This window comes from Dyella sp. SG562 (assembly GCF_011759495.1).
Lineage (GTDB): Bacteria > Pseudomonadota > Gammaproteobacteria > Xanthomonadales > Rhodanobacteraceae > Dyella_D > Dyella_D marensis.
The window spans coordinates 113,510-227,595 of sequence record NZ_JAAOYS010000002.1 but is presented as its reverse complement, the minus strand read 5'-3'; the positions used below and the strand labels follow the sequence as shown (position 1 = coordinate 227,595).

At 67.4% G+C, this 114,086-nt stretch carries 97 protein-coding genes (2 of these 97 running past the window's edge); 48 read left to right on the top strand and 49 right to left on the bottom strand.

What is annotated here, in order from left to right; translation table 11 throughout:
* From FHW84_RS04500 to FHW84_RS04485, 4 genes are all read right to left on the bottom strand, one after another.
* A protein-coding gene (locus tag FHW84_RS04500; RefSeq protein ID WP_167252944.1) for an alkaline phosphatase family protein crosses the window boundary here: on the bottom strand, positions 1–1,475 show its 5' portion. The gene continues 574 nt to the left of window position 1, outside the view; 1,475 of the gene's 2,049 nt are visible here — the first part of the coding sequence; the start codon lies at positions 1,473–1,475; its stop codon lies beyond the left edge, outside the window.
* Positions 1,476–1,674: 199 nt separating this feature from the next.
* Complete coding sequence (locus tag FHW84_RS04495) at positions 1,675–3,315, bottom strand: multicopper oxidase domain-containing protein (protein WP_167252943.1); 1,641 nt, start codon at positions 3,313–3,315, stop codon at positions 1,675–1,677.
* 95 nt (positions 3,316–3,410) lie between these two features.
* Positions 3,411–4,847: an MATE family efflux transporter gene (locus FHW84_RS04490; protein WP_167252942.1), complete on the bottom strand. Its 1,437-nt coding sequence runs from the start codon at positions 4,845–4,847 to the stop codon at positions 3,411–3,413.
* A 49-nt stretch (positions 4,848–4,896) separates the two neighbouring features.
* Positions 4,897–5,487, bottom strand: coding sequence for a DUF2239 family protein (locus FHW84_RS04485; protein ID WP_167252941.1), 591 nt, complete (start codon positions 5,485–5,487; stop codon positions 4,897–4,899).
* Positions 5,488–5,690: 203 nt separating this feature from the next.
* Between FHW84_RS04485 and FHW84_RS04480 the strand changes: the two genes are divergently transcribed.
* Complete coding sequence (locus tag FHW84_RS04480; RefSeq protein ID WP_167252940.1) at positions 5,691–6,218, top strand: lipid A 3-O-deacylase; 528 nt, start codon at positions 5,691–5,693, stop codon at positions 6,216–6,218.
* 65 nt (positions 6,219–6,283) lie between these two features.
* Here the strand turns inward: FHW84_RS04480 and FHW84_RS04475 are convergent, their stop codons facing one another.
* The 5 genes from FHW84_RS04475 to FHW84_RS04455 form a co-directional block, all read right to left on the bottom strand.
* The gene (locus FHW84_RS04475; RefSeq protein ID WP_167252939.1) at positions 6,284–7,813 is read right to left on the bottom strand and encodes a DHA2 family efflux MFS transporter permease subunit; all 1,530 of its coding nucleotides are present in this window, start codon (positions 7,811–7,813) and stop codon (positions 6,284–6,286) included.
* A gap of 79 nt (positions 7,814–7,892) precedes the next feature.
* Positions 7,893–9,080: an HlyD family efflux transporter periplasmic adaptor subunit gene (locus FHW84_RS04470; protein ID WP_167252938.1), complete on the bottom strand. Its 1,188-nt coding sequence runs from the start codon at positions 9,078–9,080 to the stop codon at positions 7,893–7,895.
* Between the two features lie 12 nt (positions 9,081–9,092).
* Entirely contained in the window at positions 9,093–10,577 is a 1,485-nt protein-coding gene (locus tag FHW84_RS04465) for an efflux transporter outer membrane subunit (protein WP_167252937.1), read from the bottom strand.
* Positions 10,578–10,606: 29 nt separating this feature from the next.
* Entirely contained in the window at positions 10,607–11,056 is a 450-nt protein-coding gene (locus tag FHW84_RS04460; RefSeq protein ID WP_243867882.1) for a MarR family transcriptional regulator, read from the bottom strand.
* Between the two features lie 75 nt (positions 11,057–11,131).
* Positions 11,132–11,410: a hypothetical protein gene (locus FHW84_RS04455; RefSeq protein WP_167252936.1), complete on the bottom strand. Its 279-nt coding sequence runs from the start codon at positions 11,408–11,410 to the stop codon at positions 11,132–11,134.
* Positions 11,411–11,591: 181 nt separating this feature from the next.
* Between FHW84_RS04455 and FHW84_RS04450 the strand changes: the two genes are divergently transcribed.
* A complete protein-coding gene (locus FHW84_RS04450) occupies positions 11,592–12,413 on the top strand; it encodes a helix-turn-helix transcriptional regulator (protein WP_167252935.1) in 822 nt (273 codons plus the stop codon).
* 7 nt (positions 12,414–12,420) lie between these two features.
* Here the strand turns inward: FHW84_RS04450 and FHW84_RS04445 are convergent, their stop codons facing one another.
* The gene (locus FHW84_RS04445) at positions 12,421–12,693 is read right to left on the bottom strand and encodes a 2-hydroxyacyl-CoA dehydratase (RefSeq protein ID WP_167252934.1); all 273 of its coding nucleotides are present in this window, start codon (positions 12,691–12,693) and stop codon (positions 12,421–12,423) included.
* Between the two features lie 396 nt (positions 12,694–13,089).
* On the opposite strand from FHW84_RS04445, the gene FHW84_RS04440 reads away from it, so the two are divergent.
* Positions 13,090–14,676 carry an MASE1 domain-containing protein gene (locus tag FHW84_RS04440; RefSeq protein WP_167252933.1) on the top strand — a complete coding sequence of 529 codons (1,587 nt, stop codon included), beginning with the start codon at positions 13,090–13,092 and terminating at the stop codon, positions 14,674–14,676.
* Positions 14,677–14,754: 78 nt separating this feature from the next.
* On the opposite strand, the gene FHW84_RS04435 is transcribed toward FHW84_RS04440, so the two are convergent.
* On the bottom strand, positions 14,755–15,213 hold the full coding sequence (locus FHW84_RS04435; protein WP_167252932.1) for a hypothetical protein: 459 nt from the start codon (positions 15,211–15,213) through the stop codon (positions 14,755–14,757).
* Positions 15,214–15,335: 122 nt separating this feature from the next.
* Positions 15,336–17,795, bottom strand: coding sequence for a prolyl oligopeptidase family serine peptidase (locus FHW84_RS04430; protein ID WP_167252931.1), 2,460 nt, complete (start codon positions 17,793–17,795; stop codon positions 15,336–15,338).
* A gap of 299 nt (positions 17,796–18,094) precedes the next feature.
* On the opposite strand from FHW84_RS04430, the gene FHW84_RS04425 reads away from it, so the two are divergent.
* The 4 genes from FHW84_RS04425 (at position 18,095) to hemC (ending at position 21,585) form a co-directional block, all read left to right on the top strand.
* Positions 18,095–18,760, top strand: a complete 666-nt coding sequence (locus FHW84_RS04425) for an alpha/beta fold hydrolase (RefSeq protein ID WP_167252930.1) — start codon at positions 18,095–18,097, stop codon at positions 18,758–18,760.
* Positions 18,761–18,812: 52 nt separating this feature from the next.
* Entirely contained in the window at positions 18,813–19,886 is a 1,074-nt protein-coding gene (locus tag FHW84_RS04420; protein ID WP_167252929.1) for a histidine kinase, read from the top strand.
* Entirely contained in the window at positions 19,864–20,568 is a 705-nt protein-coding gene (locus tag FHW84_RS04415) for a LytTR family DNA-binding domain-containing protein (RefSeq protein WP_167252928.1), read from the top strand. The genes FHW84_RS04420 and FHW84_RS04415 overlap by 23 nt, the downstream gene beginning before the upstream one ends.
* Before the next feature lie 96 nt (positions 20,569–20,664).
* Positions 20,665–21,585: a hydroxymethylbilane synthase gene (gene hemC / locus FHW84_RS04410; RefSeq protein ID WP_167252927.1), complete on the top strand. Its 921-nt coding sequence runs from the start codon at positions 20,665–20,667 to the stop codon at positions 21,583–21,585.
* 64 nt (positions 21,586–21,649) lie between these two features.
* On the opposite strand, the gene FHW84_RS04405 is transcribed toward hemC, so the two are convergent.
* Both FHW84_RS04405 and FHW84_RS04400 read right to left on the bottom strand, forming a co-directional pair.
* On the bottom strand, positions 21,650–22,483 hold the full coding sequence (locus FHW84_RS04405; RefSeq protein WP_167252926.1) for a DUF481 domain-containing protein: 834 nt from the start codon (positions 22,481–22,483) through the stop codon (positions 21,650–21,652).
* A 115-nt stretch (positions 22,484–22,598) separates the two neighbouring features.
* Positions 22,599–23,351 (bottom strand): hypothetical protein, encoded by a 753-nt coding sequence (locus FHW84_RS04400; protein ID WP_167252925.1) that lies wholly within the window; start codon positions 23,349–23,351, stop codon positions 22,599–22,601.
* A gap of 247 nt (positions 23,352–23,598) precedes the next feature.
* On the opposite strand from FHW84_RS04400, the gene FHW84_RS04395 reads away from it, so the two are divergent.
* Together FHW84_RS04395 and FHW84_RS04390 are read left to right on the top strand one after the other, a co-directional pair.
* A complete protein-coding gene (locus FHW84_RS04395) occupies positions 23,599–24,582 on the top strand; it encodes a YafY family protein (RefSeq protein WP_167252924.1) in 984 nt (327 codons plus the stop codon).
* A gap of 34 nt (positions 24,583–24,616) precedes the next feature.
* Positions 24,617–25,603, top strand: coding sequence for a patatin-like phospholipase family protein (locus FHW84_RS04390; protein WP_167252923.1), 987 nt, complete (start codon positions 24,617–24,619; stop codon positions 25,601–25,603).
* Here the strand turns inward: FHW84_RS04390 and FHW84_RS04385 are convergent.
* From FHW84_RS04385 to FHW84_RS04360, 6 genes are all read right to left on the bottom strand, one after another.
* Positions 25,581–25,955, bottom strand: a complete 375-nt coding sequence (locus FHW84_RS04385; RefSeq protein ID WP_167252922.1) for a DUF488 family protein — start codon at positions 25,953–25,955, stop codon at positions 25,581–25,583. The two genes, FHW84_RS04390 and FHW84_RS04385, sit on opposite strands and share 23 nt — an antisense overlap.
* A gap of 90 nt (positions 25,956–26,045) precedes the next feature.
* A complete protein-coding gene (locus tag FHW84_RS04380) occupies positions 26,046–26,762 on the bottom strand; it encodes a glycosyltransferase (RefSeq protein ID WP_167252921.1) in 717 nt (238 codons plus the stop codon).
* 149 nt (positions 26,763–26,911) lie between these two features.
* Positions 26,912–27,778 (bottom strand): ParB/RepB/Spo0J family partition protein, encoded by an 867-nt coding sequence (locus FHW84_RS04375; protein ID WP_167252920.1) that lies wholly within the window; start codon positions 27,776–27,778, stop codon positions 26,912–26,914.
* Between the two features lie 2 nt (positions 27,779–27,780).
* Positions 27,781–28,638: a ParA family protein gene (locus FHW84_RS04370; RefSeq protein WP_167252919.1), complete on the bottom strand. Its 858-nt coding sequence runs from the start codon at positions 28,636–28,638 to the stop codon at positions 27,781–27,783.
* 88 nt (positions 28,639–28,726) lie between these two features.
* Positions 28,727–29,356, bottom strand: a complete 630-nt coding sequence (gene rsmG / locus FHW84_RS04365; protein WP_167252918.1) for a 16S rRNA (guanine(527)-N(7))-methyltransferase RsmG — start codon at positions 29,354–29,356, stop codon at positions 28,727–28,729.
* 155 nt (positions 29,357–29,511) lie between these two features.
* Positions 29,512–29,967 (bottom strand): SPFH domain-containing protein, encoded by a 456-nt coding sequence (locus tag FHW84_RS04360; protein ID WP_167252917.1) that lies wholly within the window; start codon positions 29,965–29,967, stop codon positions 29,512–29,514.
* A 394-nt stretch (positions 29,968–30,361) separates the two neighbouring features.
* Here FHW84_RS04360 and FHW84_RS04355 point away from each other — a divergent pair, with 394 nt between their 5' ends.
* From FHW84_RS04355 to FHW84_RS04325, 7 genes are all read left to right on the top strand, one after another.
* A complete protein-coding gene (locus FHW84_RS04355; RefSeq protein WP_167252916.1) occupies positions 30,362–31,369 on the top strand; it encodes a LacI family DNA-binding transcriptional regulator in 1,008 nt (335 codons plus the stop codon).
* A gap of 151 nt (positions 31,370–31,520) precedes the next feature.
* The gene (locus FHW84_RS04350) at positions 31,521–34,379 is read left to right on the top strand and encodes a TonB-dependent receptor (protein WP_167252915.1); all 2,859 of its coding nucleotides are present in this window, start codon (positions 31,521–31,523) and stop codon (positions 34,377–34,379) included.
* Between the two features lie 173 nt (positions 34,380–34,552).
* Entirely contained in the window at positions 34,553–36,025 is a 1,473-nt protein-coding gene (locus tag FHW84_RS04345) for a glucoamylase family protein (RefSeq protein WP_167252914.1), read from the top strand.
* Positions 36,022–37,332 (top strand): sugar ABC transporter substrate-binding protein, encoded by a 1,311-nt coding sequence (locus FHW84_RS04340; RefSeq protein ID WP_167252913.1) that lies wholly within the window; start codon positions 36,022–36,024, stop codon positions 37,330–37,332. The genes FHW84_RS04345 and FHW84_RS04340 overlap by 4 nt, the downstream gene beginning before the upstream one ends.
* A gap of 16 nt (positions 37,333–37,348) precedes the next feature.
* Positions 37,349–38,227 carry a sugar ABC transporter permease gene (locus tag FHW84_RS04335; protein WP_167252912.1) on the top strand — a complete coding sequence of 293 codons (879 nt, stop codon included), beginning with the start codon at positions 37,349–37,351 and terminating at the stop codon, positions 38,225–38,227.
* Positions 38,224–39,045, top strand: a complete 822-nt coding sequence (locus tag FHW84_RS04330) for a carbohydrate ABC transporter permease (RefSeq protein ID WP_167252911.1) — start codon at positions 38,224–38,226, stop codon at positions 39,043–39,045. The genes FHW84_RS04335 and FHW84_RS04330 overlap by 4 nt, the downstream gene beginning before the upstream one ends.
* Positions 39,046–39,049: 4 nt before the next feature.
* A complete protein-coding gene (locus tag FHW84_RS04325) occupies positions 39,050–42,202 on the top strand; it encodes a discoidin domain-containing protein (RefSeq protein ID WP_167252910.1) in 3,153 nt (1,050 codons plus the stop codon).
* Between the two features lie 117 nt (positions 42,203–42,319).
* Here the strand turns inward: FHW84_RS04325 and FHW84_RS04320 are convergent, their stop codons facing one another.
* The 5 genes from FHW84_RS04320 to FHW84_RS04300 all read right to left on the bottom strand — a co-directional run bounded on the left by FHW84_RS04320 (position 42,320) and on the right by FHW84_RS04300 (position 49,347).
* Positions 42,320–43,153: a pirin family protein gene (locus FHW84_RS04320; protein ID WP_167252909.1), complete on the bottom strand. Its 834-nt coding sequence runs from the start codon at positions 43,151–43,153 to the stop codon at positions 42,320–42,322.
* A gap of 90 nt (positions 43,154–43,243) precedes the next feature.
* On the bottom strand, positions 43,244–43,939 hold the full coding sequence (locus FHW84_RS04315; RefSeq protein WP_167252908.1) for a YecA family protein: 696 nt from the start codon (positions 43,937–43,939) through the stop codon (positions 43,244–43,246).
* A complete protein-coding gene (xth, locus tag FHW84_RS04310) occupies positions 43,939–44,706 on the bottom strand; it encodes an exodeoxyribonuclease III (RefSeq protein WP_167252907.1) in 768 nt (255 codons plus the stop codon). Before xth ends, FHW84_RS04315 begins: the two co-directional genes overlap by 1 nt.
* 90 nt (positions 44,707–44,796) lie before the next feature.
* Positions 44,797–46,881 (bottom strand): hypothetical protein, encoded by a 2,085-nt coding sequence (locus FHW84_RS04305; RefSeq protein ID WP_167252906.1) that lies wholly within the window; start codon positions 46,879–46,881, stop codon positions 44,797–44,799.
* Between the two features lie 363 nt (positions 46,882–47,244).
* Entirely contained in the window at positions 47,245–49,347 is a 2,103-nt protein-coding gene (locus FHW84_RS04300; protein ID WP_167252905.1) for a M3 family metallopeptidase, read from the bottom strand.
* A gap of 108 nt (positions 49,348–49,455) precedes the next feature.
* On the opposite strand from FHW84_RS04300, the gene FHW84_RS04295 reads away from it, so the two are divergent.
* The 3 genes from FHW84_RS04295 to FHW84_RS04285 all read left to right on the top strand — a co-directional run bounded on the left by FHW84_RS04295 (position 49,456) and on the right by FHW84_RS04285 (position 52,504).
* Positions 49,456–51,174, top strand: coding sequence for a patatin-like phospholipase family protein (locus FHW84_RS04295; protein WP_167252904.1), 1,719 nt, complete (start codon positions 49,456–49,458; stop codon positions 51,172–51,174).
* A gap of 467 nt (positions 51,175–51,641) precedes the next feature.
* Positions 51,642–52,178, top strand: coding sequence for a gamma carbonic anhydrase family protein (locus FHW84_RS04290; RefSeq protein WP_167252903.1), 537 nt, complete (start codon positions 51,642–51,644; stop codon positions 52,176–52,178).
* Positions 52,175–52,504, top strand: coding sequence for a low molecular weight protein tyrosine phosphatase family protein (locus FHW84_RS04285; RefSeq protein WP_167252902.1), 330 nt, complete (start codon positions 52,175–52,177; stop codon positions 52,502–52,504). Before FHW84_RS04290 ends, FHW84_RS04285 begins: the two co-directional genes overlap by 4 nt.
* An 88-nt stretch (positions 52,505–52,592) precedes the next feature.
* Here FHW84_RS04285 and FHW84_RS04280 read toward each other — a convergent pair whose 3' ends face one another.
* From FHW84_RS04280 to FHW84_RS04265, 4 genes are all read right to left on the bottom strand, one after another.
* Positions 52,593–53,147 (bottom strand): hypothetical protein, encoded by a 555-nt coding sequence (locus FHW84_RS04280; protein ID WP_167252901.1) that lies wholly within the window; start codon positions 53,145–53,147, stop codon positions 52,593–52,595.
* Between the two features lie 119 nt (positions 53,148–53,266).
* Positions 53,267–53,572, bottom strand: a complete 306-nt coding sequence (locus FHW84_RS04275) for a hypothetical protein (RefSeq protein ID WP_167252900.1) — start codon at positions 53,570–53,572, stop codon at positions 53,267–53,269.
* Positions 53,573–53,632: 60 nt separating this feature from the next.
* On the bottom strand, positions 53,633–54,598 hold the full coding sequence (locus tag FHW84_RS04270; protein ID WP_167252899.1) for an energy transducer TonB: 966 nt from the start codon (positions 54,596–54,598) through the stop codon (positions 53,633–53,635).
* Positions 54,599–54,727: 129 nt separating this feature from the next.
* Positions 54,728–56,449 (bottom strand): peptide-N4-asparagine amidase, encoded by a 1,722-nt coding sequence (locus FHW84_RS04265; RefSeq protein WP_167252898.1) that lies wholly within the window; start codon positions 56,447–56,449, stop codon positions 54,728–54,730.
* Positions 56,450–56,966: 517 nt separating this feature from the next.
* On the opposite strand from FHW84_RS04265, the gene FHW84_RS04260 reads away from it, so the two are divergent.
* Positions 56,967–57,374 (top strand): VOC family protein, encoded by a 408-nt coding sequence (locus FHW84_RS04260; protein WP_208399627.1) that lies wholly within the window; start codon positions 56,967–56,969, stop codon positions 57,372–57,374.
* Between the two features lie 38 nt (positions 57,375–57,412).
* Here the strand turns inward: FHW84_RS04260 and FHW84_RS04255 are convergent, their stop codons facing one another.
* A complete protein-coding gene (locus FHW84_RS04255; protein ID WP_167252897.1) occupies positions 57,413–57,673 on the bottom strand; it encodes a YkgJ family cysteine cluster protein in 261 nt (86 codons plus the stop codon).
* A gap of 3 nt (positions 57,674–57,676) precedes the next feature.
* Entirely contained in the window at positions 57,677–58,507 is an 831-nt protein-coding gene (gene aroE, locus FHW84_RS04250; RefSeq protein ID WP_167252896.1) for a shikimate dehydrogenase, read from the bottom strand.
* Positions 58,508–58,799: 292 nt separating this feature from the next.
* On the opposite strand from aroE, the gene FHW84_RS23035 reads away from it, so the two are divergent.
* The gene (locus FHW84_RS23035) at positions 58,800–59,057 is read left to right on the top strand and encodes a hypothetical protein (protein WP_168648811.1); all 258 of its coding nucleotides are present in this window, start codon (positions 58,800–58,802) and stop codon (positions 59,055–59,057) included.
* Positions 59,058–59,221: 164 nt separating this feature from the next.
* Here the strand turns inward: FHW84_RS23035 and FHW84_RS04240 are convergent, their stop codons facing one another.
* Complete coding sequence (locus tag FHW84_RS04240; RefSeq protein WP_167252895.1) at positions 59,222–60,706, bottom strand: RimK family protein; 1,485 nt, start codon at positions 60,704–60,706, stop codon at positions 59,222–59,224.
* A 245-nt stretch (positions 60,707–60,951) separates the two neighbouring features.
* On the opposite strand from FHW84_RS04240, the gene FHW84_RS04235 reads away from it, so the two are divergent.
* Positions 60,952–61,425, top strand: a complete 474-nt coding sequence (locus FHW84_RS04235) for a GNAT family N-acetyltransferase (protein ID WP_167252894.1) — start codon at positions 60,952–60,954, stop codon at positions 61,423–61,425.
* 15 nt (positions 61,426–61,440) lie between these two features.
* Here FHW84_RS04235 and FHW84_RS04230 read toward each other — a convergent pair whose 3' ends face one another.
* On the bottom strand, positions 61,441–62,124 hold the full coding sequence (locus FHW84_RS04230; RefSeq protein ID WP_167252893.1) for a hypothetical protein: 684 nt from the start codon (positions 62,122–62,124) through the stop codon (positions 61,441–61,443).
* 177 nt (positions 62,125–62,301) lie between these two features.
* Between FHW84_RS04230 and FHW84_RS04225 the strand changes: the two genes are divergently transcribed.
* The 4 genes from FHW84_RS04225 to xerC all read left to right on the top strand — a co-directional run bounded on the left by FHW84_RS04225 (position 62,302) and on the right by xerC (position 65,000).
* A complete protein-coding gene (locus tag FHW84_RS04225; protein ID WP_167252892.1) occupies positions 62,302–62,505 on the top strand; it encodes a lipoprotein in 204 nt (67 codons plus the stop codon).
* Positions 62,506–62,513: 8 nt separating this feature from the next.
* Positions 62,514–63,356 carry a diaminopimelate epimerase gene (dapF, locus tag FHW84_RS04220; RefSeq protein ID WP_167252891.1) on the top strand — a complete coding sequence of 281 codons (843 nt, stop codon included), beginning with the start codon at positions 62,514–62,516 and terminating at the stop codon, positions 63,354–63,356.
* Between the two features lie 73 nt (positions 63,357–63,429).
* Positions 63,430–64,110, top strand: coding sequence for a DUF484 family protein (locus tag FHW84_RS04215; protein WP_167252890.1), 681 nt, complete (start codon positions 63,430–63,432; stop codon positions 64,108–64,110).
* 2 nt (positions 64,111–64,112) lie between these two features.
* Positions 64,113–65,000: a tyrosine recombinase XerC gene (xerC, locus tag FHW84_RS04210; protein WP_167252889.1), complete on the top strand. Its 888-nt coding sequence runs from the start codon at positions 64,113–64,115 to the stop codon at positions 64,998–65,000.
* A gap of 190 nt (positions 65,001–65,190) precedes the next feature.
* Here the strand turns inward: xerC and FHW84_RS04205 are convergent, their stop codons facing one another.
* Positions 65,191–68,169: a TonB-dependent receptor gene (locus tag FHW84_RS04205; protein ID WP_167252888.1), complete on the bottom strand. Its 2,979-nt coding sequence runs from the start codon at positions 68,167–68,169 to the stop codon at positions 65,191–65,193.
* A gap of 533 nt (positions 68,170–68,702) precedes the next feature.
* Between FHW84_RS04205 and hslV the strand changes: the two genes are divergently transcribed.
* The 4 genes from hslV to FHW84_RS04185 all read left to right on the top strand — a co-directional run bounded on the left by hslV (position 68,703) and on the right by FHW84_RS04185 (position 71,764).
* Positions 68,703–69,236: an ATP-dependent protease subunit HslV gene (gene hslV / locus FHW84_RS04200; protein ID WP_167252887.1), complete on the top strand. Its 534-nt coding sequence runs from the start codon at positions 68,703–68,705 to the stop codon at positions 69,234–69,236.
* A gap of 98 nt (positions 69,237–69,334) precedes the next feature.
* The gene (hslU, locus tag FHW84_RS04195; protein ID WP_167252886.1) at positions 69,335–70,675 is read left to right on the top strand and encodes an ATP-dependent protease ATPase subunit HslU; all 1,341 of its coding nucleotides are present in this window, start codon (positions 69,335–69,337) and stop codon (positions 70,673–70,675) included.
* Between the two features lie 38 nt (positions 70,676–70,713).
* Positions 70,714–71,331 carry a hypothetical protein gene (locus FHW84_RS04190; RefSeq protein ID WP_167252885.1) on the top strand — a complete coding sequence of 206 codons (618 nt, stop codon included), beginning with the start codon at positions 70,714–70,716 and terminating at the stop codon, positions 71,329–71,331.
* 28 nt (positions 71,332–71,359) lie between these two features.
* Positions 71,360–71,764 carry a hypothetical protein gene (locus tag FHW84_RS04185; RefSeq protein ID WP_167252884.1) on the top strand — a complete coding sequence of 135 codons (405 nt, stop codon included), beginning with the start codon at positions 71,360–71,362 and terminating at the stop codon, positions 71,762–71,764.
* A gap of 48 nt (positions 71,765–71,812) precedes the next feature.
* Here the strand turns inward: FHW84_RS04185 and FHW84_RS04180 are convergent, their stop codons facing one another.
* Both FHW84_RS04180 and FHW84_RS04175 read right to left on the bottom strand, forming a co-directional pair.
* The gene (locus FHW84_RS04180; RefSeq protein WP_167252883.1) at positions 71,813–74,077 is read right to left on the bottom strand and encodes a S9 family peptidase; all 2,265 of its coding nucleotides are present in this window, start codon (positions 74,075–74,077) and stop codon (positions 71,813–71,815) included.
* Between the two features lie 124 nt (positions 74,078–74,201).
* On the bottom strand, positions 74,202–74,900 hold the full coding sequence (locus FHW84_RS04175; protein ID WP_167252882.1) for a glutathione binding-like protein: 699 nt from the start codon (positions 74,898–74,900) through the stop codon (positions 74,202–74,204).
* Between the two features lie 114 nt (positions 74,901–75,014).
* Between FHW84_RS04175 and FHW84_RS04170 the strand changes: the two genes are divergently transcribed.
* The 4 genes from FHW84_RS04170 to FHW84_RS04155 all read left to right on the top strand — a co-directional run bounded on the left by FHW84_RS04170 (position 75,015) and on the right by FHW84_RS04155 (position 78,278).
* Positions 75,015–75,443, top strand: a complete 429-nt coding sequence (locus FHW84_RS04170; RefSeq protein ID WP_167252881.1) for a hypothetical protein — start codon at positions 75,015–75,017, stop codon at positions 75,441–75,443.
* Between the two features lie 72 nt (positions 75,444–75,515).
* The gene (gene rbsK, locus FHW84_RS04165) at positions 75,516–76,409 is read left to right on the top strand and encodes a ribokinase (protein ID WP_167252880.1); all 894 of its coding nucleotides are present in this window, start codon (positions 75,516–75,518) and stop codon (positions 76,407–76,409) included.
* 10 nt (positions 76,410–76,419) lie between these two features.
* Positions 76,420–77,517 carry a nucleotidyltransferase domain-containing protein gene (locus FHW84_RS04160; RefSeq protein ID WP_167252879.1) on the top strand — a complete coding sequence of 366 codons (1,098 nt, stop codon included), beginning with the start codon at positions 76,420–76,422 and terminating at the stop codon, positions 77,515–77,517.
* Positions 77,517–78,278, top strand: a complete 762-nt coding sequence (locus FHW84_RS04155) for a nucleotidyltransferase domain-containing protein (RefSeq protein ID WP_167252878.1) — start codon at positions 77,517–77,519, stop codon at positions 78,276–78,278. Before FHW84_RS04160 ends, FHW84_RS04155 begins: the two co-directional genes overlap by 1 nt.
* Here FHW84_RS04155 and rtcA read toward each other — a convergent pair.
* The 3 genes from rtcA to FHW84_RS04140 form a co-directional block, all read right to left on the bottom strand.
* The gene (rtcA, locus tag FHW84_RS04150; RefSeq protein ID WP_167252877.1) at positions 78,268–79,281 is read right to left on the bottom strand and encodes an RNA 3'-terminal phosphate cyclase; all 1,014 of its coding nucleotides are present in this window, start codon (positions 79,279–79,281) and stop codon (positions 78,268–78,270) included. The two genes, FHW84_RS04155 and rtcA, sit on opposite strands and share 11 nt — an antisense overlap.
* A gap of 15 nt (positions 79,282–79,296) precedes the next feature.
* The gene (locus FHW84_RS04145) at positions 79,297–80,517 is read right to left on the bottom strand and encodes an RtcB family protein (RefSeq protein ID WP_167252876.1); all 1,221 of its coding nucleotides are present in this window, start codon (positions 80,515–80,517) and stop codon (positions 79,297–79,299) included.
* Between the two features lie 448 nt (positions 80,518–80,965).
* Positions 80,966–82,516: a TROVE domain-containing protein gene (locus tag FHW84_RS04140; RefSeq protein WP_167252875.1), complete on the bottom strand. Its 1,551-nt coding sequence runs from the start codon at positions 82,514–82,516 to the stop codon at positions 80,966–80,968.
* A gap of 166 nt (positions 82,517–82,682) precedes the next feature.
* On the opposite strand from FHW84_RS04140, the gene rtcR reads away from it, so the two are divergent.
* A complete protein-coding gene (gene rtcR / locus FHW84_RS04135; protein WP_167252874.1) occupies positions 82,683–84,278 on the top strand; it encodes an RNA repair transcriptional activator RtcR in 1,596 nt (531 codons plus the stop codon).
* 100 nt (positions 84,279–84,378) lie between these two features.
* Here the strand turns inward: rtcR and FHW84_RS04130 are convergent, their stop codons facing one another.
* From FHW84_RS04130 to rpmH, 5 genes are all read right to left on the bottom strand, one after another.
* Positions 84,379–86,967 (bottom strand): DNA translocase FtsK 4TM domain-containing protein, encoded by a 2,589-nt coding sequence (locus FHW84_RS04130; RefSeq protein WP_167252873.1) that lies wholly within the window; start codon positions 86,965–86,967, stop codon positions 84,379–84,381.
* Positions 86,968–87,216: 249 nt separating this feature from the next.
* The gene (gene mnmE, locus FHW84_RS04125) at positions 87,217–88,560 is read right to left on the bottom strand and encodes a tRNA uridine-5-carboxymethylaminomethyl(34) synthesis GTPase MnmE (protein WP_167252872.1); all 1,344 of its coding nucleotides are present in this window, start codon (positions 88,558–88,560) and stop codon (positions 87,217–87,219) included.
* 58 nt (positions 88,561–88,618) lie between these two features.
* Complete coding sequence (gene yidC / locus FHW84_RS04120; protein ID WP_167252871.1) at positions 88,619–90,349, bottom strand: membrane protein insertase YidC; 1,731 nt, start codon at positions 90,347–90,349, stop codon at positions 88,619–88,621.
* A gap of 96 nt (positions 90,350–90,445) precedes the next feature.
* Entirely contained in the window at positions 90,446–90,823 is a 378-nt protein-coding gene (rnpA, locus tag FHW84_RS04115; protein WP_167252870.1) for a ribonuclease P protein component, read from the bottom strand.
* Positions 90,824–90,849: 26 nt separating this feature from the next.
* A complete protein-coding gene (gene rpmH / locus FHW84_RS04110) occupies positions 90,850–90,987 on the bottom strand; it encodes a 50S ribosomal protein L34 (RefSeq protein ID WP_019464789.1) in 138 nt (45 codons plus the stop codon).
* Between the two features lie 205 nt (positions 90,988–91,192).
* On the opposite strand from rpmH, the gene dnaA reads away from it, so the two are divergent.
* From dnaA to FHW84_RS04065, 9 genes are all read left to right on the top strand, one after another.
* On the top strand, positions 91,193–92,548 hold the full coding sequence (gene dnaA, locus FHW84_RS04105) for a chromosomal replication initiator protein DnaA (protein ID WP_167252869.1): 1,356 nt from the start codon (positions 91,193–91,195) through the stop codon (positions 92,546–92,548).
* 266 nt (positions 92,549–92,814) lie between these two features.
* Positions 92,815–93,915 (top strand): DNA polymerase III subunit beta, encoded by a 1,101-nt coding sequence (gene dnaN, locus FHW84_RS04100; RefSeq protein ID WP_167252868.1) that lies wholly within the window; start codon positions 92,815–92,817, stop codon positions 93,913–93,915.
* Positions 93,916–94,012: 97 nt separating this feature from the next.
* Positions 94,013–95,107: a DNA replication/repair protein RecF gene (recF, locus tag FHW84_RS04095; protein WP_167252867.1), complete on the top strand. Its 1,095-nt coding sequence runs from the start codon at positions 94,013–94,015 to the stop codon at positions 95,105–95,107.
* A gap of 67 nt (positions 95,108–95,174) precedes the next feature.
* Complete coding sequence (gyrB, locus tag FHW84_RS04090; protein ID WP_167252866.1) at positions 95,175–97,589, top strand: DNA topoisomerase (ATP-hydrolyzing) subunit B; 2,415 nt, start codon at positions 95,175–95,177, stop codon at positions 97,587–97,589.
* Positions 97,590–97,966: 377 nt separating this feature from the next.
* Entirely contained in the window at positions 97,967–99,256 is a 1,290-nt protein-coding gene (locus FHW84_RS04085; protein ID WP_208399626.1) for a tetratricopeptide repeat protein, read from the top strand.
* 213 nt (positions 99,257–99,469) lie between these two features.
* Positions 99,470–100,129 carry an energy transducer TonB gene (locus FHW84_RS04080; protein ID WP_167252865.1) on the top strand — a complete coding sequence of 220 codons (660 nt, stop codon included), beginning with the start codon at positions 99,470–99,472 and terminating at the stop codon, positions 100,127–100,129.
* 50 nt (positions 100,130–100,179) lie between these two features.
* Complete coding sequence (locus FHW84_RS04075) at positions 100,180–100,932, top strand: MotA/TolQ/ExbB proton channel family protein (RefSeq protein ID WP_167252864.1); 753 nt, start codon at positions 100,180–100,182, stop codon at positions 100,930–100,932.
* A gap of 11 nt (positions 100,933–100,943) precedes the next feature.
* The gene (locus tag FHW84_RS04070) at positions 100,944–101,357 is read left to right on the top strand and encodes a biopolymer transporter ExbD (RefSeq protein ID WP_167252863.1); all 414 of its coding nucleotides are present in this window, start codon (positions 100,944–100,946) and stop codon (positions 101,355–101,357) included.
* A gap of 5 nt (positions 101,358–101,362) precedes the next feature.
* A complete protein-coding gene (locus FHW84_RS04065; RefSeq protein ID WP_167252862.1) occupies positions 101,363–101,770 on the top strand; it encodes a biopolymer transporter ExbD in 408 nt (135 codons plus the stop codon).
* Positions 101,771–101,927: 157 nt separating this feature from the next.
* Here FHW84_RS04065 and FHW84_RS04060 read toward each other — a convergent pair whose 3' ends face one another.
* Together FHW84_RS04060 and FHW84_RS04055 are read right to left on the bottom strand one after the other, a co-directional pair.
* Positions 101,928–102,677 carry a pyridoxine 5'-phosphate synthase gene (locus FHW84_RS04060; protein ID WP_167252861.1) on the bottom strand — a complete coding sequence of 250 codons (750 nt, stop codon included), beginning with the start codon at positions 102,675–102,677 and terminating at the stop codon, positions 101,928–101,930.
* A gap of 85 nt (positions 102,678–102,762) precedes the next feature.
* The gene (locus FHW84_RS04055; protein ID WP_243867877.1) at positions 102,763–103,404 is read right to left on the bottom strand and encodes a 4'-phosphopantetheinyl transferase superfamily protein; all 642 of its coding nucleotides are present in this window, start codon (positions 103,402–103,404) and stop codon (positions 102,763–102,765) included.
* A 116-nt stretch (positions 103,405–103,520) separates the two neighbouring features.
* On the opposite strand from FHW84_RS04055, the gene FHW84_RS04050 reads away from it, so the two are divergent.
* Positions 103,521–106,976 carry a PAS domain-containing hybrid sensor histidine kinase/response regulator gene (locus FHW84_RS04050; RefSeq protein ID WP_208399625.1) on the top strand — a complete coding sequence of 1,152 codons (3,456 nt, stop codon included), beginning with the start codon at positions 103,521–103,523 and terminating at the stop codon, positions 106,974–106,976.
* A 3-nt stretch (positions 106,977–106,979) separates the two neighbouring features.
* Here the strand turns inward: FHW84_RS04050 and FHW84_RS04045 are convergent, their stop codons facing one another.
* The gene (locus FHW84_RS04045; RefSeq protein WP_167252859.1) at positions 106,980–107,657 is read right to left on the bottom strand and encodes a response regulator transcription factor; all 678 of its coding nucleotides are present in this window, start codon (positions 107,655–107,657) and stop codon (positions 106,980–106,982) included.
* A gap of 88 nt (positions 107,658–107,745) precedes the next feature.
* A complete protein-coding gene (acs, locus tag FHW84_RS04040; protein ID WP_167252858.1) occupies positions 107,746–109,686 on the bottom strand; it encodes an acetate--CoA ligase in 1,941 nt (646 codons plus the stop codon).
* Between the two features lie 218 nt (positions 109,687–109,904).
* Between acs and FHW84_RS04035 the strand changes: the two genes are divergently transcribed.
* Together FHW84_RS04035 and FHW84_RS04030 are read left to right on the top strand one after the other, a co-directional pair.
* Positions 109,905–111,374 carry a porin gene (locus tag FHW84_RS04035; protein ID WP_167252857.1) on the top strand — a complete coding sequence of 490 codons (1,470 nt, stop codon included), beginning with the start codon at positions 109,905–109,907 and terminating at the stop codon, positions 111,372–111,374.
* 64 nt (positions 111,375–111,438) lie between these two features.
* Positions 111,439–113,091 (top strand): MFS transporter, encoded by a 1,653-nt coding sequence (locus FHW84_RS04030; RefSeq protein WP_167252856.1) that lies wholly within the window; start codon positions 111,439–111,441, stop codon positions 113,089–113,091.
* A gap of 67 nt (positions 113,092–113,158) precedes the next feature.
* Here FHW84_RS04030 and FHW84_RS04025 read toward each other — a convergent pair whose 3' ends face one another.
* Entirely contained in the window at positions 113,159–113,383 is a 225-nt protein-coding gene (locus tag FHW84_RS04025; RefSeq protein WP_167252855.1) for a hypothetical protein, read from the bottom strand.
* 190 nt (positions 113,384–113,573) lie between these two features.
* Between FHW84_RS04025 and FHW84_RS04020 the strand changes: the two genes are divergently transcribed.
* A protein-coding gene (locus tag FHW84_RS04020) for a hypothetical protein (protein WP_167252854.1) crosses the window boundary here: on the top strand, positions 113,574–114,086 show its beginning. The gene runs 1,707 nt beyond the window's last position; only the first 513 of its 2,220 coding nucleotides appear in the window; the start codon lies at positions 113,574–113,576; its stop codon lies off the right edge, out of view.

Below are 114,086 nucleotides of genomic sequence, written 5' to 3'. Positions count from 1 at the left end.
GTCATCACCTGCGTGGAGTACAGGAACGGATCGCAGATATTGCAGAAGGTACCGGCCTCGCCGTTCTCCTTGCCGTCGCCCCAGCCTTCGCCGTAGTACTTCCAGCTCACGTGATGGCGGCTGAGCAGCAGGGCCAGGTTCTCCTGCCGCGTCGGCGGGATGGTGAACTGGTCCGCGCCCAGCGGCGCGGGCGTGCCGTCGCCCAGGTAGCCGGGGTTGTAGTTGTTGACCAGGTAATAGGCGTCGCGCTTGCAGTCGCCGCCGCGGAAGCTGCGGTACGGCAGGCTGCGCAGGTAGTCCTTCACCGAGGCCACGCCCGGCTGGCTTTCGTCCGCGCAGTTCACGTAGGAACCGCCGCCGTAGCCGTCCTGCGTGTACCAGTTGTCGGTGCCCGGCATGGGATCGGGGTTCTCGATCTGGTTGACCGGCGGCGTGGCCGGACGGCCCTGTGCGTCGGCGTAATAGATCAGGCTGGCATAGCCGAGCATGATGTGGTTCGCGCCGGTGCCGCCCATCACGGACTGGTGGAAGTTGTCGCTGAGCGCATAGTCGCGCGCCAGCTCGTTGAAGTACGGCGCGTCGCCCTTGGCCATGTTGAGGAACTGCATGGCGGTGGAGCCTTCGCCGGTGGTCTGCTCGTCGAAGTTGGCCGGCCGCGGCGCGCCGTTGCTGCCGGCGCCGAAGCTGGTTTCCACCCACGGGAACAGATCGTTGCGGCAGCCGCTGGGGTTGCTGCGCGTGGCGGCGCCGGCCGAGCAGTCGAGCTGCTGCCACATCTGGAAGAAGCGGTGCACGGGGCTGTTGGCGTAGTCGTCGTAGCTGAGCGATGCGCTCATGTCGACCGGCGCATTCGGCAACTGCGTGGGGAAGCGCGTATCGACCACGTGCCCCGGCAGGCCGGTGCCGCCGCTGGCGAGCTGGCCGTATTCGCCCGCGGGCAGGCCCGGCTCCACCGCTTCGGCCTGCGCGGCGGAAGCGAAGTAGGGCTGGGTCGGCGCGCCGCCGGTGTTCATCGCCGGCAGCATGGCGTAGGGCGCGGTGCGCTTGGGCGCGATGGCGAACTTGCCGGTGTCGGTGGCCTGCCACTGCCTGGCCAGGGCTACGTTCGGGCCCGGCGTGCCGTCGGCGTTGACGATGCCTTCGGACAGCAGGTTGTGCACGCTCTGGCCCTTGGGCGGCGTGTAGGTGGCGTAGACATGGTCGAAGGTGCGGTTTTCGCCGATCAGCAGAATCACGTGCTTGATCGGGGTGCGCGTGCGGTCGCTGCGGTCGCCCGGCTCACCGGGTCGGTGCAGCGTGACGATGCCGCCCGGTATGCCCGGACGCGGACTGGTGCCGGCGCCGGGAATGCCATGGCGGAACGCGGCATCCTGCTCGGCGTTAGTGGTTTGCGCACCCGCCGCGCCGGCCAGGACGGTGGCGAGCGCAGCGGTGAGGAACGGCAGGTAACGCGGACAGCCGTGAAGCTTGGGCATGACTTTGGACTCCTGCAACGCGAAGGCTGCAACGTGGTCCCCCTGATGCGGCCGCATGCCGTGGAATGACGCGGGCCGGCGCGGAGCATGGTCTTCGCCCATGACGTTGCGTTGGCAGCGAAGCGACAGCGATGGCGGCGCAGATGACAGCGCGGCGACAGGCGCAAGGGCTTGCGCAAGCGCAAAAACCAGCGGTTTTTCAGGCTTTCGGCAACAGCTTGAAAGGCCGCATCATTTCGTTGTCTTCATGCTCGAGCAGGTGGCAATGCCACACGTATTTGCCGGGCTCGCCCTCGAATCGCACGATGATGCGGGTGACCATGTCGGCGTCCGCGCGCACCGTGTCCTTCCAGCCGGCCTCATGCGGCGGCGGCGGCTGGCCGGGGCCGGTGTACTTCAGTTCCTTGCGCTCGTTCCAGGCGAACAGGTCGTAGGGGCGGCGCTCGAGAATCTGGAAGCGCACCAGGTGCAGGTGGATCGGATGCGCGTCGCCGGTGAGGTTGACCAGGCTCCAGATCTCCACGCTGTCCTGCACGGGATCTTCGGTGATGGGATCGGACCAGTGATGGCCGCCCAGGGTCATCATCATCGCGTTGCCATTGGCATCGTCCATCTCGCCGACGGTAAGGATGCGTTCGCGCACGGCGGTGGCGGCATCCATGCGCGGCACGGCGCGCAGCGCGGCAGGCACGGCGACCGACGCCGCATGCTTGTTGTCGCGGCTGCGCACGCGGAACTGCAGCAGCGGTTCGGAAGGCTGGCGCAGTTCCACCGTCTTGCCGTCCAGGCCGGAGAAATCGACCACCACGTCGGCGCGCTCGGCCGGATACAGCTCCACGCGCATGCGTTCCAGCGGTGTGCCGAGAAGGCCCTGGTCGCTGCCGATCTGCATGAAGGGACGGCGGCTGGAAAGGCTCAGTTCGTAATGGCGCGCATTCGCCGCATTGATCAGGCGCAGGCGGTAGCGGCGCGGTTCCGCTTCCAGGTACGGATACAGCTTGCCGTTGCACAGCGTGGCATTGCCGTAGGCCTCGGACACCCACGGCGCGGCGGGGTCGTCGGAGACCGGATAGTAGAGCTGGCCGTCGCGCGCGATCAGGCGGTCGCACAGCATCAGCGGCAGCTCGTAGTCGCCCGAAGGCAGGGCCAGCGCCTGTTCTTCCGGATCGCGCAGCAGGTAGGCGCCGTACAGGCCGGCATAGATGTTGAGGCGCGTGATGCCCATCGCGTGGTCGTGGTACCAGAGCGTCGCGGCCTCCTGCGCGTTCGGGTAGCGGTAGAGCAGCGAGTGGCCGGGCGCGAAGGCGTCTTCCGGCCAGCCGTCGTCGTTCGGGCCGACGCGTGCGCCATGCACGTGCGCGACGGTGCGCACGTCGGGGCGGCCTTTTTCGGCGCCGTGGATGCTGTGGTCGATCGGCAGCAGATGATGCGTGGGCAGCGCGTTCGCCCACTCCACCAGAAAAGGCTCATCGCGCCGCGCTTCCAGGGTGGGTCCGGGGCTGCTGCCCTGGTAGCCCCATAGCGTGGTGGGCGGCAGGTCGCGGTGCAGGCGCGCCTGGAACGCACGCATCTCCATGCGATAGAGCGGCAGGCGCCGGCCGGGATGCGCGGGGTGCTCGCGCTGCCCGATGGGGCGCGCCACCGGCGGCAGCGGCAGGGCATCGACGAAGCGCGCCAGCGTGGCGGGATTGACCAGCGGCTGGTTCGGCTGCGCCAGCTGCGGCGCCATGCGCTTGTCCGCCATCGGCATGGCCGGCGCCGCGCGCAGCAAGCCGGGGAACAGCGGCGCGGCGAGCACACCGCCGGCGCCGAGCAGGAAACGGCGGCGCGAGAAGCTCATGCGCACCGCCGGCAGCGAAGGAGGGGACGGGTCATCCGCCCGACCTTAGGCACGCGGCATGACAGTCGCGTGGCAGCGGGCGGGGGCTGTTTAGTTTAGTCGGCGGTTTCGGCGGCCGCGGCTTCGGGCAGGCCTGGCGCCGGCGCGGGAGCCGGCGGCGCCAGCATGTGCGCCTTCTGCCAGCCGCCCCAGCGGTAATACGCCATAGCCATCAGCATCGAGGCCAGCGAGCCGAGCGGGAAGCTCCACCAGATGGCGTCGGCACCGAGCTTGGGCATCAGCGCGAAGGCGAACGGCGGGCGGATCAGCCACATCGAAATGGTGAGCACGATCAGCGGCGGCCACACCGCGCCGGTGGAGCGCACCACGCCGAACAGCACGAAGGTGATGCCGAAGAACAGGAAGGACCACACCGCGATCATGTTCAGGTGCTGGGCCAGCGCGATCGCCTCGCCGTCGCCGGGCAGGAACAGGTGCAGCGCGGCGCGGTTGAAGAGATAGATCAGCGCGATCAGGGTGCCGCCGAACAGAAAGTTGTAGGCCACGCCGGCGCGGGCGATGCGGTGCACGCGGTCCCACAGCCGCGCGCCGATGTTCTGCGCCGCCATCGAGGACACCGCCGCGCCGATCGCCATCGCCGGCATCTGCACGTATGTCCACAGCTGGGTGGCGGCGCCGTAGGCGGCGGTGGTCTGCGAGCCGTAGCCGTTGACCAGGCGCATCATCAGCATGGCCGAGGAGGAGATCACGATCATCTGCAGGCCCATCGGCAGGCCCTTGAAGATGAGTGCGCGCAGGATCGCCGGATCCGGCTTCAGATACGCCAGCTCGTCGCCGGTCAGGCGCAGGAAGTGCTTGCGCCGGTACAGCGTGGCCAGCAGCGCGACCAGGGCCACGCTCTGCGAGATCAGCGTGGCGAAGCCCGAGCCGGCCGTGCCCATCGCCGGCACCGGACCCCAGCCGAACATGAAGAGCGGATTGAGCGCGATGTCCAGCAGCACCGACATGCCCATGAACATGAAGGGCGTGCGCGCGTCGCCGGCGCCGCGCAGGGTCATCATCAGGAAGTTGTAGAAGTACATCGACGGCATGGCCACGAACACCATGCGCAGGTAGGGCACGGCGTACGGCATGGCATCCGGCGGCGTACCCAGCTGGCGGAGCATCCACGCGGTGTTGAAGTAGCCGCACACCGAAACCAGCGTCGACAGCGCCACGAAGAAGGTGACGCCGGTGCCGACCACGCGCTTGGCTTCCACCATGTTGCGCGCGCCCAGGCTCTGGCCGACCAGGATGGTGCTGGCCATGCTCACCCCGAACACGGCGGTGAGCAGCAGGAACACGATCAGGCTGGCATTGCTCACCGCGCTCAGCGCCGACTCGCCCAGGAAGTGGCCGATCCACATCGCATTGACGGAGGCGTTGAGCGACTGCAGCACCGTGCTGCCCATGATGGGCAGCGCGAACAGCAGCAGGGTGCGGGCGATCGGCCCTTCGGTGAGCGAGGGCTGGCGGGTGGCTGGCGAGGACATGGGCTAGCGGGTGGTTCCGGGCTGGAGCGAACGGCGGGACGTCAGGGCTTCAGGCGATGGCGTCCGCGTCGTTCCAGGCAGCCGCCGCCAGGCGACGCGCATGATCGCGCACGTCGGAGGGCCACGTCTCGATCAATTGTCCGAAACGGTCGCGCTCGCCGCGCCAGTAGGCACGCGAGGCTTCCTCGTAGTGCGGCAGGTCGCCGGCCATGGCCTGCATGAAGCGGTCCAGCGCTTCGCCGGCGCGCAGGGCGCGGTCCTGCTCGCCGCGGCGGGCGTCCTCCACCAGCCGGCGCAGGGTGGCGGAGGCGCCGCCGGCCTGCGCGGCCAGCCATTCCCAATGGCGCGGCAGCAAGGTGACCTCGCGCGCCACCACGCCGAGGCGGGGGCGTCCCGGGCCGCGCGGGGCGGCGTCGGCGGCCGCGCTGGCGAGGCCCAGGCGGGACAGCACATCGTCCACGCCGCCGCGGAAATCGATTTCCACGGGCAGGCTGGTCTGGTCGTCGAACACGAGCACCGGTCCCTTGGCGCCGGCGTCGATCGCCTGCTTGGTGGCGGCGGCCACCTCGCGCAGCGGACCCGAGGCGATCAGGCGGTGGCCATCGAAAGCGGTGCAGCTTTGGCTCTGGCTAGGGTGCATGACATTTCATCCGGGGAGAATGTGGGGTAATGCTTTTTATCCGGGTTATTGCAGTTCCGCAATAACCATCCGGGCTAAACCAATTGGTGCGTCTGGGGGAACGCTGCGTCGAACGAAGGTGGGATTTACGAGTTCACCTGTGATCGACGACACTTATTGAACCATATAGTTCATAAAAGAACTGTCCCCCAAAAGGCACCCCCATGCGTTTGAACAAGGTTTTTCTTAGCGCTCTTGCGTTGGCACTGGCCGGCGCTACGTCGGCCGCAGCGGCCGCGACCCACCTGGAGCTCCAGGGCGGCCGCAGCTACATGGATTCCCACGGCACCAATGCGGCGTTCGTGGAAGCTACTTTTGACGCCCACCCGATCGGCAGCAGCCGGTTCACCTGGGCGCCGGACGTCTCGGTGGGCTGGATCGGCGGCCGCAACCTTTCCCGCTACCAGGGCAACCGCTACGAGACCGGCGACGACGTCTGGCTCGTGGCCGGCGGCGCCCGCCTGCGCTACGGCAGCGACAGCGACTGGTACCACGGCTTCTTCTACAGCCTGCAGGGCGCCGTGCAGACGGGCCGCACGATGGCGCTGAGCAGCGTGGGCGAATTCGTCAATACGGTGGGTTGGCAAGGCAAATACCTCAGCTTCCAGATCCGCCACATCTCCAACGGCGGCACGCACGGTCCTAACCGTGGCGAGACCATGGCGCTGGTAGGCGTGGGCTTCGATCTGTAAGACGCTTTCACCCCCGAAAATTGCAACGGCCCCGAACGGGGCCGTTGTTTTTTTCTCCGGAGCGGTCAGTGCCCACCGCCCGCGGCGGGCCCGGCCTTGGCCGTGAATGGCGGCCTGGTCATCCAGACCACGGCGACCAGGCTGACGAAGATCCAGCCCAGCACGTGGAACACCTCGTTGAAGGAGATCTGGTAAGCCTGCTGGGTGATCATCTGGTTGACCACGGCCGCCGCCGTCTGCGGGTCGCCGCCGCCGAGCTGGCCCAGCGCCTGCGTCGCGGTGGGGTCGTACGGCGTGATGTGCTCGCTCAGATGGGCGTGGTGCACCACCGCGCGGCGGTCCCACATGAACGTGGTCAGCGAAGCCGAGAAGCTCGCCCCCAGCGTACGCAGGAAGGTGGCCAAGCCGCCGCCCGCGGCGATCTCGTGCGGCTGCAGGTCGGACAGCAGGATGGTGGTGACCGGCATGAAGAACAGCGCCACGCCCAGGCCCTGCAGCAACTGCACGCCGGCGATGTGCATGAAGTCGATGTCCAGGAAGAAGTCCGAGCGCAGGAAGCTGGTGGTGCCCATCACCAGGAACGAGATCGAGGCCACCAGGCGCAGGTCGAAGCGCGTGGAGTACTTGCCCACCACGAAGGTCAGCAGCACCGGCAGGATGCCCAGCGGCGCGCTGGCGAAGCCCGCCCACGTCGACGTGTAACCCAGGTTGCGCTGCATCCACTGCGGCACCAGCAGGCCGATCGCGAAGAACGCCGCATAGGCCAGCACCAGCGAGAGCGTGCCCATGCGGAAGTTGCGGTGGCGGAACAGGCGCAGGTCGACGATCGGTTCCTTGTCGGTGAGCTCCCAGATCAGGAACACCAGGATGCCCAGCAGCGCGACGATGCTGGTCACCACGATGAAGGTGGAATTGAACCAGTCCTCGTCGTTGCCCTTGTCCAGCACAATCTGCAGCGCGCCCACGCCAATGATCAGGGTGATCAGGCCGACGTAGTCCATCTTCGGCCGCGTGGTCACGTCCTTGCGCTCCTTCATCTGCGCGCCGATGACGAAGCTGGCGAAGATGCCGATCGGCACGTTGATGAAGAAGATCCACGGCCACGAATAGTTGTCGGTGATCCAGCCGCCCAGGATGGGGCCTGCGATCGGCGCCACCACCGTCACCATCGCCAGCAAGGCCAGCGCCATGCCGCGCTTCGCCGGTGGATAGATCGAGATCAGCAGCGCCTGCGTCACCGGATACATCGGCCCGGCCACCGCGCCCTGGATGGCGCGGAACAGGATCAGCATGCCCATGCTCTGCGCGATGCCGCACAGGAACGAGGCCAGCGAGAACAGCAGGGTGGACCAGATGAACATCTTCACCTCGCCGAAGCGGCGGGTGAGGAAGCCGGTGAGCGGCAGCGAGATGGCCATGCTCACCGCGAACGAGGTGATCACCCAGGTGCTCTGGTTCACGCTCACGCCGAGGTTGCCGGCGATGGTCGGCAGCGACACGTTGGCGATGGTGGTGTCCAGCACCTGCATGAAGGTCGCCAACGACAGGCCGACCGTGGTCAGCGCCATGTTGGGGGGACGGAATTGTGTGCTCATGGGATAGGCGTGCCGGAGGGCGTGGGGGAGAGAAGGCCGGCAGCGGCGGGTTCCCGCGGGGAAACCCGCCGCCGGCGGCTTACTTCTGGCCGGCCATGTTGGCGTGGATGATCTGGCCGATCGCGCTGTCGGCTTCGGCCATCTGTTTGGCGTAGACGTCGGTGTTGAAGGCCGGCTGGGTCGGCGCCTGCCTGGCCAGCATTGGGCCGGTCTGGTCGTGCAGGTTCACTTCCACGTCGGTGGACAGGCCGATGCGCAGCGGGTGTTCGTCGAGCTGCTTCGGATCGTCGAAGAACACGCGCACCGGCACGCGCTGCACGATCTTGATCCAGTTGCCGGTGGCGTTCTGCGCCGGCAGCAGCGAGAACGCGCTGCCCGTGCCCACGCCCAGGCTCTGCACATGCGCCTTGTAGGTGACCTTGCCGCCGTACACGTCGGCGCGGATCTCCACCGGCTGGCCGATGCGCATGTGGGTGAGCTGGGTTTCCTTGAAGTTGGCGTCGATCCACACCTGGTGCAGCGGCACCACCGCCATCAGCGGCGCGCCGGTCGCAACGCGCTGGCCCAGCTGCACCGAACGCTTGGCGACGTAGCCGTCGACCGGCGCCACGATGGTGGTGCGCAGGTTGTCCAGGTAAGCCGCGCGCAGCTTGGCGGCGGCGGCCTGCACGTCCGGATGCGAAGCGACCACGGTGTCGTCGACCAGCACCTTGCTGGTTTCCAGCTGCTGCTGCGCGGTGATCAGGCCGCTTTCGGCGGTGGTGAGGGTGTCCTGCGCGTGCGACAGCTCCTCGGCCGAGATGGCGCCGGACTTGGCCAGGTCGCGGCGGCGGTTGAAGTCGGCGCGCGCCTTGTCGACCGCCACCTTGCGCGCGGCGACGTCGGCCTGCGCGCCGGAGACATTGCTGTACAGGCCGCGCACGTGGCGCACGGTGCTGGCCAGGCTGGCCTTGGCTTCGGCCAGGGCGACTTCGGTGTTGCTGGGATCGAGCTTCACCAGCACGTCGCCGGCATGCACCAGGTCGCCGTCGTCGGCGCCGATGGTGACCACGGTGCCGGGCACCTGCGGGGTGATCTGCACCACGTTGCCGTTGACGTAGGCGTCGTCGGTGCCTTCGTACCAGCGGCCGTCGAGGAAGTACCACGCGGTCCAGCCGGCGGCGGCAAGGATCACGGCCACGCCGAGCAGGCGCAGCAGCAGGCCGCGGCGGTTCTTCGGGGGCTGGGGAGCGGCGTTGTCGGCCGCGAGCGGAGTTTGGCTAGACATGGCGAAAAGCCTTCAGAGAGAGCGTGCGGAAACGGAGGAAGAAGACGCGGCGGAAGCCGGCGCGGAGGCGACGTCATGCGCCTCGCCCTGCGGACGGAAGCCGCCGCCGAGCGCCTGGATCAGCTGCACCGAAAGATCGACCTGCTGCGACTGCAGCGCGGCCATGCGCTGCTGCGCCTGCAACAGCTGCTGGCGCACGATCAGTGCCTCCAGGTAGTTGCCGATGCCGGCCTTGTAGCGCTGGTCGGAGAGCTGCCAGGCCTGGGTGGCGGCGTCGAGCGCGCGCTGCTGCGCGTCGATCTGGCGCTGCGCGGACTGCAGCGCGTTGTAGTCGTCCGACACTTCATTGGTGGCGGCGACCAGGGTCTGGTTGTACTGCGCCACCGCCAGGTCGTACTGCGCGTCCTTGCCGGCAAGGTTCGCGCGCAGGCGGCCGCCGTCGAAGATCGGCAGGCTGATCGACGGCGCCAGCTCGTAGAAGCGGTTGCGCAGGCTGAAGAGATTGCCGCCGCCCAGGTTCAGCACGCCGGCCATGGCGCCGATGCTGACGTTGGGCATGAACTCGCTCTTGGCGACCTTGATGTCCTTGCCGGCCGCCTCGACGCGCCAGCGCGCGGCGACCAGGTCGGCGCGGTGGCCGATCAGGTCCACCGGCAGGTTGCCGGGCACCCGCAGGGCGGCGGGCTTCAGGGCTTGCGGGCGCTGGATGTCCAGGCCGCGGTCCGGACCCTTGCCCAGCAGCACCGACAGGGCCGAGCGCGCCGCATCGATGGAGCGGTCGGCCGCGGCCTGCTGCTGTTCGGCGGAAGCAACTTCGGTATCGGCCTGCTTGAGCTGCAGCTGGTTGTCGATGCCGGCGCTGACGCGCTGGCGGGTGAGGTCGCGGGCGCGGTTGGCGCGTTCCAGTTCGGCCTTGGCCACGTCCTGCTGCGCATAGGCGTAGCCGAGCTGGGTGTAGGCGCGGGCCACGTTGGTGGACAGCTGGATGCGCGCGGCCTGGCGGTCGATCTCCGCGGCGCGCGCCTCGCCCAGCGCGGCTTCCCAGGCGGCGCGCTTGCCACCCCACAGGTCCAGGCCCCAGTTGAAGCTGGCATAGCCGTACTTGGCCCAGGCGAAATGGCCTTCCGGCGCGATCAGCCCGTCAGGCAGGCGCGCGCCAGCGATGCTGGCGCCCGCGTTCACGGTGGGGCCGCGCGCGGCATCGGCCGCGCCGACGGTGGCCTGGGCCTGCCGGGCGCGCGCATCGGCGGCGGCCAGGCTGGGGTTGTCGCGCAGCGCTTCGCCGATCAGCGCATCGAGCTGGCTGTCGCCCAGGGCGCTCCACCAGTCCTGCTGCGGCCAGGCCGCCGGCGAGACCTCGATGCCCTGGAGGCTGCGCTCGCTCTTGAGCGCGGAAGCTTCCGCGAGCGTGCCGGACGGATGCAGGCCGCCGCTGCTGACGCAGCCGGCCAAGGCCAGGCTCAGTCCGATCGCCGCCGCCGTGATGTGCAGACGCATGGTCGTAAGTCCAGAAGTGAAGTGGTGGATCAGTGCCTGTCGCGCAGTGCGTGCAGCACGCGCGTGAGGTAGTCGCGCAACTGCTGCCGCTCGGTCTCGTCCAGCGATACCTGGGCGGCTTTCACGACGCGGTCGTTGCAGTTGATGAGTTCCTGCGTCATCGCCTGGCCTTCGTCGGTCAGCTCGATGCGCAGGGCGCGCCGGTCTTGCTCATGCGGGCGCCGGCGCAGGTAGCCCTTGCCTTCGAGCTGGTCGAGCTGGCGGGTCATGGCGCCGCCGTCCAGCTCGATCGAGCGGGCCAGTTCGCCCGCCGTCATCGGCCCCAGCGCGGACAGCCGCTTGAGGATCAGGAACTGGGTGAAGCGCAGCTCGATGCCCCGGGCGGCCAGTTCGGTCTCCATGGCGCGGACGATTTCCGTGCGCACGGCGGCCAGCAGCATGCCGATGCTTTCCTGCATGGGGGGGTTGGCGGGATTCATAGCCGCGCATTCTATTGCCGCTCAAATATTTGTCAAGGCAAATATATGACAAGCATATTCTGCCTTCGCAAATATTCAGGCTGCCGCCAGCGGCCGCGGCCGCGACGGGACCTGCGCACGCCGCGCTGCCAGCTCGTCGGCGACCATGGCGGCCAGGGCCGGGTCGCGGATGGCGAACAGGTCGAACAGGCCCAGCGCCTGCAGGGCCGGCAAGGCGTCCAGCAGTTTCGGTTCCACCTGGCGGCGCAGGCTTTCGGGGGTAAGCGGGTCGAGCATCAATTGGGCGCTGACCACGAAACGGGTCAGAACCTCGGCGGCGTCCATCGGAATGGACGGCGAGTCTTGGGCTGACATGCCAGTCTCCTTCAGGAAGTTTTCCAGTAGGACGTCCGCGGAGGCTTGGGCGTGACCGCGCGTGGCGAGGGGACGTCGCGCCCGGGGTAGGCGCAGTACGTAAGCCTAGGCGGAGGCCTTAATGGCCTGATATCGTCAGAGGGACAATTTGTATCTAGAACCGGTCATTCGATATATCGCCATGTCCGACACCCCGCACGGCTCCATCGAACATTTCCATTGGCTGGAAAGCGCCGAAGGCCCCGACCTGATCGCCTACGTGCTCAACGGCGAGGGCAAGAACAAGGCCTTCCACACCGTGGAATCGGACTGGCACAGCCACGTGCGCGGCCAGTTCTTCTACCTGGAAAGAGGCCTGATCAGCGTACGCACCGCCTACGGCGCCTGGACCCTGCCCCCGCACCGCGTAGGCTGGCTGCCGCCGGGGGAGCTGCACACCGTGCGCGTCGCCGAGGCCACCCAGGGCTGGGGCGTCTACGTCGCGCCCAACGCCTCGGCAGGCTTGCCCGGGCGCACCTGCGTGCTCAACGGCAACGAGCTGATGCGCGCCCTGGTGCTGCGCGCGGCGACCTGGTCGCCGATGCAGCCGCTGGTGGAGGAGCAGGAACGCCTGCTCGCCGTGCTGATGGACGAAATGCGCCGCGCCCCGGAAGAACCGCTGCACCTGGTGCTGCCCAGCGACCGCCGCCTGCTGCGCATCGCCCACGCGGTGCTCGAACACCCGGACGACGTGCGCACGCTGGAGGAATGGGCCGACTGGGCGGGGCTTTCGCCACGCACGGTGACGCGCCTGTTCCGCTACGAAACCGGCAGCAGCTTCGCCCAGTGGCGCCAGCAGGCGCGGCTGGCCCGCGCGCTGGAACGCTTGGCGTCGGGCGAGGCGGTGGCCAGCGTGGCCGACGCGCTGGGCTATGCCAGCGTCAGCGCCTTCGTGGCGATGTTCCGGCGCAGTTTCGGGCTGTCGCCCGGGCGCTATTTCGATACGCAGGCGGTGATCGCCTGAACGGCCTTCAGGAGGCGCTTTTCGGCTTGCGGCCGCGTTTGGGCTTGGCGTCCCTGGCGGCGATCAGCCCCTGGATATAGCCGACGCCGTCCGGTTCGGGAAAGAACGCGACCACGTCGGCCACCGAGAGGTCGTAGCGCTTGCGCAGCTCGAGAAATTCCTCGCGCGCGCGGGCCATGCGCGTAGCGCCGCTAGGCTTGCCTGCATCCGCTTCCTGCTTCTGATCGAGCGCGGCGAGCTCTTCCTGGAAGCGCCGGTATGCGTCTTTGGGGATGGTCATCGAAGGCGGGGAGGTCGACCGGAGCGGACATTGTGGCACGAGGCCCCGGCCCGCCGTAGCGGCATAAAGGCTGAAAGTTTCACGTAAGTGAACGGCAACGTCCTATCCTTGGCGCCGCTTCGACTGTCCATTTGCGACGAGATCGGCGATAAGTCGCGGCCGCCCGCAGTACAAACGGGCGTCGTTCCGGCGGACGGGAGGGTCGCGTCCGGAGCTTTAAGGGAAAGCGGAACTCAAGGCCATCCACGCGGCGTCCGTTAACGTTACCGGCCATGTGGAATCCTTCACTATGGTTTCACGGCTACCGCTGTCCCATTCGATAATTTGCTGTATCCGCAGGCGGCCGCCTTCACATTTGTCGAAGCCGATCGCTCTAACAAGCTCAGGGGAGCCGGGATGCAATCGAGAGCTGTGGAGAATCCTCTGCTACGCCATGGAGCGGCGGCGCTGCTTTACGCCTTGGGTTTCGTATTGCTGCGCCAGGTCTCTTTTTCGTATTGGGTACTGTTCGCCGGTTATCGCCTGACCGTCCTGCTGCTGGTGCCGCGGCGCTACTGGCCCGCGCTCGCCGTGGGCGAACTCGGCCCGCTCGGCTATACCGCGTGGCTGTGCATGGACGATTTCGGCGGTACCTGGTCGGCCATCATGATGGTGCCGCCGATCGCGCTGGCCATGCCGGTGGTGCATCTGTGCCGCGAGCGCTGGCAGCTGTTCCAGGGCCGCCACCACGTGCGCATCAGCATCCTGCTGCTGTGTGCGCTGGCCTGTTCGCTGGTGTGGACTCTGGCCAACCTGGCCGCCGTCTCGGTGTCGATCAAGCCGGCCGGCTATCCGCCCATGGATTACCCGCTGCTGGCCGGCCGCTGGCTGATCGGCAACTACCTCGGCGTGCTGACCGTGGCGCCGCTGGCGCTGATGATCCGCGAGGTATGGCAGCTCACCTCGGCGCATGAGCGCTGGACGCGCCTGATGGACAGCCGCCTGTTCCTGGAAAGCGCGCTCGGCCTGCTGCCGGTGCTGATGCTGCTGGCCTGGATCGGCGGCGGCGGCATGGGCGAGCAGGCGCGCCAGGTGGCGCGCATGAGCATGTTCATCCCGGTGGTGTTCCTGGCCCTGCGCCATGGCTGGTACGGCGTCGCCATCGGCGGAACCATGGCCAGCACGGCAGTGGTGTTCACCATGCCGGCGGCGTTCGATCCCGGCACCATGCAGGCGGAAGTGCTGATCGCCTTCACCATCTCCACCATGATGATGTTCGGCGCGCGCATCTCGGTGCTCAACCGGCGCGACCTGCAGGAGCGCCTCGACGCACGCCAGACCCTGGCCCTCGCGCAGCGCACGCTGTTCCTCGGCGAACTGCGCATGCGCCAGACCGCGATGGCGATCGAGCAGGTGCGCGGCAGCATCCAGCAGACCAGCAACCTGATGCTGGAGCGCCTGCGCTACACCGTGCCCACGTCCGAAGAACGCCAGTACCGCCTGCAGACGGCGTTGAACCAGGACCAGCTGTTCCGCCTGGCCGACAACCTCCATCCGGTGAGCTGGCGCCAGCGCGGGCTGCCGGCCGCGCTGCGCGAAGGCGCCGTGGCCCGCACCCTGGAAGCGGCCGGCGTGCGCTACACCTGCGACATCGAAGGCCGCGGCCTGAGCCAGCTCTCGCCCGGCATCCACCTGGTGCTGTACCGGACCATCGGCGAGATCGCCGGCAGCCTGTGCGGCGACCGCGACATCAGCGGCATCCACGTGCGCCTGCGCGGCGGTGTATTCGACGGCCGCCGCTGGGTGGTGATGCGCATCGACGGCCTGCGCGACGAAGTGGCCGCCCGCGCCGTGCGCTGGGGCGAGCTGATGCAGGGCCTGGCCACCACCAGCACCGGGCTGGAGGCGATCCGCGACCAGGTCGCGCTGTTCGAGGGCCAGGTGCGCGAGCGCCGCGTCGCCCATGGCAACCGCATCAGCCTGATCCTGCACAACCCGGAATAAGCAGCAACGCCGGGCGGCATGAAAAAAAGGGCGCGCCGGAAGGCGCGCCCTTTTTGTTGGTCCGCCGGCCCCCGCCGCTTATTGGACGTGGGTGCTGCACTCCACCGGATCGCTGCAGGTGGTGCTGTCGGCGGCGAAGGCCGAATGGCCGTTGGCGAGCGGCTGCACGGTCACGCGCACGTCGTTGTCGCGGTACACCGTTTCGCCGGTCTGGCCGGTGGCGGCGGTGGTCAGCGCCGAGGCGTTCGGGCCGGCCGAGACGGTTTCGGCATCCGAGCCGATCGGCAGCACCAGGAACTGGCCGTTGGCGGCGGCGAAGGCGCCGCGCACCCTGCCGTTGAGGTCGTTGACCTGGATGTAGCGCACGCCGTCCTTGATGAAGACGTAGACGTGCCAGCGCGGGCTGGAGCTGACGTCGGTGGCGTTGGGCCAGGACTGACCCAGGCCGGTGGCCGGGAACTGGCGGGCCATGGCCGAGGTGGAAACCGCCAGGGCGGCGAACAGGCCTGCCCGAAACAGACTACGTGCACTCAGCATAACGGCCCTTCCTATAGGTCCTTGGCGCGAACCGCGGCACTCTATCAGTGAAATCCGTGATGAATATGTGAGCAGTCAGGCCAAAAACAGGGTCCGGCCCGACTGCCACATGAATGCCCCGATCAGCGCCCCGCCGCAGTTTCCTGCGTTCGCACCGGCTTGACGTAGGCGTCGAAAAGTTCGTCGATCCGGCGGTACTCGTCGTACCAGGAATCCGGCTGCACGAAGCCGTGCCGTTCCATCGGATACAGCGACATCCAGAAGTTGCGCTTGTGCAGCTCGATGAAGCGCTGGTACAGCCGGATCGAATCGCTGGCCAGCACGTTGTCGTCGACCAGGCCGTGCTGGATCAGCAGCGCATCCTGCAGCTTGTCAGCGTATTCGATCGGCGAACTGGCCGTGTAGGCCTCCGGGTCCAGCTGCGGATCGTTGAGGATGTTCGAGGTGTATTCGTGGTTGTAGCTGGACCAGTCGCTCACCGGCCGCAGCGCCGCGCCCGCGGCGAACTCGCCCGGCGCGCGCAGCAGCGCCATCAGGGTCATGAAGCCGCCGTAGCTGCCGCCGTAGATGCCCACGCGGCGCGGATCCACGCCATGTTCCTTGACCAGCCAGGCCTTGCCGTCGAGCAGGTCTTCCAGTTCCGGATGGCCCATCTGGCGGTAGATCGCATCGCGCCAGTCGCGGCCGTAGCCTTCGGACGCGCGGTAATCCATGTCCAGCACCACGTAGCCCTGCTGCACCAGGAGGTTGTGGAACATCTGCTCGCGGAAATAGTTGGACCAGCTCAGCGTGACGTTCTGCAGATAACCCGCACCGTGCACGAAGATCACCGCCGGCTTCGACGCCGCGGCCGCTTCATCGGCCGGCCCGTAATACTTCGCCCAGATGGTGCCGGCGCCGTGCGACGAAGCCACGCCCACGATCTTCGGCGCGATCCACGCGCGCTGCGCGAAGGCCGGCTTCATGGTCTGGGTCAGCTCGCGCGGCGTGCCGCCGGCGCTGTCCTGCACCGCCAGCTGCGGCAGCACGTAAGGCGCCGAATGCAGCACCGCCAGCTGGCGGCCATCGGGCGAGAGCACGAAGTCGTCCGTGCCCTGGTGCTGGGTGAGCCGCGCCAGCGTGCCGCCTTGTGCCGGCACGCGGTACACGTCATAGCTGTACGGCGCGACCTGATTGCTGCGCAGATAGAACCACTGGCCGTCCTCGCTCAGCACCGGGTGGCTCAGTTCGAACTTGCCACTGGTAAGCGCATGCGCCTTGCCGCCGAGGCTCTTGGCGTACAACTGCGAATAGCCGGTTTCCTCGCTCAGATACCACAGCGTGCGGCCGTCCTTGAGCCAGCCGAAATCGTTGAAGTTCCAGTTGATCCAGGCGCGGTCGGTGAGGCGGTGCTGATTCACCAGCGCGTGCTTGTCGAAATCGACGCTGGCGATCCAGCGGTCCTTGTTGTCGATCGCGCGCAGCTGGATGGCGAGGTTGCCGCCGTCGTCGCTCCACGCGATGCCGCCGCCACCGCCGTCGTCCGCATCGGAAATGATGCGCACGGCGCGCTGCTCCGGCGCCTTCAGCGCCTTGGCCTCGTCGCTGCGGCCGGCCTTGTTCAAGTCGGCGATCGCCCTGGCGCGCAGCTCCTTCAGCGGATCGTCCTTGATGCCCGGCAGCACGCCGGCATCCAGCGGATAGCTCTTGCGCGCGCGCAGGTCGACCAGCAGCAGCGACTGCGGGACCGGATCGCGGCGGCCTACATAAGTGCGCGTGGACTGCTGTTCGGCGTAGCCGGATTCGGTCACGTAATGCGTCAGTTCCGGCGTCTTGCCGCCGGCATCCTTGGGCTGGGTGACCACCAGCATCCAGCGTCCGTCCGGCGACAGCTCGGCATCGACCAGTTCGCCCACGTCGCCCAGCCAGATCGGGCGCGGCGCGCGGCCGGGATCGGCGGCGGCGAGCGTTTCCTCGTTTGCGCGCGCCGCATCCTTGTCGGCCTTGGCCGCGCGCAGCGCCTTGAACAGGCGCAGCTGGTCGCGGCCCAGCGCATCGGGCTGCTTGCCGCGCGGATCCTCGCCCACGTTGAGCACGGCCGCGGGCGACGCGACACCCGCGGCGATGTCATAGACGAACCACTGCTTGCCCTGGCGGTACTGCAGGCTGCGGCCGTCGCTGGAGAAACGCGGCGAGGTTTCGGTCTCCGGCGTGCGGGTGACCTGCACGCGCTTGCCGGTGCCCGCTTCCACCAGGAACACGTCGCCGTGCAATACGAATGCGGCCTGCTTGTGCTGGCGATCGAACACCGCCGGGCCATCGGCCTGCGCCAGCGCTTCCGGGCCCAGCTTTTCGCTGCGGCCGCTGGCCACGTCGATGCGGTAGCGGTCGCGCAGCTTGCTGCCGTCGCGCTTGAGCGAGTAGTACAGGCTGCGTCCGTCGACGCTCCAGTACGGCGCTTCCACCGCGGCGCCGATCCAGTCCGGGCTGGCCATGATGGTTTCGAGGTCGAGCGTGCCCGCTGGGCTGGCGGCCGGCGTGTCGGCGAACAGGGCGGGGCTGGCCGCCAGGGCGGCGAGGGCCGCGAGAAGCATCCGGCGCATGGGCGCGCTCCACTGCAAAAACGCCGGAGCATAACCAAGACGGCTCCGCCCGCAAGCGCCATGGGTCCTGTATCCGGCAGGTGAAGGCGCAACGTAGTCTGCTGCAGCCGAGCCCCACACGCGCCGCCAGGAGGCACCATGCGTCAGCCGCACCGCCCGCATCCCCGACCGCGGCGGGCGGTTTTGCATGCACGGGCCATCGCGTCCGCTTCGCGTAAGCGATTGCGTGCATCGTGCGTTTGATGGCTCCCCGGCCACCCGGACCGCTCCGCCCCCTCCCCCTTGCGTAAGCCTCCTGCATGTCCCTGCCTACCGTCGAGCACGAAACCGCCACCCGGCTGACCCATAGCGTGATCTGGCTGCACGGCCTGGGCGCGGACGGCCATGACTTCGAACCGATCGTGCCGGAGCTGGTGGCGCAGGAATGGCCCGGGCTGCGCTTCGTGTTTCCGCATGCGCCGGTACGCCCGGTCACCTTGAACGGCGGCATGCCGATGCGCGCCTGGTACGACATCGCCGGGGTCGACCTCACCTCGCGCCAGGACGAAACCGGCATGCGCGCCTCGATCGAAGCCGTGCAGAAGCTGATCGCGCGCGAGAACGAACGCGGCGTGCCGGACGAGCGCATCGTGCTGGCCGGCTTCTCGCAGGGCGGCGCCATCGCGCTGGCCGGCGGCCTGCGCCATCCGCGCCGGCTGGCCGGCATCGTGGCGCTGTCCACGTATCTGCCGATGCAGTCCTCGTTCGAGGCCGAGCGCAGCGCGGCCAATGCCGCCACGCCGGTCTTCTGGGGCCACGGCACCGCCGACCCGATCGTGCCGCTGACCCGCGGCGTGCATTCGCGCGACGTGCTGCAAGGCCTGGGCTATCCGGTGGAATGGCATACCTATGCGATGCCGCATTCGGTCTGCGCCGAGGAGATCGCCCACCTGCGTGCCTGGATGACCCAGCGCCTCACCGGCTGAGCGCGCGCCAGGACACGGCTGCGGCCGATGCGCTTGGGCATACTGTGCGTCCATGCGCCAACCCGCCGCCAAACGCCTCGCCCAGGCCGGTCTCGAACCGAGCCCGCTGCCGGATTTCTGCAGCGCGCCGGCGCTGTTCGCACTGCTGGTGGTGGCCGCGCTCACCGTCACCGTGATGCTGCTGGCGCCGGAAAGCAGCCGCGGCTGGCGCGGCTACAGCGTGGGCATGCTGTTCGCCGAGTGGATCGCCATGCTCACCGGCGTGGCGCTGTGCAAGCTGCGCCCCGCACTGGAAAAACTGCACGGCCTGCTGCCGTATGCGGCGGTGTGGCTGATCATGCTGCTGATCGTGGCGCTGACCAGCGTGCTGGCCGCATGGATGGACGGCGCGCTGCACATGGGCCTGATCCGCGGCGACGACGCGTTCGAATTCGTGCGCGACAACAGCGCCATCGCCGCCCTGCTCGGTGCCGCGATGCTGCGCTACTTCTACGTGCTGGCGCAGTGGCAGGCGCGCCTGGCCGCGGTGGCGCGGGCCCAGGTGGAAGCGCTGCAGGCGCGCATCCGGCCGCACTTTCTTTTCAACAGCATGAATACGGTGGCCGCGCTGATCCGCGTCGATCCGCGCGCGGCCGAACGCACGGTGGAAGATCTCTCCGAACTGTTCCGCGCCGCGCTGGGCCGCCACGACACGCGCGACGGCACGCTGGACGAGGAACTGGCCCTGATCGAACGCTACCTCGCCATCGAGCAGCTGCGGCTGGGGCCGCGCCTGCGCATCCGGCGCGAACTGGACGGCCTGCCCGGCGCGTTTCCGCTGCCGCATCTGCTGCTGCAGCCGCTGGTGGAGAACGCCGTGCGCCACGGCATCCAGCCGCTGCGCGAAGGCGGCGAGGTGATCCTGCGCGGGCGGCGGCTGCAGCGCGCGATCGAGATCGAAATCGACAACCCCTTGCCCGACACGCCCGCCCGCGGCGGCAACGGCCACGGCCTGGCGAATGTGCGCCAGCGCGTGGCCTACCGCTACGGCCCGCGTGCGGAAGTGAGCGCCGGCCCGCTGGGCGGACGCTTCGTGGTGCGCCTGCTGCTACCGGAAGACAACGATGCGCGTACTGATCGCCGATGACGAACCGCTGGCGCGGGCCCGCCTCGCCGCGCTGCTGGACGAATGCGGCGAGGCGGTGGAAATCGCCGGCAGCGTCGGCGACGGCGACGCCGCGCTGGCCGCCATCGCCGAGACCCAGCCGGACCTGCTGCTGCTGGACATCAACATGCCCGGCCTCGACGGCGTCACCCTGGCCAGCCGCCTGGCCGGCAAGGAGCGTCCGCAGGTGGTGTTCTGCACGGCGTACGAGAACCACGCGCTGCAGGCCTTCGAACTGGGCGCGGTGGACTACCTGCTCAAGCCCGTCAGGCTGGAACGCCTGCGCGAGGCGCTGCAGCGCGCGCGCCAGCGGCTGGCCGCGCTGCCGCGCGAGACCAGCTACCTGTTCGGCCGCCTGCGCGGCGAACAGGTGCGCATCGCGCTGGACGAAGTGGTGTGCCTGCTGGCCGAGGAGAAATACGTGGTGGTGCAGCACCGCGGCGGCCAGCTGCTGCTGGAAGAGTCGCTGCGCCAGCTGGAAGAGGCCTATCCGGACCAGCTGATCCGCCTGCATCGCAACTGCCTGGTGCCGCCGCAGCGCCTGCTCGGCTTGAAGACCCTGGCCGACGGCCGTGTGCTGGCGCGGCTGGGCGGTACCGAACTCACGCCCGAGGTGAGCCGGCGCAACCTGCCGGCGGTGCGCAAGCTGCTGCGCATGGGCTGAGGCCGGGTGCGGCGGCGCGGCGCGCATGGCGGACTGCGGGACGAGCGCGGTTTACGCGACAATGGCGCCCCTTCCGCCCGGAATGAAGAAACTCCCATGACGCCATCGATCCTGCGCATCGCCACCCGCAAGAGCGCGCTCGCGCTATGGCAGGCCGAGCATGTGGCGGCGGAACTGCGCAACGCGCATCCGGGCCTGATGGTGGAACTGGTGCCGATGACCACGCGCGGCGACGAGATCCAGGACCGCTCGCTCGCCACCATCGGCGGCAAGGGCCTGTTCCTCAAGGAACTCGAAGTGGCCATGCAGGAAGGGCGCGCGGACCTGGCGGTACATTCGCTGAAAGATGTGCCGTCCGAGCTGGAACCGGGCTTCACCCTGCCGGCCGTGCTGCCGCGCGCGGACGCCGCCGACGCCTTCATCAGCAACGACTACGCCGACCTCGCCGCGCTGCCGCTGGGCGCGCGCGTGGGCACCTCCTCGCTGCGGCGCCAGGCGCTGCTGCGCTCGCTGCGCCCGGACCTCACCCTGCTGGACCTGCGCGGCAACGTGGGCACGCGCCTGGGCAAGCTCGATGCCGGCCATTACGACGCGATCCTGCTGGCCTGCGCCGGCCTGGAACGCCTAGGTCTCGCCGAGCGCATCCGCGGCCGCCTCGCCGCGCCCGACTGGCTGCCCGCGCCGGGCCAGGCCGCCATCGCCATCGAAGCGCGCAGCGACCAGCCCGCCACCTTGGCCCTGCTGGCCGCGCTGGACGACGAGCACACGCGCATCGCGGTGGACGCCGAGCGGGCCATGAACCAGGCCCTGGGCGGCAGCTGCACGGTGCCGGTCGGCGCCTGGTGCGTGGTCACCGAGCGCGGCCTGCACCTGAGCGGCCTGGTCGGCGACGTGGCCAGCGGCCGCCTGCTGCGTGCGGAAGCCGAAGGCGGCAGCGACGAAGCGCAGGCGCTGGGCCGGCGCGTGGCCGGCGCCTTGTTCGCGCAAGGCGCCTCGGCCTTTCTCGGCGAACACTGAGAGAACCCCGAAATAAAAACGGCCCCGCCAGGCGGGGCCGCCGAAAGCGCGTGCGGGTGACGGCTCAGAAGTTGTAGACCAGGTTGGTCGTCATCAGCGTGTCGGTGTTCTTGGTGCCCGGCTGCACGTCGCTGTTGTAGCGCACCTGGTAGCCCACCTTCAGCGCCATCTTCTTGGTCATGCTGACCGAGAGGCCGATGTCGTTCTGGTAGTACTGGTTCTTGGAACCCGCTTCCAGCAGCAGCGTGTCTTCCACCGCGGTGTTGGCGGTGAGGCGGTACTTGTAGTTGACCAGGCCGCGGCCGACCGCTTCGCTCTGCGTGTCCTGGCGCTGCTTCACGTCCACGCCGTCGACCTGCACGGTGCGGTCGGCCGGGCGGTAGCGCTTGTAACCGGGGCCGGCTTCGAAGGAGAGCTCGGTGCGGTCGGTCTTCAGCGCGATGTAGCCATAGCCGATCGACACGATGCCCTGCCAGATGTTGGCGCCGAAGTCGTCATGCTCGTAGCGCAGCGCGCCCACGATGTAGCTGCGCGGGTCCAGCTTGTAGCCGACCGAGGCGCCGGTGTCGTAGCGGTTGGCGGTGGTGCTGAAGCGGTCGATGGTGTTGCCGGCCGAGTCCTGCACCTGGACTTCGCCCTTGGAGCGCATGCCGTTGAGGAAGAAGTTGTTCTTCCACAGCTCGTTTTCCTGGTTCAGGCCGAGCTTGGCGTTGACGTTTTCGGTGCGCGAGTTGCCGTGCGCGGAAGCGAAGCCGAATTCGCCGGAACCGCTCCAGCCGCCGTTGGCGCCCGGATTGCTGTTGCTGGCCGGGTCGGCCGGAGGCGCCGCATCCTGGGCGTGGGCGGTGAGGCTGACCAGGCTGGCCAGCAGGGCGCTGGTGATTAGGGCTTTTCTCATCGGGGCGAGATCCGTCTTGTTTGTTAAACGATTGTAATCGGGTGAAACCTTAGCGGAATGGCTTGAACTTGCTGTGAATACGCTGGCATTGGTTGCGAATAGCGCCGAAAGTCCATCATGTGGAATGGAAAACGCCACCATCATGACTGGACAGCCTGCCGCATAAACGAGGTTCAACGCTTTTGCCGACCAGGCAGCTGACCGCCGCCAGCAGGAGCAGCAGCCCGCTGGACTCCGGCCGCTGGGCCAGCACGATCAGGCAGGGAATCAGGTAGACCAGGGCCAGGAACAGCAGCCGGCCGGGCCAGCCGCGCGAGCGCACCGCGCCGTCGCGCCACCAGAACATTCCGCCGACCAGCAGCGCCAGCAGCTGCAGCGCGAAGATCCATGGCACCGAATGGATCGGCTGGTCGCCGTCCTGCGCGGCCAGGCACAGCCACAGCCACAAACCGCCGGCATAGCTGGCCGAGACCAGGCGGGCGAAGATCCGCGCGCGGCCTTCCTGCGCATCCTCGGACAAGGCGTCGATCAGGCAGGCCAGGGCGCCCAGCGCCAGCGCCGCCGCGGCCAGGCGGGTGGCCCAGAAGAGGTTGTCCCCGCGTACCAGCCCCGCCACGCCCAGCATCGGCAGGTAAGCCGCCAGGGCCAGCATGGCCTTGGCGGTGGGCCGGCTGCCGCGCCCGAAGCGCCAGCCGAGCCAGCCCGGTACCCGCGGCAGGCGCAGTAAGGCGGCCAGCGGCGCGAAGCTCACCAGGATGCCGCCCAGGGCCAGCGGCACCAGCGCGTCGCCGCGCCCGGCCGGATATACGCCCAGCGCCAGCGCCGCGCCCAGCAACAGCCACAGGCCGTAGCCGCTGCTCGCCAGCACCCGCAAAGCCCTGCTCGGCAGGCTCGGGGACGGCGCAGCAACGGTGGCGGGTGCGGATGTGCGGTGGGGGAACGTGGGGTCGCCGGGCATCTCGGCTCGCTCTGCATCCTCGGATGGGCCAGGGAGCCTCCGGAGTCTAGGCGATTTTCACGCCGCGATGGGCGCCGCGCATGTCAGACTCTGCGTACTTGCGACCGCCATGGGCGATGCGCATGCTAGGCGAATCTACGCGTCACCTTCCTGGGCCATGGACCGCTACGAGCGCATTCTCACCCTGCACCGGCTGCTGAAGTCGGCGCACTATCCGGTACCGCTCCCCCGCCTGATGGACGAGCTGGAGTGCTCGCGCGCGACGCTTTACCGCGACGTGGCCTTCCTGCGCGACGCCCTGGGCGCCCCGATCGAAAGCGCTGGCGGCGAGCACGCCGCGTTCCGCTATGCGGCCGGCGAAGGCCAACGCTTCGAACTGCCGGGCCTGTGGCTCACCTCGGACGAACTGGCCGCGCTGCTGGCGCTGAACGAGCTGATCGGCCGCAGCGGGCCGGGCGTGCTGGCCGGCGCGCTGGCGCCGTTCAAGGCACGCATCGAACACCTGCTGTCCGACCAGGGCAGCGGCAAGGCGCTGCCAATCGAGCGCATCCGCGTGATCGCCTGGGGCGAGCGCAAGCTCGACCAGCAGGTGTTCCGCATCGTGGCCGGCGCGGTGCTGGAGCGGAAGCAGCTGCGCTTCCGCTACCGCGCGCGCACCACCAATGCCGACAGCAAGCGCACCGTCTCGCCGCAGCGCCTGACCCACTACCGCGACAACTGGTACCTGGACGTGTGGGACCACGACCGCGAGGCGCTGCGCAGCTTCGCCGTGGACCGCATCGCCGAGCCGCTGGCGCTGGACATGCCGGCGCGCGACGTGGCCGAGGCCGAACTCAACGACATGCTCGCCTCCAGCTACGGCATCTTCGCCGGCAAGCCCAAGGCCTGGGCCACCATCCGCTTCTCGCAGCATGCGGCGCGCTGGGTGGCGGACGAGCACTGGCATTCGCAGCAGAAGGGCATGTGGCTGCCCGACGGCCGCTACGAACTGCAGGTGCCGTATTCCAACTCCAAGGAGTTGCTGATGGACGTGCTCAAGTACGGCCCGGATGCCGAAGTGGTCGCGCCGCTGTCGCTGCGCGAAGAGCTGAAGATCCAGCTGCAGCTGGCCTTGACCGGCTACCAGCAGGCGCCGCGTTGAGCGCCGTCCGGCCGGGCGCTTCCGCCGCATCCGCATGAGCAGTCCGCTCCCCGTCGACGCCGCAACCGCCGCGGCCGCGCGCAAGCCCACCGTGGCGCTGGCGCTGGGCGCGGGCGGCGCGAAAGGGCTGGCGCATATCGGCGCGATCGAGGAGATCGAGCGCCACGGCTACCAGATCGTCGCCATCGCCGGCACCTCGATGGGCGCGCTGATCGGCGGCATCTATGCGATGGGCAAGCTGGAGGCCTACCGCGACTGGGTGTCGGCGCTGGCCAGGATGGACGTGCTCAAGCTGGTCGACTGGACCTTCTCCGGCGGCGGCCTGATCAAGGGCGAGCGCATCATCGGCACCTTGCGCGAGCTGATCGGCGATGCGCGGATCGAGGATCTGCCGCTGGCCTATACCGCCGTCGCCACCGACCTGGACCGCGAGCGCGAGATCTGGCTCACCCGCGGCTCGCTGTTCGACGCCATCCGCGCCTCCATCGCGATTCCCACCATCTTCCGCCCGCAGCTGCTGGACGGCCGGCGGCTGGTCGACGGCGGCCTGCTCAATCCAGTGCCGGTGACGCCGCTGATCCGCGAACCGGCCGATTACATGTTCGCGGTGAGCGTGGACGGCGCGATCGAAGCGGCCAAGCCCGAAGTGGCGCACGAACACCCGGTGGAAGCGCAGAACGGCTACCGCCACCGCATCGGCGAATTCATCGGCCGGCTGATGCCGCACGGCGAAGCGAAGGACGCCGAGGCAGCGCGTCCGCGCGATCCCGGCATGCTCGACCTGCTGGCGCAGTCGATGGACCTGATGCAGGCCAACCTGGCGCGGCTGCGCCTGGCGGCGTATGCGCCGGACCTGCTGATCCAGCTGCCGCGCAATATCTCCATGGCCTACGAGTTCTACCGGGCGCGCGAACTGATCGAGCTGGGCCGCGAGCGCGCCAACACCGTGCTGAGCGAATGGAAGCCGCCGCACCACCGCTTCGTCGGCGACGCCGGCCTCAATGCGGACCGTGGCCCTTGAGCCAGGCTTCGAGATACGCCTTCAGCGCCACCGCATTGTTGTGTTCCTCGTCCTTGGCGCCGTAGACCAGGGTGACGCGGCGATGCGCCGCTTCGCGCACCAGTTCGCGCCAGTGCTCGGTGCGGGTCTTGCCGTCCAGCTCGGTGGCGTAGCGGTGGCGGAAGGTGTCCCAGCGCGAAGGGTCGTGGCCGAACCAGCGGCGCAGCGACACCGAGGGCGCCAGTTCCTTGGCCCACATGTCCAGGGCGGCCTCGTCCTTGTTCAGGCCGCGCGGCCACAGGCGATCGACCAGCACGCGCTTGCCGTCGCTCTTGGCGGTGGGCTCGTAGACGCGCTTGATCGCAATGCTCATGGCAGTGGCCCGGGCGGAGGGAACCGGTCCACGAGCATACGCCGACCGTGCGCGCGGAACACGTCCGGGCGCACGTAAGGAACGTAAGGCTTACAGCTCTTCGACGCGGGTGACCTTGCCCCGGCGCATCAGCCAGGCCACGCCGCGCAGATCCGCGATGCCCACCCACAGGCGGTCGAGCATGCCGTACTTGGACGTGCCCGCGGTGCGCGGACGATGGCCGACCGGCACGCTCTGGCTCTGGAAGCCGGCACGCTTGACCAGGGCCGGCAGGTAGCGGTGCATGTGGTCGAAGTAGGGCAGGCGCAGGAACACTTCGCGTTCGAACAGCTTCAGGCCGCAGCCGGTGTCCGGCGTGGCGTCGCGCAGCATGCGCGAGCGCACCGCGTTGGCGATCTTCGAGGAGATGCGCTTGTTAAAGCTGTCGCGGCGCGTGGTGCGCCAGCCGGCGAGCAGGCGCACGTCCTGCGGAGCCTGGTCGCGCGCGGCGAGCAGCTTGGGGATGTCGGCCGGATCGTTCTGGCCGTCGCCGTCCAGCGTGGCGATCCACGGCGAACGGGCTGCGCGCACGCCGTTCCACACCGCGGTGCTCTGCCCGCTGCGGGTGAGGTGGCGCACGATGCGCAGTTCGGGGTACTTGGCCTTCTCCGCCGCCAGCACCGCCACGCTGTCGTCGCTGGAATCGTCATCCACGTAGACGACTTCGAACTCGACCTTGCCGCGCAGGGCGGCGGCGATTTCGGCGAGCAGCGGCGGGATGTTGTCGCGCTCGTTGAACACCGGCACGACCACGGACAGTTGCGGCATGAGAGGCAGCCTTTAGCTCTTGCGGAAAGGAGGGCGCGCGGCGCCCGGGGCGCATTCTAGTGCGTAGGGGAGTTGGCGGCGAGCCGAGGCGCCGCGCCAGGACGTGCAGGGCCGCTGAGCGAGGCCACGGTGGGCCTCGCCGCCGGGTTTCAGCGGATCTTGCCGAGGATCCCTTCCAGCTCGTCGTTGCTGTGGTAGTGGATCACCAGCTTGCCGCGGCCGCCGCGGCCGTGGGCCACTTCCACGCGGGTGGCGAAGCGCTCGGCCAGCTCGCGCTCCAGGGCGTCGACGTTGGGGTCGCGCGCGGCGGCGCTCTTGGCCTTGCCCTTGGGCGCGGTCTGCGCGCGGCGCGCGGCTTCTTCCAGCTCGCGCACGCTCCAGCCGTGGCGCGCCGCTTCCAGCGCCAGGCCCTCGGCGTCATGCTGGGGCAGGGTGAGCAGGCAGCGGGCGTGGCCCATCTCCAGCTTGCCTTCATCGAGCAGGCGCTTGATGGAGTTGGGCAGCTCGGTGAGGCGCAGCAGGTTCGATACCGCGGCGCGCGAGCGGCCGACGGCTTCGGCGGCCTGCTGGTGGGTAAGGTCGAAGTCGTCGATCAGGCGCTTGAGCGCGTCCGCTTCTTCCAGCGGGGTGAGGTCCTGGCGCTGGATGTTCTCGATCAGCGCCATCGCCGGCACGGCCACTTCGGGCACGTCCTTCACCAGCGCGGGCAGCTCGCTCAGCTGCGCGCGCTGCGCCGCGCGCCAGCGGCGCTCGCCGGCGATCAGCTCGTAGCTGTTCTTGCCGATCTCGCGCACCACCACCGGCTGGATCAGGCCCTGCGCCTTGATCGAGGCGGCCAGCTCGTCCAGCGCCTCGTCGTTCCAGTGCCGGCGCGGCTGGTATTTGCCGGGCTGGATGTACTGGATGGGCAGGGTGCGCAGCTCGCCTTCCTGCTCGATCACCGAAGGGGTGTCGTCACCGCCGCCCAGCAGGGCGTCAAGCCCGCGTCCGAGGCCTCGTTTCTTCGCTGCGGCCATGCTTACTCCTGGTGAATGCCGGCGGCGGCGTCGAACGCCGTTTCGCTGCTGTCGTCGTGCGGCACGGGGGCCGCTTCGGCGGCGGCGCCGGCGGCCAGGCCGCGTTCGCGCCGGATGATCTCGCCGGCCAGGCCGATATAGGCGATGGCGCCGCGCGAGCTGCGGTCGTAGAGATGGATCGGCTGGCCGTGGCTGGGCGCCTCGGCCAGGCGCACGTTGCGCGGGATGATCGAGCGCAGCACCTTGTCGCCGAAATGCGTGGTGAGCTGCGCGGAGACTTCGTTGCCCAGGTTGTTGCGCACGTCGTACATGGTGCGCAGCAGGCCTTCGATCTCCAGCTGCGGATTCAGTCGCTGGCGCACCGCTTTCACGGTATCGAGCAGGCTGGACAGGCCTTCCAGCGCGAAGTATTCGCACTGCACCGGAATCAGCAGCCCGTCCGCCGCGGCCAGCGCGTTGAGCGTGAGCAGGTGCAGGGTGGGCGGGCAGTCGACCAGGATGGTGTGGTACTTGTCGCCGATCTTGGCCAGCTGCTCCTTCAGGCGCATCTCGCGGGCGATCGCGTCCATCAGCTTCAATTCGGCGGCCGTGAGGTCGCCGTTGCCGGGCAGCAGGTCGTAATGCGCTTCGGTGGTGACGATGGCGCGTTCGATCGGCGCTTCGTCCAGCAGCACCTCGCAGCCGTTGGGCTTGGCCACGCGCTTGTCCACGCCGGACGCCATGGTGGCGTTGCCCTGCGGATCGAGGTCGACCAGCAGCACCTTGCGCTTGGCGGCGGCGAGCGCCGCGGCAAGGTTGACGGCGGTGGTGGTCTTGCCGACGCCGCCCTTCTGGTTGGCGACAGCGATGATGCGAGCCATGGTGTCGTCGATGCCGTGAACGTGGGAAAAGAGGGCTAGGTTACCATCGGAACCCCGGCCCGGCAGGGCTTCGCGGCTGCCGGCACGCTCAGGTCCGGCCAAGCACCACGAGGTGACGCTCCGCGTCCAAACCGGGCACGTTGAGCCCATGCGTGCCGCGCAGCGCGAAGCCGGCGGGAATGCCTGGGAATTCCTCGTCCGGCCGCTTGCCCTTCATGGCCAGCCAGATTCCTTCCGGCCCCAGCAAGTGGCCGCCCCAGCCCAGCATGTCGGCCAGGGTGGCGAAGGCGCGGGCGGTGACGCAGTCGAACTGGCCTTGCACGTCTTCCACCCGCGACTGCTCGGCGCGCACGCCTTCCAGCTTCAGCGCGCGGATCGCCTCGCGCAGGAAGCGGACCTTCTTGCCGTTGGAATCCACCAGCAGGATCTCCCGCCCCGGCGCGGCGATCGCCAGCACGATGCCGGGCAGGCCGGGGCCGGTGCCGAGGTCCGCCAGGGTCCGGCCCTGCACGTAGGGCAGGATCGCCAGCGAATCGAGCAGGTGGCGGGTGACCATCTCGGCCGGATCGCGGATGGCGGTGAGGTTGTAGGTGCCGTTCCAGCGTTCGAGCAGGGCCTGGTAATCCAGCAGGCGCTGCACCGCGCCCTCCGGCAGGCTCAGGCCGAGCGCGGCGATGCCTCGTTCCAGCTGGGTCTGCAAGGCGGCGCGGTCGGCCATGGACGGGATCCTGCGTGGCGAAAAGGGCGGCAGTATCCGGGCGCGCGGCCCGCGGCGCCAGCGAAGGCGCAAAGAAAAACCCGCCGAAGCGGGTTTCAAAGGCTCTCAAGTTCCCCTTTTTTCGCGGGCGCTCTAAGGCAGCCTCGCGTATGGCTTCAAGCGAAATCCAGGTCGACCCGGGTCACCATCACGCCGCGCTCGCGCAGCGCCTTGTTCATGGCCAGCTTCAGCCGGGCGCCGAGGTCGCGGCGGTCGGCTTCGATCGCGGCCGGCTCCTCGCGCAGCGCGGCCAGGGCGCCGCCGCGGATCAGCTGGTCGGCCTGGTCGATCACCGCGTCGGCGCGCTCCGGCTCCAGCACCTGCCAGTACACCGTGCCGCGCACGTCATGCGCATTGGCCAGCGGCTCGCGGAATTCCAGCACCTGCCCGCCCAGGCTGATCCGATGCCCCATCCGGTCCAGCCCCGGCACCACCATGTGGGTGCCTTCCTGCAGCAGGCGGCGCGGCTTGCCGTGGCGGTAGACGCTGACCACCTGGCCAGCGGGGACGCGCCGGATGGCGGCGGCGGAAAGTGCCAGGAGGGCGGCGAGGACGGTCAGTAGAGCGATCATGATCTTTTTAATTCAATGATTTACACGTTGTTTCTCAAGTACGCAGCAGATACATGATACATCCGCACGATGACACTGGGATTAACCGTGATTTAACCGCGGCCTTATGGATTTTTACAATCCCCCAAAGGGGCTAAGTGCGTGAAATGCAAAGCAAGCCTCGTTCCGCCGGGGTGCTTCCGCCCGCCTCTGTTGCGTTGCCACAGTTCACACCGTTTTGACGGATAACGGTTTTTTACGGCGTTTCCTTAGGGCAACCGCGCGCTTCGCTAGAACTTCTGGCCGATCAAATTATTGCGATGCAGCAAAGTCTTTGATTTGCAAAAGCTTTACAAGCATCGATGAAAACGTTTACGTTGCCCACCCGGCGAATCCGGACCTCCTGGGAGCGGCAATGGGTGTGACCATCAAAGACGTGGCACGCGAGGCCAAGGTGTCCGTGGCTTCCGTCTCCCGCGCCCTCAACGGCCACGGCGGAGTCACCGCCGAGACGCTGGAGCGCATCCGCGAAGTCGCGGCCCGCCTGCGCTACATCCCCCATGGCGCCGCTCGCAGCCTGATCACCCGCCGTACCCACACTATCGGCGCGCTGCTGCCGGACCTTTATGGCGAATTCTTCTCGGAGCTGATCCGCGGCATCGACCTGGCGGCGCGCGTGCACGGCCTGCAGCTGCTGGTCTCCAGCTCGCACGACGGCGCCGCCGAGGCAGCCTCCGCCCTGCGCGCGATGCAGGGCCGCGTCGACGGCCTGCTGGTGATGTCGCCCCACGCCGACGCCGCCTTCCTGCGCCAGAACCTGCCGGTGGGCCTGCCCACCGTGCTGATGAACACGGTGCTGGAACGCGACGACTACGCGGCGCTGTCGGTGGACAACGCAGGCGGCGCGCGATTGGTGGTCGAACACCTGCTCGGCGAAGGCTATCGCCGCATCGCTTTCATCCAGGGCCCCGTCGGCAACCACGACGTGGCCGAGCGCGAACAGGCCTACCGCGAAGCGCTCGCCGCGCGCGTGCCGGGCGTACCGCCGATCGTGCTGCCCGGCGAATTCGACGAAGCCTCCGGCTACCGCGCCGGCCAGCGCCTGATCGCGATGAGCCCGCGTCCCGATGCCGTGTTCGCCGCCAACGACATGATGGCGATCGGCTGCATGGCGGCGATCCGCGAAGCGGGCCTGCGCATTCCCGAAGACATCGCCGTGGCCGGCTTCGACGACGTGCCGATGGCGCGCTACGTAAGCCCCGCGCTGACCACCGCCGGCGTGCGCATCGCGGAGCTGGGCAAGGCCGCGCTGGAACAGCTGGCCGGACAGATCGAAGGCGATGAAGCGCCCGCGGTGCATATGCGCATAGCGGCGGAATTGATGGTGCGGGCGTCGACGACACGTTCCGCGCGCAACGTTTGAACGAAACATGCGGCCTCGGACCACAGGCCGCGAGGTAGACCAGGGGCCGGCCCACGAGGACCGGTTCACCGCCGACGGCGCAGGGGTGCGCAGCGGCGCCCGGACAATCACAACAAGCCGTATCGAACCCTTGAGGGAGGGTGTCCAAGCCATGGCACGCAAACACGCATTGACCCGACAGATCTCGCTGGCCCTGGCGGGCCTGCTCACTACGGCCGCGCTGCTGCCGGCCATCGGCTTCGCGCAGAACAGCACGGCAACGGTGCGCGGCCATGTAAACGCGCCGCAGGGACAGTCGCCCACCGAGGTGGTCGCCACCAACCTGGGTAATGGCTTCACCGTACGCGCACCGGTGAACGCAGTTGGCAACTACACCCTGCCCAGCCTGGCGCCCGGCAGCTATCGCATCGAAGCGAAGGGCAACGGCGCCAGCGCCAGCCAGGAGGTCAAGGTGCAGGTCGGCCAGGCGCTGACCTTGAACCTCGACGCCGCCGCGGCCGCAAGCGCGGTGAACGCGCAGAACCTGCAAGGTGTAACCGTCACCGCCGCTTCGCTGATCGAAACGCGCACGTCGGAGGTGGGCACCAACATCACCCAGGCGCAGATCAACACGCTGCCGCAGAACGAACGCAACTTCCTGGACTTCGCCAAGCTGGTGCCGGGCGTGACGGTGTCGCGCGACCCCAACGCCAAGACCTTCTCGGCGGGCGGTCAATCAGCCGAGAATGTAAACGTTTTCATCGATGGTGCCAGCCTCAAGAACAACGTGCTCAAGGGTGGCATCGCGGGCCAGGATTCCACACGCGGCAACCCCTTCTCGCAGGAAGCCGTGCAGGAATTCCGCGTGCTGACGCAGAACTACAAGGCGGAGTACGAGCAGGCGGGCACGGCGATCATCACCGCCGTCACCAAGTCGGGCACCAATGAGTTCCACGGCTCGGTGTACGACTACTTCCAGAACAAGTCGATGATTTCGCAGAATTCGTTCGACAAGAAGAATGACATCGAAAAACCGGACTATCGGCGACAGCAGCGTGGCTTCTCGTTGGGCGGACCCATACTCAAGGACACGCTGACCTTCTTCGTCAATTACGACGAGCGCAAAGACGTCGGCAACGACACCGTGCAGATCAATGATCCGCGGTTTTCTCAGTACAACGGCACCTTCGCCGCACCGTTCAACGAGAAAACCTTCTTCGGCAAGTTGAGCTGGCAGGTCAATCAGGACAACAACGTTGATCTCAGCCTGACTACCCGTCGCGATAACGAAGTCATTGGCTTCGGTCAGACCACGGCTTACAGCAGCCGCAGCAATCGCAAGAACAACGTCAACGACCTGTTGCTGAAGTGGCAATCACGAGGCGACAACTGGACCAACGATCTGCTGTTGGATGCCGGACACGCCAAGTGGAATCCAAGCGCGGCTGAGCCCGATATCATCCAGCAGACCTACAACCCGAACATCGCAGTCATTGGCGGCGCAAGCAATCTGCAGAATAAGGGCCAGGACCAGGCGACGCTGCGCGACGATCTCACCTTCACCGGCCTTAGCTGGCATGGCGACCATACGGTGAAAATGGGCATCAAGTACGCGTCCTATGGCATCACGCTGGAGCAGAACAACAATGCGGTGCCTTCTTTCTTCTATCAGGAAGGGCCGAACTACCCCGGCGGCTTCAATATCCCATACCAGGCGGTCTATTCGCCGATCGCCGCCAGCGCCAACCTCCATACCAACCAGTTCGGGGCTTATGTCCAGGATGACTGGGATGTCACTGATCGGCTGCAGTTGAATCTTGGTTTGCGTTGGGACTATGAGACCAATGCACTCAACAATGACTATGTGACGCCTCTAGCTCAGTACTCGACGCTGCAGTACTTCGGCCTGCAGAACAACATCAGTACCGGCAAGGAGCGCGACGGCTACAAAGGCGCGATCCAGCCGCGCGTCGGCTTTTCGCTCGATGTAAGCAAAAGCGGCGATCAGAGCACCACTATCTTTGGTGGTGCGGGACGCTATTACGATCGCACGCCGTTTGACTGGATCGGTCAGGAGGCCATCCATTCCGCCGTGCCGAACTACACCTTCATGTTCAGCCCCGCCAATCCGGACGGCACGCCAAGCAAACCCGGAACGATCGCTTGGAATCCGGCCTACCTCTCGAAGGCCGGCCTCGATTCGCTGCTCGCAGCAGGCACTCCAGGATTCAGCTCGGAAATCGACACCATCAATAACAAAACCAAGCCGCCTTATACGGACCAGTTCAGCCTGGGCGTCAGGCAGGTATTCGGCGATTGGACAGGCTCGCTCACCTTGAGTCGAGTGCTTGGCTACCGGCAGTTCACTTGGGTATTCGCCAATCGCGCGGTCATACCTAATGGTTTTCAGCTGATAACGGCGCCGGATAGTCCCTATGGCGCCGTACTGACCAATGTCTACAAGAAGACTCAATCGAGCAGCGTGCTGATCAGCTTGGACAAACCCTATACCGCAGCTTCGGGCTGGGGACTTGGCGTGGCTTACACCTATCAGAACGCGCGTCAGCAGGGTAACGACAATTACTCGCTCGACTACGTCAGTCCGGCCGGTTACCCCGGCGGTCACGTTGGCGAAAAACACCATCTGGTCGTCAACGGCATCGTGCGTGGTCCTTGGGATACCCGTTTGAGCGGGATCTTCACGTATGGCTCCGGGCAGCCATATGACGTCAGCTACACGTCCGCCACTTGCGATTACAACTGTGCGTTCCAGCATTGGGGCAAGTACGGGCGCCAGTACGTGAATCTCGATCTGTCCATTGCCAAAGAATTCCACTGGGGCGAACACCAGGCACTCGAGCTTCGCTTTGACGTAATGAACGTGTTTAACCGCGACGTCTACAACGCGTATGACGGCAACTACTATCTCGGTAACGACGCGAGTACACCGAATCCGAATTTCGGCAAGGCCACCGGTGCCGACCCCAACCTCACGCGCCGCTTCCAGATCGGCGCCCGCTACAGTTTCTGATCGCGTAGCATCAAGGCGCTCCTTTCGAGGAGCGCCGTTTCACCGGAAAGCCCGCTGCGCGCGGGCTTTTCAAAAGCTCAAGATGTAAACGTTTACGCGCTTGCTTCCCGGCTCGACTTGTTCTCAAAAGACATCGCGTACCGCACAACCCCATCGACGCAAGGCTGCTCCCCATGCCCGTGAAGATACGTACCGCACTCTCCCTCGCGCTCGCCGCCCTGCTGATTTGCGCCGCACCTCACGAGGTCCAGGCGAAAGACAGCGCGAAGCAGAGCAAGCCGACGGCCACCGCGGCGACGCAGCAGAAAGTGCCGCCCCTGATCGACGACCTCGAACACCGCACCTTCAACTGGTTCTGGGACAGCGCCACCCCCCAAAACGGCCTCGTCCCCGATCACTACCCCACCAAGTCCTTCGCCAGCATCGCCGCGGTCGGCTTCGGACTCACCGCCTATGGCGTGGGCGCCGAACGCGGCTACATCACGCGCGACCAGGCGGTGGAACGCACGCTCGCCACGCTGCGCTTCTTCCACGACGCCCCGCAGAACGACAGCGAAGACGATGCCGCCGGCTACCGCGGCTTCTTCTATCACTTCCTCGACATGGACTCGGGCAAGCGCTTCGATCGCAACGTGGAGCTGTCCACGGTGGATACCTCGCTGCTGCTCGGCGGCGTGCTGTTCGCGCAGTCGTACTACGACCGCGACACGCCGCGGGAAAAGCAGATCCGCCAGCTCGCCGACGAGATCTACCGCCGCGTCGACTGGACCTGGGTGCAGGCGCGCAAGCCGCTGATCACCATGGGCTGGACGCCGGGCGGCAAGTTCATCCCGCACGACTGGCAGGGCTATAACGAAGGCATGCTGGTCTACATCCTCGCGCTGGGCTCGCCGACGCATGCGGTGGGCGATGACGCGTGGAAAGCCTGGACATCGACCTACAACCGCACCTGGGGCGAATTCCATGGCCAGACCTTCCTCAACTTCGCGCCGCTGTTCGGCCATCAGTTCAGCCACGTATGGGTGGACTTCCGCGGCATCCGCGACGCATGGAATCGCGAGAAGGGCCTGGACTATTTCGAGAACAGCCGCCGCGCCACGTACTCGCAGCGCGCCTATGCCATCGCCAACCCCGGCGGCTGGACCGGCTACGGCGCCAATATGTGGGGCATCAGCGCAAGCAATGGCCCCGGCGGGCTGGTAGTGAAGAGCGGCGACAAGGAACGCACCTTCCACGGCTACACCGCGCGCGGCGCGGGCCTGGACTACATCAGCGACGACGGCACCCTGGTGCCCATGGCCGCGGGTGGCTCGATCCCCTTCGCACCGGAGATCGTGGTGCCTGCGCTGGAAGAAATGAAGCAGCGCTACGGCAAGGACATCTACACCAAATACGGCTTCGTCGATGCCTTCAATCCCAGCTTCCACAGCAAGACCGACCTGCGCACCGGCAAGCTCGTACCCGAGCTGGGCTGGGTCGACACGGTGCACCTGGGCATCGACCAGGGCCCGATCGTGCTGATGGTGGAGAACTGGCGCAGCGGTTTTGTATGGAACGTGATGAAGAAGAACCCGTACGTGCGCAAGGGCCTGGAACGCGCCGGCTTTACCGGCGGCTGGCTGGATGAGGCCCCGCCCAAGCCATGAGCACGCGTTCGCGCCAGCGCCGGCCATGGCGCGTGCTGCTGCACGCGCTGGCGTGGACCTGCGCAGGTGTCGCCGCTGCGCTGTCGGCCGGTTGCCAACCTGCGGATGACGCGCGCACGCTGACGTTCTGGACGGTCGGCCGCGAAGGCGAAGCGGTGGCCAAGCTGCTGCCGGATTTCGAACGCGAACATCCCGGCCTGCATGTGAAAGTGCAGCAGCTGCCGCTCACCGCCGCGCACCAGAAACTGCTTACCGCCATCGCCGGTGGCTCCACGCCAGATCTCACCCAGCTCGGCAACACCTGGATTCCCGAACTCGCCGCGCTGGATGCGCTCGAACCGCTCGATGCCCGCGTGGCGTCTTCGCAGGTCGTTCGCCCGGACGACTACTTCGCCAATATCTGGACCACCAACCGCATCGGCAACACGCTGTACGGCGTGCCCTGGTACGTGGACACGCGCCTGCTGTTCTACCGCAGCGATCTATTGAAGCAAGCCGGCTTCGACGCACCGCCGCGCGACTGGGCGCAATGGCGCCGCGCCTTGGCCGCGCTCAGCCATCCGGACCGCGGCAGCTACGGCATCCTGCTGCCCACCAACGAGTTCGAACAATTGCTGGTGCTGGCGCTGCAGCAGGACGAGCCGCTGCTGCGCGACGGCAACCGCTACGGCAACTTCCGCAGCGCGGGCTTCAAGCGCGCGCTGGCGTTCTACGTGGACACCTTCCGCGAACGGCAGGCGCCGGCCATCACCAATGTGGAAGCCGGCAACCCGTGGACGGAGTTCGGCCGCGGCGTCTATGCCTTCTATCTGTCCGGTCCGTGGAATATCGGCGAGTTCCGCAAGCGCCTGCCGGCTTCGCAGCAGGACGACTGGAACACCGCGCCGCTCCCCGGCGAACACGGCCCCGGCGCCTCCAACGCGGGCGGCTCCAGCCTGGTGATCTTCCGCCGCTCGGCGCACAAGGACGAAGCCTGGCAGCTGATCGAATTCCTGTCCCGCCCCGCCGTCCAGCAGCGCTTCTACGACCTGCTCGGCGACATGCCGCCGCGCCGCTCCTCCTGGGAGGGCGATGCGCTGCGCGGCGATCCCAAGGCACGCGGCTTCCGCGAACAGCTGGAGCGGGTGAAGCCCACGCCGCCGATCCCCGAATGGGAGCGTATCGTGACCGAGATGCAGCTGGTCGCCGCGCAGGCAGTGCACGGCGACCTGAGCATCGATCAGGCCGCGGCGGAGATCGACCGGCGCGCCGACCTGATCCTGGAAAAGCGGCGCTGGATCCTCGACCACGCGAAACCCGCGCCATGACCGCCGGAGGCCACGCATGAATCCACCACGCGCCGCCTGGTTGTTCCTTGCGCCCGCCCTGCTGGTGCTGGGCCTGTTCTTCCTGCTGCCGGTGATCGCCGCGCTGGTGCTCAGCCTCACCGACTACGACCTGTATGCGCTGGCCGACATCCGCAACCTGCGTTTCGTCGCGCTGGGCAATTACTGGGAGCTGCTGCACCGGCCGCTGTTCTGGTCCGCACTGGGGCACACGCTGTATTTCGTGGTGGTGGGCGTGCCGCTGTCGATCGCCGTTTCGCTCGGCGCCGCGCTGCTGCTCAACTCGCCGCTGGCGCGCTGCAAGCCGTTCTTCCGCACCGCGCTGTTCGCACCGGTGGTGACCACGGTGGTGGCGGTGGCGGTGATCTGGCGCTACCTGTTCAACACCAAGTATGGCCTGGCCAACTACGCGCTGGACGGGCTGGGCATCCATCCGGTGGACTGGCTGGGCGATCCGCGCTGGGCGATGCCCACCATCATCCTGTTCGCGGTGTGGAAGAACTTCGGCTACAACATGATCATCTTCCTCGCCGCGCTGCAGGCGATCCCCGCCGACCTGTACGAAGCCGCGCGCATCGACGGCGCCTCGCCCGTGCGCCAGTTCCGCCATATCACGCTGCCGATGCTGGGGCCGACCCTGCTGATGGTGAGCATCCTGACCGTTTCCGGCTACTTCCAGCTGTTCGCCGAACCGTTCGTGATGACCGAAGGCGGCCCGCTGCAGAGCACCACCAGCGTGCTGTACCTGATGTACGAGGAAGGCTTCAAATGGTGGAACCTCGGTTCTGCGTCGGCGGTGGCCTTCCTGCTGTTCCTGATCATGTTCGCGGTGACCGCGCTGATGCTGCGCGTGGCGCGCCGGGGAGGCGAGGCATGAATCCGCGGCTGGCCAAGGCGCTAATCAACGGGCTGCTGATCGGCGGCACCCTGGTGGCGGTGTTCCCGCTGCTGTGGATGCTGTCGGTGTCGTTCATGCGGCCCGGCGAGGCGAGTGCGTTGCCGCCGCCGCTGTGGCCGGCCCACGCCACGCTGGCCAATTATCACGAGCTGTTCGAGCGCGCCGGCATGGGGCGCTACCTGCTCAACAGCCTGGCCATTTCCAGCGCGATCACGCTGCTGTCGCTGGCGTTCAACCTGATGGCCGGCTACGCCTTCGCCAAGCTGCGCTTCGCCGGGCGCGAGCGGCTGTTCCAGATGCTGCTCGGCGGGCTGGTGATTCCGGCGCAGGTGGCGATGCTGCCGCTGTTCCTGCTGCTGAAATACCTGGGCCTGGTGAACAGCTACGCCGCGGTGGTGATGCCGGCGATGGCGACCATCTTCGGCATCTTCCTGGTCCGGCAGTATGCGCGCGGCATTCCGGACGACCTGCTGGAAGCGGCGCGCATCGATGGCGCGGGCGAGCTGCGCATCTTCGCGCAGATCGTGCTGCCGCTGCTCAAGCCCATCATGGTGACCTTGGCGATCTTCACCTTCCTCACCGCGTGGAACGATTTCATGTGGCCGCTGATCGCACTGACCGGCCAGGAGCACTACACCTTGCCCATCGCACTGGCTTCGCTGTCGCGCGAGCACGTGCAGGATTCGGAGCTGATGATGGCCGGCTCGGTGGTGACGGTGCTGCCGGTGCTGGTGCTGTTCCTGGCCTTGCAGCGGTATTACCTGCAGGGGCTGCTGCTCGGCAGCGTGAAAGGGTGATGCGATGAAGTGGCGCGCCTTGCTGCTGTCGTGGGCCTTGCTGGTGCCTGTCGTGCACGCCGCCGAACAGGCACGCGTCATCGACGACTTCAGCCGGCCGGCCGCCTGGACAGCTGAAGGCACCGACGATATCGGCACGCAATTGCGCGTAGCCGACGGACAGAGCGGCAAGGCCGTCTGCCTCGACTTCGATTTTCACGGCGTCTCCGGCGGAGCCGCGCTCAAGCGCGCGCTGCCGATGGACTGGCCGGACAACTTCGCGCTCTCCTTCGACGTGCGCGGCAGCATGCCGCCCAACGACCTGCAGCTGAAGCTGGCCGATGCCAGCGGCGACAACGTCTGGTGGTATCGCCGCGAAGCCTTTCAGCCCGGCGCCGACTGGCAGACCGTGGAAGTGCGCCGCAACCAGGTGGAGTTCGCCTGGGGGCCGACCAAGAACCGCACGCTGCATCGCACCGCCGCGCTCGAATTCACCATCTACGCCGGACATGGCGGGCGCGGCGAGCTGTGCCTCAGCAACCTGCGCCTGCGCCCGCTGCCGGTGGAACCCGCCGAAACGCCGGCGCCGCGTGCGCAGGCTTCGTCCACGCTCACCGGCTACGGCGTGCAGCGCATGCTGGAAGGCAAGGGCGAGTGGCGCAGCGATCCGTCCGCGGCGGGCGAGCAGAGCATTGCGCTGGACCTTGGCCTTTCGCGTGAATTCGGCGGCCTGCTGCTGCACTGGCTGCCGGGCGCGCAGGCCTCGCGCTACGAGGTGGAACTCTCGGACGACAACACGCACTGGCGCACGGCCACGCAGGTCACGGGCGGCAATGGCGGCGACGATGCGCTGTTCCTGCCGCAAGCACAGGCCCGCTATGTGCGCCTGCGCCTGCTCGAAGGCCCCGGCAAGGCGTATGGGCTGACGCAGCTGGAAGTGAAGGACCGCGCCTGGGGCGCTTCGCCGAACGTGTTCTTCCAGGAAGAAGCCAGGCGCGCGCCGCGCGGCATGTATCCGCGCGGCTTCTCCGGCGAGCAGAGCTACTGGACCCTGTTCGGCACGGATGGCGGCGCGCGCGATTCCGCGCTGATCTCCGAGGATGGCGCGGTGGAAGTGGGCAAGGGCGGCTGGTCGCTGGAGCCGATGCTGTTCGCTGGCCGCAACGTGATCGACTGGGCCACCGTGCGCAGCTCGCAGAGCCTGCTCGATGGCTACCTGCCGATTCCCTCGGTACGCTGGACCGCCGACAGCCTCACCCTCGATACCACCGCCTTCGCCACCGGCGATGCCACGCACACGCAACTGGTGCTGCGCTACACCCTCACCAACCGCACCGCGCAGCCGCAGCGCGTGACCCTGGCGCTGCTGGCGCGGCCGTTCCAGGTGAATCCGCCGACGCAGTTCCTCAATACGCCCGGCGGCATCCATCGCATCCACGACCTGGCCTGGAACGGCAAGGCGCTCACCGTCAACGACGAGACTCGCGTGGTGCCGCTGCAGGCCGTAGATGGCTTCGTGGCGAGCAGCCATGAAGCCGGACCGTTGCCGGAACGGCTCGCGCAGGGCGAGCGCCCCGAAGTCACCTCGTTGCACGACGGCGCGGGCTTCCTGCAAGGCGCGCTGCTGTATGCCATCGACCTGCCCGCCCACGGCAGCCGCACGCTCGGTCTGGTGGTGCCACCGCACGGCGCCGACTTCGCGGCGCCGCGCGCGCCGGAAACCTGGCTGCGCGAACAGCTGCAACACACGGCGTCCGCATGGCGGGAGAAGCTCAACCGAGTGGCGCTGCTGCTGCCGTCGTCGCAGCACGCCATCGCCGACACGGCGCGCAGCGCCCTGGCGCAGATCCTGATGTCGCGCGACGGCCCCGCCCTGCAGCCCGGCACGCGCTCCTACGCGCGCAGCTGGGTGCGCGACGGCGCCATGATGACCGAGGGGCTGGTGCGCAGCGGCCATGCCGAGGCCGCCGCCGACTTCGTGCGCTGGTATGCGCCGCATCAGTTCAGCAGCGGCAAGGTGCCGTGCTGCGTGGATGCGCGCGGTGCCGACCCGGTGCCGGAGAACGACAGCCACGGCGAACTGATCTTCGCCATCGCGCAGCTGTGGCGCTATACGCACGACCGCGCCGCGCTGGAACGGCAATGGCCGGCCGTGCAGCGCGCCATCGCCTATATGGACCGCTTGCGCGAGAGCGAACGCAGCCCCGCCAACCAGACCGAAGAGCGGCGCGCGCTGTATGGCTTGATGCCCGCATCGATCAGCCACGAAGGCTATTCGGCCAAGCCGATGCATTCCTACTGGGACGACTTCTGGGCGCTGCAGGGCTACGACGACGCGGTGCTGCTGGCCAAGGCGCGCGGCGATGAGGCGGCGGCGGCACGGATCGCGCAGTCGCGCGACGTATTCCGCGGCGACCTGAAAGCCTCCATCGACCTGTCCGTGCGCCAGCACCGTATCGACTACCTGCCCGGCGCGGCGGAACTCGGCGACTTCGACGCGACCTCCACCACCATCGCGCTGTCGCCCGGCGACGGCCAGACCTGGCTGCCGCCCGCGCTGCTGGAGCGCACCTTCGAACGCTACTGGCAAGGCTTCGTGGAACGCCGCGACGGCACGCGCGAATGGGAGGACTACACACCGTACGAACTGCGCACCATCGCCAGCTTCGTGCGGCTGGGCTGGCGCGGCCGCATCGGCGAGCTGCTGGCGTTCTTCTTCGCCGACCGGCGTCCGGCCGCGTGGAACCAGTGGGCCGAAGTGGTGGGGCGCGATGCGCGCAAGCCGCGCTTCGTGGGCGATATGCCGCATGCGTGGATTGCTTCGGATTATCTGCGCTCGGCATACGACTTGTTCGCGTACGAACGACCGCGCGATCAGGCGCTGGTGTTGGCAGCCGGGATTCCGGCCGAATGGCTGAAGGGCGAGGGCATCGGGATCCGGCGTCTGCGCACGCCGTATGGGCAGCTGAGTTACCGCTTGTATGAGCGCGATGGCACGCTTGAGTTGCGCGTGGAGCAAGGACTCGATGTGCCGCCGGGTGGCTTGGTGTTGCCGTGGCCTTATGCGGGCAAGCCGGCCGGCAAGGTCGTAGTCAATGGCACGTCCACGGTGTGGCGGGATGGAGAGCTGGTGATCCGCGCATTGCCTGTCACTGCCGTGATGGCGACGCCCCGGTAAATCGCGTCACTTCGTAGGCTGGGGTGAGCGGCAGCGAACCCCAGCATCAGCATTAGCGCCTGGTCATGTTGGGGTTCGCCTTCGGCTCACCCCAACCTACGCGAAGGGTTCCGGGGCTTAGAACTTGCCGTCGCGGAAATCCGCGATCGCCTGATGAATCTCCGCAGGCGTGTTCATCACGAACGGTCCATACCGCGCGACGCTTTCGCCCAGCGGCTTGCCCGCCACCAGCAGCACGCGCGACGGCGCTTCGCGGCCGCCGATGCGCACCGAGCCGCCCTTGGAAAGCACGGCCAGTTCGCTGCGGCTGAGCACGTCGCCGGCCACCTGGGCATCCGCGCCATCGAACACGTAGGCGAAGGCGCTATGGCCTTCCGGCAGCGGCACTTCCAGCTGCGCGCCGGGCTGCAGGGCGATATCGAGATACACCGGCTGCGTGGCGATGCCGGCCACGGGGCCGGCCGCACCGAACACTTCGCCGGCGATGATCTTCACTTCCACACCGTCCTGCGGACGCACGGTGGGAATGCGGGCGGGGTCGATGTCCTGGTAGCGCGGCTCGGTCAGCTTGTCCTTCGCGGGCAGGTTCACCCACAGCTGGAAGCCCCACATCAGGCCGTTTTCCTGCTGCGGCATTTCCGAATGCAGGATGCCGCGGCCGGCGGTCATCCACTGCACGCTGCCGGGGCCGAGGTCACCCTGGTTGCCGTGGTTGTCGCCGTGGCGCATATGGCCGGCGAGCATGTAGGTCACCGTTTCGAAGCCGCGGTGCGGATGCTCGGGGAAGCCGGCGAGGTAGTCGTCCGCGCTGTCGGAACGGAATTCGTCCAGCAGCAGGAACGGATCGAGCATGTCCAGGCCGGGCTGGCCGATGATGCGCTTAAGGCGTACGCCCGCGCCATCGGAAGTGTCGGTGCCGCGGATGCGGCGGATGATGCTGCGCTCGCTCATGATGGGACTCCGTAAGGAATGCGCCACATGATGGTTGCGCGGCCGGCCCGGTCCAAGCCGCGCCGCGCGAACGGATTGTTTCCTAGGGCGTCAATGCAGCCAGTGGCCGCTGCGGTGCCGCGGCGGCGCCTGGCCGCTGTCCTCGCCGCCGCCACCGGCGTTGGCGGGGGCGGCCTGGGCCATGGCTTCCATGTCGGCCTCGGTCACCGGGTGCTGCTGCCAGTAATGCTCCACCGCGGACAGCACGGCCGGCAGCTGGGCCAGGCACTCGTCGTATTCGTCGTCGCTGAGCTTTTCGAAATCGGTCTCGGCGCTGAGGATGCCTTCGTCGACCGCCAGCGCCATCACCGGCCCGAGCAGTTCCATCAGCGAAGGGTCGTCGGCCAGGCGCTTTTCCCACAGGCCGGCGCGCAGGTCGATGGCGCGGCTGAAGCCTTCGCACCAGCCCGCGGCGGACAGGGTGGGACCGGTTTCGGTGTCGACTTCGCCCAGGATCGGCTCGTAGGCGTCGACGTCGAGTTCGGCGGCGATGGAGTCGTTGAGCTTGGCCAGCAGCGCCAGCACGCGATTGCCTTCTTCTTCGTCGGCGAAGGGCTCGTGCAGCACTTCCGGCAGCCATTCTTCCGGCAGTACCTGCAGCGGGCCGACCGCCAGCGCGGAGAGCATGCCGTGCACGCCGTCGAGCAGCAGGTCGCCGTCGCCGGAATGGGCGCGGAGATAGCGGTCCAGTTCGTCGAGCTCGTCGTCCGTGAGCGAACTGGGCCAGTCGGTCTTGTTCGTATTCATCAGATATCCAGATCCAGCGTCACCGGCGTGTGGTCCGAAGGCCTTTCCCAGCGGCGCGGCGTGCGGTCGATGGCTGCCGCCTTCGCCGCTTGCTTCAGTGCGTCGCCGACCAGGATCAGATCGATGCGCAAACCCATGTTGCGCCGGAACGCTGCCTGGCGGTAGTCCCACCAGCTGAAGTGCCCGGCCTCTTGTTCGAACAGGCGGAAGCTGTCGTGCAGCCCAAGTTCGGTGATCGCCTTGAGCGCGGCGCGCTCCGGCGGCGAGCACAGCACGTCCTCGCCCCAGGCCACCGGGTCGTAGACGTCGCGGTCGTCCGGCGCGATGTTGAAATCGCCCAGCACCACCAGGTGCGGGTGGCGCTGGTGTTCCGCTTCCAGGAAATCGCGCACCTTGGCCAGCCAGTCGAGCTTGTAGGCGTATTTCTCGTCGCCCACCGCCTTGCCGTTGACCACGTACAGATCCACCACGCGCACGCCGCCGACGGTGGCGGCGAGGATGCGCCGCTGCGGGTCGTCCAGGCCGGGGATGTCGGTGACGACGTCGGTGGGTTCCTCGCGGGCCAGGATGGCCACGCCGTTATAGGTCTTCTGCCCGGAGTACACGGCGCGGTAGCCGGCGGCGGCCAGCTCGTCGACCGGGAACCTGGCGTCCTCCAGCTTGGTTTCCTGCAGCGCGATGACGTCGGGCTTGGCCTCGGCCGCCCACTCGGTGAGCTGCGGCAGGCGGACCTTGAGCGAGTTGACGTTCCAGGAGGCGATTTTCATGCCCGGCATTGTAGGGGGATGCCGCCGCTTCGGCACTCCGCCGGACGCAGGGGAGGCCGGTCCGTGACCGGCCTCCCGCTGTGCTCCTGCTTACAGGTGGCTGAGCACGAAGGCCCGCGCATCCCAGCCGTCGTAGTTGGACAGGCGGCCCCACCCGTTGGTCGCCATCGCATAGACCGACAGGTTCTCGGTGAATCCCGCCACCGTGCAGCCGCCCGTGCAGCCCGGCGCGGGATTGGTCGTCATCAGGTAGCCGACCGAGCGCGTCTCGCTGAAGCTGCCGCCGCCCACCGCACCGCTGTCGGACAGCACGTCGCGCGCGCCGCGCCGGACCAGGAAGCCGTAGGTGGCGAAGCCGTGCGGATGGCTGGCCTGCCACGGCATCGTCACGTTGTCGCCGTCGCTGTGGTAGCCCAGCACGCCGCAGCAATCGTCCGCGCCGGTGCCGCCGACCATCGGCGCGCCGATATGCGCCGAGCAGGGCTCATTGTTCACGTGCAGGGTGAGCACCATCGCACTGCCTTGCACCAGGCCGGCGCCCAGGCCCAGCTGCGGGTCGCTGGCCTTGATGGTGTGGATGTTGCCGCTGCCATCGACATAGGTGGGCACGTAGTAATCGATGCCCAGCGCGCCGATGTTCACCGGCAGGCCGGCCGCATCGAACAGTTCCAGCCGCAGCTGCACCAGGCCGTCCAGGATCGGCGCACCGCCGAGCGCGGTGGTGGTGTCGAACTTGCCGTTGGCGGTGTCTTCCACCGCGTCGGCCACGCTCCATTGGCCGGCCGGCGGCACCGCGGGCGGGATCTCGAACAGATTGCCTTCGCTGCCGGCCACCTGCGGACCGAGCGGGTACGCCGTCAGCACCAGATCGGTGCCGATCATCTGCGCATAGTGGCGGCTGATCGCGGCATTGAGCGGCTTGTACTGGCTGTCCGGCTCGCCGTCGCGCTTCCACGACAGGCGGTAGAACTTCACGCCCAGGCTGTCGCGCAGCGCGTTGTCGAAATCCAGCCGCGGCATCAGCACGCCGCCCCACGGCGCACCGCCGCCGGTGAGGCCGAGGTTGCCGGCATTGCTGCTGCCGGCCAGGGTCTGCGCACTGCCGCGGATATCGTCCAGCGAGTGATTGCCGATGGCGGTGAACAGCACCCAATTGTTGCCGGCGATCACCGGCGCGCACGGGCGGCAGGTCATGGCCAGCGGGTTGGTCACGTGCAAGGTGACTTCGGTGCCGCACTGGTAGTCCCACCAGGTATGGCAGGCGACCGGCGTCGGCGCGTACAGCGTCACCTCGAAGAAGCCGAACAGCCGCTGCTTCACCTTGAAGTACAGGTCCGGCTGGTCCGGATTGCGGAAACCCTTGAAGATAAAGCGCGCGAAATGCCCGCACTCGTCGGTGGCGGCGGTGCCGACCAGCTGCATGGTGACGAAGCGCGGATACAGCCAGCACAGGATCGGCCGGATCAGCTGCGCATGCTCCACCAGCGATTGCTGGAACATCTGCGCGCTGCCGCTCATCGCGGCGAAGCGCAGCTTCTGGTTGCCGGCGGCGGCGTGCAGCGCCTGCAGCGAGGCTTCGTCCACCTGGTGCGCGTTGATCTCCTCCACCGGGCCGGGCCCCGGCAGCGGACGCGGCGGCTGCCGGCCGGCGAGGATCTCGCGCAGATGATCGATCACATACGGCGGCAGCTTCGGCAGCACGATCCACAGCGGATCGACCTCGTAGATCTCCACCGTGGCGTGGCATACCGGGAAATCCACCGACACGCCGTCGCGCACCACGCGCTTGAGCACCGTGCCCTTGACCAGGCACAGCCCCAGCAGCCAGTAGCGCCAGACATCCGGGAACACCGGAATGCGCAGATCCGGCGCGGTGTCGCCGGGGCGCAGCGTGATGTGGCGCTCGATCGCGCCGCGGCGCAGCAGCTCTTCGAGCGCGGGCGGCTGTTTCTCCTCGGGCGCGGGTCCCAGCACCACGCGCACGGCGGAGGCCTCGCGCGCTACGGGCAGTTCAAGCTTGGTCTCGCCCTTCTCACCCAAGGCCGCGTAGGAGAGCAGGCGGCCGCCATCGCTATAGGCGTAGGCGGCGACGGCGGGACGCTGGTCGGTGCTTTCCGCCTTGAGGAACTCGGCGGCGACGCGAAGCGTGATGAATGCATTGTCTGATTTGGCCATGACAGTAAGGCTCCGAATGGGCGGTAACAGGCGCACGCAGGCGCCGATGGCTGATCGCAGGACGATTCGTAGGACGATCAGGGCCGCTATTCGTAGCCGCGCGCAGCGCGCGGAACCATTCGGCAAAGAGAGCTAAATCCAAGCGCTTAGCAGGCTTAGCGCCAAGGCCGTAGGGGAAGGCCCACACATTGCATGCAGGCGCGACCGCGAGGATGAATGCGCCGCGATGAAAAAACATCGACTGGCGCACACGCACACCGCCGTCCCGTGGCGGTGCGCCGCCAGACCCATGCCATTCGATGTAAGGGATCGCTGATGCCGCGCCGAACGTCCCGCGGCGAACCGCGGGACGTTCACATGCGCTCAGCTCAGCCCGTGGCTGCGCAGCAGCGCATCGGGTTCGGGCTTGCGGCCGCGGAAGGCGACGAAACTGTCCAGCGCCGGGCGGCTGGCGCCCACGGCCAGCACCTCGCGGCGGAAGCGCTCGCCGGTGTCGCGGTCGATCACGCTGCCGCCTGCCTGCGCGGCATCCTCGAACGCGCCGAACGCATCGGCGCTGAGCAGCTCCGCCCACAGATAGCTGTAGTAACCGGCGGCATAACCGCCGGCGAAGATATGCGTGAAGCTGTTGGGGAAGCGCTGCCAGATCGGCGGGTGCAGCACCGCCACCTCGCGCCGCACTTCCTCCAGCACGGCAAGCGGACGCGCACCCTGCGCCGGTTCGTATTCCAGGTGCAGGCGGAAATCGAACATGGCGAATTCCAGCTGGCGCACCAGGAACAGGCCGGCATGGAAATGCCGCGCGGCCAGCATGCGCTGGAACAGTTCTTCCGGCAGCGGCTCGCCGGTCTGCCAGTGGCGCGCGAACAGGTCCAGCGCCTGGCGGTTCCAGCCGAAGTTCTCCATGAACTGGCTGGGCAGTTCCACCGCATCCCATTCCACGCCGTCGATGCCGCCGATCGAAGGCAGCGCGATCTCGGTCAGCAGGTGATGCAGGCCATGGCCGAATTCGTGGAACAGGGTGAGCACGTCGTCGTGGGTGAGCAGGGCCGGGCGGCCCTCGGTCGGCGGCGCGAAGTTGCAGGTGAGGAAGGCCACCGGCAGCTGCTCCTGTGCGCCGTCGCTGAAGCGCGAGCGGCACACGTCCATCCAGGCGCCGCCGCGCTTGCCGGAACGCGCGTAGAGGTCGACATACGCACCGGCGAACACGCGGCCGCCGGCATCGCGCACGTCGTAATAGCGCACGTCCGGATGCCACACGTCGATGCCGTCGCGCGGCGCCAGCGTCACGCCGTACAGGCGCTGCACCAGGCCGAACAGCCCGTCGATCACCGCCGGCAGCGGGAAGTAGGGCTTGAGCTGCTCTTCGTCGAGGTCGTAGCTGCGCTGGCGCAGCTTCTCCGATGCGTAGGCGACGTCCCAGGATTCGAGGTTGTCCAGCTTCAGTTCCTTCGCGGCGAACTCGCGCAGTTCCGCCAGCTCCTGGCGCGCCACCGGACGGGCGCGCTGGGCCAGGTCGTGCAGGAACTCCATCACCTCGGTGGGCGAGGCCGCCATCTTCGTGGCCAGCGATTCCTCCGCCGCATTGGCGAAGCCCAGCAGCTGCGCCGCCTCATGGCGCAGCGCCACGATGCGCTCGATCCGCGGGCCGTTGTCGAACTTGCCGGCGTGCGGACCCTGGTCCGAAGCGCGCGTCTGGTACGCCCAGTACACGCGCTCGCGCAGGCCGCGGTTGTCGGCGTAGGTCAGCACCGCCTGCACGCTGGGCTGCTTGAGCGTCACCAGATAACCGTCCAGGTTCTGCTCGCGCGCGTACTGGCGCAGCACGGCGCGGCCGGATTCGGGAATGCCGGCGAGATCGCGCTCGTCGGTGATGTGCTGGTGCCAGGCGTCGGTGGCGTCGAGCACCGCGTTGGAGAACTCGGTGGACAGCTTGCTCAGCTCCACGCCGATCTCGCGGTAGCGCGTGCGCTCCGGTTCTTCCAGCGCCACGCCGGAGAGGCGGAAATCGCGCAACGCATGCTCGACCAGGGTGCGCTCCGGCTGTGCCAGCGCGGCGAACTCCGGCGCGTCGGCCAGCGCCTGCACGGCCTGGTACAGCGCGCGGTTCTGGCCCAGCTCGATGCCGTGCTCGGTGAGTTTTTCCTCGGCCGGACCATAGGCCTCGCGCAGCGCTTCGCTGTCGGCCACCGAATGCAGATGCCCCACCGGCGCCCAGGCGCGCGACACGCGCTGCTCCAGGCGTTCCTGCGCCAGCATCAGGCCGGCGAAATCGCGCGGGCCGCCGGCGGCGGTGAGCTGGTCGATGGCGTCGCGGTAGTCGGCCAGCAGTGCATCGATGGCGGGGCCGACGTGCTGCGGCCTGATGCGCGAGAAGGCCGGCAGTTCGCCGCCGTCCAGCAGCGGGTTGTCATGCGCCGGAGCGGCGTGCGCCTGGGTGTCCCGGGCGGTGTTTTCGTGAGCCATGCGTCTCTCCTTGGGAGCGCCAGCGTGGCGACGGGCCTGGGCGAAATCAAGGCCGGACGGGGCGCGCTTACGCCGGGGTGTCATATAGCGCGCCCTACCATGGCCTTTATGCGTCAAACGGATTTCAGCGACCTGTTGCGTCAAAGCGACGTGTTCGGCCACCTCGGCGACGAGGCCCTGGCCGACCTCGCCGACGGCCTGGTCTGGTTCAGCCTTCCCGGCGGGCGGCCGCTGTTCAAGGCGGGCGAGGCGGCCGACGCCATGTATCTGCTGGTCAGCGGCAGCCTGGGCCTGTTCGACGAGGACGAGCCGGCACGCCTGGTGCATCTGGTCTCGGCCGGCGACAGCGTGGGCGAGATCGGCCTGGTCAGCGGCGACGCCCGCCAGCTCACCGTGCGCGCCCTGCGCGACTGCGAACTGCTGCGGCTGGACCGCACGGCTTTCGAAGCACTGGCCGGACGCCATCCGCAAGCCATGCTCGGCATCGCCCGCGTGGCGGTGGCGCGCCTGCAGCGGCGCCTGCGCAAAGAGGAAAGCCCCGGCGTGGCGCGCACCTTCGCCCTGCTGCCGCCGGATGCCGAGGTGCCGGCGCGCACCCTGGCCATGCAGCTGGCGATGGCCCTGGAGGCGTATGGCAGCTGCATCGTGATCGACGGCGAGCAGGGCGCCGGCCGCGGCAGCGACTGGTTCGCCGCGCGCGAGGCGCAGGCCCGCTTCGTCATTTACCTGGACACCCAGGGCGATCCGCTGTGGCGCCAGCGCTGCCTGCGCCAGGCCGACGTGCTGCTGCTGCCGGCTCAGGCCGCGCGGCCGGCGCGGCCGTGGCCGGAAGCGGCGATCCTCGATCCCTCGCGCCTCGGACATCGCCCGCGCCATCTGATTCTGCTGCAGGCCGGCCGCCAGCCCAGCCTGGGCGCGGCGCAGCGCTGGCGCGCACCGTTCGGCGGCGAACTGCAGCACCACCACGTCGGCGGCCAGGTGGATATCGCACGGCTGGCGCGCCTGGTCAGCGGCAATGCGCGCGGCCTGGTGCTGGCCGGCGGAGGCGCGCGCGGCCTCGCGCATCTGGGCGCGCTGCGCGCGCTGAAGGAAGCCGGCCAGGAATTCGACTGCGTCGGCGGCACCAGCATCGGCGCCATCATCGGCGCCGGCGTCGCCGCCGGCTGGGGCCTGGAGGAAATGACCGAGGTCTACCGCCGCGCCTTCGTCCAAGGCCGCCCGCTCTCGGACTGGACCCTGCCCGTCGTCGCCCTGACCCGCGGCCGCCGCGCCGCCAGCATGCTGCGCCGCGCCTTCGGCGCCCTGGACATCGAAGACCTCAAGCTCCCGTTCTTCTGCATAGCCACCTGCCTGTCCGGCGACGGCATGGTGGTGCAGCGAGCCGGCCCGCTATGGATGTGGCTACGCGCCTCCAGCGCCATCCCCGGCGTCCTCCCACCCGTACTGCACCGCGGCCGCGTCTACGTCGACGGCGCCCTGGTCGACAACCTCCCCACCGACGTCATGTCCACCGACGGCATCGCCCACATCACCGCCATCGACATCCGCGCCGACATCTCCCTCCTCACCACCGCCGAGGAATACAGCACCCCACCGTGGTGGCGCTTGATGCTGCAGCGCCAAGCGATCCAGCGCCCAGGCCTGGTCTCCACACTGGTGCGCGCAGCGATGGTCAACAGCGAAGGCGCCAGCGAACACCGCCGCGGGTTGGCCGATGTATTGGTGACACCGCCACTGGAGCATGTGAGCGTGCTCGATTGGGGCGATTGGGAGAGGGCGGTCGACGCGGGTTATCGCGAGACGATGCGGGTGCTGGAAAATCCATAAGCTCACGCGCGGCCTTCGGTTAGTGATGCCGTGGCAAGCCCCCGTCCCTCACCCCGCCCTCTCCCCGGAGGGGAGAGGGAGAAGTGGGGTGGTGTCGCATACAGGAACGAAGAGCAGAAACTGGCCTCGATTCTTGAACATCCTCTCGGCAACGGCACGTTGAAGCAGCCGCTACGTAAACGCACTGATGTTTCGTGTAGACCCAGGTTAATCAAGTTACCGCAGCCGCCCACCGCTCCTTCTAGTCGCGTCGCGAGCAGTGGCTCTTAGGCCATTCTCTCTTTGGTTACTTTCTCTTTGGGCCAGCAAAGAGAAAGTGACTCGGGCGCCGGCAGGCGTCCGAAATGCCCGCTGCATAAGCGGCCAGTCCGCGGCACCGCAAAAACCAGGCGTGGTCGTTACTGGATCCCGGCCTACGCCGGGATGACAAGCTAGCGCTCAGTCCAACGCGCAAGGACAATGCGCAAATGAGCAACCTCCGTACCTACCGGGGCATAGCCCCCACCCTCGGCGCCCGCGTCTACGTCGACCCCGCCGCCACCATCATCGGCGCAGTCGAACTGGCAGACGACACCTCCATCTGGCCCGGCGCCATCCTCCGCGGCGACGTCCACCACATCCGCATCGGCCCCCGCAGCAACATCCAGGACGGCAGCATCATCCACGTCACCCACGACGGCCCCTACTCCCCCGGCGGCTTCCCCACCCTGGTCGGCGAAGGCGTCACCATCGGCCACGCCGCCGTCATCCACGCCTGCACCATCGAGGACTACTGCCTCATCGGCATGCACGCCACCGTGCTCGACGGCGCCACCGTGAAGAAGTACGGCTTCGTCGCCGCCGGCGCCGTCATCCCGCCCGGCAAGGTGGTGGGCGAACGCGAACTGTGGGTCGGCAACCCCGCCAGGTGCGTGCGCCAGCTGAGCGACAAGCAGGTCGAGCAGCTGCATTACTCCGCCGACCACTACGTGCGCCTGAAAGACGAGTACCTCGCCGCGGGATGAGCACGCTGCGCGTCCTGTTCCTGTGCAGCCGCAACCGGCTGCGCAGCCCCACCGCGGAACAGGTGTTCCGCGGCTGGCCCGGTATCGAAGTCGACTCCGCGGGGCTGGCCGCCGACGCCGAAACACCGGTATCGGCCGAACAGATCGACTGGGCCGAACTCATCGTGGTGATGGAGAACGCGCACCGGCGCCGGCTGCAGTCGCGCCATGCGCGGCAGCTCAAGGACAAGCGCGTGGTGGTGCTGGGCATTCCCGACGACTACGCCTTCATGCAGCCCGAACTGGTCGAGCTGCTGCTGCGCAAGGCCGGTCCGCTGCTCAAGTAGGTTGGGGTGAGCCGAAGGCGAACCCCAACGTGGCGATGCGCTTGAAGCTGGCGGGTTCGCCTCTGGCTTACCCCAAGCTACGGCATGGCTACTGCGCCGGCGCGGAAGACGACGACGTCGCCTGCGACTGGATCACCGCCGCGCGCGCTTCGTCCTCGCGCACCTGGATCTGCCGCTGCGCATCGAGCTTGCCGCCGAGCAGCGCCAGTTTGTAGTTGGTGCCGTCGAATTCGCGCAGCAGGCTCAGCTCGCGCTGCGCCTCGTCGAGATGGTTGTCGTTGATGGCGCGCTCGACGTCGTCCGCGGCCGGCTCGAACAGCTCGTGCAGGCCCGCGGTTGCGGTGGCGTTGTCCGGCTCAAGCTGCAGCGCGCTGAGATAGAACTCGAACGCATTGGCGCCGGCCGGCGCGATCAGCCGCTTCTCGTCCACTGCGCTCCTGGCCAGGCCGAGCATGATGCCTACACCGCTGTCCTGGCCGCCGCTGCTGGCCGCTTCGGCCGGTCCCTTGGCTTGAACGCCCGCACCATCCATGGCGGGCGGGCGCAGGAACGCATACGCGGCGATCGCCGCGGCCGCGAGCAGCGCGATGGAAACCACAAGCAGGCCGCGTCGGGGAAACGCGGCAGGGAACGCACGGGACATGACAGCTGGCCGATGGGATGGAGCGCCCTACACGTGCATTTCACACGGCAGGACGGCGCGCCACGGTAGTCCCGGCAGATGTCAGCGATGTGACGTGCTTGGCAATCGCTTTGTGACGATCAGCGGAAGCCGCCGCCGGTGATGCGGCCGTCCTTGTCCAGCTCGGGAAAGTAGCGGCTGTTGTTGCTGCGCATTTCCATGGTGGTGACCATGTCCGGCGTGACCAGCTGCACGTCGGGGTAGCGCGCATGGAACTGCGCGGGCGTGGGATGCGTGGCGATGAAGGCGTCGAACGCCGCCGTGTCGGTGACGAAGCCGGCGACGGGTTTCACCTCCGTCTTCGCGCCGTCATGCGTCGTGTCATGGCAGGCGCCGGTGGCGATCGCGGCGGCGAGCAGGAACAGGGCGGGCATGGCCTTGCGCATGGCGTGGTTCTCCTGGAAGCAGGCAGCGATTATGCGCCGCGTAGCGCTCTCCGATGGAGTTCACAAATGGAAATCGATGCGCTGGCGCACTTCCATCGGCACCGCGTTGCCGTCGCGCGTACCCGGGGTGAATTGCCAGCGTTCCACCGCGGTAAGCGCGGAACGGTCGAACACGTTGCGCGGCTCGGCGCCGATCACGCCGGCATGGCTGACCGAGCCGTCGGCTTCCACTGTGAAGCGCACGTCGACCCAGCCTTGCCGGCGCGTGCGGCGCGCGTCGTCCGGGTAATACGGTTCGACGCGGCGCTTGAGCACCGGCGAGGTGCTGGCGGCAACAGCAGCCGGCGCGGGTGCGGCCGGATACGGTGCCGGGTTTTCAGCCGGCGCGGCAGGTGTGGGATGCGCCACCGGCGGCGGTGCATTGTTCGCCACTACCGGCGCCGGCGCGGTGGTTACCGGCGCGGCGGCGGAACGCGCCTGCGCCTTCTGCGCCGCGGCCTGCGCCAGCTGTTCCTCCTTGCGCCGGTGGTCTTCCGCCACCTGCGCCTGGGCCTGCAGCTTGGCGCGCAGGATGGTGAGCGTGTAGTTGGCCGGGTCCGCGCGGGTCAGCAGGTCGATCTCGCGCTGCGCTTCGGCCGCATTGCCTTCGCCGATGGTCTGCTCGGCCGCATTCGCGGCGAACGGGAACAGCTCGCGCAGCGCATCCTGCGCCACCGGATTGGCCGGCTCCTGCTTCAACACGCGCAGATACCACTCCACCGCGTTGTCGCCGGCCGGCGCCAGCAGGCGTTGCTGCGCCACCGAGGCGCGGGCGCGCTTGAGCAGGTCGGCGACGCCGCCGGGCGCGCCTTCGCGATGGATCTCGCCGGTGTCGGCGGCGGCGGTATCGGCCACGGTCGGCACGTCGCGGTTGGCGTGCAGCACCCAGGCGATCACGCCACCGGCGCCGGCCAGCAGCACGACGAGAATCAGCAGGGCATAGCGGGTCGCACCCGCGGTGCGGCGGGAAGAGTCGAGCTTTGACATGGCGGCTTCGGCGTGGGGAGACGCGGGGCGCGCCAGCTTAGGGAGGCGATATTGCGGAGATGTTGCCCGCAAAAAGCAAGCTGCAGATCAGGAGGCGCGCGCCGCCGGAGAGCGGCGCGCGCCGGTTCCTTACCAGAGCACCTGCAGGTTGCGGCTGTCGGGCGAGCCGTCCGGATGGGCGATCCACCACACCCGGTTCTGGCCGCCGGGGCAGCCGGTGCCGGAGGCATAGCTGGCGAGCGCGCCGGTGTCGGTGGCGAGGTCCACGCGATAGCAGCTGCCGTAGCTGTCGCGGAAGCTGTAGCCCTGCGTGCTGTGCTGGCCGGTATGGCTGGTGAGCGCACCGCTGGCGTCGAAGTTGAGCGTGTCGCCGGTATCGATGGTGTTGCTCAAGTCAGCCGCATAGGTGGGGAAGCCCAGCCAGCGGCGTTCGGCGTGGCTGGTCAGGCCCTGGTGCACGGTGCTGGCCGCGCTGAGGCTGCCGTCCGCGGCCAGCACCTGGTTGTAGTCCACGCGCAGCGGATACGAAGCCTGCTGGCGCGACTCCACCGTGAGCAGCGGCCCGATCCGGCTGCGGCTGACGCTGTCCACGCTGGTCACCTGCGCCGAGATCTGGTGGAAGGTCGATGCGTTGATGACGAAGCTCTGCGTGTCGTCGAAGCCCACCGTCTGCGCCACCGTGCTCACCACGCGGCCGCTGGAGGTGGTGGTGTAGCCCTCGATCACGAACTGGCGCGAGAGCTTGGTGGTGATGTCGCCTGTCAGGTTGCCGCTGGCGTCGGTGACCAGGGTGTCGCCTATGGCTGGTGTCGGCGCCTGGCCCACCAGCGTGTTGCGCGTGACATGGCCGGTCACTTGCCTGGCATGCGGATCGCGATACACCAGCAGCGCCGCGGTGGCGGAGAAGTAACCGTGCGCACCGGCCACGTTGACCGCCACTTCGTGCGGCGTGCCGTCGCTGAGCTGGCCGGCGAACGGCGTGAGGTCCACGCGGTAGGGCATGAAGTTCAGCGTCTGCACGCCGGGCGTCGGGCGCCACATGTAAGGATCGATGCCACCGGTGTAGATCCACGGATAGATCGGGGCCACGCCGGCCGGCTGGCCGTCGATGCTGACTTCGGCTTCGCGGAAATTGCCGCCGCCGCATTCCTGCGTCTGCGCGGCGTACTGGTCCGGCACGCAGGTGTACCAGAACTCATCGCCGCTCTGGCTTTGCGCGAACACGTCCAGGTAGGCGCGCACCACGTTGCGCGGCAGCGTGAGCGTCTTGGCCAGCTTGTCGGTCGGCGTATTGAGCGTGGTGGTGTTGCCGATCGGGTCGGCGCCAAGCGGATACACCGCATCCGGCACCGGCGCGGCCGGCGCGATCAGCGAGGCGGGATAGAACAGGAGGCGCGCGCTGCCGTGGATCACGCCGGTGTAAGTGTCGTTGACGACGTTGCCGATCACCGCCTGGCCCTTGCCGGGGCTGCGCAGCAGGGCGTCGTAGTCGGTGAGGTCGCGCTCCACGTGCCAGCTCGGCGACACCGTGGCCGAGGGTTCCTGGGTGGTGCCGAAGTAGATGTTCACGCCGCCCAGCCACAGGTTGGCGGTGCGGTCGAACTGGCGTCCGGCGGTGACCGAGAAATCCGCTTCCAGCACCACCTTCGACCACTTGCCCGCGCAGCCGGCCGGCGGCGCGTAGTCGTAGGGGCGCGCATTGAAATCGTTGAAGACGTCATCGTTGAACAACTGCACCACGCACGGCGTGCCCGGCGGACGCGGCACGGCCGGATCGGCCACCACCACGCCCTTCGCACCGATCGGCGGGTCTCCCGCCGCCGCGTGCGCCGCGGCCATGCTCCCGAACATGGCAAACAGTCCGACGGCGATCGCCGGACCGAGACGTACGGAACCCTTCGACGACATGATGCTCTCTCCCCGCATGATGTGGATCCCCCTGGTCGGCGAACGCTAGCACGCGAAGCTTCGCAGGAGCTTGCGGGAGTCGGTATTTGGACGTCTAAATGATTTTTTGAACGTCTAAGTGGCGCGCTTCCATCGAAGCTGTTCCATCGGCGTTACGCCGTGGCCGCTTCCGTCGCCGCCAGATAGCGCAAGGCATGCGCGCTGCCGTCGCCGCACATCGCCGCTTCTGGCCGCTGCGCCATCTCCCGCCGGCTTGCCCATGGGTACGATTAAACCCCCAGACCGATATACAATCCGGACCGCTGCCGTCCGGTAGCCGTAAGCGTTCACGTCAACCAACGCCCAATCCAGCCGCTGCTCCTTCGAGCCGTGGTTGCCGGGTGTTGTATGGCGTCTGCAATGCGATGCGTCCCGCGACCGTGCTCCGAAATCGAAGCGGCTCTACTCTGTGGAGTCTGCAATGCTTACTGTTTCCAGCACCATGAAGTTCAATCACATCAGCTTTCCTTCGCACGATGTGGATGCGACGGCAGCTTTTTTTGTCCGCCATCTCGGTTGTTCCGTTTCGGACTTCGGCAGCAGCAAGATCCTGAAGCGGCACGATTTCGATATCGTCGTGGAGGACGCTGCCGGTCGCGCCGTGCAATGGCCCGACAATTTTCATATCGGGTTCGAATTGCCGAGTGCGGCCGATGTCGTCGCGATGTATGAAGACTTCAAGTTAGCCAGCGTCGTGTTCGAAACGGAGGTGATCCGACACGTGCGGGGGTCGCGCTTCTTCTGCCAGATTCCTGGCGGCGTCCTGGTCGAGATCAATACGCGGGAGGATGCGGCCGAAGCCTACCGGGCCGGTTTTGGCCGGGCATAAGCGCCGAAGAACAGCGGGTGGCGTTTGCCACCCGCTTTTTATGGCGCAGTGAGCTTTTCCAGCTTATCCAGCCAAACTATGGCCTGTCCGCGGTCATGGCCGCACATCTCCGCCGACGGTTGCAGGCGGCCGCAGAAGCCCGGTCGCTCAGGTTTGCCGAAGATCCGGCAGCGGTTGTCGTCGGTCAGTTGCACGCAGCGCACCCCGGCCGGCTTGCCCTGGGGCATGCCGGGGATCGGCGAGCTGATCGACGGCGCGATGCAGCAGGCGCCGCAGCCGGGGCGGCAGGCCAGGCTCATGGCTCAGCCGTATTGGCGGCGCAGTTCGTCGTGCACCGGGTCGGTGTCGGGGCGCTTGCCGTGCCACAACTCGAACGCATCGGCGGCGGTTTCCACCAGCATCCCCAGGCCGTCGAAGGCATGCAGCGCGTTGGCCGCGCGGGCCCAGGCGACGAAGTTGGCGGCGGCCTTGCCGTAGGAGAGGTCGTAGCAGGTGGCGCGGTTGCCGACGAAGCCGAACGGCAGGTCCAGCGGCTTGCCCAGCACGCCGGCCGAGGTGGCGTTGATGATCAGGTCGAAGCTGCCGATGTCGTCCAGGTCTTCCCAGTAGCGGGTATGCGCGCGCACCGGCTCGCCGATGGCGTCGGCCAATGCGTCGGCGGTTTCCGGCGTGCGGTTGACGATGGTCAGCGTGCGCACGCCGGCATCCAGCAGCGACCAGGCCACGCCGCGCGCGGCGCCGCCAGCGCCCAGCAGCAGGGCGTCGTGGCCGCGCAGGTCCATGCGGTGGCGCTCGGTGAGGTCGCGCACCAGGCCGGCGCCGTCGGTGTTGTGCGCGGCGATGCGGCCGTCCGGCAGCGGGGTGAGCACGTTGGCGGTGCCGGCGCGCATGGCCGCTTCGCTGCGCTCGTCGGCCAGCGCGAACGCGGCGGCCTTGTGCGGCAGGGTGACGTTGGCGCCGCGGCCGCCCTCGGCGAAGAAGCGCCGCGCGGCGGCGGCGAATTCGGCCGGCGCGGCATCGATGGTGCGGTACTCCAGCGCGATGCCGAACTGCCGCGCGAAGGCCTGGTGGATCTGCGGCGACAGGGAGTGGGCGATCGGGTGGCCGAAGACGGCGAACTGCGCTGCGCTCATCGAATGCTCCTTGGAAGGGATGGCAGCCTGACATTGTAAGCCCCTCTCCCACCGGGAGAGGGGTTGGGGTGAGGGTACGGGCGGAGCGCAAGAGTGATGTGCTTCGCTCCGGCCGGACCCTCATCCGGCTGCCGCCACCTTCCTCGCTCCTCACAGCCGGGCACATCCCTGTGCCCTCCCCGCGTGCTCCCGGGGGGAGAAGGATTCGTCCTTGGGAGGTAATTGCAACGGTCGCAGGCTATGAGATGGGCCACGCGCAAACTCACTCCATCGACCACGACGGACCGCCGACATGCGCACGCAGACCTCCGATGCCGCCCGCCACCACCGCCTCGCCGCCGGCGCCCTGCTGTGGCTGCTGGCCGGCGCCGTGCTGCTGCTGACCACCCTGGTGCCGGCGCGCACCGATCTGCTCGGCTGGACGCCGGCGTTCTGGCTGCTGGGTGCGCCGCTGGCCCTGCTGCTGGTGCTGGAACCGCGCCTGCCGCGCGACCTGCTCGCGCTGGCGCTGCGCCGCCGGCCGCGGGCACGCCAGGCCGTGTGGCACTGATATCGAAACGACTTCCGCTTGGCAGTGGAGCTTTGGCGCACGGGATGTGCGCCTGAAGGGACGCGATGGCAGTCGCCAGGGTTGGCGGTGCACCTGTCGTCGCGGCGCAGGGAATGGCGCCTCGAGCCCCGGTGATCCAGGAAGGACACCGGGGCGGCCCGACCTCAGTCGGCGATGCCTAAGCGCTTGCGCTCCATGCGCCGCAGGAACTCCTGCATGATGCGCAGGTACAGGTCCTCGCCCAGGTATGCGTCTTCGACACCCGCATCGATCGACGGGTTGTCGTTCACCTCGATCACCACCGGCTTGCCGTCGACCTGCTTGAGGTCCACGCCGTAGAGGCCGTCGCCGATGCCCTGGGTGGCCTTCAGCGCGAGCTTGACCACGTCGCTGGGCGCGTCGCGCACGGGGATGGTCTCGAAGCCGCCGGACTTGTCCGTGCCCTTGGCGCCGTGGTTGTAGATCTGCCAGTGGCCGCGCGACATGTAGTACTTGCAGGCGTACAGCGCCTCGCGGTTGAGCACGCCGATACGCCAGTCGAATTCGGTGTAGAGGAATTCCTGCGCCAGCAGCAGCGAGCTGTGCTGGAACAGTTCGCCGGCGGCCTTCTCCAGCGCCCGCTCGTCCTCCACCTTCATCACGCCGCGCGAGAAGGAACCGTCCGGGATCTTCAGCACCAGCGGATAGCCCAGGCGCGCGGCGATCTCCTTCATGCCCTTGGCGTCTTCGCGGTACAGGATCTCGGTCTTGGGCACCGCCAGCTTGCGCGACACCATCAGGTCGTTGAGGTAGATCTTGTTGGTGCAGCGAAGAATGGAGCTGGGATCGTCCATCACCACCATGCCCTCGCGCTCGGCGCGGTGGGCGAAGCGGTAGGTGTGGTTGTCGCTGGCGGTGGTCTCGCGGATGAACAGGCCGTCGTACTCGGCCAGGCGCTGGTAGTCGTCCTTGCCGATCGGGTCGACCTCGATGCCCAGTTCCTTGCCGGCCTGGATGAAGGACTTCAGCGCCTTCTTGTTCGAAGGCGGCATCGACTCGTTCGGGTCCACCAGCATGGCGATGTCGTAGCGGTAGCGCTTGCGCGCGCGCGGCTTGCGCCACAGCTTCTTGGAGAAGCGGTCCAGCGCCTCGGCGAAGGCGTCTTCCTGGGCATCGTCCAGGCTGTGCAGGCCCACCGGCTTGATCGAGCTCACCTGCCACACGCGGTCGCGCTCGAACTCGATGCGCAGCAGCGGGCAGGGGAACAGTTCGAACACCTGGCGCGCCAGGTCCTGCAGCGCGGTGTAGGCGGTCTCGCCGAAGTACACCAGGATACCGAAGTCGGTGGTGTCGCGCCCGCCGGCGGGCAGGAAGTGGGTGAGCTTCTGGTTGAGGTCTTCGATGTCCAGGCCGTACAGCGAGCGGCGGCGCAGGTCGTTCACCGTGCGCACCGAGGGCATCACCTTGTGGCCGCGCGCCTCGCCCAGCAGCGACACGTAGTAGCCGGTGCCCAGGTACTTGTAGCTGCGGCAGAGGTTGATCACCTGCGTGCGTTCGTCGTCGGTGGAGACCGGCTCGCGCAGGTAGTCCATCGCCGTGACCACGTCGACGGACGGATAGTAGGAACTCCAGTCGGAGGCTTTCTCGACGACGATGACGAGCCGGGCCATGGCACCTTGGGCTTGGGCAGACGAGGGTGTCGTCTCGTCGATGGAACGGGGCGGCACGGAGCGCGCAGTTTCGCACAGGCCGGAGCGTGCACAAGGGAGCGGGATGACTCTCGTCTAAACGCCGCCGCGCCGGCCATGACGCACGGGCGATTGCGAGGCGACCGCCACGGGACTAGAGTGCCGCGCTTCGTTTCGTCCCTCCGCCCCTCGCCGCCGCGTTACCGCCGCACCGGAATCCACCGCCGATGACCCCCATGCCCGCGACCGCCGCCGTGCGTGTGCGACGTGCCGAGCTTTCCGACCTGGACGACCTGGTCGCGCTGGAGGAGCAGAGCTTCGCCGGCGACCGCCTCAGCCGCGCCCAGTACCGCCGCCACCTGGACAGCGAAAGCGCGCAGGTGCTGGTGGCCAGCGCCAATCACCGGCGCTTCCTCGGCACCGCGGTGGTGTTCTTCCGCAAGGGCAGCAAGGTGGCGCGGCTGTATTCCATCGCTACCCGGGCCGAGGCGCGCGGCAAGGGCGTGGGCTCTGCGCTGATCGAGGCGGCCGAGCTGGCGGCCCGGCGCAAGCGCCGGCATGCGCTGCGGCTGGAAGTGCGCACGGACAACCACGCGGCGATCCGCCTGTACGAGCGGCTGGGCTACGCACGCATCGGCCATTACGCGAGTTATTACGAAGACGGCGCCGATGCGTGGCGCTACGAGAAAGCGCTCGGCTGAAGCCGCGGCGGCGGCTCAGCCGCCGAACGGCTGGCCGAGCCGGCGCTCCGTCGCCTCGTCCGGCCGCGCCACCAGCGCGCCGGTGCGCATCAGGCTCACGCTGTAATGCCCTTCGTCGACCAGCGGCAGGAAGGCGCCGCTGCCGAACACGGTGTCCACGCCCGGCAGCCAGTGCGGCAGGTCGAAGGCGCCGGCCTGGTCGAAGCCGATCACCGTGCGCGGCGCCTGCGCTTCCTGCTGCGCGTCGTCGTAGCGGCCGCTGAGGCGGTCCAGCCGGTACAGCGGCGGCAGGCCGGCCAGCAGGGCCGGCGTCTTCCACTTCAGCACCACCGCTTCCACGCGCCACGCATCGCCGGCCAGCTGCACCTGGCGCGTGCTGCCGTCGGGCCAGCGCAGGGTGAGCGCCCAGCGCTGCGGCGACAGGATGCGCGCGTCGATATCCACCACCGGCGCTTCCTCGGACAGCAGGCGATAGCCGCGCAGGCTCCAGCCCATGCCGGCCAGCAGCAGCGTGAGCGCGAAACCCGCCAGCAGCAGCAGGCTGCGCAGCGCGGCGGCGGCGCGCTGGCGCGCCTGCAGGCGTGCGCGCAAGGCGATCAGCTGGGCCAGGGCGAACAGCAGGGCGATCGCGGCAAGCGCCAGCAGGATCGTGCTGGGCAGGCGCAGCAGCGTGGTCCAGTCCTGCGTGTTCCAGTCCATCGTCGTTCGGATCTCTCGGTGCCGCGGTGCGGCCGGTGCGCGCATGATAGCGAGTCGCGCCGGCCGCTCCGTGCGGCGGCGTGCGCGGTGCGTCATGGAATGCGGACGCGGACGGTTCATGCAGCCCGGCGGCTGCGCCTCGCTATACTGCCGCGGACTCCGTAGGAACCCACCCCCATGCGCCGATCCATCCTGCTGCTTCCGCTGCTCTGCGTCGCCGCCGCCGCGCTTTCGGGCTGCGGCAACAAGGGCCCGCTGTACATGCCGCCGCCGAAGCCGGCGCCCGCACCGGCCAACACCGTGCCGCCGCAGCCCACGCAGACGCCCACCACCATGCCGCCGGCTCCGGCCGCCAGCGCGGCGCAGCCGGCTTCGCACTGAGGCAAGCGATGACGCTGCGCTTTTCCAAGATGCACGGCATCGGCAACGACTTCGCCATGGTCGATGCCCGCGCGGCCGGCTTTGCGCTGGACGCCGAAGAAATCCGCGCCATGGCCGACCGCCACGGCGGCGTGGGCTTCGACCAGCTGATCAGCATCGAGGCGCCGCGCGATCCGTCCTGCCGCTTCTATTACGGCATCTGGAACGCCGACGGCACGCCCTCGGGCCAGTGCGGCAACGGCGTGCGCTGCGTGGCCGCCTGGCTGCACCGCGCGGGCGAGTTGCCGCTGGGCGAGACGGTGCGGCTGGAAAGCCCGTCCGGTTCGGTCGCGGTGCGCCTGCTGGCGGCGGATCGCGTCACGGTGGACATGGGCGAGCCGGCCTTCGCACCGGCGCAGATTCCCTTCGATGCCGCCGCACCGTCCGAACGCTACACGCTGGACACCGACGGCCACACGCTGGAGATCGGCGCCGTGTCGATGGGCAATCCGCACGCGGTGGTGGCGGTGGACGACCTGGGCGCGCCCGAGCTGTACCGCCTGGGTCCCGCGCTCACCGCGCATCCGCGTTTCAGGCAGGGCGTCAACGCCGGCTTCGTGCGCATCGTGGACCGCGCCCATCTGCGCCTGCGCGTGCACGAGCGCGGCAGCGGCTGGACGCGCGCCTGCGGCACCGGCGCCTGCGCCGCGATGGCGGTGCTGCGCCAGCGCGGCGAGGTGGACGACAGCGTGCAGGTGGACCTGCCCGGCGGCCGCCTGCAGATCGATTGGCAAGGGCCCGGCCACACCTTGTGGATGACCGGGCCGGCCGCCTTCGCGTTCGAAGGCGAATGGCTGGGCGGGGCGCATTGAAGCGCCGCCCGGGCCAGCACACACTCCGGACCGGGCAGCGAACCGGCCGCACCGGTTGACGAGGTACCCGCGCATGACCGACACCGCTCTGGACGACACCCTCACGGCCAACGAGGTGGCGGCCTATCTGCGCCGCCATCCGGGCTTCCTCAATGAATTCCCCGAACTGGCCGGGCAGCTGGAACTGCCGCGCGAGCAGGGCCAGGTCGCCTCGCTGGCGGCCTACCAGACGCAGAACCTGCGCGAGAAGAATGCCGAGCTGGAACGCCGGCTGGCGGAGCTGACCCGCATCGCGGCCGAGAACGAGCGGCTGATGCAGCGCATCCACGAGCTCAACGTCGCCGTGCTGCGCGCCGGCACGCCGGCGGTGGCCGCGCGCAGCGTGATCGCGCGGCTGGCCGAGGATTTCCAGACCGACCAGGTGCGCCTGCTGGTGTACGACCTGGAGCTGCCGCCGGCGGACTGGCTGGTGCGCGCGCCCGGCGGCCCGAAGGCGCTGCCGGAATTCGCCGAGTTCTTCGCCCATCACGAACCGGTCGCCGGCCGCCTTTCCGCCGAACGCCTGTACCGCCTGTTCGGCGACGAAGCGCCGCAGATCCATTCTTCCGCGCTGATGCCGCTGGACGGCCTGGGCATGCTGGCGATCGGCAGCCGCGATCAGGACCGCTTCCAGCCCGGCATGGGCACGGTGTTCCTGAAGATGATCGCCGCCACCGTGACCGCCGCCCTGCAACGTTCGCGGGACGGCGCCTGAGCATGAACCCGCGCGGCCAGGTCGAGGTCTGGCTCGCCCGCCTCGCCGGCGAGCGCAAGGCCTCGCCGCATACGGTGGATGGCTACCGGCGGGATCTCGACAAGCTGCTGCGCTGGATGGAAGCCCAGCAGATCGATGCGTTCTCGCGCCTGGATGCGCACCGCATGCGCGGCTTCGTCGCCGCCGAGCATCGCGCCGGCCTTGCGCCGAAGAGCCTGCAGCGCCTGTTGTCGTCCTGCCGCAGCCTGTTCCGCCAGCTGCGGCGCGAGGGCCTGCTCGACAACGATCCGGTGGCCGGCGTGCGCGGCCCGAAGGTGCACCGCAAGCTGCCGCAGGTGCTGGACGTGGACGAAGCCACCACGCTGGTGGAATCGGGCGGCGACGGCGCGCTGGGCGTGCGCGATCGCGCGATGCTGGAACTGTTCTATTCCTCGGGCCTGCGCCTTTCCGAACTGGTCGGGCTGCGCTGGCTGGACCTGGACCTGGAAGCCGGCGAGGTGCGCGTGCTCGGCAAGGGCAGCAAGACGCGCATCGTGCCGGTGGGTCGGCATGCGGTGACGGCCTTGCGTGCATTGGGCGAGACCGGGCAGAAGACGCCGGAATCCCCGGTGTTCCGCGGCCGCGGCGGTGCGCCGATCAGTCCGCGCACGGTGCAGGCGCGCCTGAAGCAGCTGGCGCTTGCGCAAGGTTTCGCCAAGCGCGTGCACCCGCATCTGCTGCGCCATACCTTCGCCAGCCACATGCTGGAATCCTCCGGCGACCTGCGCGCCGTGCAGGAACTGCTCGGCCACGCCGACATCGCCACCACGCAGATCTACACCCACCTGGATTTCCAGCACCTGGCCAAGGTGTACGACGCGGCGCATCCACGGGCGAAGCGCAAAGGGTAGGTTGGGGTGAGCCGCGGGCGAACCCCGACGTCGCGGCCTTCAGCCATTCCGCATTGTTGGGGTTCGCCTGTGGCTCACCCCAACCTACGACGCGGCGCTGGAGCCAAAAAAAAGACCACCGGCCAGCGGTGGTCAAAGGGGAGAGCCGCCACGGCGATCTTCCGCCGCCGTGGCGCTCGCGGTTGCGCGTTTACAGGCTGAAGTCGTAGCGGGCGCCGAACTGGATGTAGCGCGGCGTCTGGTACGACAGGGGCTGGGTGTAGCTGAGGTTGGGCGCGCCGCTGCCGGTTTCGCCCGACTCGTTGATGCTCTGCACCGTCTGCTTGTCGAACACGTTGACCACGGTGGCGCTGAAGGTCAGGTTGTTCCTGGCGAACGACGGCGCGTACTGCACGCCCAGATCCAGGCGGTACGTCCACGGCAGGCGGCCCTGGCTGCCGCGCGGCGTCGGCTGGCCCTTGCAGTAGAAGTACGAGGCGCCGTAGTTCATGTCGGCCGGGATGTCGCCCGGGTACACGCCGATGCAGTTCTTCGGACGGCCCGACTGGATCAGCACGTTGGCGCTGACCAGCCACTCGGGGTTGATCTGGTAGTAGCCGTAGGCACGGACCTGGTGCGTGCGGTCGTTGGCCTCGGGGCCGTTCGAGCCGATCATCAGCTCCTTGTGGTCCCAGTCCTGCGTCACGGACGGATCGAGCTGGCCGATGTCGGACTTGAGCAGGCCTTCGGAGTTGCCGTAGCTGCGCGAGAAGGTGTAGTCGAGGCGGCCGTACCACTTGCCGTCGAAGCGATGCTCCAGGTAGGCGTCGAGCGCGTAGTACTTGCGCTTGGCTTCCGGCAGGCCGATGTCGTTCTTGCTGAGCTTGATGTCTTCCAGCTTGCCGTCGCCGTCGAGGTCGATCAGGAAGCGGTTGGACGCGCCCGGGTTGATGATGTAGCAGGCCGGCGACGGATCGGCGTAGTTCACGCCGTGGTCGGCGGCCCACTTGATGAACGGGCGGTCGTCGCACCAGTCGTCGATGATGCTGCGCAGCTTGCGGTAGCGCACCTTGGCGCCGAAGGTCCAATGGTCGGCGAACTGCTGGTCGAAGCCCAGGATGTACTCGTCCTGGTAGTAGGCCTTGAGGTTCTGCGCCGAGATCGAGCGCGGGTCGGGCGGGGTACCGTCGGCACCGTTGGCGTAGACCACGTTTTCGATCGGATGCCAGTTCGGCGGCGTGCCGTTGGTGTTGACCGCGCCGTCGTAGGTGCCCCACTGGGTTTCGTACAGCGAGCCGGACGCGCCGCGCACAGCGACGTTGTTCGGGATCGCCAGGTGGTAGCGGCCGGCGTTGGCGTAGATCTTCAGGCTGGAATCGCCCATCACGTCCCACGACAGGCCCAGGCGCGGCGCCAGCTGGTGGCGCTGCTTGGCGAACACGTCGTTGTCGGCGTTGAGGTTCTCGAACTGCTCGTTGCGCAGGCCCACATAGGCCAGCCAACGGTCGGTCACCTGCCAGTGGTCTTCGAGGTACTGCGCCTGCTGGCGCACCTTGGCCTGGCCGATGGCGCGGAACACATAGCGCTCGACGATGCCGGTGTGGCCCGGCGGCACCGCCAGGTTGCCGCGCGATTCGATCACGCCGCTGGCCGGGTTGTCGTAATAGAACCAGCCCACGCCGCCGGAGGTGTCCGAACCGTTGAGCGAGGTGACGTTGTAGTGGTCGACACCGGCGCGCAGGTCGTGGCTGCCCAGGCGGTATTCCAGGTTCAGATGCCAGCCGTTGGTTTCGTCGTACGCGCCCGGCGCGGCGATGCCGCTGGAGATGTTGCAGCCCTGCAGGCGCTGCGACGGCGGCACGCTGTCGCGGTTGTCCTGGAAGTACGTGCAGCTGGAACCGGAGGTGAGGTCGACGTGGTCGGTGCGCTCCTTGCCGTACAGCGCATCCACCGTGAGGTTGTCGGTGATGTAGCCGGTGTAGCGGCCCACGTAGACCTGGCCGCCCGGCGAGGAGCCGGCCGTGCCCTGGTTCTTCTGGCTGCGCCAGCCCTTGTGGTTGTACTGGATGTCGTTGACGCCGTCGTACACGAACTGGTCGGCGTAGGTGGACGCGGTGTCGCTCAGGCCGGTCAACTCGATGATGTGGTTGTCGGTGATGTTCCAGTCGACCTTGGCCAGCCAGCGGTTGGTCTTGTTGGTGTTGTACGAGCGGGTGGTGTTCTTGCTGAGCGAGTAGGTGTCGTTCTCCGACTTGATGCGCTCGGCGGCGCCGAAGAAGAACAGCTTGTCCTGGATCAGCGCACCGCCCAGGTAGGCGGCATAGGTGGTTTCCCACAGCTTGGCCGAGTGCTTGTCGCGGCCGGTGATCTGCGCGCCGTCGCCGGGGCGGTAGGTGGGCTGCTCGGTCTCGCGCAGGCCGGCGGGCGTGTACAGCACCTGCATGCCGCCCTTCCATTCGTTGGTGCCGCGCTTGGTCACGATGTTGACCACGCCGCCGGTCGAGCGGCCGTACTCGGCGCCGTAGCCGCCGGTGAACACCTGTTCCTGTTCGATCGAGTTGAACGGCAGGCTGGTGGCGCCCAGGCCGGTGAGCGGATTGGTCACCGGGAAGCCGTTGACGTAGTACTGGTTCTCCGCCGCGGACGAGCCGCCCAGCGAAACGGCATTGCCGTAGCGCGAGTCGGCATTCACCGCACCCGGCGCCAGCAGTACCGCGGCGTTCACCGTCTGCGGCATCGGCAGGCGGCGCAGCTGTTCGGCATTGAGCACGGTGCGCGTGTCCACCGAGGACACGTCGATGGCCGGGACGGCGCTGGCCACCACGCTCACGCCTTCAAGATTCCTGGCGCCGCTGGCGGCGGTGGCGGCCGCGCCGAAGGTCACTTCGGTACTGGTGCCGACGTTGACCTGGACGGCGTCGCGGCTGTCCACGGTCTGGCCGTTGCGCTGCACGGTCACTTTGTACACGCCCACCGGCAGCGAACCGGCGCGATAGCGGCCGTCCGCATCCACCGCGACGTCGCGGCTGATGCCGGTGGAAGGATTCTCGACATGCACCGTGGTACCCGGTGCGGCTTCGGTGCGGCCGAAGATGGCACCGGAGGCATTGGACTGCGCCAAGGCGACGGTACCGACGAAACAGCTGCCCAGAGCCAGGGCCAGCACGCTCAGACGCAGCGGACCGCCCAACGATCTCCTGCTCGAATTGCTACTGCTCGACATTGGTTGTGATCTCCCCATGACACCCCTTGCGGGGCGGACCCGGCCCACCCACGCGGGCGGAAAAACCGGACTTCGAGGGGTCGCTCCCATGCAGCCGGACGCGAGCGGACGATCACTGCCTTTTGAAATCAGCCTCTTATGGATTTGAATCGATCTAAATTCCGAACTACAGAATATGGATCGATCCAAATTCCAAGCCAGATCTTTTCGGCATGACTGCCCGGTTCGCTGCGGCGATGTGAGGCTTCTCGCACGGCCCTGCTGGGCCGTTTCCCCGTGAGACGCCTTCCTCCCTCTCGCCCGCCACAAGTTCATGCGGCGGAACCCCTCTTCCCGCAGTAAAAAGCGTGTGAAGGCTGCTGTCAATCGCAAAAAGTCCGAATTCCCATGCTGCGTGGCAGCAATCTCTTGCGCCGCGGCCGCCGGTGGCGGACGTCATGGACTTGGGTTTGGGCCGCGCTCTCCCCACATCCTGTGCTCCGCATCCGAGGCAGCTCCCCATGGAATCGTTCCACGCCACCACCATCGTTTCGGTCCGCCGCAATGGCCGCGTCGTGATCGGCGGCGACGGCCAGGTCACCCTGGGCAATACGGTGATGAAGGCCAATGCGCGCAAGATCCGCCGCCTCGGCAAGGGCGACGTGCTGGCCGGTTTCGCCGGCGCCACCGCCGACGCCTTCACCCTGTTCGAGCTGTTCGAGGAAAAGCTGGCCAAGCACAGCGGCAACCTCACCCGCGCCGCGGTGGAAATGGCCAAGGAATGGCGCACCGACCGCCGCCTGGGCCGCCTGGAAGCCATGCTTTCGGTGGCCGACCGCGACGCCTCGCTGCTGATCTCCGGCAACGGCGACGTGCTCGAACCCGAGCACGGCCTGATCGCGATCGGTTCCGGCGGCCCCTATGCGCAGTCCGCGGCGCTGGCGCTGCTGGAGAACACCGAGCTGGACGCGCGGCAGATCGTCGAGCGCGCGCTGAAGATCGCCGGCGACATCTGCATCTATACCAACCACAACACGACGATCGAAGAGCTGTGACGTCTGCGGGGAACGGGGAACAGGGAACGGGAGCCCGTTCGCTGTTGCTTCGCTACCCGTTTCCCTGATCCCCGGTCCCCGTTCCCCGAGCAAAAGCCATGTCCGAACTCACTCCCCGCGAAATCGTCAACGAACTCGACCGCTACATCATCGGCCAGCACGACGCCAAGCGCGCCGTGGCGATCGCGCTGCGCAACCGCTGGCGCCGCATGCAGCTGGAGCCGAACCTGCGCGACGAAGTGACGCCGAAGAACATCCTGATGATCGGCCCCACCGGCGTGGGCAAGACCGAGATCGCGCGCCGCCTGGCCAGCCTGGCCAATGCGCCGTTCGTGAAGGTGGAAGCGACCAAGTTCACCGAGGTCGGCTATGTCGGCAAAGATGTGGAATCGATCGTCCGCGACCTGGCCGACGTGTCCTACAAGCTCACCCGCGAGCAGGCGGTCAAGCGCGTGCGTTCGCAGGCGGAAGACCGCGCCGAGGACCGCATCCTCGACGCCCTGCTGCCGCGCCGCCAGTCGCCCACCGACTGGTCGCAGGACCACGAGCAGGCGCCGGCGATCGAGAACGATACTCGCCAGAAGCTGCGCAAGCAGCTGCGCGAAGGCGCGCTGGACGAGCGCGAGATCGAGCTGGATTTCGCCATGAACGTGGGCGTGGAGATCATGTCGCCGCCCGGCATGGAGGAAATGGGCCAGCAGCTGCGCCAGATGTTCCAGAACATCGGCGGCGCCAAGTCGCAGAAGCGCAAGCTGGCGATCAAGGTCGCGCGCCCGCTGCTGATCGACGAGGAAGCCGGCAAGCTGCTCAACGACGACGAGATCCGCGCGCAGGCGGTCTACGTCGCCGAGCAGAACGGCATCGTCTTCATCGACGAGATCGACAAGATCGCCCAGCGCTCCGAATGGGGCGGCGCCGGCGTCAGCCGTGAAGGCGTGCAGCGCGACCTGCTGCCGCTGGTGGAAGGTTCCACCGTGTCGACCAAGTACGGCCCGATCAAGACCGACCACATGCTGTTCATCGCCTCGGGCGCGTTCTCGCTGGCCAAGCCCTCCGACCTGATTCCGGAGCTGCAGGGCCGCCTGCCGATCCGCGTGGAACTGTCCGCGCTGTCGGTGGACGACTTCCAGCGCATCCTGAGCGAGCCGCACAACGCGCTGACCAAGCAGTACGTGGCCCTGCTCGGCACCGAGAGCGTGACGATCGAATTCACGGAGTCGGGGGTGAACCGGCTGGCCGAGGTCGCCTTCCAGGTGAACGAACGCACCGAGAACATCGGCGCCCGCCGCCTGCATACCGTGATGGAGCGGCTGCTGGAGAAAATCTCCTTCGAAGCTGCCGACAAATCCGGCGAAAAATACCTGATCGACGCCGAATATGTCGATAAGAACCTGGCGAGCCTGGTCAAGGACGAGGACCTGAGCCGCTACATCCTGTAAACATGGGGAAAGACCCCCGCTGATAGAATTCGTGGTGTATGGGAAAGGTGATCGAACTTAAGACGACGGGCCAGCGCGCTCAGCTGCGCGAGGCGCAGCAGCAGCAACAGCTGGTCCGTCTATGGCGCGGTGAACTCGAACACGGCAGCTTCTGCGGCTATGTGGGCGGGGTCGGCCGCGAATTCTTCCTGCTGTGGGTGGTCGGCGACGCCATCACGTACGACGGCATGTACGTGATGCGGCACCGCGACATCACCGAGCTGGAAGCGCCCGACAAGCACGCCCCCTTCATGGAGAAAGCCCTGGCCATGAAGCAGCTGCTGCCGCGGCCGCCGCGCGGTTTCCCGCTGGACGATATCCGCGAGGTGGTGCAGGCCGCCGCCAAGCAGGCGCCGGTGATCGGCGTGCACGTGGACAGCGAGGACGAGGCCGAGGTCTGCTACATCGGCAAGCTGATTTCCTTCGAGGACGACGGTTTCTACATGCAGGAGATCAGCCCCGACGCCGAATGGCTGCGCGAGGCTTCGTTCTTCTCCTGGGACGAGGTGTCCACCGTCAGCATCGAGGACGGCTACGCGCTGGCCCTGCTGGCCGTGGCCGGCACGGCGCCGCCGCTGGAACAGGGCGATTCGGGCGTCGGTGGCCACGCCCAGTGAGCGCGCCGCGCCAGGTCCGCATTGCGTGATGGATGACGCCTTGCCGGGCCGCCGCAAGCTGTACCTTCTGTTCTTTCTGATCGGCGCGGGCAGCACGGCCTGCGCCTCCGACACGCCAGGGAGCTCCATCGTCATGGCCGACACCGACAGCACCGCCACGTCCACGCCGTCCCAGCCCGCCACGCGGGTGCAGCTGATCGTCAGCTTCCGCGACGGCACCCCGCTCGAAACCATGCGCACCGCCTGCGATGCCGCCGGCGCCACTTATGTGCGCGACATCGGCTGGGCGCCGGCCATCGTGGTGCTGCTGCCGGAAGGCATGTCGGCGGAAGAGGGCATGGTGCGCTTCCGCGCGCAGCCCGGGGTCATCAACGTGGAAGTGGACGGCAAGGTCCGCGCCGATCCGATCCGCGGTCCCAGCATCAACAAGTAATCCGCCGCACCGCGCAAAAAAAGCCCGCCGACCGGCGGGCTTTTCTGCTTAAGGCGCGACCGAAGCCGCGGCCGCCGGCTTCGGCGCCGCCGGCAAGGCAGCACCCTTGATCTCGCGATCGAAGAAGTTCGCGATCAGGTGGTACACATGGCTGCGCTGCCCCGGCAGGTTCAAGCCGTGCTTGGCACCGGGGTAGGCCATGAACTGGAATTGCGTGCCGCGCTTCTGCAGCTCGGCCATCAGCTTGGTCGAGTTGACGAACAGTACGTTGTCGTCGGCCATGCCGTGCACCAGGTACAGCTTGCTGGTCAGGCCGTCGAGCCAGGCGAACGGGCTGCTGCGCGTGTAGCCGGCTTCGTTGTCCTGCGGGCGGCCGAGGTAGCGCTCGGTATAGAAGGTGTCGTACAGGCGCCAGTCGGTGACGGGCGCCACCGCCACGCCGCCGGCGATCTCCTTCGAAGCCTTGGCCAGCAGCATGGTGGTCATGTAGCCGCCGTAGCTCCAGCCGAACACGCCGATGCGGCGTCCATCGACCCAGGGCTGCGCCTTCAGCCAGTCGATGCCGGCGAGCTGGTCGTCCACCTCGGCGGCGCCGAGCTGTTCGTAGATCGGATCCTCGAACTTGCGGCCGCGCCGCGCCATGCCGCGGTTGTCCAGGGTGAACACCACATAGCCCTGGTTGGCCATGTACTGGTTGAAGTAGTCGCCCCAGCCATTGGCCACCAGCTGCGCGTGCGGGCCGCCGTAGTAGGTGTCGAACACCGGGTACTTCTTGGTCGGATCGAAACCCGCCGGCTTGTACAGGCGGTAGTACAGCGTCTGCCCGTCCGCGCTCTTCAGCGTGCCGAACTCCGGCTTGATCAGGCTGGCGCGGTAAGGCCAGAACGGATGCTTCTCGTCGAGCTTGTTCTGTTCGATCCAGCTGAGGAAGGCGCCGTCCGGCTTGTGCACGCTGACCTGCGGCGGCGTGTCGGCGCTGGAATAGGTGTCCAGGTAGAACGCGGCATTCGGCGCGAACTCGGCGATATGGCTGCCGTCGCCCTTGCTGATGCGCACCGGCGCATTGGCCGTGCTGCCGTCCAGCTTCAGCGCGTAGACCTGGTGATCCGGCACGAAGTCGCGGTTCGAGCCGACGTAGACCGTGCCCGCATGCTCGTCCACCGCCAGCACGCCGTCGATCTGCCAGTCGCCCTGGCTCACCGGATGCCTGAGCTTGCCGTCGATGCCGTACAGGTACAGATGATGGAAGCCGCTGCGCTCGCTGCCCCACAGGAAGCTCTTGCCGTCCTTGAGAAAGCGCAGGTCGTCGTTGAGGTTGATCCAGGTGTTGCTGGTGTCGGTGAGCAGGCTGCGCTGCGCCAGCGTCTTCGCATCCACCAGGCGCAGCTCCAGCTTCTGCTGGCTGCGCGGCATGCGCTGGTAGCTCAGGTGCTTGCCGTCCGGCAGCCAGTTCACGCGCACCAGGTAGATGTCGCCGTCCTTGCCCAGATCCACCCAGCGCGGCGCGCCGCCGGTGGGCGCGACCAGGCCCAGCTTCACCGCCACGTTGGGATCGCCCGCGGCCGGATAGCGCTGCTCGATCACGTCGGTGCGGTCGGCATACACCTCGGTGCGCTTGACCACCGGCACCTTGGCCTCGTCATAGCGCTCGAAGGCGATGGCGCTGTCGTCCGGCGCCCACCAGTAGCCGCTGCTGCGGCCCATTTCCTCCTGCGCCACGAACTCGGCCTCGCCGTTGTGCACGGTGCCGCCGCCGTCGCGGGTGAGCTGGCGCGCGTCGCCGCTTTCCAGGTCGATCACCCACAGGTTCTGGTCGCGCACGTAGGAGACGTAGCGGCCCTTGGGCGAGATCTTCGGATCGATCGCGTCGCCGCCGGTCTCCAGCGCGCGCGGCGCCGGCCTGGCCGCGGCCAGGTCGTACAGGTACAGCTTGCCGCCGATGGGAAACAGCAGCTGCCTGCCGTCCGGCGACCACTGGTAGCTGAGGATGCCGTGCAGCCCCGCGGTGCGGGCGCGCTCGCGGCGTGCCTTTTCCGCATCCGACAGCTGCTCGCCCTGCGGCTCCAGCTTGCGCGAATCGACCAGCATGCGCGTGCTGTTGTCCTTGGGCCGGTATTCCCACAGGTCCAGCTGGAACTGGTCGTCCGGCCGCGCGCGCAGGAAGGTGATGCGGCTGCCGTCCGGCGAGATCTGCAGGCCGCGCGGCGCGGGGCCGGCGAGGCTGCCGCCGTCGAAGATGCGTTCGATGGTGAGTTTTTCGGCCATGGTCGGCAGGGTCACCATCGTGAGGGCGGCGAACAGAAGGGCGCGCATGGATACTTCCTTGGACTGCTGGCGGGGCGCAAGAACAAGCGCGGATTAAAACCCGTCATGCTGCGCGAAGCCAGCCTTTTCCCGGGAAAAAGCGCCGCATCGGGTTCGATGCGGCACCACGGCCTCAGCGTTTCGCACCCTGGCCGAACAGCACCTTGCGCGCTTCCTCGTCCTGGCTCAGGTCGAAGCGGTCCTTGATCGATTCGCCGATTTCATAGGCTTTTTTCGTGGCCGGCCGCTCGGCGATGGCCTGGAACCACAGCTTCAGATGCGGGAAATCGTCCAGCGACATGCCCTGCGCCTCGTGCGAAACGATCCACGGATAGCAGGCCATGTCCGCAATGCTGTAGTCCTTGCCGCCGATGAACGCGCGGCCGTCGAGCTGCTTGTCGAGCACGCCGTACAGGCGGCGCGTTTCGTTGACGTAGCGGTCGATCGCGTAGGGGATCTTCTCCGGCGCATAGCGGTTGAAGTGATGGTTCTGCCCCAGCATCGGGCCCAGCCCGCCCACCTGCCAGAACAGCCACTGCAGCACCTTGTAGCGCTCGCGCGTGTCCTTCGGCAGGAAACGGCCGGTCTTCTCCGCCAGGTATTCCAGGATGGCGCCGGACTCGAAGATGCTCAGCGGCCCGCCGCCATCGGCAGGCGCGGTGTCGACGATGGCCGGCATGCGGTTGTTCGGCGCGATGGCCAGGAAATCCGGCTTGAACTGCTCGCCCTTGCCGATGTTCACCGGCTTGATCTCGTAGGGCAGGCCGGCCTCTTCCAGGAAGAGCGTGATCTTGTGGCCGTTCGGCGTGGGCCAGTAGTGCAGTTCGATCATGAGGTGATCCTCGGGCGGCAATGCACAGCGATGTTCGGGTCCGGCGCGTGCCTTTCAAGTCAACGCCCGGGCCCCGGGGGCCGTTCCCGGGCGCACCTCTCAAGGAGCCGCGCCATGAAGACCCGCCTGTGCCTGATCGCTCTCGCCCTCGCCGCCGCCTTCGGCGCCCACGCCCAGGACAACGGCGCACCGCCGCCGGACGGCCAGGCCATGCACGGCCAGCGCCGTCCGCCGGATCCGCAGGAACGCGCCCAGAAGCTGGCCAGGCACCTCGACCTCAACGCGCAGCAGCAGGCCCAGGTCGCCGGCATCCTGCAGGCCCAGCAGCAGAAGATGCAGAGCTTGCGCGGCAGCGCCAGGGGCCAGGACCGCCGCGACCAGGCGCGCGCCATCATGGAGGACGGCGACCGCCAGATTCAGTCCGTGCTGAGCGACAGCCAGCGCCAGCGCTACCTGGCCATGAAGGAACGCATGATCGAGAAGCGCCAGGAAAAGCAGGGCACGGCCGAACCCTCCAAGCCGATGCCCGATACCGGGCACTGAGCGCACTCCACCGGCACGCGCGCCATCCCGTATGCTCGGCGGCGATTTTCCCCACCGAGTTCCGGAGCAGGTATGGCGCGCGTCGTCGTGGTCGGCAGCATCAACATGGATCTGGTCACGCTGGCTGAGCGCTTTGCCGGGCCGGGCGAGACCGTGCTGGGCGAGCGCTTCCTCACCATCCCCGGCGGCAAGGGCGCGAACCAGGCCGTGGCCGCCGCGCGGCTCGGCGCCGAGGTGGCCCTGGTCGGCGCGCTCGGCGACGACGCCTTCGGCCAGCAGCTCTACGACGGCCTGGCGCGCGAAGGCATCGCGCTCGACCACGTGCGACGCATCGCCGACTGCGGCAGCGGCACCGCTTCGATTACCGTGGCCGGCGGCGAGAACGAAATCATCGTGGTGCCCGCCGCCAACGCACGCGTGACACCCGCGCAGGTCGAAGCGGCCAGCGACGCGATCGCCCGCGCCGACGCCGTGCTGGTGCAGATGGAAATCCCGCTGGAAAGCGTCGAAGCCACCTTGCGCCTGGGCCAGCGCCTGGGCGTGCCGGTCATCCTCAACCCCGCACCGGCGCAGCGGCTGCCGGTGGAGTGGCTGCGGCTCGCCCGCTATGTCACGCCCAACCAGCACGAACTGGCCATCCTGCTCGGCGCCGATGCCGAACAGGATTTCCGCGCCCTGATGCGCCAGGCCCCCAGCCCCGTGGTGCTCACCCGCGGCAACGAAGGCGCCTGGTACCGCGAAGACGGCGACCCCGCACACCAGCCCGGTTTCAAGGTAGACGCGGTCGACACCACCGGCGCCGGCGACACCTTCAACGGCGCCCTCGCCGTATTCCTGCACGAAGGCTTGCCGCAGGCGGTGCGCAAGGCCTGCGCGGCCGCGGCGCTGTCCGTCACGCGCCTGGGCGCGCAGGGCGGCATGCCGACGCTGGCGGAGCTCGATGCGTGGCTTGCGCAGCAGCCCTGAGCGCGTTGCCATGATCACCCTGGAAGCACTGCGCGCCCATGCCACGCCTGCCCTGTTGTTCGAATGCATCGCGGGCAGCCACGCCTACGGCACGGCCACGGCGGAAAGCGACCAGGACCTGCGCGGCATCTATGCGATGCCGGCCGCGGCGTATCTGGGCCTGGAAGCACCCGCCGCGCAGATCGCCGATGCGCGCAACGACATCGTCTACTACGGCCTGCGGCGTGTGATCGAGCTGCTCTCGGCCGCCAACCCCAATGTGCTGGAACTGCTGTTCATGCCGCGGGACACCGTGCGCTCGAGCAGCCCGGAAATGGACCAGCTGGCGGCACGGCGCTCGCTGTTCCTCGCTAAACCCTGCGTGCAAAGCCATATCGGCTATGCGCTCACGCAGATCCGCAAGGCGCGCGGCCAAAACAAATGGATCAACCAGCCGCGGCCGGAAGCGCCGCCGGTGAAAGAAGACTATTGCCATGTCATCCCGCGCGAGCAGCTGATCCCCGGCAACGCGGCACCATGCCGTCCGCTGCCGTTGAAAACGCTGGGCTGGAACCTGGACGAGTTCCACGCGGCCAGCCTCGAACATGCGCGCGACGGCTACCGGCTCTACCGCTACGGCCGCGGCGCGCGCGGCGTGTTCCGCGACGGCATGCTGGTATGCGAATCCATCCCGTTGGATGAAGAAGCCGAGCGCTTCGCCGGACTGCTGTTCTACAACGAGCAGGCCTGGAAGCAGGCTATGGCCGACCACCAGAACTACTGGACCTGGCGCCGCGAACGCAACGAGGCGCGCTGGCGGCAGCAGGAAAGCGGCGAACTGGACTACGACGCCAAGAACATGATGCACACCGTGCGCCTGCTGCTTTCCGGCGAATCCATCGTGCGCCACGGGCGGCCGATCGTGCGCTTCGAAGGCGAGCAGCGTTCGCTGCTGCTGGACATCCGTGCCGGGCGTTTCAGCTACGACGAACTGATCGACATGGCCCAGGACATCGCGGCCCGCTGCGAGCGCGAGACCGCGGCCAGCAGCCTGCCCGACACCATCGATACCGACGCGGCCAATGTTCTGCTGCGCGAACTCACCGCCCATTGGGAGCAACGCCAGTGATGGATGCAGCGATCCAGTCCGCCATCGACGCGATCGAGCGCGATCACGGCGTGCGCGTGCTCTATGCCGCCGAGTCCGGCAGCCGCGCCTGGGGCTTCGCCTCGCCGGACAGCGACTACGACGTGCGCTTCGTTTACGTGCATGCACCCGACTGGTACCTGAGGGTGTTCGAACAGCGCGACGTGATCGAACGCATGCTGCCCGGCGATCTCGACGTCAGCGGCTGGGAGTTGCGCAAGGCGCTGCGCCTGATGGCCAAGTGCAACCTCGCCCTGAACGAATGGTTCGATTCGCCCATCGTGTACCGCGCCGACGAAGCCTTCGCGATGCAGGTGCGCCAGCTCATCGGACGCCACTTCCAGCCGGCGCGCGCACTGTTCCATTACCTGAGCATGGCGACGACCACGCACGACGAGCATTTGTCCGGCGACACGGTGCGCCTGAAGAAGCTGTTCTATTTCCTGCGCCCGATCCTGGCCTGCCGCTGGATCGAGCACGCGCGCACGCAGCCGCCGACCCGCTTCGCGCAGCTGCTGGCGGCGCCGTGGGTCAGCGATGAGGAGCGTGGCTGGATCGCCGAACTCGAAGCACGCAAGGCGCTGGCCAGCGAAGGCGACCGCGAACCGCTTCCCGTCGCGCTGCGGCCATGGATGCGCCAGCAGCTCGAGCGCTTCGCGGCGATCGGTCCAAGACTCGCCAGCAAGACTGATATCGACGAAACCATGCTGGACGCCGCCCTCCAGCGCTGGGTCAGCGGCTGACGGCAGCCCGCCAGCGGTCCTTGCCCAGTTCCTCGAAATCGATCTGCACCGGCAGGAATTTTTCGATCAGCGCGGCGTTGCTGCGCGCGTGGTCGGTGGGTTGCTGCGTGGTGAAGCTGCCTTTGCCGGCGAGCGCCAGCGGGAGCAGCAGCTGGTCGGCGAGGTAGGGGCCGACCGCCGCGCCACTGTCCAGATACGCGCGGGCTTCGGCGCAGGCCAATTCGGCTACGCGCTCGGACGACACGCCGCGCTCGCCGAAGGCGGTGAACAGCTCGCACACGTGCTCGCTTTCGACGCGCACCATCAAGGCATTGCCGGGGCCAGGCGAGTGAATCGCCTGGCGGATATGGCGATGCTCGTCCGCCACGCCGAGCAGGCGGCGCACCGCATCGAGCTCGCGCTCGCCGACACGGCCGGGGATGGAGGACATCAGCGCTGTCGCGGACAGCTCCTGTTGCGCGCCGCGCTCCGGCAGGTGCAGCGGCCCGGGCGCCTCGCTCGCGTCGATATCGATCTTCAACGCGCCACCGCCGGCCGGAAAGAAGCCATGGCGTTGCAGCGCGAACGAAGCACGCAAGCCCATGCGCTGCATCAGCGGCAGAAAACCGTGCTCCAGAAAATCCGCACTCGGCGCGAGCGGGTTATGCGTGCCGCCTTCGAGACGCAGGCTCGCCGTCACACCGGCCAGCCATAGCGCGGGCAGCACCGTCTGCAGCACCAGCGTGGTGGAACCTGCCGTGCCGATCGGCCAGTGATAATCGCCCCCGCGTACCGGGCCCGGCACGAATTCCAGCGTGGCCGATCCCGGCGCATCGCCGGTCACCTGCGCGCCACCGATCTCCCGCGCCGCCTGCACGGCGGTCAGATGCTGGCGCATCAGCCCCGGGCGCGAGCGTTTCGCACGGATGCGCTCCATGCGAAACGGCTCGCCGGTGCAGAGGCTGAGCGCCAGGGCGGTGCGCAGGAGCTGCCCACCGCCGGCCTGTCCATCGATTTCCAACATCGCGTTTCCTTTCTCTCAACCCTTGACGCAAACCACCTGGCGCAGCGTATGCACGATCTCGACCAGGTCGCGCTGCGCTTCCATCACCGCATCGATCGACTTGTACGCCGCCGGCGACTCGTCGATCACCTCCGCATCCTTGCGGCATTCCACATGCGCGGTCGCCTCGCGATGCTGCTCCAGCGTGATCAGCTTGCGCGCGGCGGTACGGCTCATCACGCGGCCGGCGCCGTGGCTGCAGCTGTGGAAGCTCTGCTCGTTACCCAGGCCACGCACGATAAAGCTCTTCGCGCCCATGCTGCCGGGAATGATGCCGAGCTCGCCGCGCTTCGCGCTAACCGCGCCCTTGCGGGTCACCAGCACGTCCTTGCCGAGATGATGTTCACGGCTTACGTAGTTATGGTGGCAGTTCACCGCCTCGGCCTGCGCCTCGAACGGCTTGGGGATCACCTTGCGCACCGCTTCCACCACGTGGCGCATCATGATCGCGCGGTTGGCACGGGCGAAACGCTGCGCCCAGTCCACCGCGAACACGTAGTCGGCGAAGTGCTCGCTGCCTTCCGGCAGGTACGCCAGATCCTGGTCCGGCAGGTTGATCATCCAGCGGCGCATGTCCTGCTTGGCCAGCTCGATAAAGTACGAGCCGATCGCATTACCCACGCCGCGCGAGCCGGAGTGCAGCATGAACCACACGCGCTGCTCTTCGTCCAGGCACACCTCGACGAAGTGATTACCCGTGCCGAGCGTACCCAGGTGGCTGAGGTGATTCACGCGCTCCAGCTTCGGATGCTTCTCCACGATGCGCTTGAAGTCCTCGTGCAGCGTGCTCCAGCCCTCCAGCGCGGCCTGCGGCGGGTTTTCCCACGCGCCCTTGTCGCGGCGGCCCGGCGTACGGCCATGCGGCACGGCGGTTTCGATCGCCGTACGCACGCCCTGGAGATTTTCCGGCAGGTCGCTCGCGGTCAGCGTGGTGCGCGCGGCGATCATGCCGCAGCCGATATCCACGCCCACCGCGGCCGGCACGATCGCGCCGACGGTCGGCACCACCGAGCCGACGGTCGCACCCTTGCCCAGGTGCACGTCCGGCATCACGGCCACCCAGCCGTGGATAAAGGGCAGGCGGGCGATATTGATCAGCTGCTCGCGCGCCTCGTCTTCCAGCGGCACGCCGCGCGTCCACAGCTTGATCGGCGCCGCGCCCGGAAGATGGATCACATCGTAGTTGCGGTTTTCCATGGCCTCGTTTCCTTTGCCCGGGCTGTTGCGCCGCCGGGCCGGCGTGTCTCGAAAAGGTGCGGCGACAAAGTAGGTGAACCGTCCTGCTCTACCGCTGAGCTACACCACCATAGATGCGGTGGCGGCGGGACTCGAACCCGCGACCCGGAGCTTATGAAGCTAGTAGGTCCACCGGCATTCGCCGCGGTGAAAAAGTGCGCATGGGGCAGCGACAAACAGATGACGAACCGGCTTGGGATAGTAGGTCCGCCGGCATTCGCTGCGCCGTGCGCTTGCGGCGACGAAGGTGATGAAAGCATCCCGCTTGCGCGGGCCGGGATTTGAACCCGTCGCCCGAAGGCTTCTCCAAGTAGCTTTCATCGGCATTCGCCGCAAACTCAAAAGTATGTCCTTCCCTGGCCCCGGCAGGCCCATTCCTGCCGGGGTACTACGCTGCCATCCGTGGCGATCACAATTCCATGGCCTGGATGCGTTCCTCCCAATGGCCCGCATGCTTGCCCTGCGCGATGCCCGCTACCAGCTCGAACACCGCATCGCTGAAGCCGCCGATATGGAACACGTCCGGCGCTTCCTTCGCCTGGCTGGTGCCGTACGGCTGCAGGTCGATGCAGACCAGCCGCGCCCTCGGGTTGCGCGCCTTCAGCGCCGCCCACTGGCGCATCGTTTCGGTACCGCCGCCCTGGCGCGTATCCAGCCAGCTCTGGTTGTCCGACACGATCACCACCAGGTCCGGCGCCGTGCGCTCATGGTTGAGCAGCGCCAGCGGCGCACTTACGCAGGTACCGCCGCCGACCATCCGGGCGATGTCGCGTGCCTGGCTCATCACGCTGTCGCGCGGATTGAGCTTGATCGCGCGCACCGCCTCGGCGAACGGCACGATCCGCGTCTTGCCATGCCGGCGGCGGAAGCAGGCCGCGATCAACGCCGCCACTTCCACGCAGGTCGCTACGCTGGTGGCGCCGCGGCGGTAGCCGGTAACCGGCGACTGCATCGAACCGGATACGTCGATCGCCAGCACCACCTCGCCGGACAGGCGCGGCACCGCTTCGGTGGCCACCTCCATGGCGTCCTGCAATGCTTCGCTGATCGCCTCCGGCATGTTTCCCGCCGCCGCGCGGTAGGCCACCATCAGCTGGTACGGGAACACCCGCGCACGCTTGATCGCCTCGCGCTGGCGCAGACGCGCCGCCACCTGCTTGACCATCGCCGCGTCCTCGAACACGCCCTTGCGCAGGAAAGTGTTGAGGTTCATGCGCGTGGCCTGCCACGAGCTGCGCGCCGCGATCTGCTTCCAATGGCGCGCTTCCAGCGGCAGCGCCGTGAGGTACGGGAACGGCAGGTCGGGCGCCGCGCCGCGCGGATCGGCCTTGAAGGCTTCGTACGCCTGCACCATCGCGGGCAGCGCTTCGGCCTTGTACGGCTTGTCCAGCAGCCACGCATACAGCGCTTCGCGGGACGCATCGAGCGGACGCGGATGCATCATCCGCACGATGTCCGCCAGCGAAGGACGCTCGCCGATCGCCGCCGACATCAGCTGCCCGGTGGTGGCGCGGTCCAGCCATTCGCGCACCAGGCGCTTGGGGCGGGTACCGAGCGACTTGCGGCCAAGCTCGCCGCTGCGAAGCATCTGCACGAAGTTGCGCAGCATGCGGCCATTGTCGATCACGCGGTGGAAGATCTTCTCCGCCAGCGCGCCGTCGCGGCTGGCCAGGTAAGCCACCAGCAGGGCCGGCATGTCCTTCATATGCGCATGGCGGCGGGCGTACAGGGCGGTGCGGGCCACGAACTCCGGCTCCACCGCCGCGCACAGCGCCAGCACCCGGTCCAGCTGCTGCTGGGCATCCGCATGGAAGGTGCTGCTGAGGCAGCCGGTCGCGGCGTACAGCGCGAGGGCGGCTTCGGGCGAGCGCCGGTAGGCGGCGCCGCCGGCCTCGTTGGCCGTATCGGACTTGGGCACCCGGCGACCGCGATAGCTTTGGAAGAGATGAAGGTTCGGCATGGCTGTTTCTCCGTTTGCCTGGGGAGAGCAGCAAGCGTGCCAAGTCGCTTTTGAATTCGTATCTACATGTTTTTGATGGAAAACATTGTCGGCGCACTACGGTTGATGACGCCGGACTTGCTCATTTCATATATTTGGATATCTGCATTTATATTTGGCTATAGGTATGAAGCCCCAGGTCGTGATCGGATTCCTCGGCACCCAGCTCGATGCCGGCCAGGGCGCCGGCCGCTGGGAGAAATGGCGACCCACCGTGGCGCTGGGCATGCACGAGGATTTCCTGGTGCACCGCCTGGAACTGCTGGTGGATCTGCGCCGCTACGGCGACGTGGCGCGGCAGGTGCAGCAGGACCTGGCCCAGGTCTCGCCGGAGACCGAGGTGCGCCTGCACGACACCTACCTGGCCGACCCCTGGGATTTCGAGTCGATGTACGGCGTGCTGCACGACTTCGCCAAGGGCTACGCCTTCGACACCGAGCGCGAGGACTATCTCGTGCACATCACCACCGGCACCCACGTCGCGCAGATCTGCCTGTTCCTGCTGACCGAGAGCCGCCGCCTGCCCGCGCGCCTGCTGCAGCTGTCGCCGCCACGCAAGCAGCACGTGGGCGCGAACGGCGGTTCGATCAGCCTGATCGACCTGGACCTGTCGCGCTACGACCGCCTGGCCCGGCGCTTCGAGCGCGAACAGGAAGACGACCGCACGCATTTGAAAAGCGGCATCGCCACGCGCAACGCCGCGTTCAACCGCATGATCGAGCAGATCGAGATCGTGGGCAGCCGCTCCACCGCGCCGATCCTGCTGATGGGTCCGACCGGCGCGGGCAAGAGCCAGCTGGCGCGGCGCCTGTTCGAGCTGAAGAAGGCGCGGCATGAATTGAGCGGGCGCTTCGTCGAGGTCAATTGCGCCACCTTGCGCGGCGATGGCGCGATGAGTGCGTTGTTCGGTCACGTCAAAGGCGCTTACACCGGCGCGGTGGGCGAACGAGCAGGCCTGCTGCGCAGCGCGCATCAAGGCCTGCTGTTTCTCGACGAAATCGGCGAGCTGGGCGCGGACGAGCAGGCCATGCTGCTGCGCGCGCTGGAAGATCGGCGCTTTCTGCCGGTGGGCGGCGACAAGGAAGTGGAGAGCGATTTCCAGCTGATTGCCGGCACCAACCGCGACCTGGGCCGCCGCGTCGCGGAAGGACGGTTTCGCGACGACCTTTATGCGCGGCTCAATATCTGGAGCTTCCATCTGCCAGGCCTGGCGGAACGGCTGGAAGACATCGAGCCGAATCTCGACTACGAGCTGGATCGCCACGCGCAGCATGGCCATCGCGTGACCTTCAACCGTGAGGCGCGCGAGCGCTATCTGCGTTTCGCGCAATCCGCCGAAGCCACCTGGCATGGCAACTTCCGCGACCTCGGCGCATCGCTGACGCGCATGGCGACGCTGGCACCGGCGGGGCGCATCACGGTCGACGTGGTGGACGAAGAACTGCAACGCCTGCGCCGGCTGTGGCGCCGCGACGAACAGACGGACGTGCTGCGCGAATGGCTTGGCGCCGAACTCGATGCGCTGGACCTGTTCGACCAGCTGCAGCTGCGCGAAGTGGTCCGCCTGTGCCGCCGCTGCCGCAGTCTTTCGGAAGCGGGACGCCAGCTGTTCGCCGCTTCGCGCAGCAAGCGCACCAGCACAAACGATGCGGACCGGCTGCGCAAATACCTCGGGCGTTTTGGCTTGAGCTGGGAAACCGTGTCGGGCCGCAACGACGCCTGACGCGTAGGTTGGGGTGAGCCAGAGGCGAACCCCAACAATGCGCGACGCTCGGGCGTTACCGCGTTGGGGTTCGCCCACGGCTCACCCCAACCTACGCTTGCTATTCGGACGGAGCAGGCGCGAGTACGTCGCGCTGCCCGTTGATCCCCATCGGCGACACCAAGCCTGCCGCCTCCATCGCTTCGACTAGCCGCGCCGCACGGTTGTAGCCGATGCGGAACTGCCGCTGCACGAACGAGATCGACGCGCGGCGCGTGCGCAGCACGAAGGCCGCGGCTTCGTCGTAGAGCGGATCGAGTTCGGCATCCGCGCCTTCCTCGGGAAACAGCTCGCCGTTGCCGCCTTCGCCGGGCGGGCCGGCGAGGATCTCGTCCTTGTAGTCCGGCTCGCCGTATTGCTTGAGGTGCGCCACGACGCGGTGCACTTCCTCGTCGGCGACGAACGCGCCGTGGATGCGCTGCGGGTAACCGGTGCCCGGCGGCAGGAACAGCATGTCGCCCTGGCCGAGCAGGCTTTCGGCGCCCATCTGATCGAGGATCGTGCGCGAGTCGATCTTCGAGGACACCTGGAAGGCCACGCGGGTGGGGATGTTCGCCTTGATCAGGCCGGTGATCACATCCACCGACGGACGCTGCGTGGCCAGGATCAGATGGATGCCGGCGGCGCGCGCCTTCTGCGCCAGGCGCGCGATCAGTTCCTCGATCTTCTTGCCGGCCACCATCATCAGGTCGGCCAGCTCGTCGATCACCACCACGATCATCGGCAGCGTATCCAGCGTCTCGGGAATTTCCGGATGCGCGGGGAAGGGGTTGAGCAGCGGCCGGCCGGCGGCGCGCGCTTCGCGCACCTTGTGGTTGTAGCCGGCGAGGTTGCGCACGCGCAGGTCGGACATCACGCGGTAGCGGTTTTCCATCTCGGCCACGCACCAGGCCAGCGCATTGGCGGCGAGCTTCATGTCGGTGACCACCGGCGCGAGCAGATGCGGGATGCCTTCGTAGACCGACAGCTCCAGCATCTTCGGGTCGATCATGATCAGGCGCACCTCGTCCGGCGTGGCCTTGTACAGCATCGACAGGATCATGGCGTTGACCGCCACCGACTTGCCGGAACCGGTGGTGCCGGCCACCAGCATGTGCGGCGCGCGCGCCAGGTCCGCCACCACCGGCTCGCCGGTGATGCCCTTGCCCATGGCCAGGGTGAGCAGCGAATCGGAGCCGCGGTATTCGCGCGAATCGAGGATCTCCGACAGCGCGATCATCTGGCGCTGCTCGTTCGGCAGCTCCAGGCCCATGCAGGTTTTTCCGGGGATCGTCTCGACCACGCGGATCGAGGTACGCCCCAGGCCGCGCGCCAAGTCCTTCATCAGCGCGACGATCTGGTTGCCGCGCACGCCGACGGCGGGTTCGACTTCGAAGCGCGTGATGACGGGGCCGGCGGAGGCGCCGACCACGCTGACCGGCACCTTGAACTCGCGCAGGCGCTGTTCGATCAGTTCGCCGGTTTCGGCGAGCTGGGTTTCGCTGACAGAAGCGGAACCCGGCGGCGGCGGGGCGAGCAGGGACAGCGGCGGAACCAGCACGTTCGTGCGCGGCCGCGACGGGGTCGGCGCCGGCACAGGAGCCGCGGGGGCCGGCTCGTCGTCGTTGGCGGCGAGGCGGCGGGATGATGCCGGAGCGGTGCGAGACACCTGCGGCGCCGGGATGAAGTCGGGCGCGTCTTCCGCGTTGTCCGTCGCTGTGGATTCGATCGGCGCGAATTCGACTGGCGCGGATTCGATCGGCGTGAATTCGACTGGCACGGATTCGATCGGCGCGGATTCGACGATGGCGCGTTGCGCGATCGCGGGCTCAATCGTCCGCATCGCCGCGACGGCCGGGCTTTCGATTCCGAGGGGAGGGTGCGTGCGCACGCGAGCATCGATGTCCGTCCTCGCGGCTTGAACCTGCGCACGCGCAGGCGGCTCGTCCGCCGAAGCACGTTCGGCCGCGGCCGCCATCGCCGCGGCGATACGTCCGGTCGATACCCGCGGCGCCGAAACCGGCGCGACGCGAGGCTGCTTCCAGGGCTCGCGGATCACCGCTTCGGGCGTGGGCGTTTTCGTGCGCTGCGTATCCGCGCCGGAGAAAGGTGCTGCGCGCTCCATGACCGGCGAGGGTGGGCTGGCCGGCGCAACAGGCGGACGCCGCGCCGCATGCTGCGCCTGCCGGCGCGCCGCCGTTGCCGCACCGGCGCGGCGTACGGCGCCGCGCTGTCGACGCGCAGGAAAGCGGACGCCGCGCGCTGTGAGCAGCCGCTCGATCGCGCCAGCGAAGCCATCGACCTTCGAGGAAGTCCCCGCGAACAGCGCGCGCCACGACAGCCCGGGATACCAGCGCAGAGCGACTGCCAGGATCGCCAGCATCAGCAGCGAGGTGACCGTCGCGCCGAAAACAGAGGCGAGGCCGCCGGCCAAGGCACGGCATACCACGCCACCAGCCGCCGGATCGTCCGTGTAATGCGCGACGACCAGGCCTTCGAGCGTGGCGCTCGACAGCAAGACCAGCAGCCCGCCCAACGCATAGCGGATCGTGCCCTCACCACCCACCGGCCGCTTGCGGCCTTTGGCAACGAGGGCGCGCAATCCGCGCCAGAGCAGTGGAATCAACCAGAGAGTGGACAGCCCGAAGGCGCCGAACAAGAAAGTGAGCATGCCTGCGTTTCGACCGGAACAGCGCCCCGCAAACTCGGCATGTTAGCGCCAAGGCGTCATCCGCTGTACTAGAAGATGCGATAAGCGTTTGTTGTGTCGAGCGCCACGCCACAGGGAGAGGTCCTACTGTGGTGCCTTCCGCGGGTTGCTGGCGCGGGTCATTGATGACTGTCCGGCCAGACGGGCGCAACGGGAGCTGGCCAAGCGTCTAAAGAAGAAGGGCGACCAGCGTTCGCCCACCGTTCGTTTTCACTTGCCGATGCAGAACGAACTGAAGATCGCCCCCAGCAGGTCGTCGCTGCTGTAGGTGCCGGTGATTTCGCCCAGTGCGTGCTGCGCGTGGCGCAGTTCTTCCGCGGCCAGCTCGCCCGCATGCACGTCGAGCAGCACGGATGCGGTGCGGTCGAGATGTTCGGCGACCCGTTCCAGCGCGAGCACATGGCGGCGGCGGGCGCTGAAGGCGCCTTCGCCGCTGCCGGCGCCGGCGAGGCGCTTGAGGTGGTCGCGCAGCACGTCGAGGCCTTCGCCGGATCTGGCTGAGGTCCATAGCCACCAGACGCCGGCGCGCGTTTCGCTGTGCGAGGGACGGCGGTCCAGGTCGATCTTGTTCACCAGCACGATGCGTTCGACGTCGGCCTGCACGTCGGCGAACAGCTGCTGGTCCGCGTCGGCGCCGGCGGCGTCGGTGACGAGCAGGGCGACGTCGGCGCGGGTGAGCTCGTGGCGCGCGCGGCGGACGCCTTCGCGTTCCACCGGATCGTCCGTTTCGCGCAGGCCGGCGGTGTCGGCCAGTTCCAGCGCGACGCCGTCGAGATCGAGATTTTCGCGCAGCACGTCGCGCGTGGTGCCGGCGATGTCGGTGACGATGGCGCGGTCGCTGCCCGCCAGTGCGTTGAGCAGGCTGGATTTGCCGGCGTTGGGGCGGCCGATGATGGCCACGCGCAAGCCATCGGTGAGGCGCACGCCGCGCTGGGTTTCGCGTAGCAGCCCGGCCAGTTGTTCGCGCAGGGCCTGCAGTTGCCGCGCAATAGCGGGGTCGGCGAGGAAGTCGATTTCCTCTTCCGGGAAATCGATCGCGGCTTCGATATGCACGCGCAGCAGGATCAGCGCCTGCAGCAGCTCGTCGACGCGGCGCGAGAACACGCCTTCCATCGAACGCAGCGCCGCGCGCGCGCCGGCCTGTGAACCGGCGGCGATCAGGTCCGCGACGGCCTCGGCCTGCGCGAGATCGAGCTTGCCGTTGAGGAAAGCGCGCTCGGTGAACTCGCCGGGACGCGCCAGGCGTGCGCCGAGTTCGCAGACGCGGCGCAGCAGCGCGTCGAGCAGTACCGCGTTGCCGTGGCCCTGCAGCTCCAGCACGTGTTCGCCGGTGTAGGAGGCGGGGGCGGGGAAGTACAGCAGCAGGCCGCGGTCGATCAGCTCACCGTTCGCATCGCGGAAGGCGGCAAAGTGCGCGTGGCGCGGTGCGGCGGCGCGACCCAGCAGCGTCTGTGCGATCGCCGGCACCGCCGGACCCGATATGCGCAACACACCGACGCCTGCGGCTCCGGGTGCGCTGGCGACGGCAGCGATGGTGTCGGCGGTGTGGCTCATACCCGGGAGATTATCGCCGCCGCCTAAGAAAAAGGCCGCTTGCGCGGCCTTTTCTTCATCAGGCGGTCTTGGCCTTGTGATCGGCCCGGTCCACCTGGCGGGTGATGAACCACTGCTGGGCGAGGCTGGTCGCGCCGTTGATCACCCAGTACAGCACCAAGCCGGACGGGAAGAAGGCGAACAGCACCGCGAACAGGATCGGCATCACCTTCATCATCTTGGCCTGGGCCGGATCCATGCCGGTGGTGGGCGTGAGCCACTGCGTGGCCAGCATCACCAGCACGTAGATCGCCGGCAGCACGAACAGCGGGTCGGGCGCGGACAGGTCGTGGATCCAGCCGAAGAACGGCGCCTGGCGCAGCTCCACGCTTTCCATCAGCACGCGGTACAGGCCCAGGAACACCGGGAAGGTGACCAGGATCGGCAGGCAGCCGGCCATGGGGTTCACCTTCTCCTTCTTGTACAGCTCCATCATGGCCTGCTGCATCTTCATCTTGTCGTCGCCATAGCGCTCCTTGAGCGCGGTGACGCGAGGCTGCAGCTTGCGCATGCGCGCACCGGAGCGGAACTGCGCGGCGGTGAGCTTCCACAGCGCGGCCTTCAGCAGCAGCACCAGCAGGATGATCGCCACGCCCCAGTTGCCGCTGATCGCGTGCAGCTGCGACAGCAGCCAGTGCAGCGGCTGCGAGATGACGGTGAGCCAGCCGTAGTTGGTGGACAGCTCCAGGCCCGGCGCGATCGCGTCGAGCGTGCCCTGCAGCTTCGGACCCAGGTACAGGCGCGAAACGGCGGTGGCGCTCTGGCCCGGCGCCACGTTGAGCGACGGGCCGACGGTGCGGATCAGGTAGTACGGCTGCGCCGTATCCGGATTGACGACGCTGGTGGAGTAACCGTTCGCTTCCTGCGCCGGCGGAATCCACGCGACCACGAAGTAGTGCTGCAGCATCGCGGCCCAGCCGCCGGTGATGGAGCGCGCGAGCGGCTTCTTCTGGAAGTCGGTGAAGGGCAGTGTTTCGAACTTGTCCTGCGGGCTGTACCAGCCGGCGCCGAAGAAGCTGTGCGCGGCAGGGTCGGTGTAGTTCTGCAGCCAGGTGCGGTTGTTGACCTGGCCCGCGCGCTGCAGCTGCTCGTAGGCGTTGCCCTGCCAGGCCACCGACGCGCCGTTGTCGATCTTCTGCTGCATCGAGACGTCGTAGCTGCCGCGCTTGAGCGTATAGCTCTTGGTGACCTTGAGGCCGGCGGCGTCCTGCCAGGTAAGGTCCACCTTCAGTTCGTTCTGGCCTTCGGCGAGCTGGTAGGCGGTCTGCGCGCTGTCGAACACCGACAGATGCGTCGGCGCGACCGGCGCGCCATTGCCCTGCGCGCTGGCCAGGCCGCTCTGCGCCACGAAGAAATGCTCGGGCTGCTCGTCGAGCAGGCGCACCGGCGCGGGGCTCGGGTCTTTCTTGGTGACCGGCACCGACGGGTAGTGCAGCAGTTCGGATCGCACCACGCTGCCGCCGCGGGTGTCGACCGTCAGGCGCAGCACGTCGGTGGTGATGGTGATCAGCTGGGCCTTGGCTTCGGTCGCGCTGCCGCCGTTGGCGGGTACTGCAGCGGCGCCGGTGCTGGAGCTGGAGCTGGCGGCGGGCACGTTGCCGCCGTTGTCGGCGGAAGGCACCGCGGCGCTGCTGGCGCTCGCCACCGGCGCGGGGACCGGCTTGGGGCTGTAGTCCTTGTCCCAGGCCATCCACAGCAGGTACGCCACGGCGAGCAGGGCAAAGGTGAGGAACGTGCGCGTTTGATTCATCGCGTGACAGATCCGGTGAGCGCCGCGGCTCCGAGCCGCGGAGAGGAAGGCGGGAAAAGGGTCAACGCGCGATTGTGCCGGCCGCGTGGCCCGGCATCAATGCGAGCCGGCCTTGGATATGGGCACGGATCGCTGCGACACCAGCTTCTTCCACAGCTGGTCGATCTCGGCCAGCAGTTCGGGGCCGGGCAGGCCGCTGGCCTGGTCGCGCGCCATCACCAGCAGGTCGACGGCCGGAAGCTGGGTGCGGATGCGCCGGAAGGATTCGCGCACCAGGCGCTTGATGCGATTGCGCTCGACGGCGCGCTTGGATACGCGCTTGGAGATGGCCAGCCCGAGGCGGGGCTCGCCGAGTCCGTTGTCCCTGTAGCGCACAGAAAAACAGCGGCCGCCGAGGCGGCCGCTGGCATGGCGCATCGCTGCAAAGTCACCGGCGCGACGGATCCGCGACTCGCGCGGCAGTCCGGCACGCATCGGTGCTGTGCCTGTGACCGCGGCGCTTACGGGATCAGGCGCTTGCGGCCCTTGGCGCGACGGGCGTTCAGGATCTTGCGACCGTCGGCCGTGGCCATGCGGGCACGAAAGCCGTGCGTGCGGGCGCGCTTGAGCTTGCTGGGCTGGAAGGTCCGCTTCGACATGGCTTCCTCCTCGTTGGTATGTGGATAAAAAGGTTGGAAATTATGCCGCGCGCTTGCGGGCTCTGTCAAACCCCCGCTGCAACGGGGGTTTGCGTATCCTGTGGATAATTGTGTGGATAGGCCCTGGCCGAGAACCGGCAAGCTGCTGTTAGACTTTCCGGTCCACCCCGCGCGCAAGCGCCCCTGCTGTGGTTGAAGAATACCCATGAGTGATCTGTGGCGGCGCTGTCTCGAGCGTCTCGAAGGCGAATTGAGCGCCGAGGACGTGCACACCTGGCTGATGCCGCTGCAGGCTCGCGACGACACCATGGGTCTGCAGCTGTTCGCGCCCAATCCCTACACCCTGGACACCGTGCGCGAGCGCTATCTGCCGCGCATCGAAGCCATGCTCGCCCAGCTGACCGGGCACGAACTTTCCGTGCGCCTGGAAGTGGGTTCGAGCGCCGCGCGCGTGCCGCAGCGCCCGGCTTCGTCCATGGCGCGCCCCGCGCCGGCGCCGGCCGTGGCCGAACCCGCGCCGACGCAGCCACCCGCGCCCTTCAGCCATAACCTGGACCCGCACTACACCTTCGAAACCTTCGTCGAAGGCAAATCCAACCAGCTGGGCAAGGCCGCCGCGATGCAGGTGGCGATGAATCCGGGCCGCGCCTACAACCCGCTGCTGCTGTACGGCGGCACCGGCCTGGGTAAGACCCACTTGATGCATGCCGCCGGCAACCTGATGCGCGAGCGCAATCCGGACTTCAAGGTGCTGTACCTGCGTTCGGAGCAGTTCGTGGGCGCCATGATCGAAGCGCTGCGCACCAAGAGCATGGACGAGTTCAAGCGCCGCTTCCGCTCGGTCGACGCGCTGCTGATCGACGACATCCAGTTCTTCGCCGGCAAGGACACCACGCAGGAAGAGTTCTTCCATACCTTCAACGCGCTGTTCGAATCCAAGCAGCAGATCATCCTGACCTGCGACCGGTACCCGAAAGAAGTGGACAAGCTGGAGCCGCGCCTGAAGTCGCGCCTGGGCTGGGGCCTGTCGGTGGCGATCGAGCCGCCGGATTTCGAGACGCGCGCAGCGATTCTGCTGGCCAAGGCGCACGAGAAGGGCGTGGCGGTGACGGAGAACGTGGCGATGCTGCTGGCCAAGCGCATCCGCTCCAACGTGCGCGACCTGGAAGGCGCGCTCAACACGCTGGCCGCGCGCGCCAATTTCTACGGCAAGCCGATCACCACCGAATTCGCCGAGGAAACGCTGCGCGACCTGCTGGCCACGCACGCCCAGGCGGTGACGGTGCCCAACATCCAGAAGCAGGTGGCCGACTACTACCAGGTGCGCCTGCAGGATCTGCTGTCCAAGCGCCGCGTGCGTTCGCTGGCCAGGCCGCGGCAGTTCGCGATGGCGCTGTCCAAGGAACTGACCGAGCACAGCCTGCCGGAGATCGGCGAGGCGTTCGGCGGGCGCGATCACACCACCGTGCTGCACGCCTGCCGCACCATCAAGAAGCTGTGCGAGACCGATACGCGCATGCGCCAGGACTGGGAACAGCTGATCCGCATCCTTACCGGTTGAGGTGATGAAGCGGAGAAATCGGCACCGGTGGGGATAAGCGCTTGAAAAGGGATGGTAGAAGCTGTGGATAATAGGTGGACGTTCGAGGGCTCCCCAGTTATCCACAAGCGACCCACACGCTGCGGGCCTGTTCAAGCACACCGTATTTTTGTTTCAAGTTTTTGATTCTTAAGTGGAAAACGCGGTTTTCAAGTTATCCACGGCACCTACAACCACCACAGAACTTCTTTTAAAAACAGAACAGCAGGTTTAGGGGAAGCGCCTACATGCAATTCAGCATCCAACGAGAAGCTCTGCTCAAGCCGCTGCAACAGGTGGTGGGCGTCGTCGAACGTCGCCAGACCCTGCCCGTGCTCGCGAACCTGCTGGTCAAGGTCGGCGACGGCAAGCTTTCGCTGACCGGCACCGATCTCGAAGTCGAGATGGTCGCCACCACGCCGGCCGACAAGCTGGTCGACGGCGAGATCACCATCCCGGCGCGCAAGCTGTTCGATATCGTGCGTGCACTGCCCGATGGCGCGCAGATCGAGTTGAAGCTCAACGGCGATCGCATCGCGCTCAACGCCGGACGCAGCCGCTTTACGCTGGCCACGCTGCCTGCCACGGAATTTCCCACCATCGACGAGATCGAGCTGGTGGAGCGGGTGAGCTTGCCGGAAGAAGTACTGCGGGATCTGATGGAGCGCACCGCGTTCGCCATGGCGAACCAGGACGTGCGCTATTACTTGAACGGCATGCTGCTGGATCTGCAGGAACACACCCTGCGCTGCGTAGCCACCGACGGCCACCGTCTGGCATTGAAGGAAACCAAGCTGGACAGCAAGGTTTCCACCCGCCGCCAGATCATCATTCCGCGCAAGGGCGTGAACGAGCTGATCGGCTTGTTCGAAACCGGCGACGGCCAGGTGGAACTGGAGTTCGGCCGCAATCATCTGCGCGTGCGCCGCGGCGACGTGGTGTTTACCTCGAAGCTGATCGACGGCCGTTTCCCGGACTACGAGGCGGTGATCCCGCTCGGTGCGGACAAGTCGGCTACGCTCGATCGCGAAGTGCTGCGCAGCGCGCTGCAGCGTGCGGCGATTCTGTCGAACGAGAAGTACCGCGGCGTAAAGCTGGAGCTTTCGTCCGGGAAGCTGCGCATCGTGGCGCACAACCCGGAGCAGGAAGAGGCTGTGGAAGAGCTGGAAGCCGAAACCGTGGTTTCGGATCTGGCCGTGGGCTTCAACGTCGGGTATCTGCTGGATGCGCTGTCGGCACTGCGCGGCGAGCGGGCACGCCTGAATCTGCGCGATGCGCAGTCCAGCTGCCTGGTGCAGGAAGACGACAGCGAAGAGGCACGGCACGTGATCATGCCGTTGCGCCTCTGATGGCAGCAGGGATGCGGGCCGGATCGGTCAGCATGCCAGCCAACAACGCCGGAGCCGTCGAAAGACGCTCCGGCGTTCTTGCTTCTGGGCTTGCGTCATGAGGTTGGAGCGTCTGCGGATTCGCGGGCTGCGTTGCCTTGCCGAAGCGGATATTGAGCTGGGCGAGGGGATTCATGTCTTTGTCGGGGCGAACGGGGCAGGCAAGACCAGCGTGCTGGAGGCGGCGTTTCTGCTTTCCCATGGCCGTTCGTTCCGCAGTGGCGGGGCAAAGGAGGTCTTGTTGCAGCGGGGCGCGTCATCGCTTTCCGTGTTTGGTGAAATTCGCCATCAGGATGGTCGGATCGGACGGGTTGGCCTTGGGCGTGAGGGCGCGCGCTGGGATGCGCGCCTGGATGGGCGGAGCGCGAGCCTCGGCGAGGTCGTCAGCGAATGCGCCGTGGTGTGCTTTGAGCCTGGCTCTCATGCACTGATCGCCGGCGGTGCCGAAGAGCGTCGTCGTTATCTGGATTGGGGCGTGTTCCACGTGGAACATGAGTTCCTGTTGGCTTGGCGGCGCTATCAGCGCGCGCTGAAGCAGCGAAACAGCTTGCTGAGATCGAACAGCCCGGTCGCGCCAGAACTCTTCCTTTCCTGGGAGGCGGAGCTTTCCCAAACCGGCGAGCGAATCCACCTTATGCGGGTTCGTTATCTGGATCAGCTACTGCCGCACCTGGAACAGACCATCGGCGGCCTGCTTCCCGAATTGGGAGCGATCGAGCTCCGCTATCGCCGTGGCTGGCCTGAAGAGCGGGACCTGGCCGAGGTCTTGGCGGATCAGCGCGATAGGGACCTCTCCCGCGGCCACACCACGCAGGGCGTACACCGCGCCGACTGGTCTATCAGCTTTCAGCATGCCCCTATGCGGGAGCATCTCTCGCGCGGACAGGAGAAGTTGACCGCCCTTGGGTGCCTGCTTGCTCAGGCCGCCTTGTTTGCCAGCCAGAAGGACGAGTGGCCGGTCGTTTGCCTGGATGATCTTGCTTCCGAACTCGATCTCGCGCACCAGACGGCCGTGGTGGGGCAGTTGGCCGGGGTCGGTGCCCAGGTGCTGGTCACGGGAACTGAGCTTCCTGCGCCCTTACAGAGCCTCTCAGCGCATGTGTTCCACGTGGAACAAGGGAAAGTCGCCGCGCCTGCTATAATTACTTCTTAGTGTCCCTGTTCCGGTTTCCATGGCGCCGTACCGGGCAGGGCAGATGGCGCCAGGAAACGATCAAGGCATGAACTCATCCTACGATTCGAGCAACATCAAGGTACTCAAAGGTCTTGAAGCGGTGCGCAAGCGCCCCGGCATGTACATCGGCGACACCGATGACGGCACGGGCCTGCACCACATGGTGTTCGAAGTCGTCGACAACTCCATCGACGAAGCCCTGGCCGGCTACTGCGACCACGTCATCGTGACCATCCATGAGGATGGCTCGGTCAGCGTCAGCGACAACGGCCGCGGCATCCCGGTCGGCATCCATCCGGAAGAAGGGCGTTCCACCGCGGAAGTGGTGATGACCGTGCTGCACGCCGGCGGCAAGTTCGACGACAACTCGTACAAGGTGTCGGGCGGCCTGCATGGCGTGGGCGTGTCGGTGGTGAACGCGCTGAGCTCACACCTGTGGCTGACCATCTACCGCGAAGGCCAGGAGCATCAGCAGGAATACGCCATGGGCGAGCCGCTGTATCCGGTCAAGGTAGTGGCGCCCTCGGCCAAGCACGGCACCACGGTGCGCTTCCTGCCCAGCAGGGAAACCTTCTCCGACGTCGAGTTCCATTACGAGATCCTGGCCAAGCGCCTGCGCGAACTGGCCTTCCTCAACTCCGGCGTCACCATCGACCTGAAGGACGAGCGCGGCGAAGGCCGCCACGACACCTTCGCCTACGAGGGCGGCATCCGCTCCTTCGTGCAGCATCTGTCCCAGCTGAAGACCGCGCTGCATCCCAACGTGATCAGCCTGAATGCCCAGCAGGACGGCATCTCGGTGGATCTGGCGATGCAGTGGACCGACTCCTACCAGGAGACGATGTTCTGCTTCACCAATAACATTCCGCAGCGTGACGGCGGCACCCATCTCACCGGCTTCCGCGCGGCGCTGACCCGTTCGCTGCAGGGCTATATCGAGAAGGAAGGCCTGGCCAAGAACGCCAAGGTCGCGCTCTCCGGCGACGATATGCGCGAAGGCCTGATCGCCGTGCTGTCGGTGAAGGTGCCGGACCCGAAGTTCTCCTCGCAGACCAAGGACAAGCTGGTTTCCTCCGAGGTGAAGACCGCGGTGGAGCAGGCCGTCAACGAGAAGCTCGGCGAGTTCCTGCTGGAGCATCCGAACGAAGCCAAGGCCATCGCCTCCAAGGTGGTCGACGCCGCCCGTGCCCGTGAGGCCGCGCGCAAGGCTCGCGAGATGACCCGCCGCAAGGGTGCGCTGGATATCGCCGGCCTGCCGGGCAAGCTGGCCGACTGCCAGGAGAAGGATCCGGCGCTGTGCGAACTGTTCCTGGTCGAGGGTGACTCCGCAGGCGGTTCGGCCAAGCAGGGCCGCAACCGCAAGACCCAGGCCGTGCTGCCACTGAAGGGCAAGATCCTCAACGTCGAGAAGGCGCGCTTCGACAAGATGCTGTCCTCGGCCGAGGTCGGCACCCTGATCACCGCGCTGGGCACCGGCATCGGCAAGGAGGAGTACAACCCGGACAAGCTGCGCTACCACCGCATCGTCATCATGACCGACGCGGACGTGGACGGCTCGCACATCCGCACCCTGCTGCTGACCTTCTTCTACCGCCAGATGCCCGAGCTGATCGAGCGCGGCCATGTCTATATCGGCCTGCCACCGCTGTACAAGGTGAAGCAGGGCAAGCAGGAGCAGTACCTGAAGGACGACGCGGCCCTCAACACGTACCTGATCGCCAGCGCCGTCGACAACGCCGAGCTGACCTACAGCCCGGATGCGCCCCCCGTCACCGGCGAAGCGCTGGAAAAGCTGCTGCGCGACTATCAGGCGGCGCTGGATCAGATCGAACGCCTGGGCCATCGCTTCGACGCGAATGTGCTGACCGCCTTCCTCGAGCATGCGCCGGTGGAACCGTCGTTGTGGACGGACCCGGCGGCGATGCAGACCTGGCTCGACGGCGTGGCCAAGCGCCTGGCCTCCAGCGGCCTGGGCAAGCCGCGCTACCGCCTGGCGCTGCGTCCGGCAGTGGACGAGCAGCCGGCGGCGGTCGAGGTGGTGCGCGACCAGCACGGCCTGAGCCACACCTGGCTGCTGCCGCAGCCGTTCTTCGCCGGCTCCGAGTTCCGCCCGATCCTGCACGCCAGCCAGCAGGTCGCCGGCCTGGTGCAGCAGGACGCCGTGGTCCGCCGCGGCAATGCTTCGCGCGGCGTGCTCAGCTTTGCCGACGTGCGCAGCTGGCTGCTGGACGAGGCGAAGAAGGGCCGTACCATCCAGCGCTTCAAGGGCCTGGGCGAAATGAATCCGGAGCAGCTGTGGGAAACCACGGTGAACCCGGAGACGCGCCGCATGCTGCAGGTCGGCATCGAGGACGCCTTCGTCGCCGACCAGATGTTCTCGATGCTGATGGGCGAGGCGGTGGAGCCGCGCCGTGAATTCATCGAAGCGAACGCGCTGAAGGTGGCGAACCTCGATATCTAAATTCGAGCGCTCGCCAGAGGGCCTGCCTTGCCCGTCTCCGGACGATGCATGCAGGCCCTTTTCTTTGCCCGCGTGCACTAATGCATTAGCACGCGATTACGAGCTGCGAGGCCGGATTCAAGCTCTATCGACTTTGGTCGATAACGACATGATTTGCCGCGCACGAGACAATCGGACGATTCTCTAGGGTTTGTACGCGAACGCCTACGTGACCTCTGTCGGGGTCATCTCGAACAGATTCGCGAGGGAATGTTGCAACTTATTGATTTTTAACAAACTTTGTTGCGGCGCTGCGACTTGTTTCCTAGCGCCTGCTCGGGTTACGCTCAACGATCCCCCGCGCACTCTTGTGCGTGAAACCTTACACGAGGACTGCCATGAAGCACGTTCCCCTGATCAAGATGCTCGCCGGAGCGGCGCTTGCGCTGACCCTGGCCAGCAGCCCGGTGATCGCGAAAGACAGCAATTCCAAGGACAAGAAGGAAGCGCTGTATCCGAACGCGACCCGTGCCGAGCCGAAGCTGGACCTCACCAGCGAGAAAGATCAGAAGGCACTGAACGACGGCCTCGACGCAGTCAATTCGCAGGACAAGGCGAAGGCGGAGCAGATCCTCCAGCCGATCATCGACAGCAGCAAGAGCAAGTACGCCCAGGCGCTGGCCCTGCAGGGCCTGGCCAACCTGCACTACAACGAGCAGGACGTGAAGGGTGCGATCGACCTGCTGAAGCGCGCGCTCGACATCGGCGTCATGCCGAACGACACCTACTTCCAGCTGCAGTACATGCTCGCCCAGTTCTACCTGGCCGACGAGCAGTATCAGCCGGCCATCGACACCATCGAGAAGTGGCGCGCCGACGGCAAGAAGGAAACCGCCGAGTCGTACGCGCTCGAAGGCAATGCCTACTACCGTCTTGAGAAGTACCCGCAGGCGATCGCCGCGGTGAAGAAGGCGCAGTCGCTCACCGACAAGCCGAACGACAGCTGGAACCAGATCCTGATGGCCAGCTACGCCGAGTCCGGCCAGGGCGACCAGGCCGCGCAGCTCGCGCAGCAGCAGCTCGCCGCCAACCCGAACGATTCGGCCGCGCTCAACAACGCCGTCGCCGTGCTTATGCAGTCGCAGAAGTATCCGGAAGCAATCCAGCTGATGGAGAAATCGAAGGCCGCCGGCGCGTTCAAGAGCGAGAAGGACTACGTCAATCTCGCCAAGCTCTACCTGGTCACCGGCCAGGACAGCTCCGATCCCAAGCCGAACGCCGCCAAGGCCGTTGCCGCCCTCAACGAGGGTATGAGCAAGGGCGTGGTGACGGACAGCTACGACAACCTCAAGCTGCTCGGCGATGCCTCGTATGTCGCCGACAAGCCGGCCGATGCCATCAGCGCCTACAAGAAGGCGATGGGCAAGGCGAGCGACGGCGAAGCGGCGGTCCGCGCGGGCCAGCTGCTGATCAGCGAAGGCAAGAATGCCGAAGCGAAGACGCTGATCCAGCAGGGCATCGACAAGGGCGTGCAGCACAAGGGCACGGCCTACATGCTGCTGGCGGAAGCCTGCCGTGGACTGAAGGACAAGCAGGGAGCGATCGCAGCCATGCAGAAGGCTGCACAGGACCCCGCCACGGCCGACAAAGCGAAGGCCTGGTTGAAGACGGCAGGAGCCGGCAAGTAAGGCCAGCCACGGCGTTTTCAAGTGCAATCTGAAGGGGCGGATGGACGTCCATTTATCTGCCCCTCAGATGCTATACAAACGCCATGTGCTGGTGTACCGTTGAAACCTTCCCGTGTTCGTGTCCAGTGGCAAATGTCATCCTTCGTGGAGGCAATTTGCCGCCAAGTGTCGTGACCACGTCTCACCGATTATCCAGCTTCAGATTAGTGACAGATGGCCTCAAGTAACGAAGCAACCGGCCAAGGGCCGTTCAATTGGAGGCGTACCTGGGCGCTGGCTGTTGCCATCGCGCTGCACGCGTTCGCGTTCCTCTTGCTGGTGGCGCCGATGGCTCCGCCGAAGACGGATCAGGCGAAGAAGGAACGCATCGTCCAGGTGAACTTCATCGAGCCGCCGCCGCCGCCGCCCCCTCCGCCGCCGCCGCCGCCGGAACCGCCGAAGCAGCCGCCGCCGAAGATCATCCAGCAGGTGCAGCCGCCGCCGACCCCGCCGCCGCCGGCTCCGCCGCCGGCCGTCGAGGAAGCGTCGTCGAATCCGATCCCGGCTCCGCCGCCGGCTCCGCCTGCTCCCCCGGCTCCGCCTGCGGACATCACCGCCAGCCAGGACATCAGCTACAACAGCCGCATTCAGCCCAAGTATCCGCCGCAGGCCATTCGCCAGCGTCACGAGGGCACGGTTACCCTGATGATCCTTGTCGGTGTTGATGGTTCGCCCAAGGACATCAAGGTGGAAACGTCCAGCGGTTACCGTGAGCTGGATCAGGCTGCGATTGAAACGGCGCGCAAGTGGCGCTTCAATCCGAATATCAGGAACGGACAGAAGACCGAGGGTTACGTCCGCGTTCCGGTCAATTTCAACCTCAATCAGCTGTAACCAAAAGTTACGGTCAACCAGTTCACGCTTGACTTTCCAAGGGTAGCGTTATGTTCCAACAGACTCCTTCTCCGAACCCGGCCGCGGGCGGTACCTCCAACGCCGAAGCCATGAAGTCGATGGGCTTCGACCACCTGATCCACAACTTCGATCCGCTTGGCTGGATCGTGTTCGTGGTGCTGGTGGTGATGTCCTTCTCCTCCTGGTACTTCATCATCGCCAACGCCATCCGCAACGCCATGGTCCGTGGCCGCGCTGACAAGGTGATCAACGGTTTCTGGACCAACGGCTCGACGCAGGACGCCATCCGCGAGCTGGAAGCCCAGCCCAAGGGCGAACCCTTCTCGAAGATCGCGCTGGACGCCGCTTCCGCGGTGGCCCACCACCAGCAGGCTTCGTCGGGCGGTGGTCGCCTGGCCGAGTCGCTGAGCCGCTCCGAGTTCATCGACCGCGCCCTGCGCCAGGCCGTGGCTCGCGAGAGCCTGCGCCTTGAAGGCGGCCTGACCCTGCTCGCCACGGTCGGTTCGTCGGCGCCGTTCATCGGTCTGCTCGGTACCGTGTGGGGCATCTACCACGCGCTGATCAAGATCTCGGCTTCGGGCAACGCGTCGATGGAAGCGGTGGCCGGTCCGGTGGGTGAGGCGCTGATCATGACCGCGTTCGGTCTGTTCACCGCGATCCCGGCGGTGCTCGCCTACAACTTCTTCAACCGCTCCAACCGCCTGACCTACGCTCAGTTCGACGAGTTCGCGCACGACCTGCACGACTTCTTCGCGACCGGCGCCCGCGTCGAAGGCAAGTGAGGGATTGACCCATGGCGATGAGCTCTGGAGATAGTTCCGGCGGTCCGATGTCGGAAATCAACGTTACGCCGCTCGTCGACGTGATGTTGGTACTGCTGATCATCTTCATGATCACCGCGCCGCTGATGTCCCACCGAATCACCGTTGAATTGCCGACCGCGAATCCGAAGGTTGTCGATACGGAACCGGTCGAGCCGATGGATCTGGCCATCAAGCCCGACGGCACCATGTACCTCAACGACATCGAGGTCACGGAAGCCGAGCTGAAGGCCCAGTTTGCGGTTGCGGCGGCGAAGTCGCCGCAGCCGGAGCTGCAGATCCGTGCGGACAAGACGACGGAGTACAAGATCGTGCGTAAGGTTCTTGGCAGCGCCAAGGAGCAGGGCATGGTCCATGTCGGTTTCATCACGACCGGCAAGGAGTAAGAGTCATGGCATTCAGTAGTGGAAGCGGCAAGGGGCCGATGGCGGACATCAACGTCACGCCGCTTGTCGACGTGATGCTGGTGCTCCTGATCATCTTCATGATCACGGCTCCCATCCTGACGCACAAAGTAAAGATCGACCTTCCGCAGCCGAACCCGAACGTGGTCCAGCAGGATAATCCGCCGGATCCGATCCGCTTGAAGATCGATCAGTCGGGCGCGCTGTACTGGAACGATACGCCGGTCGACGAGCTGGGCCTGCGGGCACAGATCGCGGTGGTCGCCAGCCAGTCCAACCAGCCCGAACTGCAGATCAATGCGGACGACGGCGTGGCTTACGAGCATGTGGCCCGAGTGCTGGCCGCTGCCAAGAGCTACGGCCTCACCAAGATCGGCTTTACGGAAGGGCAGTAAATCCGGCAACGGATCGAAACAAAACTACCCTTGAAACCCCCGCTTCGGCGGGGGTTTTTTTATGCGTGGAAGATAACGAACCCACGGACGTCTGGACGTCCATCTGAAAACGAGGCGAATACGGCGCGGCGTCGGCAAGGTCGCCGCGCCGGCAACGTCAACGCAGAATCTGCAGGTAATTCCGCACCGTCGTCGACAGCCCTTCGTACAGGGCCTCGCCGATCAAGGCGTGCCCGATCGATACCTCGGCCAGGCCGGGAATGGCTGCATGGAACGCGCCCAGGTTCGCCTGGCTCAGATCGTGCCCCGCGTTCACCGCCAGTCCCGACTGCTGCGCACGCCGCGCCGTCTCCGCGCACAAGGCCAGCGATTCACGCGCATCGCCCTCGGCAAACGCATGCGCATAAGGCCCGGTATAGATCTCCACGCGCTGCACGCCGATCGCCGCGAAGCGCTCGAAGCCGCTGGCGCCCGCATCGACGAACACGCTCACGCGGCAACTGATCTCGCGCAGCGCCTTCACCAATGGCTGCAGCTTGTCGACGTCGGCCTGCTGCAGCGGATCGAAGCCATGGTCGGAAGTGATCTGGCTGTCGCTGTCCGGCACCAGGGTTACCTGCGTCGGCCGCACTTCGCGCGCCAGTTCGATCAGGCCCGGATACGTGCCGCGCGCCGGCGCAAACGGATTGCCCTCGATGTTGTACTCCACGCGGCCGCGCAGCATGGCGGCGAGCGCGCGCACGTCCTGCGGCTTCACATGGCGCTGGTCGGGGCGGGGATGGACGGTGATGCCGCCGCAACCGGCTTCGATGCAGGTTTGTGCGGCGCGGAGAATGTCGGGCTCGTCGCCGCCGCGCGAATTGCGCAGCACCGCGATCTTGTTGAGGTTGACGCTAAGCAGGGTCATGGACGCATCGGCTCGCAGGCAAAAACCTCCCGCGGGACCCAAGCACTCCAGCATCCCGCGCGGAGCAGGACCGGCAACACTGCGCCTATCCGGCGGCGGTGGCAAGTGTCCGCAAGACGAGCGTCCTGGGGCCGCCGCGCCACGCGATGCTGCCCACGTGTCCGCCGTCCAGCGCGAGGCGATGCAGCTGCCAATGCGCCGGCAGTTCGCCATCGAGGAAGCGCAGCGCCAGGCGCTCCTCTTCGTCGGCGATCCCTAGACGGTGCAGCCCAAAGGCCAGGCCCCGCCCAGTCGCCTTGAGCACGGCTTCCTTCGCCGTCCAAAGCTGCAGGAAGGCGGCGTCGCGACGGCCTGGCGCCAACGCCGCCAACGCCGCGGTTTCTTCGTGGCTGAAGTAGCGCTGGGCGATTTCCAGGGCGCGCGGCCGCGGCCGCAGGCGTTCCAGATCGACACCCGGTTCAACCCCTCGCGCCACCGCGCACAACGCCTGATCGCCGCTATGCGACCAGTTGAAATGCAGCGCCCCGGCGTCGGCGCCGGCCAACCGCGGCCGACCGAATTCCCCCGCCTCCAGCCGTACCTCATCCGCGGCGCGCCCGAGATAAGCGGCCAGCACAGCCTGGAACGGCGCACGCCCCTGATGATGGTCGTAAGCCATCCGCCATACGTGTATCTCGTCATCGCGCAGGTGCTCTGCTACTTTCGCTGGCACCTGGCTGTACTTCATGGTCATCCGCGCATGTTGCCGGCCGGGCACGGATCGAACAAGCGGCCACCGGCTCCTGGCCGCCCGCTTGCAGGCGCAGCGAACGCGCGTAAAGGCCTTTGACGGGAGAACTGTCCTTGATCGCCGGCTGGCTGCTGCTGCTTGCGTCGCTGCTCTATGTGGGCCTGCTGTTCGTGGTGGCTTATGCCGGCGATCGCCGGCCGCTGTATCCGCGCCAGCCGAAGCTGCGCCCGATCGTCTACAGCCTGGCCCTCGCGGTCTACTGCTCGTCGTGGACGTTCTATGGCGCCGTCGGTACGGCGGCGCGCGAAGGGCTGGGCTATCTGCCCATTTACCTGGGCCCGGCGCTGCTGTTCGTGTGCGGCTTCGGCCTGATGCGCCGGCTCGCGCTCATCGCACGCCAGCGCAACATCACCTCGATCGCCGACTTCATCGGCGCGCGTTTCGGCAAGTCGCATGCGCTGGCGGCGACGGTAGCGTTGATCGCGGTGATCGCCATCGTTCCCTACCTGGCCCTGCAGTTCAAAGCGGTGTCGATGTCGTACGCCGCGCTCGGCGGCGGCGCCTCGCAGTTCGGGGACAGTGCCCTATGGTGTGCGATCCTGCTGGCCACCTTCGCCATCCTGTTCGGCACGCGCACCATCGACGCCACCGAACACCATCACGGCATGATGCTGGCCATCGCGCTGGAATCGCTGATCAAACTAGCCGCCTTCGCCGCGCTGGCGGTCTACGCGCTGTGGCGCGGACCGGGACTCGAAGCCACCGTCGCGCTTCCGGTACAGCAGTTCGCCGACGGCATCTCGCCCGGCTTTCTCGCGCAGACCTTGCTGGCCTTCTGCGCCATGTTCTGCCTGCCGCGCCAGTTCCAGATCGGCGTGGTGGAGTGCGAAGACCCGAACGATCTTTATCGCGCACGCTGGATGTTCCCGCTCTACATGCTGATCGTCAGCGTGGCGGTGATCCCCATCGTCGCCGCCGGCCTGCGCCTGCCGATGGTGAGCCACGGCATCGCCGACGCCTGGGTGCTGAACCTGCCGCTGGCCCACGGCGACCGCGGCATGGCGCTGCTCGCCTTTATCGGCGGCTTCTCGGCGGCCACCGGCATGGTGATCGTCTCGTCGGTCGCGCTGTCGACCATGATCAGCAACGACCTGGTGATGCCGGCGCTGCTGCGTATCCGCCGGTTGCAGCTGGAGCAGCGCAGCGACCTGTCCCAGCTCGTGCTGCTGGTGCGGCGCATTGCCATCGTCGGCCTCGCCTGCATGGCGTACCTGTATTACCGCGTGGCGGCGGATGCCGCGAATCTGGCGGCGACCGGCCTGCTGGCCTTCGCCGCGGTCGCGCAGTTCGCGCCGGCGATCGTGTCGGCGCTGTATTGGCGCGGCGCCAGCCGTCGCGGCGTGGCGACCGGTCTGCTCGCCGGCTTCGGCGTGTGGATCTACACCTTGCTGATTCCGGCCACCAATCCCAATGCAAGCTGGCTGCAGCAAGGCCCGCTGGGCCTCAGCTGGCTGCAGCCGCAGGCGCTGTTTCATCTCAACGGCTGGGACCCGGTGATGCACGGCACATTCTGGTCGCTGCTGGCCAACGTAGGCTGCCTGGTGTTTATCTCGCTGCGCTTCCGCCCCAGCCTGGAGGAGCGCCTGCACGCGGCGATGTTTATCGAACCCTATGCGGTGGACCGCGGCAGCGTCGGCGACTGGCGCGGCCGTGTAGCGGTGGCGGATCTGCGCACCATCGCCGAACGTATCGTCGGCGAACGCAGCAGCCAGCGCGCATTCGAGGAATACGGCGAACGCCGCGGCCGTCCGCTGGCGCCGAGCGAATCGGCCGATCGAGCGCTGATCCAGTACACCGAGCGTCTGCTCGCCGCGGCGGTCGGCGCGGCCAGTGCGCGTCGCATCCTGATGGGCGCGCTGTCCGGCTCCGGCCTGGACATCGCCGAAGCCATGGCCTTGATGGACGAAGCCTCGCAGGAACTGCGCTTCAACCGCGAGCTGCTCTCCACCACCTTGGAAAACGTATCGCAGGGCATCAGCGTGGTCGACGCGGGCATGCGGCTGGTGGCATGGAACCGGCGCTACCTGGAGCTGTTCGACTATCCCGACGGCATGGTCTACGTCGGCGTGCCGGTGGCGGACCTGATCCGCTGGAACGCCGAGCACGGCGAGCTGGGCCCGGGCGAAGTCGAGGAACACGTGACCAAGCGCATCGCTTACATGCGCGCCGGCATACCGCACCTGTTCCAACGCGTGCGCTCCGACGGCACCGTGATCGAGATGCGCGGCCGAGCGCTGCCCGGCGGCGGCTACGTCACCACCTACACCGACGTCACTGCCTACAAGCAGGCCGAGCAGGCGTTGATCGACGTCAACGAAACGCTGGAGCAGCGCGTCGGCCAGCGCACCGCGGAACTGAGCGAAGCGCTGGCCGCTACCGCGCTCGCGCGCCGCGAGGCGGAAGCGGCCAACGCTTCCAAGACCCGCTTCCTCGCCGCCGCCAGCCACGACCTGCTGCAGCCGCTGAACGCTGCGCGGCTGTTCACCTCGGCGCTGCGCCAGCACCCGGGCCTCGATCAGGATGCCGCGCAGCTCGCCGAGCGCATCGACGCCTCGTTCCGCTCCGCCGAAGATCTGCTCGATGCTTTGCTCGACACGTCGCGCCTGGATGCCGGCAGCTATCGCCCCGACGTCGGAAGCTTCGCCCTGGCCGATCTGTTCGATTCGCTGAAGGCGCAGTTCGCGGTGATCGCGGAACAGCGCGGCCTGCAGCTGCGCATCGTGCCGACGCGGCTGGCCGTGCGCAGCGATCCCCAGCTGCTGCGCCGCATCCTGCAGAACTTCATTTCCAATGCGCTGCGCTACACCCGCAGCGGCGGCGTGCTGCTCGGCGCGCGGCGCACCGGCGGCGAAGTTCGCATTGAGGTGTGGGATACGGGCCCTGGCATCGCCGAGGAACAGCGTGCGCGCATCTTCGACGAGTTCCAGCGGCTGGACCGTCCCTCGCCGTGGGGCGAGAAAGGCCTGGGACTGGGCCTGTCGATCTGCGACCGCATCGCCCACATCCTCGACCATCGCCTGGAGCTCTCCTCCCGTGTCGACCACGGCAGCCGCTTCGCCGTCGCCGTGCCGCGCGTGGATGCGCTGCCGCCGCGCCGCCGCACCGTCACGCAGCCGGCCATGGCGGTCGAGCGCCTGCCGCTGACGGTGCTGTGCCTGGACAACGACTCGTCCATCCTCGACGGCATGCGTGCCCTGCTCACGCGCTGGGGCGTGGACTGCCGCGTCGCGCTCGACGTGCAGCAGGCCGAACAGCAGCTGCGCGGCGGCGGCATCGACATGATTCTCGCCGACTACCATCTGGCCGAAGACATGAACGGCCTGCAGGCCCTGCAGTACCTGCGCGGCACGCTGGGCGACCTGCCGCCGGTGGCGATGATTACCGCCGACGGCAGCAGTGAACTGAAACAGCGTGCGCGACTGCTCGGCTATCCGCTGCTGCACAAGCCGGTGCGTCCGGCGGCCTTGCGCGCCTTGCTCAGCGCGCGCGTGCGCAAGGTCAGCGCGTAAAAACTAGACCTCGTCGCCGGGCAGCGCCTGCTGCATCGAACCCGGCTCCACCGCGAGCTGGCTCGCCGCCAATGCCACCTGGGTGCGGTTGTTGACCCCGAGCTTGCGCATGATCGCCGTCATATGCGCCTTCACCGTCGCTTCGGACACGCCCAGGTCGTAGGCGATCTGCTTGTTGAGCAGCCCCTCGGCGATCATGGTCAGCACACGGAACTGCTGCGGCGTCAGCGACGCCACGCGCGTGGCGATCTCGGCTTCGTCGTCTTTCAGCGCGCTGCTGGCGTCGCCCAGCAGGGAATGCGGCAGCCACACGTCGCCGTCGAGTACGGTGCGGATGGCCTGCACGATCTGCTCGCCCGAGCTGGATTTCGGAATGTAGGCGGAAGCCCCATGCGCCAGCGCGCGCCGGGCCACCTGGGCCTCTTCATGGCCGGACACCACGATGGTCGGCAGGCCGGGAAACTGTCCGCGGATATGCGCCAGCGCGGAATAACCGCGTGCGCCGGGCATATGCAGGTCCAGCAGCAGCAACTCCGCTTCCGGGTACTGCTCCACCAGGGCCAGCAGGCTGTGCACGCTGTCGGCGCAGTGCACGCTGGCCTCGGGCAGGGCGCCGAGCACCGCGCGCTGCAGGGCGTCGCGGAACAGCGGGTGATCGTCGGCGATCAGGACATCGGACATGGTATGGGAACAGGGAATGGAGAATAGGGAATAGGGGTAGGGTCTCGAAGGGTCTTGGCCAATTCTCTATTCCCTGTTTTCTATTCCCTTATTTGATCAGGCGTTCTTCCACCAGGCTCTTCACCACGCTGGGGTCGGCCAGGGTGGAGATGTCGCCGAGCTGGTCGGGCTGGTTCTCACCGATCTTGCGCAGGATGCGGCGCATGATCTTGCCCGAGCGCGTCTTGGGCAGGCCCGGCGCCCACTGCAGGTAGTCCGGCGTGGCGATCGGGCCGATCTCCTTGCGCACCCAGGCCACCAGCTCCTTGCGCAGCTCGTCGCTGCCCTGCTCGCCGGCCACCAGGGTGACGTAGGCGTAGATGCCCTGGCCCTTGATCTCGTGCGGGCAGCCGACCACGGCCGCCTCGGCCACCTTCGGGTGGGCCACCAGCGCGCTTTCCACTTCGGCGGTGCCGATGCGGTGGCCGCTGACGTTGATCACGTCGTCGACGCGGCCGGTGATCCAGTAGTAGCCGTCCTCGTCGCGGCGCACGCCGTCGCCGGTGAAGTAGTTGCCGGGGTAGGCGGTGAAATAGGTTTCCACGAAGCGCTGGTGGTCGCCGTACACGGTGCGCATCTGGCCCGGCCAGGAATCGGTGATCACCAGGTTGCCTTCGGTGGCGCCTTCCAGCACCGCACCGCCGGCATCGACGATGGCCGGCTTGATGCCGAAGAACGGCTTGGTGGCGGAACCGGGCTTGGCGTCGATGGCGCCGGCCAGCGGAGTGATCAGGATGCCGCCGGTCTCGGTCTGCCACCAGGTGTCGACGATGGGGCAGCGCTCGTCGCCGACCACGCGGTAATACCACTCCCAGGCTTCCGGATTGATCGGCTCGCCGACCGAGCCGAGCAGGCGCAGCGAGGCGCGCGAAGCCTTCTTCACCGGCGCCTCGCCCTCGCGCATCAGCGCGCGGATCGCGGTGGGCGCGGTGTAGAACAGGGTGACCTTGTGCTTGTCCACCACGTTCCAGAAGCGGCTGGTATCCGGATAGTTCGGCACGCCGTCGAACATCACGGTGGTGGCGCCGTTGGCCAGCGGCCCGTACACCACGTAGCTGTGGCCGGTGACCCAGCCCACGTCGGCGGTGCACCAGTAGACGTCGTCCTCGCGCAGGTCGAACACCAGCTCGTGCGTATAGCTGGCGAACACCAGGTAGCCGCCGGAGGTATGCAGCACGCCCTTGGGCTTGCCGGTGGAACCGGAGGTGTACAGGATGAACAGCGGGTGTTCCGCTTCCACCGGCGTCGGCGGGCAGTCGGTGGACTGGCCGTCCATCAGCACGTGGTAGTAGCGGTCGCGCGGCGACTGCATCGGCACGGCGCTGCCGGTACGGCGCACCACGATCACGGTCTCCACGCTGTTGGTGCCGGGGCGCTCCAGCGCCGCGTCGACGTTCGCTTTCAGTGGAATCTTCTTACCGCCGCGTACGCCTTCGTCGGCGGTCACCACCACCTTGGCGGTGGAGTCGGCGATGCGGCCGGCCAGCGAGTCGGGCGAGAAGCCGCCGAACACCACCGAATGCACCGCGCCGATGCGCGCGCAGGCCAGCATGGCCACCGCGGCCTCGGGGATCATCGGCATGTAGATGGCGACGCGGTCGCCCTTGCTCACGCCCAGGTTCTTCAGCGTGTTGGCGAACTTGCACACTTCGGCGTGCAGCTCGCGGTAGGTGATGTGGCGCGATTCGTTCGGGTCGTCGCCCTCGAAGATGATCGCGGTCTTGTCGCCGCGCGTGGCCAGGTGGCGGTCCAGGCAGTTGGCCGAGACATTGAGCTCGCCGTCCTCGTACCAGCGGATGTGCAGATTCTTCGGATCGTAGGAGACGTTCTTGATCTTGCTGGGCTGGCGGTTCCACTCCAGGCGCCCGCCGATGCGGCCCCAGAAGCCCTCCGGATCGCGTACCGATTCTTCGTAGAGGCGCTGGTAATCCTCCTGGCTGACGCGGGCCTTGGCGGCGAACTCGGGCTTGACGGGGTACACCTTGCTCATGGAGGGCTCCTGCTGGCCGGGCGCGCGCGCCCGCGGGGATGTGGAAGGCCGCGGCAGACCCTTTGCCGCCGGCGAGTCCAGCGAGTGTAGCGAAAGGCCGGCAACGCGCACGTGACGGGCTCGGTTCGACTTTGGTCGAGGTTCGACCAATGGGGAATAGGCGGCCGCATTGCAGCATCCCCAAGCTCGCTCGAGCCATAGCCTGGGGAGGCACGACCATGGTGTTTACACGTCTAGGCGGCCATCGGGCCGCCGTTGCGCTGGCCATCGCCGCCGCGCTGGCCCTGCCGGCCGCCGCGCAGGCCGAGCCGCAAGCCAAGAGCAAGCCGAAGACCGCCACGCGCGAGCAGCAGCTGGAATCGCGCGTGTCCCAGCTCGAACAGGAGCTGGCGGAACTGAAGGACATGCTGCGCCAGCAACAGACCCAGCAGCAGCAACAGCAGCAGCAGGTGGTCCAGGCGCAGCAGCAGGCCGCCGAGGCCACCGCGGTGGCGCAGAAAGTGGCCGCCGCGCCGCCGCCGAAGGAAACCTTCAGCAGCGCGCCGGGTGTATCCGTGGCGTTGCACGGTTTCATCAGCGCCAGCGCCTTCAACCAGAGCAAGAACTTCTCGTTCGGCAACGGCCAGAACGCCGAATACCCGATTCCCAAGACCGCCGCCGCGCCCTCATCCGGTTCGCTCAGCGGCGTGGACATCCGCAACACGCGCTTCTGGCTCGACTTCAAGGGCGCCAAGTTCACCGACAACTGGACCGGCGGCGGCCGCATCGAGATGGATTTCTTCGGCGGCTTCAACGGCACCGGCCCCTACAGCGAGCAGCAGCCCGTGCCGCGCCTGCGCCAGGCCTATATGGACCTGACCAATCCGGAGACCGGCAGCACCGTGCGCATCGGCCAGCAGTGGGAGCTGCTGTTCCCGGTGGACATGGTTTCCACCTCGCTGTCGCACATCGCGTTTCCGCTGGGCTTCGGCACCGGCCTGATCGGCTGGCGCTTCCCGGGCGTGGTGTGGATGCAGGAGTTGAACCACAGCTCCACCTCCGGTCCGAAATGGCGCCTGGACCTGGGCGCGTTCGAAGGCAACTGGAACGGACCTGGCGACAACCTCAACTACCTCACCGCGGGCAATGCCGGCTTCCGTCCGCAGGTGGAGGCGCGCCTGCACGTGCAGGACAAGGACTGGCTGGCCTTCTTCGTGGCGCACTACAGCCAGGTCAACCTCAAGGGCGTGGGCGACACCGTGCTCACGCCGATCAAGGACAAGATCGACAGCCTGGTGTGGGAGCTCGGCGGCAACTGGAAACCCGGCCCGTGGAACCTCAAGGCCCTGGTGTATGCCGGCAAGGGCATCGGCCAGGTGTTCGGCGATCTCTCGCAGTTCGGCGACATCAAGGACAAGGGCGGCTATCTGCAGGTCGGCTACAACTTCACCAAGAACTGGAGCGTCAACGCGTTCTACGCGCAGAGCAATCCGGACGACAAGGACGTGATCCGCTGGGCCGGCAAGGCGCCGTTCGCCAATGCGCGCCTGCGCAACCGGCAGACCGCGCTGAGCCTGCAGTACGCCGCCGGCGCCTACGAACTGGGCGCGGAGTGGATCTACGACAAGCTCGACTACACCACCAACGGCACCGACCGCAAAAAGCTCAACGGCAACCAGGTCAGCCTGAACGCGCTCTACAAGTTCTGATCCGCACGGGCGGCGCACGGGGGTGCGCCGCCCGCCCGGCAACTACATCCGCATGGGGAGCAACATGGCTACGACCGCAACAGGCGCCGCGATGAAGGACACCGGTCACCGCAGGGTGATCCTGGCCTCCAGCCTCGGCACCGTCTTCGAGTGGTACGACTTCTATCTGTACGGCTCGCTGGCCGTGCTGATCGGCAAGCACTTCTTCTCCGGCCTCAACGAAACCAGCGCCTTCATCTTCGCGCTGCTGGCCTTCGCCGCGGGCTTCGCGGTGCGCCCGTTCGGCGCCATCGTGTTCGGGCGGCTGGGCGATCTGGTGGGGCGCAAGTACACCTTCCTGATCACCATCATCATCATGGGCCTGTCCACCTTCCTGGTCGGCGTGCTGCCCAGCTACGGCACGGTGGGCATCATCGCGCCGGTGCTGCTGATCGCGCTGCGCCTGCTGCAGGGCCTGGCGCTGGGCGGCGAGTACGGCGGCGCGGCCACCTATGTGGCCGAGCATGCGCCGAACGGCAAGCGCGGCCTGTACACCAGCTTCATCCAGATCACCGCGACCTTCGGCCTGTTTCTGTCGCTGCTGGTGATCCTGGGCACGCGCATGAGCCTGGGCGACAAAGTGTTCGAGGACTGGGGCTGGCGCATTCCGTTCCTGATCTCCTCGGTGCTGGTGGCGGTGTCGGTGTACATCCGCATGCAGCTGCAGGAATCGCCGGTGTTCCAGCAGATGAAGGCCGAGGGCAAGCATTCGAAGGCGCCGCTGACCGAAGCCTTCGGCCAGTGGAAGAACCTCAAAGTGGTGATCCTCGCCCTGCTCGGCGCCACCGCCGGCCAGGCGGTGGTGTGGTACACCGGCCAGTTCTACGCGCTGTACTTCCTCACCCAGAGCCTGAAGATCGACGGCACCACGGCGAACCTGCTGATCGCCTGCGCGCTGATCATCGGCACGCCATTCTTCGTGTTCTTCGGCTGGCTGTCGGACCGCATCGGCCGCAAGAGCATCGTGCTCGCGGGCTGCCTGATCGCCGCGCTCACCTACTTCCCGATCTTCAAAGGCCTCACCCACTACGGCAATCCCGCGATCGAGACCGCCGCCGCCAGCGCACCGGTCACCGTGGTGGCGGACCCGAATGCGTGCAGCTTCCAGTTCGACCCGGTCGGCAAGAGCAAATTCACCAGCTCCTGCGACGTGGCCAAGACCTCGCTGGCGAAGAAGGGCATTCCCTACCGCAACGAAGCGGCGCCCGCCGGCGCGGTGGCGCAGGTGAAGATCGGCGACCGCACCATCGACTCGTTCGAGGGCGGCAGCCTCGACGGCGCCGCGTTCGCCGCGCAGAGCAAGGCCTTCGTCGGCACCGTCGGCGAGGCGCTGAAGACGGCCGGCTATCCGGACAAGGCCGACCCCGCCAAGACCAACAACGCCATGCTGGTGATCCTGCTGGCGATCCTGGTGATCTACGTGACCATGGTCTACGGCCCGATCGCCGCCTGGCTGGTGGAGATGTTCCCCACGCGCATCCGCTACACCTCGATGAGCCTGCCGTATCACATCGGCAACGGCTGGTTCGGCGGCTTCGTGCCCACCATCGGCTTCATGCTGGTGGCGTGGAAGGGCGATATCTACTACGGGCTGTGGTACCCGATCATCGTGGCGATCGGCACGTTCTTTATCGGCCTGCTGTTCCTGAAGGAAACCAAGGACGTGGACATCGCCTGAGTCCATCCGCGGGCACCCACGAAAACGGCGGCCATCGCGGCCGCCGTTTTTTCTTGCGTCGGCGTGTTCAGTGATTGAACGGCGACTTGCCGTCGCGCAGCCGCTGCAGGTCGTATTCGGACAGGGTGTCGCCGCGCGAATGCGCGTCGATGCGCGCCTGGGCGAAGGCCAGCGCGGTGGCGAACGCGCCCACCACGCCGAGCAGCAGCCACAGCCCCATGGCGCCGCCGCTGTGGCGGGTGAAGCTCAGGGCCAGGGAGAGCAGGGTGCCGATCAGCAGGAGCCAGCGCATGGGAACCTCGGTTCTTGCCAGAAAATGATCGCCGAAAAGATCGCCGAAAAGATCGGCGCGACGCTTGCGACGCTACGCCGACCCCGGCGCGGATCATAGTCGGCCGAAGGTCCGGGGTTTTGCCGCGCCGCGCACAATCCCCGTGCGCACGCGTCGTAAGATCGCCCCGATCCCACTACGGTGACGGCCCATGGAAGCGAAGTCCACCGATGTGCGGCGCGCAGGGTGGCTGCAGCGCCTGTTCGACGGCGCCGGCGGCAAGGTCGCCTTGCTGCTCGATCACCTCAAGCCCTTGCGGGTGTCGCTGTGCATCCTCGCCTTCGCGGTGGTGGTGGCGACCAGCGTGGACCAGGCGGCGGAGCTGTTCCTGATCGCGGTGTGGATCGACCCCAGCATCGGCCGCTACCTGGCCCTGCTGGCCAGCAGCGCGCTGGCCGGCCTGGCCGTGTGGTACGGCGCGCGCAACGCCTACCGGCTCATCTATCTGCGCTGGCCCGCGCTGCAGGACCGCCGCGGCGCCGGCATCCGCAACTGGCTGCCGCGCATCATGGGCGCGTCGATCCCGCTGCTGGTGCTGCTGGGCTACGTGCTGGCTCTGGTGCGGGTGCCGCATGGGCCCTGCGGCATGACCCAGGACTGCGAAGGACGCATGTGGCGCGCGGCCGGCCTGCTGCTGGTTTCGCTGGGACTGATCGTGTTCTTC

Coding starts and splice junctions, on each gene's coding strand:
- FHW84_RS04360 (WP_167252917.1), bottom strand. CDS start 29,967: ATGATCGCTCTACTGACCGTCCTCGCCGCCCTCCTGGCACTTTCCGCC.
- FHW84_RS04145 (WP_167252876.1), bottom strand. CDS start 80,517: ATGGAAAACCGCAACTACGATGTGATCCATCTTCCGGGCGCGGCGCCG.
- FHW84_RS04320 (WP_167252909.1), bottom strand. CDS start 43,153: ATGAGCGAGCGCAGCATCATCCGCCGCATCCGCGGCACCGACACTTCC.
- FHW84_RS04025 (WP_167252855.1), bottom strand. CDS start 113,383: ATGCGCTGGCTCCTGCTGATCGGCACCCTGCTCTCCCTGGCCCTGAGC.
- FHW84_RS04060 (WP_167252861.1), bottom strand. CDS start 102,677: ATGACCCTGCTTAGCGTCAACCTCAACAAGATCGCGGTGCTGCGCAAT.
- rpmH (WP_019464789.1), bottom strand. CDS start 90,987: ATGTCGAAGCGGACCTTCCAGCCCAGCAAGCTCAAGCGCGCCCGCACG.
- FHW84_RS04315 (WP_167252908.1), bottom strand. CDS start 43,939: ATGAATACGAACAAGACCGACTGGCCCAGTTCGCTCACGGACGACGAG.
- dnaN (WP_167252868.1), top strand. CDS start 92,815: ATGCAATTCAGCATCCAACGAGAAGCTCTGCTCAAGCCGCTGCAACAG.
- FHW84_RS04480 (WP_167252940.1), top strand. CDS start 5,691: ATGCGTTTGAACAAGGTTTTTCTTAGCGCTCTTGCGTTGGCACTGGCC.
- FHW84_RS04395 (WP_167252924.1), top strand. CDS start 23,599: ATGGACCGCTACGAGCGCATTCTCACCCTGCACCGGCTGCTGAAGTCG.
- FHW84_RS04240 (WP_167252895.1), bottom strand. CDS start 60,706: ATGGCCCGGCTCGTCATCGTCGTCGAGAAAGCCTCCGACTGGAGTTCC.
- FHW84_RS04340 (WP_167252913.1), top strand. CDS start 36,022: ATGAGCACGCGTTCGCGCCAGCGCCGGCCATGGCGCGTGCTGCTGCAC.
- FHW84_RS04385 (WP_167252922.1), bottom strand. CDS start 25,955: ATGAGCATTGCGATCAAGCGCGTCTACGAGCCCACCGCCAAGAGCGAC.
- FHW84_RS04085 (WP_208399626.1), top strand. CDS start 97,967: ATGAAGCACGTTCCCCTGATCAAGATGCTCGCCGGAGCGGCGCTTGCG.
- FHW84_RS04370 (WP_167252919.1), bottom strand. CDS start 28,638: ATGGCTCGCATCATCGCTGTCGCCAACCAGAAGGGCGGCGTCGGCAAG.
- hemC (WP_167252927.1), top strand. CDS start 20,665: ATGACGCCATCGATCCTGCGCATCGCCACCCGCAAGAGCGCGCTCGCG.
- rtcA (WP_167252877.1), bottom strand. CDS start 79,281: ATGTTGGAAATCGATGGACAGGCCGGCGGTGGGCAGCTCCTGCGCACC.
- FHW84_RS04430 (WP_167252931.1), bottom strand. CDS start 17,795: ATGCGCCGGATGCTTCTCGCGGCCCTCGCCGCCCTGGCGGCCAGCCCC.
- rnpA (WP_167252870.1), bottom strand. CDS start 90,823: ATGCGTGCCGGACTGCCGCGCGAGTCGCGGATCCGTCGCGCCGGTGAC.
- FHW84_RS04455 (WP_167252936.1), bottom strand. CDS start 11,410: ATGTCAGCCCAAGACTCGCCGTCCATTCCGATGGACGCCGCCGAGGTT.
- hslV (WP_167252887.1), top strand. CDS start 68,703: ATGGAATCGTTCCACGCCACCACCATCGTTTCGGTCCGCCGCAATGGC.
- FHW84_RS04255 (WP_167252897.1), bottom strand. CDS start 57,673: ATGAGCCTGGCCTGCCGCCCCGGCTGCGGCGCCTGCTGCATCGCGCCG.
- FHW84_RS04300 (WP_167252905.1), bottom strand. CDS start 49,347: ATGGCTCACGAAAACACCGCCCGGGACACCCAGGCGCACGCCGCTCCG.
- aroE (WP_167252896.1), bottom strand. CDS start 58,507: ATGAGCGCAGCGCAGTTCGCCGTCTTCGGCCACCCGATCGCCCACTCC.
- FHW84_RS04335 (WP_167252912.1), top strand. CDS start 37,349: ATGAATCCACCACGCGCCGCCTGGTTGTTCCTTGCGCCCGCCCTGCTG.
- FHW84_RS23035 (WP_168648811.1), top strand. CDS start 58,800: ATGCGCACGCAGACCTCCGATGCCGCCCGCCACCACCGCCTCGCCGCC.
- xerC (WP_167252889.1), top strand. CDS start 64,113: ATGAACCCGCGCGGCCAGGTCGAGGTCTGGCTCGCCCGCCTCGCCGGC.
- FHW84_RS04465 (WP_167252937.1), bottom strand. CDS start 10,577: ATGCGTCTGCACATCACGGCGGCGGCGATCGGACTGAGCCTGGCCTTG.
- FHW84_RS04185 (WP_167252884.1), top strand. CDS start 71,360: ATGGATGACGCCTTGCCGGGCCGCCGCAAGCTGTACCTTCTGTTCTTT.
- recF (WP_167252867.1), top strand. CDS start 94,013: ATGAGGTTGGAGCGTCTGCGGATTCGCGGGCTGCGTTGCCTTGCCGAA.
- FHW84_RS04160 (WP_167252879.1), top strand. CDS start 76,420: ATGATCACCCTGGAAGCACTGCGCGCCCATGCCACGCCTGCCCTGTTG.
- FHW84_RS04180 (WP_167252883.1), bottom strand. CDS start 74,077: ATGCGCGCCCTTCTGTTCGCCGCCCTCACGATGGTGACCCTGCCGACC.
- FHW84_RS04460 (WP_243867882.1), bottom strand. CDS start 11,056: ATGAATCCCGCCAACCCCCCCATGCAGGAAAGCATCGGCATGCTGCTG.
- FHW84_RS04130 (WP_167252873.1), bottom strand. CDS start 86,967: ATGCTCACTTTCTTGTTCGGCGCCTTCGGGCTGTCCACTCTCTGGTTG.
- FHW84_RS04355 (WP_167252916.1), top strand. CDS start 30,362: ATGGGTGTGACCATCAAAGACGTGGCACGCGAGGCCAAGGTGTCCGTG.
- yidC (WP_167252871.1), bottom strand. CDS start 90,349: ATGAATCAAACGCGCACGTTCCTCACCTTTGCCCTGCTCGCCGTGGCG.
- mnmE (WP_167252872.1), bottom strand. CDS start 88,560: ATGAGCCACACCGCCGACACCATCGCTGCCGTCGCCAGCGCACCCGGA.
- dnaA (WP_167252869.1), top strand. CDS start 91,193: ATGAGTGATCTGTGGCGGCGCTGTCTCGAGCGTCTCGAAGGCGAATTG.
- FHW84_RS04140 (WP_167252875.1), bottom strand. CDS start 82,516: ATGCCGAACCTTCATCTCTTCCAAAGCTATCGCGGTCGCCGGGTGCCC.
- FHW84_RS04230 (WP_167252893.1), bottom strand. CDS start 62,124: ATGGACTGGAACACGCAGGACTGGACCACGCTGCTGCGCCTGCCCAGC.
- FHW84_RS04175 (WP_167252882.1), bottom strand. CDS start 74,900: ATGATCGAACTGCACTACTGGCCCACGCCGAACGGCCACAAGATCACG.
- FHW84_RS04155 (WP_167252878.1), top strand. CDS start 77,517: ATGGATGCAGCGATCCAGTCCGCCATCGACGCGATCGAGCGCGATCAC.
- FHW84_RS04415 (WP_167252928.1), top strand. CDS start 19,864: ATGCGCGTACTGATCGCCGATGACGAACCGCTGGCGCGGGCCCGCCTC.
- FHW84_RS04285 (WP_167252902.1), top strand. CDS start 52,175: ATGAGCACGCTGCGCGTCCTGTTCCTGTGCAGCCGCAACCGGCTGCGC.
- FHW84_RS04275 (WP_167252900.1), bottom strand. CDS start 53,572: ATGCGCAAGGCCATGCCCGCCCTGTTCCTGCTCGCCGCCGCGATCGCC.
- FHW84_RS04405 (WP_167252926.1), bottom strand. CDS start 22,483: ATGAGAAAAGCCCTAATCACCAGCGCCCTGCTGGCCAGCCTGGTCAGC.
- FHW84_RS04280 (WP_167252901.1), bottom strand. CDS start 53,147: ATGTCCCGTGCGTTCCCTGCCGCGTTTCCCCGACGCGGCCTGCTTGTG.
- FHW84_RS04425 (WP_167252930.1), top strand. CDS start 18,095: ATGTCCCTGCCTACCGTCGAGCACGAAACCGCCACCCGGCTGACCCAT.
- rtcR (WP_167252874.1), top strand. CDS start 82,683: ATGAAGCCCCAGGTCGTGATCGGATTCCTCGGCACCCAGCTCGATGCC.
- FHW84_RS04495 (WP_167252943.1), bottom strand. CDS start 3,315: ATGAGCTTCTCGCGCCGCCGTTTCCTGCTCGGCGCCGGCGGTGTGCTC.
- FHW84_RS04065 (WP_167252862.1), top strand. CDS start 101,363: ATGGCATTCAGTAGTGGAAGCGGCAAGGGGCCGATGGCGGACATCAAC.
- FHW84_RS04045 (WP_167252859.1), bottom strand. CDS start 107,657: ATGTCCGATGTCCTGATCGCCGACGATCACCCGCTGTTCCGCGACGCC.
- FHW84_RS04305 (WP_167252906.1), bottom strand. CDS start 46,881: ATGGCCAAATCAGACAATGCATTCATCACGCTTCGCGTCGCCGCCGAG.
- FHW84_RS04270 (WP_167252899.1), bottom strand. CDS start 54,598: ATGTCAAAGCTCGACTCTTCCCGCCGCACCGCGGGTGCGACCCGCTAT.
- FHW84_RS04470 (WP_167252938.1), bottom strand. CDS start 9,080: ATGTCTAGCCAAACTCCGCTCGCGGCCGACAACGCCGCTCCCCAGCCC.
- FHW84_RS04325 (WP_167252910.1), top strand. CDS start 39,050: ATGAAGTGGCGCGCCTTGCTGCTGTCGTGGGCCTTGCTGGTGCCTGTC.
- FHW84_RS04260 (WP_208399627.1), top strand. CDS start 56,967: ATGCTTACTGTTTCCAGCACCATGAAGTTCAATCACATCAGCTTTCCT.
- gyrB (WP_167252866.1), top strand. CDS start 95,175: ATGAACTCATCCTACGATTCGAGCAACATCAAGGTACTCAAAGGTCTT.
- FHW84_RS04330 (WP_167252911.1), top strand. CDS start 38,224: ATGAATCCGCGGCTGGCCAAGGCGCTAATCAACGGGCTGCTGATCGGC.
- FHW84_RS04075 (WP_167252864.1), top strand. CDS start 100,180: ATGTTCCAACAGACTCCTTCTCCGAACCCGGCCGCGGGCGGTACCTCC.
- rsmG (WP_167252918.1), bottom strand. CDS start 29,356: ATGGCCGACCGCGCCGCCTTGCAGACCCAGCTGGAACGAGGCATCGCC.
- FHW84_RS04190 (WP_167252885.1), top strand. CDS start 70,714: ATGGGAAAGGTGATCGAACTTAAGACGACGGGCCAGCGCGCTCAGCTG.
- FHW84_RS04215 (WP_167252890.1), top strand. CDS start 63,430: ATGACCGACACCGCTCTGGACGACACCCTCACGGCCAACGAGGTGGCG.
- FHW84_RS04225 (WP_167252892.1), top strand. CDS start 62,302: ATGCGCCGATCCATCCTGCTGCTTCCGCTGCTCTGCGTCGCCGCCGCC.
- FHW84_RS04380 (WP_167252921.1), bottom strand. CDS start 26,762: ATGCCGCAACTGTCCGTGGTCGTGCCGGTGTTCAACGAGCGCGACAAC.
- FHW84_RS04350 (WP_167252915.1), top strand. CDS start 31,521: ATGGCACGCAAACACGCATTGACCCGACAGATCTCGCTGGCCCTGGCG.
- FHW84_RS04070 (WP_167252863.1), top strand. CDS start 100,944: ATGGCGATGAGCTCTGGAGATAGTTCCGGCGGTCCGATGTCGGAAATC.
- hslU (WP_167252886.1), top strand. CDS start 69,335: ATGTCCGAACTCACTCCCCGCGAAATCGTCAACGAACTCGACCGCTAC.
- FHW84_RS04440 (WP_167252933.1), top strand. CDS start 13,090: ATGCAATCGAGAGCTGTGGAGAATCCTCTGCTACGCCATGGAGCGGCG.
- acs (WP_167252858.1), bottom strand. CDS start 109,686: ATGAGCAAGGTGTACCCCGTCAAGCCCGAGTTCGCCGCCAAGGCCCGC.
- FHW84_RS04030 (WP_167252856.1), top strand. CDS start 111,439: ATGGCTACGACCGCAACAGGCGCCGCGATGAAGGACACCGGTCACCGC.
- FHW84_RS04390 (WP_167252923.1), top strand. CDS start 24,617: ATGAGCAGTCCGCTCCCCGTCGACGCCGCAACCGCCGCGGCCGCGCGC.
- FHW84_RS04445 (WP_167252934.1), bottom strand. CDS start 12,693: ATGACCATCCCCAAAGACGCATACCGGCGCTTCCAGGAAGAGCTCGCC.
- FHW84_RS04235 (WP_167252894.1), top strand. CDS start 60,952: ATGACCCCCATGCCCGCGACCGCCGCCGTGCGTGTGCGACGTGCCGAG.
- FHW84_RS04475 (WP_167252939.1), bottom strand. CDS start 7,813: ATGAGCACACAATTCCGTCCCCCCAACATGGCGCTGACCACGGTCGGC.
- rbsK (WP_167252880.1), top strand. CDS start 75,516: ATGGCGCGCGTCGTCGTGGTCGGCAGCATCAACATGGATCTGGTCACG.
- FHW84_RS04375 (WP_167252920.1), bottom strand. CDS start 27,778: ATGGCCGCAGCGAAGAAACGAGGCCTCGGACGCGGGCTTGACGCCCTG.
- FHW84_RS04035 (WP_167252857.1), top strand. CDS start 109,905: ATGGTGTTTACACGTCTAGGCGGCCATCGGGCCGCCGTTGCGCTGGCC.
- FHW84_RS04290 (WP_167252903.1), top strand. CDS start 51,642: ATGAGCAACCTCCGTACCTACCGGGGCATAGCCCCCACCCTCGGCGCC.
- FHW84_RS04295 (WP_167252904.1), top strand. CDS start 49,456: ATGCGTCAAACGGATTTCAGCGACCTGTTGCGTCAAAGCGACGTGTTC.
- FHW84_RS04490 (WP_167252942.1), bottom strand. CDS start 4,847: ATGTCCTCGCCAGCCACCCGCCAGCCCTCGCTCACCGAAGGGCCGATC.
- FHW84_RS04420 (WP_167252929.1), top strand. CDS start 18,813: ATGCGCCAACCCGCCGCCAAACGCCTCGCCCAGGCCGGTCTCGAACCG.
- xth (WP_167252907.1), bottom strand. CDS start 44,706: ATGAAAATCGCCTCCTGGAACGTCAACTCGCTCAAGGTCCGCCTGCCG.
- FHW84_RS04345 (WP_167252914.1), top strand. CDS start 34,553: ATGCCCGTGAAGATACGTACCGCACTCTCCCTCGCGCTCGCCGCCCTG.
- dapF (WP_167252891.1), top strand. CDS start 62,514: ATGACGCTGCGCTTTTCCAAGATGCACGGCATCGGCAACGACTTCGCC.
- FHW84_RS04450 (WP_167252935.1), top strand. CDS start 11,592: ATGTCCGACACCCCGCACGGCTCCATCGAACATTTCCATTGGCTGGAA.
- FHW84_RS04055 (WP_243867877.1), bottom strand. CDS start 103,404: ATGAAGTACAGCCAGGTGCCAGCGAAAGTAGCAGAGCACCTGCGCGAT.
- FHW84_RS04080 (WP_167252865.1), top strand. CDS start 99,470: ATGGCCTCAAGTAACGAAGCAACCGGCCAAGGGCCGTTCAATTGGAGG.
- FHW84_RS04435 (WP_167252932.1), bottom strand. CDS start 15,213: ATGCTGAGTGCACGTAGTCTGTTTCGGGCAGGCCTGTTCGCCGCCCTG.
- FHW84_RS04170 (WP_167252881.1), top strand. CDS start 75,015: ATGAAGACCCGCCTGTGCCTGATCGCTCTCGCCCTCGCCGCCGCCTTC.
- FHW84_RS04265 (WP_167252898.1), bottom strand. CDS start 56,449: ATGTTCGGGAGCATGGCCGCGGCGCACGCGGCGGCGGGAGACCCGCCG.
- FHW84_RS04485 (WP_167252941.1), bottom strand. CDS start 5,487: ATGCACCCTAGCCAGAGCCAAAGCTGCACCGCTTTCGATGGCCACCGC.